At 46.1% G+C, this 115343-nt stretch carries 99 protein-coding genes and 3 tRNA genes (2 of these 102 running past the window's edge); 46 read left to right on the forward strand and 56 right to left on the reverse strand.

Annotation, left to right across the window (positions count from 1 at the left end):
- Nucleotides 1–654 carry the 5' portion of a ribose-phosphate pyrophosphokinase gene (locus ABWV55_RS06915; RefSeq protein WP_353291384.1) on the reverse strand. Its footprint begins 342 nt before the window's first position, so 654 of the gene's 996 nt are visible here — the first part of the coding sequence; it begins with the start codon at nt 652–654; the stop codon falls past the left edge of the window.
- A 56-nt stretch (nt 655–710) separates the two neighbouring features.
- Between ABWV55_RS06915 and ABWV55_RS06920 the strand changes: the two genes are divergently transcribed.
- Nucleotides 711–1241 carry a hypothetical protein gene (locus ABWV55_RS06920; RefSeq protein ID WP_353291385.1) on the forward strand — a complete coding sequence of 177 codons (531 nt, stop codon included), beginning with the start codon at nt 711–713 and terminating at the stop codon, nt 1239–1241.
- Here the strand turns inward: ABWV55_RS06920 and ABWV55_RS06925 are convergent.
- Nucleotides 1201–2169, reverse strand: a complete 969-nt coding sequence (locus ABWV55_RS06925) for an LCP family protein (protein ID WP_353291386.1) — start codon at nt 2167–2169, stop codon at nt 1201–1203. The two genes, ABWV55_RS06920 and ABWV55_RS06925, sit on opposite strands and share 41 nt — an antisense overlap.
- 80 nt (nt 2170–2249) lie before the next feature.
- Between ABWV55_RS06925 and ABWV55_RS06930 the strand changes: the two genes are divergently transcribed.
- Nucleotides 2250–3278, forward strand: coding sequence for an NAD(P)-dependent oxidoreductase (locus tag ABWV55_RS06930; RefSeq protein ID WP_353292663.1), 1029 nt, complete (start codon nt 2250–2252; stop codon nt 3276–3278).
- A 32-nt stretch (nt 3279–3310) separates the two neighbouring features.
- Complete coding sequence (gene malQ / locus ABWV55_RS06935) at nt 3311–4873, forward strand: 4-alpha-glucanotransferase (RefSeq protein ID WP_353291387.1); 1563 nt, start codon at nt 3311–3313, stop codon at nt 4871–4873.
- 350 nt (nt 4874–5223) lie between these two features.
- On the opposite strand, the gene ABWV55_RS06940 is transcribed toward malQ, so the two are convergent.
- The 4 genes from ABWV55_RS06940 to ABWV55_RS06955 all read right to left on the reverse strand — a co-directional run bounded on the left by ABWV55_RS06940 (nt 5224) and on the right by ABWV55_RS06955 (nt 10268).
- On the reverse strand, nt 5224–6114 hold the full coding sequence (locus ABWV55_RS06940) for a helix-turn-helix transcriptional regulator (RefSeq protein ID WP_353291388.1): 891 nt from the start codon (nt 6112–6114) through the stop codon (nt 5224–5226).
- A gap of 18 nt (nt 6115–6132) precedes the next feature.
- Nucleotides 6133–6852, reverse strand: a complete 720-nt coding sequence (locus ABWV55_RS06945) for a pseudouridine synthase (protein ID WP_353291389.1) — start codon at nt 6850–6852, stop codon at nt 6133–6135.
- Nucleotides 6853–8144: 1292 nt separating this feature from the next.
- Nucleotides 8145–8567 (reverse strand): hypothetical protein, encoded by a 423-nt coding sequence (locus ABWV55_RS06950; RefSeq protein ID WP_353292664.1) that lies wholly within the window; start codon nt 8565–8567, stop codon nt 8145–8147.
- Between the two features lie 51 nt (nt 8568–8618).
- Nucleotides 8619–10268, reverse strand: coding sequence for an AarF/ABC1/UbiB kinase family protein (locus tag ABWV55_RS06955; RefSeq protein ID WP_353292665.1), 1650 nt, complete (start codon nt 10266–10268; stop codon nt 8619–8621).
- 49 nt (nt 10269–10317) lie between these two features.
- On the opposite strand from ABWV55_RS06955, the gene ABWV55_RS06960 reads away from it, so the two are divergent.
- Nucleotides 10318–11730, forward strand: coding sequence for an aminotransferase class I/II-fold pyridoxal phosphate-dependent enzyme (locus ABWV55_RS06960; protein ID WP_353291390.1), 1413 nt, complete (start codon nt 10318–10320; stop codon nt 11728–11730).
- A gap of 160 nt (nt 11731–11890) precedes the next feature.
- Complete coding sequence (locus tag ABWV55_RS06965) at nt 11891–12778, forward strand: phosphatidate cytidylyltransferase (protein ID WP_353292666.1); 888 nt, start codon at nt 11891–11893, stop codon at nt 12776–12778.
- A gap of 19 nt (nt 12779–12797) precedes the next feature.
- Here ABWV55_RS06965 and ABWV55_RS06970 read toward each other — a convergent pair whose 3' ends face one another.
- The 5 genes from ABWV55_RS06970 to rimI form a co-directional block, all read right to left on the reverse strand.
- Nucleotides 12798–13418 carry a DUF2993 domain-containing protein gene (locus ABWV55_RS06970; protein ID WP_353291391.1) on the reverse strand — a complete coding sequence of 207 codons (621 nt, stop codon included), beginning with the start codon at nt 13416–13418 and terminating at the stop codon, nt 12798–12800.
- Nucleotides 13411–14277 carry an alpha/beta fold hydrolase gene (locus ABWV55_RS06975; protein ID WP_353291392.1) on the reverse strand — a complete coding sequence of 289 codons (867 nt, stop codon included), beginning with the start codon at nt 14275–14277 and terminating at the stop codon, nt 13411–13413. The genes ABWV55_RS06970 and ABWV55_RS06975 overlap by 8 nt, the downstream gene beginning before the upstream one ends.
- Complete coding sequence (locus tag ABWV55_RS06980) at nt 14274–15374, reverse strand: iron-containing alcohol dehydrogenase family protein (protein WP_353291393.1); 1101 nt, start codon at nt 15372–15374, stop codon at nt 14274–14276. Before ABWV55_RS06980 ends, ABWV55_RS06975 begins: the two co-directional genes overlap by 4 nt.
- Complete coding sequence (locus tag ABWV55_RS06985) at nt 15374–17914, reverse strand: ATP-dependent Clp protease ATP-binding subunit (RefSeq protein WP_353291394.1); 2541 nt, start codon at nt 17912–17914, stop codon at nt 15374–15376. Before ABWV55_RS06985 ends, ABWV55_RS06980 begins: the two co-directional genes overlap by 1 nt.
- Before the next feature lie 196 nt (nt 17915–18110).
- Complete coding sequence (gene rimI, locus ABWV55_RS06990; protein WP_353291395.1) at nt 18111–18554, reverse strand: ribosomal protein S18-alanine N-acetyltransferase; 444 nt, start codon at nt 18552–18554, stop codon at nt 18111–18113.
- A gap of 60 nt (nt 18555–18614) precedes the next feature.
- On the opposite strand from rimI, the gene lysA reads away from it, so the two are divergent.
- The 4 genes from lysA to bioB are packed head-to-tail and all read left to right on the forward strand — an operon-like array spanning nt 18615 to nt 22579.
- Entirely contained in the window at nt 18615–20060 is a 1446-nt protein-coding gene (gene lysA / locus ABWV55_RS06995) for a diaminopimelate decarboxylase (RefSeq protein WP_353291396.1), read from the forward strand.
- Entirely contained in the window at nt 20020–20829 is an 810-nt protein-coding gene (cdaA, locus tag ABWV55_RS07000) for a diadenylate cyclase CdaA (protein WP_353291397.1), read from the forward strand. The genes lysA and cdaA overlap by 41 nt, the downstream gene beginning before the upstream one ends.
- Nucleotides 20830–20846: 17 nt before the next feature.
- Complete coding sequence (locus ABWV55_RS07005; RefSeq protein ID WP_353291398.1) at nt 20847–21629, forward strand: isoprenyl transferase; 783 nt, start codon at nt 20847–20849, stop codon at nt 21627–21629.
- Nucleotides 21626–22579 (forward strand): biotin synthase BioB, encoded by a 954-nt coding sequence (gene bioB / locus ABWV55_RS07010; protein WP_353291399.1) that lies wholly within the window; start codon nt 21626–21628, stop codon nt 22577–22579. The genes ABWV55_RS07005 and bioB overlap by 4 nt, the downstream gene beginning before the upstream one ends.
- A gap of 428 nt (nt 22580–23007) precedes the next feature.
- Here bioB and ABWV55_RS07015 read toward each other — a convergent pair whose 3' ends face one another.
- The gene (locus tag ABWV55_RS07015; protein ID WP_353291400.1) at nt 23008–23229 is read right to left on the reverse strand and encodes a hypothetical protein; all 222 of its coding nucleotides are present in this window, start codon (nt 23227–23229) and stop codon (nt 23008–23010) included.
- 644 nt (nt 23230–23873) lie between these two features.
- On the opposite strand from ABWV55_RS07015, the gene ABWV55_RS07020 reads away from it, so the two are divergent.
- Together ABWV55_RS07020 and ABWV55_RS07025 are read left to right on the forward strand one after the other, a co-directional pair.
- Nucleotides 23874–24014, forward strand: coding sequence for a hypothetical protein (locus ABWV55_RS07020; RefSeq protein ID WP_353291401.1), 141 nt, complete (start codon nt 23874–23876; stop codon nt 24012–24014).
- A gap of 80 nt (nt 24015–24094) precedes the next feature.
- Nucleotides 24095–24592, forward strand: coding sequence for a hypothetical protein (locus ABWV55_RS07025; RefSeq protein ID WP_353291402.1), 498 nt, complete (start codon nt 24095–24097; stop codon nt 24590–24592).
- Here ABWV55_RS07025 and lipA read toward each other — a convergent pair.
- The gene (gene lipA / locus ABWV55_RS07030) at nt 24577–25476 is read right to left on the reverse strand and encodes a lipoyl synthase (protein ID WP_353291403.1); all 900 of its coding nucleotides are present in this window, start codon (nt 25474–25476) and stop codon (nt 24577–24579) included. The genes ABWV55_RS07025 and lipA overlap by 16 nt on opposite strands.
- A 71-nt stretch (nt 25477–25547) precedes the next feature.
- On the reverse strand, nt 25548–26126 hold the full coding sequence (recR, locus tag ABWV55_RS07035) for a recombination mediator RecR (RefSeq protein ID WP_353291404.1): 579 nt from the start codon (nt 26124–26126) through the stop codon (nt 25548–25550).
- 80 nt (nt 26127–26206) lie between these two features.
- On the opposite strand from recR, the gene psbP reads away from it, so the two are divergent.
- Nucleotides 26207–26761 carry a photosystem II reaction center PsbP gene (gene psbP, locus ABWV55_RS07040; RefSeq protein WP_353291405.1) on the forward strand — a complete coding sequence of 185 codons (555 nt, stop codon included), beginning with the start codon at nt 26207–26209 and terminating at the stop codon, nt 26759–26761.
- A 1031-nt stretch (nt 26762–27792) separates the two neighbouring features.
- Here the strand turns inward: psbP and ABWV55_RS07045 are convergent.
- Nucleotides 27793–29601: an ABC transporter ATP-binding protein gene (locus ABWV55_RS07045; RefSeq protein WP_353291406.1), complete on the reverse strand. Its 1809-nt coding sequence runs from the start codon at nt 29599–29601 to the stop codon at nt 27793–27795.
- A gap of 236 nt (nt 29602–29837) precedes the next feature.
- Nucleotides 29838–30122, reverse strand: a complete 285-nt coding sequence (locus tag ABWV55_RS07050) for an RNA-binding protein (RefSeq protein WP_353291407.1) — start codon at nt 30120–30122, stop codon at nt 29838–29840.
- A 207-nt stretch (nt 30123–30329) separates the two neighbouring features.
- Between ABWV55_RS07050 and ABWV55_RS07055 the strand changes: the two genes are divergently transcribed.
- Nucleotides 30330–30563 (forward strand): hypothetical protein, encoded by a 234-nt coding sequence (locus ABWV55_RS07055; RefSeq protein ID WP_353291408.1) that lies wholly within the window; start codon nt 30330–30332, stop codon nt 30561–30563.
- 24 nt (nt 30564–30587) lie between these two features.
- Here the strand turns inward: ABWV55_RS07055 and ABWV55_RS07060 are convergent, their stop codons facing one another.
- The 7 genes from ABWV55_RS07060 to ABWV55_RS07090 all read right to left on the reverse strand — a co-directional run bounded on the left by ABWV55_RS07060 (nt 30588) and on the right by ABWV55_RS07090 (nt 42967).
- A complete protein-coding gene (locus ABWV55_RS07060; RefSeq protein WP_353291409.1) occupies nt 30588–30836 on the reverse strand; it encodes a hypothetical protein in 249 nt (82 codons plus the stop codon).
- Nucleotides 30836–32629 carry a DEAD/DEAH box helicase gene (locus tag ABWV55_RS07065; protein WP_353291410.1) on the reverse strand — a complete coding sequence of 598 codons (1794 nt, stop codon included), beginning with the start codon at nt 32627–32629 and terminating at the stop codon, nt 30836–30838. The genes ABWV55_RS07060 and ABWV55_RS07065 overlap by 1 nt, the downstream gene beginning before the upstream one ends.
- Before the next feature lie 456 nt (nt 32630–33085).
- Nucleotides 33086–34648, reverse strand: a complete 1563-nt coding sequence (locus ABWV55_RS07070) for an AAA family ATPase (protein WP_353291411.1) — start codon at nt 34646–34648, stop codon at nt 33086–33088.
- On the reverse strand, nt 34648–38268 hold the full coding sequence (locus tag ABWV55_RS07075) for a UvrD-helicase domain-containing protein (protein ID WP_353291412.1): 3621 nt from the start codon (nt 38266–38268) through the stop codon (nt 34648–34650). The genes ABWV55_RS07070 and ABWV55_RS07075 overlap by 1 nt, the downstream gene beginning before the upstream one ends.
- Nucleotides 38269–38277: 9 nt before the next feature.
- Nucleotides 38278–41511 (reverse strand): exodeoxyribonuclease V subunit gamma, encoded by a 3234-nt coding sequence (locus ABWV55_RS07080; RefSeq protein WP_353292667.1) that lies wholly within the window; start codon nt 41509–41511, stop codon nt 38278–38280.
- A gap of 389 nt (nt 41512–41900) precedes the next feature.
- Nucleotides 41901–42221, reverse strand: a complete 321-nt coding sequence (locus tag ABWV55_RS07085; RefSeq protein ID WP_353291413.1) for an MgPME-cyclase complex family protein — start codon at nt 42219–42221, stop codon at nt 41901–41903.
- Nucleotides 42218–42967, reverse strand: a complete 750-nt coding sequence (locus ABWV55_RS07090) for a pyridoxine 5'-phosphate synthase (RefSeq protein ID WP_353291414.1) — start codon at nt 42965–42967, stop codon at nt 42218–42220. The genes ABWV55_RS07085 and ABWV55_RS07090 overlap by 4 nt, the downstream gene beginning before the upstream one ends.
- An 84-nt stretch (nt 42968–43051) precedes the next feature.
- Between ABWV55_RS07090 and ABWV55_RS07095 the strand changes: the two genes are divergently transcribed.
- On the forward strand, nt 43052–43753 hold the full coding sequence (locus ABWV55_RS07095) for a lysophospholipid acyltransferase family protein (RefSeq protein ID WP_353291415.1): 702 nt from the start codon (nt 43052–43054) through the stop codon (nt 43751–43753).
- A gap of 46 nt (nt 43754–43799) precedes the next feature.
- Here the strand turns inward: ABWV55_RS07095 and ABWV55_RS07100 are convergent, their stop codons facing one another.
- The gene (locus ABWV55_RS07100) at nt 43800–44006 is read right to left on the reverse strand and encodes a hypothetical protein (RefSeq protein WP_353291416.1); all 207 of its coding nucleotides are present in this window, start codon (nt 44004–44006) and stop codon (nt 43800–43802) included.
- A 352-nt stretch (nt 44007–44358) separates the two neighbouring features.
- On the opposite strand from ABWV55_RS07100, the gene ABWV55_RS07105 reads away from it, so the two are divergent.
- Nucleotides 44359–44592, forward strand: a complete 234-nt coding sequence (locus ABWV55_RS07105; protein ID WP_353292668.1) for a BolA/IbaG family iron-sulfur metabolism protein — start codon at nt 44359–44361, stop codon at nt 44590–44592.
- Nucleotides 44593–44616: 24 nt separating this feature from the next.
- Nucleotides 44617–44940 carry a Grx4 family monothiol glutaredoxin gene (gene grxD / locus ABWV55_RS07110; protein WP_353291417.1) on the forward strand — a complete coding sequence of 108 codons (324 nt, stop codon included), beginning with the start codon at nt 44617–44619 and terminating at the stop codon, nt 44938–44940.
- 20 nt (nt 44941–44960) lie between these two features.
- Here the strand turns inward: grxD and ABWV55_RS07115 are convergent, their stop codons facing one another.
- Complete coding sequence (locus ABWV55_RS07115) at nt 44961–45224, reverse strand: DUF6761 family protein (protein ID WP_353291418.1); 264 nt, start codon at nt 45222–45224, stop codon at nt 44961–44963.
- A gap of 137 nt (nt 45225–45361) precedes the next feature.
- On the opposite strand from ABWV55_RS07115, the gene ABWV55_RS07120 reads away from it, so the two are divergent.
- Nucleotides 45362–46066: a response regulator transcription factor gene (locus tag ABWV55_RS07120; RefSeq protein ID WP_353292669.1), complete on the forward strand. Its 705-nt coding sequence runs from the start codon at nt 45362–45364 to the stop codon at nt 46064–46066.
- A gap of 9 nt (nt 46067–46075) precedes the next feature.
- On the opposite strand, the gene ABWV55_RS07125 is transcribed toward ABWV55_RS07120, so the two are convergent.
- From ABWV55_RS07125 to ABWV55_RS07145, 5 genes are all read right to left on the reverse strand, one after another.
- Nucleotides 46076–46600, reverse strand: coding sequence for a hypothetical protein (locus tag ABWV55_RS07125; protein WP_353292670.1), 525 nt, complete (start codon nt 46598–46600; stop codon nt 46076–46078).
- 324 nt (nt 46601–46924) lie between these two features.
- The gene (gene crtH, locus ABWV55_RS07130) at nt 46925–48475 is read right to left on the reverse strand and encodes a carotenoid isomerase (protein WP_353291419.1); all 1551 of its coding nucleotides are present in this window, start codon (nt 48473–48475) and stop codon (nt 46925–46927) included.
- 678 nt (nt 48476–49153) lie between these two features.
- Nucleotides 49154–50554: an FADH(2)-oxidizing methylenetetrahydrofolate--tRNA-(uracil(54)-C(5))-methyltransferase TrmFO gene (gene trmFO, locus ABWV55_RS07135; RefSeq protein ID WP_353292671.1), complete on the reverse strand. Its 1401-nt coding sequence runs from the start codon at nt 50552–50554 to the stop codon at nt 49154–49156.
- Between the two features lie 45 nt (nt 50555–50599).
- A complete protein-coding gene (locus tag ABWV55_RS07140) occupies nt 50600–50722 on the reverse strand; it encodes a photosystem II protein Y (protein ID WP_353292672.1) in 123 nt (40 codons plus the stop codon).
- Nucleotides 50723–50990: 268 nt separating this feature from the next.
- A complete protein-coding gene (locus ABWV55_RS07145; protein WP_353291420.1) occupies nt 50991–51317 on the reverse strand; it encodes a hypothetical protein in 327 nt (108 codons plus the stop codon).
- Nucleotides 51318–51499: 182 nt separating this feature from the next.
- On the opposite strand from ABWV55_RS07145, the gene ABWV55_RS07150 reads away from it, so the two are divergent.
- Nucleotides 51500–51571 (forward strand) — tRNA-Lys (locus tag ABWV55_RS07150).
- A gap of 141 nt (nt 51572–51712) precedes the next feature.
- Here ABWV55_RS07150 and ABWV55_RS07155 read toward each other — a convergent pair.
- On the reverse strand, nt 51713–51874 hold the full coding sequence (locus ABWV55_RS07155) for a hypothetical protein (protein WP_353291421.1): 162 nt from the start codon (nt 51872–51874) through the stop codon (nt 51713–51715).
- A 486-nt stretch (nt 51875–52360) separates the two neighbouring features.
- On the opposite strand from ABWV55_RS07155, the gene ABWV55_RS07160 reads away from it, so the two are divergent.
- Nucleotides 52361–52434 (forward strand) — tRNA-Pro (locus ABWV55_RS07160).
- Nucleotides 52435–54161: 1727 nt separating this feature from the next.
- On the opposite strand, the gene ABWV55_RS07165 is transcribed toward ABWV55_RS07160, so the two are convergent.
- Nucleotides 54162–54500 carry a phenylpyruvate tautomerase MIF-related protein gene (locus tag ABWV55_RS07165; RefSeq protein WP_353292673.1) on the reverse strand — a complete coding sequence of 113 codons (339 nt, stop codon included), beginning with the start codon at nt 54498–54500 and terminating at the stop codon, nt 54162–54164.
- Between the two features lie 6457 nt (nt 54501–60957).
- On the opposite strand from ABWV55_RS07165, the gene ABWV55_RS07170 reads away from it, so the two are divergent.
- Both ABWV55_RS07170 and ABWV55_RS07175 read left to right on the forward strand, forming a co-directional pair.
- Complete coding sequence (locus ABWV55_RS07170) at nt 60958–61155, forward strand: hypothetical protein (RefSeq protein WP_353291422.1); 198 nt, start codon at nt 60958–60960, stop codon at nt 61153–61155.
- Between the two features lie 2890 nt (nt 61156–64045).
- Nucleotides 64046–64414: an AbrB family transcriptional regulator gene (locus ABWV55_RS07175; protein WP_353291423.1), complete on the forward strand. Its 369-nt coding sequence runs from the start codon at nt 64046–64048 to the stop codon at nt 64412–64414.
- A gap of 749 nt (nt 64415–65163) precedes the next feature.
- On the opposite strand, the gene ABWV55_RS07180 is transcribed toward ABWV55_RS07175, so the two are convergent.
- On the reverse strand, nt 65164–65322 hold the full coding sequence (locus tag ABWV55_RS07180) for a hypothetical protein (RefSeq protein WP_353291424.1): 159 nt from the start codon (nt 65320–65322) through the stop codon (nt 65164–65166).
- Between the two features lie 1425 nt (nt 65323–66747).
- Between ABWV55_RS07180 and ABWV55_RS07185 the strand changes: the two genes are divergently transcribed.
- Nucleotides 66748–67674, forward strand: a complete 927-nt coding sequence (locus ABWV55_RS07185) for a histone deacetylase (RefSeq protein WP_353291425.1) — start codon at nt 66748–66750, stop codon at nt 67672–67674.
- Nucleotides 67675–67851: 177 nt separating this feature from the next.
- Here the strand turns inward: ABWV55_RS07185 and ABWV55_RS07190 are convergent, their stop codons facing one another.
- Nucleotides 67852–68673 (reverse strand): hypothetical protein, encoded by an 822-nt coding sequence (locus ABWV55_RS07190; RefSeq protein WP_353291426.1) that lies wholly within the window; start codon nt 68671–68673, stop codon nt 67852–67854.
- A 1202-nt stretch (nt 68674–69875) separates the two neighbouring features.
- Nucleotides 69876–70103: a hypothetical protein gene (locus ABWV55_RS07195; protein ID WP_353291427.1), complete on the reverse strand. Its 228-nt coding sequence runs from the start codon at nt 70101–70103 to the stop codon at nt 69876–69878.
- Between the two features lie 7 nt (nt 70104–70110).
- Between ABWV55_RS07195 and ABWV55_RS07200 the strand changes: the two genes are divergently transcribed.
- From ABWV55_RS07200 to ABWV55_RS07215, 4 genes are all read left to right on the forward strand, one after another.
- Nucleotides 70111–70296, forward strand: coding sequence for a hypothetical protein (locus ABWV55_RS07200; RefSeq protein WP_353291428.1), 186 nt, complete (start codon nt 70111–70113; stop codon nt 70294–70296).
- A gap of 46 nt (nt 70297–70342) precedes the next feature.
- Nucleotides 70343–70513, forward strand: a complete 171-nt coding sequence (locus tag ABWV55_RS07205) for a hypothetical protein (RefSeq protein WP_353291429.1) — start codon at nt 70343–70345, stop codon at nt 70511–70513.
- A 509-nt stretch (nt 70514–71022) separates the two neighbouring features.
- On the forward strand, nt 71023–71274 hold the full coding sequence (locus ABWV55_RS07210; RefSeq protein WP_353291430.1) for a hypothetical protein: 252 nt from the start codon (nt 71023–71025) through the stop codon (nt 71272–71274).
- A 495-nt stretch (nt 71275–71769) separates the two neighbouring features.
- The gene (locus ABWV55_RS07215; protein WP_353291431.1) at nt 71770–72225 is read left to right on the forward strand and encodes a Fur family transcriptional regulator; all 456 of its coding nucleotides are present in this window, start codon (nt 71770–71772) and stop codon (nt 72223–72225) included.
- 11 nt (nt 72226–72236) lie between these two features.
- Here the strand turns inward: ABWV55_RS07215 and ABWV55_RS07220 are convergent, their stop codons facing one another.
- The 4 genes from ABWV55_RS07220 to stpA all read right to left on the reverse strand — a co-directional run bounded on the left by ABWV55_RS07220 (nt 72237) and on the right by stpA (nt 76045).
- Nucleotides 72237–72632, reverse strand: a complete 396-nt coding sequence (locus ABWV55_RS07220; RefSeq protein WP_353291432.1) for a hypothetical protein — start codon at nt 72630–72632, stop codon at nt 72237–72239.
- Nucleotides 72633–72635: 3 nt separating this feature from the next.
- Complete coding sequence (locus ABWV55_RS07225; RefSeq protein WP_353291433.1) at nt 72636–72770, reverse strand: hypothetical protein; 135 nt, start codon at nt 72768–72770, stop codon at nt 72636–72638.
- Between the two features lie 161 nt (nt 72771–72931).
- On the reverse strand, nt 72932–73876 hold the full coding sequence (gene arsS, locus ABWV55_RS07230; protein ID WP_353291434.1) for an arsenosugar biosynthesis radical SAM (seleno)protein ArsS: 945 nt from the start codon (nt 73874–73876) through the stop codon (nt 72932–72934).
- 930 nt (nt 73877–74806) lie between these two features.
- Complete coding sequence (gene stpA / locus ABWV55_RS07235) at nt 74807–76045, reverse strand: glucosylglycerol 3-phosphatase (RefSeq protein ID WP_353292674.1); 1239 nt, start codon at nt 76043–76045, stop codon at nt 74807–74809.
- A 95-nt stretch (nt 76046–76140) separates the two neighbouring features.
- Between stpA and ABWV55_RS07240 the strand changes: the two genes are divergently transcribed.
- Nucleotides 76141–77451: a Rieske 2Fe-2S domain-containing protein gene (locus ABWV55_RS07240; protein ID WP_353291435.1), complete on the forward strand. Its 1311-nt coding sequence runs from the start codon at nt 76141–76143 to the stop codon at nt 77449–77451.
- Nucleotides 77452–78333: 882 nt separating this feature from the next.
- On the opposite strand, the gene ABWV55_RS07245 is transcribed toward ABWV55_RS07240, so the two are convergent.
- On the reverse strand, nt 78334–78543 hold the full coding sequence (locus tag ABWV55_RS07245) for a hypothetical protein (protein ID WP_353291436.1): 210 nt from the start codon (nt 78541–78543) through the stop codon (nt 78334–78336).
- On the opposite strand from ABWV55_RS07245, the gene ABWV55_RS07250 reads away from it, so the two are divergent.
- The 4 genes from ABWV55_RS07250 (at nt 78542) to ABWV55_RS07265 (ending at nt 83488) form a co-directional block, all read left to right on the forward strand.
- On the forward strand, nt 78542–80056 hold the full coding sequence (locus tag ABWV55_RS07250) for a hypothetical protein (RefSeq protein WP_353291437.1): 1515 nt from the start codon (nt 78542–78544) through the stop codon (nt 80054–80056). The two genes, ABWV55_RS07245 and ABWV55_RS07250, sit on opposite strands and share 2 nt — an antisense overlap.
- Before the next feature lie 479 nt (nt 80057–80535).
- A complete protein-coding gene (locus ABWV55_RS07255) occupies nt 80536–81204 on the forward strand; it encodes a hypothetical protein (protein ID WP_353291438.1) in 669 nt (222 codons plus the stop codon).
- 40 nt (nt 81205–81244) lie between these two features.
- Nucleotides 81245–82570: an O-acetylhomoserine aminocarboxypropyltransferase/cysteine synthase gene (locus ABWV55_RS07260; protein ID WP_353291439.1), complete on the forward strand. Its 1326-nt coding sequence runs from the start codon at nt 81245–81247 to the stop codon at nt 82568–82570.
- A 24-nt stretch (nt 82571–82594) separates the two neighbouring features.
- A complete protein-coding gene (locus tag ABWV55_RS07265) occupies nt 82595–83488 on the forward strand; it encodes a homoserine O-succinyltransferase (RefSeq protein ID WP_353291440.1) in 894 nt (297 codons plus the stop codon).
- A 50-nt stretch (nt 83489–83538) separates the two neighbouring features.
- On the opposite strand, the gene ABWV55_RS07270 is transcribed toward ABWV55_RS07265, so the two are convergent.
- On the reverse strand, nt 83539–83868 hold the full coding sequence (locus ABWV55_RS07270; protein ID WP_353291441.1) for a hypothetical protein: 330 nt from the start codon (nt 83866–83868) through the stop codon (nt 83539–83541).
- 59 nt (nt 83869–83927) lie between these two features.
- Between ABWV55_RS07270 and ABWV55_RS07275 the strand changes: the two genes are divergently transcribed.
- Nucleotides 83928–84521, forward strand: coding sequence for an alpha-ketoglutarate-dependent dioxygenase AlkB (locus ABWV55_RS07275; protein WP_353291442.1), 594 nt, complete (start codon nt 83928–83930; stop codon nt 84519–84521).
- A 50-nt stretch (nt 84522–84571) separates the two neighbouring features.
- Here the strand turns inward: ABWV55_RS07275 and ABWV55_RS07280 are convergent, their stop codons facing one another.
- Nucleotides 84572–84775 carry a hypothetical protein gene (locus ABWV55_RS07280; RefSeq protein WP_353291443.1) on the reverse strand — a complete coding sequence of 68 codons (204 nt, stop codon included), beginning with the start codon at nt 84773–84775 and terminating at the stop codon, nt 84572–84574.
- Between the two features lie 190 nt (nt 84776–84965).
- Here ABWV55_RS07280 and ABWV55_RS07285 point away from each other — a divergent pair, with 190 nt between their 5' ends.
- Nucleotides 84966–85142 (forward strand): hypothetical protein, encoded by a 177-nt coding sequence (locus ABWV55_RS07285; protein WP_353291444.1) that lies wholly within the window; start codon nt 84966–84968, stop codon nt 85140–85142.
- Nucleotides 85143–85214: 72 nt separating this feature from the next.
- On the opposite strand, the gene ABWV55_RS07290 is transcribed toward ABWV55_RS07285, so the two are convergent.
- Genes ABWV55_RS07290 through ABWV55_RS07305 form a run of 4 tightly spaced genes read right to left on the reverse strand, consistent with a single transcriptional unit; the run spans nt 85215 to nt 88955 of the window.
- Nucleotides 85215–85955, reverse strand: a complete 741-nt coding sequence (locus ABWV55_RS07290; protein WP_353291445.1) for an amino acid ABC transporter ATP-binding protein — start codon at nt 85953–85955, stop codon at nt 85215–85217.
- Complete coding sequence (locus ABWV55_RS07295) at nt 85952–86926, reverse strand: amino acid ABC transporter permease (protein ID WP_353291446.1); 975 nt, start codon at nt 86924–86926, stop codon at nt 85952–85954. Before ABWV55_RS07295 ends, ABWV55_RS07290 begins: the two co-directional genes overlap by 4 nt.
- Complete coding sequence (locus ABWV55_RS07300) at nt 86926–87828, reverse strand: ABC transporter permease subunit (RefSeq protein WP_353291447.1); 903 nt, start codon at nt 87826–87828, stop codon at nt 86926–86928. The genes ABWV55_RS07295 and ABWV55_RS07300 overlap by 1 nt, the downstream gene beginning before the upstream one ends.
- Nucleotides 87828–88955 (reverse strand): amino acid ABC transporter substrate-binding protein, encoded by a 1128-nt coding sequence (locus ABWV55_RS07305; protein WP_353291448.1) that lies wholly within the window; start codon nt 88953–88955, stop codon nt 87828–87830. Before ABWV55_RS07305 ends, ABWV55_RS07300 begins: the two co-directional genes overlap by 1 nt.
- A gap of 101 nt (nt 88956–89056) precedes the next feature.
- Between ABWV55_RS07305 and ABWV55_RS07310 the strand changes: the two genes are divergently transcribed.
- Nucleotides 89057–89257 carry a hypothetical protein gene (locus ABWV55_RS07310; protein WP_353291449.1) on the forward strand — a complete coding sequence of 67 codons (201 nt, stop codon included), beginning with the start codon at nt 89057–89059 and terminating at the stop codon, nt 89255–89257.
- Nucleotides 89258–89292: 35 nt separating this feature from the next.
- Here ABWV55_RS07310 and ABWV55_RS07315 read toward each other — a convergent pair whose 3' ends face one another.
- Together ABWV55_RS07315 and ABWV55_RS07320 are read right to left on the reverse strand one after the other, a co-directional pair.
- Nucleotides 89293–90858: a SulP family inorganic anion transporter gene (locus tag ABWV55_RS07315; protein WP_353291450.1), complete on the reverse strand. Its 1566-nt coding sequence runs from the start codon at nt 90856–90858 to the stop codon at nt 89293–89295.
- A gap of 31 nt (nt 90859–90889) precedes the next feature.
- On the reverse strand, nt 90890–92161 hold the full coding sequence (locus ABWV55_RS07320) for an FAD-binding protein (protein WP_353291451.1): 1272 nt from the start codon (nt 92159–92161) through the stop codon (nt 90890–90892).
- Here ABWV55_RS07320 and ABWV55_RS07325 point away from each other — a divergent pair.
- Nucleotides 92151–93248 carry a sirohydrochlorin chelatase gene (locus ABWV55_RS07325; protein WP_353291452.1) on the forward strand — a complete coding sequence of 366 codons (1098 nt, stop codon included), beginning with the start codon at nt 92151–92153 and terminating at the stop codon, nt 93246–93248. The two genes, ABWV55_RS07320 and ABWV55_RS07325, sit on opposite strands and share 11 nt — an antisense overlap.
- Before the next feature lie 668 nt (nt 93249–93916).
- Here the strand turns inward: ABWV55_RS07325 and ABWV55_RS07330 are convergent.
- The 6 genes from ABWV55_RS07330 to ABWV55_RS07355 all read right to left on the reverse strand — a co-directional run bounded on the left by ABWV55_RS07330 (nt 93917) and on the right by ABWV55_RS07355 (nt 98246).
- Nucleotides 93917–95560 (reverse strand): GMC family oxidoreductase, encoded by a 1644-nt coding sequence (locus ABWV55_RS07330; protein ID WP_353291453.1) that lies wholly within the window; start codon nt 95558–95560, stop codon nt 93917–93919.
- A gap of 61 nt (nt 95561–95621) precedes the next feature.
- Nucleotides 95622–95695, reverse strand: a tRNA-Met gene (locus ABWV55_RS07335).
- Nucleotides 95696–95754: 59 nt separating this feature from the next.
- On the reverse strand, nt 95755–96735 hold the full coding sequence (locus ABWV55_RS07340; RefSeq protein ID WP_353291454.1) for an asparaginase: 981 nt from the start codon (nt 96733–96735) through the stop codon (nt 95755–95757).
- Nucleotides 96736–96753: 18 nt separating this feature from the next.
- Nucleotides 96754–97248 (reverse strand): CGLD27 family protein, encoded by a 495-nt coding sequence (locus ABWV55_RS07345; protein ID WP_353291455.1) that lies wholly within the window; start codon nt 97246–97248, stop codon nt 96754–96756.
- Nucleotides 97249–97252: 4 nt separating this feature from the next.
- A complete protein-coding gene (rsfS, locus tag ABWV55_RS07350; protein WP_353291456.1) occupies nt 97253–97618 on the reverse strand; it encodes a ribosome silencing factor in 366 nt (121 codons plus the stop codon).
- Nucleotides 97611–98246 carry a DUF3318 domain-containing protein gene (locus ABWV55_RS07355; protein WP_353291457.1) on the reverse strand — a complete coding sequence of 212 codons (636 nt, stop codon included), beginning with the start codon at nt 98244–98246 and terminating at the stop codon, nt 97611–97613. The genes rsfS and ABWV55_RS07355 overlap by 8 nt, the downstream gene beginning before the upstream one ends.
- 123 nt (nt 98247–98369) lie before the next feature.
- On the opposite strand from ABWV55_RS07355, the gene carB reads away from it, so the two are divergent.
- Nucleotides 98370–101690 (forward strand): carbamoyl-phosphate synthase large subunit, encoded by a 3321-nt coding sequence (carB, locus tag ABWV55_RS07360; RefSeq protein WP_353291458.1) that lies wholly within the window; start codon nt 98370–98372, stop codon nt 101688–101690.
- A 43-nt stretch (nt 101691–101733) separates the two neighbouring features.
- Nucleotides 101734–102384: a DUF3386 domain-containing protein gene (locus ABWV55_RS07365; protein ID WP_353291459.1), complete on the forward strand. Its 651-nt coding sequence runs from the start codon at nt 101734–101736 to the stop codon at nt 102382–102384.
- Between the two features lie 636 nt (nt 102385–103020).
- On the opposite strand, the gene ABWV55_RS07370 is transcribed toward ABWV55_RS07365, so the two are convergent.
- On the reverse strand, nt 103021–104766 hold the full coding sequence (locus ABWV55_RS07370) for an ABC transporter ATP-binding protein (RefSeq protein WP_353291460.1): 1746 nt from the start codon (nt 104764–104766) through the stop codon (nt 103021–103023).
- 39 nt (nt 104767–104805) lie between these two features.
- Between ABWV55_RS07370 and ABWV55_RS07375 the strand changes: the two genes are divergently transcribed.
- Genes ABWV55_RS07375 through folP form a run of 3 tightly spaced genes read left to right on the forward strand, consistent with a single transcriptional unit; the run spans nt 104806 to nt 106593 of the window.
- Nucleotides 104806–105024, forward strand: a complete 219-nt coding sequence (locus ABWV55_RS07375) for an RNA-binding S4 domain-containing protein (RefSeq protein WP_353292675.1) — start codon at nt 104806–104808, stop codon at nt 105022–105024.
- A 14-nt stretch (nt 105025–105038) separates the two neighbouring features.
- Nucleotides 105039–105770 (forward strand): triose-phosphate isomerase, encoded by a 732-nt coding sequence (gene tpiA, locus ABWV55_RS07380; protein WP_353291461.1) that lies wholly within the window; start codon nt 105039–105041, stop codon nt 105768–105770.
- 43 nt (nt 105771–105813) lie between these two features.
- A complete protein-coding gene (gene folP / locus ABWV55_RS07385) occupies nt 105814–106593 on the forward strand; it encodes a dihydropteroate synthase (RefSeq protein ID WP_353292676.1) in 780 nt (259 codons plus the stop codon).
- 465 nt (nt 106594–107058) lie between these two features.
- On the opposite strand, the gene ABWV55_RS07390 is transcribed toward folP, so the two are convergent.
- On the reverse strand, nt 107059–111069 hold the full coding sequence (locus ABWV55_RS07390; RefSeq protein ID WP_353291462.1) for a magnesium chelatase subunit H: 4011 nt from the start codon (nt 111067–111069) through the stop codon (nt 107059–107061).
- Between the two features lie 130 nt (nt 111070–111199).
- On the opposite strand from ABWV55_RS07390, the gene dapB reads away from it, so the two are divergent.
- From dapB to ABWV55_RS07420, 6 genes are all read left to right on the forward strand, one after another.
- Nucleotides 111200–112033 carry a 4-hydroxy-tetrahydrodipicolinate reductase gene (gene dapB / locus ABWV55_RS07395; protein ID WP_353291463.1) on the forward strand — a complete coding sequence of 278 codons (834 nt, stop codon included), beginning with the start codon at nt 111200–111202 and terminating at the stop codon, nt 112031–112033.
- A complete protein-coding gene (locus ABWV55_RS07400) occupies nt 112034–112693 on the forward strand; it encodes a hypothetical protein (RefSeq protein ID WP_353291464.1) in 660 nt (219 codons plus the stop codon).
- 67 nt (nt 112694–112760) lie between these two features.
- On the forward strand, nt 112761–113012 hold the full coding sequence (locus ABWV55_RS07405; protein WP_353291465.1) for a high light inducible protein: 252 nt from the start codon (nt 112761–112763) through the stop codon (nt 113010–113012).
- A gap of 29 nt (nt 113013–113041) precedes the next feature.
- Complete coding sequence (locus ABWV55_RS07410; protein ID WP_353291466.1) at nt 113042–114160, forward strand: FAD-dependent monooxygenase; 1119 nt, start codon at nt 113042–113044, stop codon at nt 114158–114160.
- 23 nt (nt 114161–114183) lie between these two features.
- Nucleotides 114184–114420 carry a DUF2949 domain-containing protein gene (locus ABWV55_RS07415; RefSeq protein ID WP_353291467.1) on the forward strand — a complete coding sequence of 79 codons (237 nt, stop codon included), beginning with the start codon at nt 114184–114186 and terminating at the stop codon, nt 114418–114420.
- A 542-nt stretch (nt 114421–114962) separates the two neighbouring features.
- Nucleotides 114963–115343, forward strand: partial view of a DUF3038 domain-containing protein gene (locus tag ABWV55_RS07420; protein WP_353292677.1) — the 5' portion only. The gene runs 162 nt beyond the window's last position; 381 of the gene's 543 nt are visible here — the first part of the coding sequence; the start codon lies at nt 114963–114965; the stop codon falls past the right edge of the window.

Genomic DNA, 115343 nt, shown 5'->3' on the forward strand with positions numbered 1-115343 from the left:
CATATTGTGACCAGTTCGACGCTTATCAATGATCGCTAGAGGAGCATCGTTCATTTGCTTTGCAAAAGCACGAGCCCGTGCTACTCCTCCTACATCTGGCGACACTACAACGACATCTCTAAGATTTTGAGTGGAAAAATAATCCACTAATACTGGTGAGCCATATATGTGATCACAAGGAATGTCGAAATAACCCTGGATCTGAGCAGAATGAAGATCCATTGCCAGGACGCGGTCCACACCCGATGTCACTAACAGGTTCGCTGTGAGTTTGGCTGTGATCGATTCACGACCGGCGGTTTTTCGATCTGCCCTCGCGTAGCCGTAATAAGGCACTACTGCTGTGATCTGTCGAGCCGATGCCCGTCGACAAGCATCCACCATGATTAGCAGTTCCATTAGGTGATCGTTGACTGGGGCACAAGTGGGCTGGATTAGGAACACATCACAGCCGCGAATCGACTCTTGTATTTGAACGTAAAGCTCTCCATCTGCAAACCGCTTAACTCCCCTTGGACCATCAGGGACTCCTAGATAAGTGGCAATTTCTCTGGCTAAGCCAGGGTTAGATGTACCGCTAAACAATCGCAATCGACGACTATCACAAGTGATTGTCTCCTGTGCTGCCCGCGCTGCTGTCAGGAAACTGGTCACGGCGGCTGCGAAAGGCGCTCTGTTGTAATTCGATGGTAGTGGTGTGTAGGCTTTTCATGTACAAAGGTTTTCCGCTGCTGTTAGGTGCCGGCCTCCTGCCGGAACTAATGATGCAACAGGCTTGCGAAACGATCGCCAAGGCATGCGGTTGTGAGTTGATCAGTCACAACTGCGGAGAGTCCCCACGCAACGTGCTGGCTTCTATCTCCACAGCAATTGGTCTGCAACGACTTTGTGGTGATGCAGCCCGTCCTCACTGCAATGGAGGAAGCTGGCTAGAAGCCCTCGCAGACTGGCGCCTTCCTGTGCTGCTCCTCGTTCCTGGTGATGCAGACGGTGGCATTCCTGGTTCCGGGCCAGCCTATGCTGCCCTTTGTCGCGAACTTAAGGTACCTTTGGTCGGTCTAGTGCAGCTTCAAGGAATCTGGGACGAAGATAGGCGTCGCAAAGATGGATTACCCTGGCTCGGTTGGATCCCAGAACCCAGCCATGTAGATCATGATGAGACGGTTGATGTTTTGAGCCTTCTGCTTTGCAAATGTGCCTTTAGTTTTGCGGCCAAAGAGGCAACGTTTGCCCAGGTTTAATCTGCCGCAAAGTCTGACTGCCAACACGCTTGGCCAGCTGCAGTTGTGTGATATCAACATGCGTGGGACTTGCAATCAAAGCGGCCGCCAGGCCCAGTTGCTCAGAACGGCTGAGGTTCGTCTCCATTTCATCATCTAAGCGGTTCACCAAGCGCGGCAGCATGGAAATACCACCGGGATCTTTCAACTGCTTCACCAAAGCCAAGATTAACTTTTGCTGTCGGATTCTTCGATTGGCGTTGCTCTGCTTATCCTCTCGGTAACGGGCCAGTTGTTCTGCTTTAACGCCGTTAAGGCTCTGAGGTCCCGCCTGTAGCTTCACGCTGTATGCCTGGGTTTTGTCCTCACTTTGGTAGGCCTGATCGAGGGTAACGTCCACATTGCCAAGGCCATCTACCAAAGTGCGTAACGCGCGACGGGGCATCACCACATAACGCTGGGGTGTCCCGTCCGGCAAACCAACAATTTCTTGAATAGCGTTGTTCAACAAGAACACACCGCCACCAAGCCAGAGACTCGACAAACTCGCAGCTTTATTACTACCTGGCAGCTGTACTGCAAGATCAATGGGTATTTGGAGCACTTGCAACGGTTCAGCAACCGCGATGCGTACCAAAAGCAATGTATCTGCATTGGCAGGGCCTAAGGGCGCCGCTTGGTTAGTCCGGTCATCGAGTTCGTTGGCATCGATGCCTACTACAAGCACCATCACGGGAGCCGCCGGGAATGGAGCCAAGTTGGCGGGATTACCAACGGTTTGCAGTGCGCCTGCGCCTTTGGCAACTTGATCTGGTTCTGGCCAAAGCATTGCGAGCAACCAGCCCGTAGCGCTGACCCCAAAAGCAGCTGCAGCCAGGTTAAGACACGTAGTGCACCTGGGACGGAATGCAAACCAGGGCGTCAAGCGCGTCTTTTCGGTGGAAGCCATTGTCCGCCCCATGCTTACAAGATGCTTAGTTCCATGTGGCTGTTCAGTCCTTAGCGTTAGGCCTTACCATGCTGCCTTCTATGAACTTGCGCCACGATTTTCGTTACCGTCCTCACGAGCAAGTGCGAATCGTGGTGTTCGGTGCCACCGGTTATATCGGTCGCTTTGTAGTCAAGGAACTAGTGGGGCGGGGCTATCAGGTAGTGGCCTTTTGTCGACAACGCAGTGGCGTTGGCGGCCGTCAGGAACGTAATCAAGTCATCGCTGATTTACCTGGAGCGGAAGTGCGCTTCGGAGAAGTGACCAATGTAAAATCATTAGAAAAGCAAGCTTTTAGTCAACCAACGGATGTAATTGTGAGCTGCTTGGCCTCTCGCACCGGAGGGCGAAAGGACTCCTGGGCTATTGACCATCAAGCGACCTTGAATACCTATCGGGAAGGGCGTAAGGCCGGTGTTGCTCATTACGTTCTACTTTCGGCGATATGTGTTCAGAAGCCACTGCTAGAATTCCAAAAAGCGAAGCTCGCGTTCGAATCGGAATTAAGAGCCGATGGAGAGATGACTTACTCGATCGTTCGCCCTACAGCATTTTTCAAGAGCTTGGGCGGACAGGTGGAAAGTTGTCGAAAGGGAATGCCCTACGTGATGTTTGATGGGGGTGAATTGGTTAGCTGTAAACCGATCAGTGAGAGCGATTTGGCTCAGTTCATGGCGGATTGCATTACGGATTCTGACAAGTACAACCAAGTACTTCCAATCGGTGGTCCTGGCCCTGCCCTTAGCACGCGTGAACAGGGTGAGATGCTATTTCGTGCCCTTGGCCGAAAACAAAAAATATTGTCGGTACCGATTACGCTGATAGATGCTCTGATCGCGATACTGGAAGGTTTGTCAAAGCTTTTCCCCGTTCTTCAGGACACCGCCGAGTTTTGCCGGATCGGCCGCTATTACGCTAGTGAATCGATGCTTCTCTGGGATGCAGAACAGGAGCATTACGATGCTGACGCCACCCCTTCCTATGGCAGAGATACGCTAGAGCAATTTTTTGAGCGGGTAGCACGCAACGAAATGGCAGGTCAAGATCTTGGAAATGCAACCTTGTTCTGAAACAGCCATCCTGATGCAGAACAAGATCGCTAATGGACCAGTTAGCCGCCGACCGTGCACGCACTAGCGGTGTGCTACTCCATCCCACTGCTTTACCTGGCAGTCCTGCCTGCGGTACCTTCGGGGGCGCTTGTCAACGATGGTTGCGCCAGCTGGCTGGTAGCGGGATTGGAGTGTGGCAGATGCTGCCGCTTTCGCCGCCAGATCCAACGGGTTCTCCTTACAATTCCCCCTCTTGCTTTGCTCTAAACCCCTGGTTCCTTGATGCAACAGAACTCGCTAGTGAGCAATTCATCATTCCGAATGCCTTAAGCGATTTACCGCAAACCCCGTCAGATGCAAGAGATACCGTCCTTGACGTCCAACTGGCAGATCAACGCAGTCAAGCACTTGCAGATGCCTTGCTCGAAGCTTGGCCGCGGCAAACCGGCGAACGACGAAACGCGTTCAGGCTTTGGTGCAATAAGCAATTATGGCTTGAAGACCACGTCCACTTCAGCGTGCTGCACGCTCAACATGGCAATGCCTGGTGGACTTGGCCGAAACCACTGGCTCAGCATCAACGCCAAGCGCTAAAAGCCTGGGCCACTAAACACAAAGAAGCTTTGCTTAAGGAGCGATTACTTCAATGGCACTTAGATCGCCAATGGCAGGAGATCAGAATCTTGGCCAGTCAACTCGGGATTTTGCTTTTCGGAGACCTGCCCTTTTACGTTAGTACAGACAGTGCGGACGTCTGGAGCCATAGGGGATTGTTCACCGTAAAGGAATCTGGTGAACTCACACTCCAAAGCGGTGTTCCCCCAGACTATTTCTCTGAAACAGGCCAGCTCTGGGGCTCACCGGTGTACCGGTGGGGACGACACCGTATTACACGGTTCCAATGGTGGCGCAGACGTATTGCCCGGCAACGAGAGCTAGTAGACCTATTGCGACTAGACCACTTTCGTGCTCTTGCTGCATTCTGGGCAGTTCCAGGTAGCGACAGCACAGCCCAAAACGGTCACTGGGAGACATCTCCAGGTTACGCTCTGCTGACCAAATTAGAACAAGATGCAGACGGTAACTTGCCTTTGATTGCAGAAGACCTTGGTGTGATAACTCCGGATGTGGAAGAACTACGAGATCGCTTTGCCCTGCCAGGGATGAAAGTACTTCAGTTTGCTTTCGATGGTCAGCCGGATAACCCATACCTTCCAGAAAACATTGAAGGAAATCGCTGGGTGGTATACACAGGAACTCACGATAACCCTACAACCCTCGGCTGGTGGCAACAGCTAGATGACGCCAGTCGTAGCCGGATTTCCACACGCATTAACGGCGAGGTTTCCGCTCCAGCCTGGCACCTTTTTGACATGGCCTTTGCCACACCAGCCAAACTTGTGGTAGCACCACTTCAAGACCTGATGCATCTAGACAATCAAGCACGGTTCAACACACCAGGGACTAGTACAGGAAACTGGAGCTGGCGCCTCGCGCAATTTGATTCTGCGCTCGAGGGATCTCTTAAAGGTTATGGAGAGCGCGCCATGGTTTGGGGCCGCAATCGAAAGGGAGCGTCAGGACTTCTTAAGCGTCGAATGCTAGGAACCTAATTCCCACTCAAGTCTCTTTCTGAACAATTATGTAATCTTATTTTCATGTCTGAAAACTGGTTTCATTTATTCATATAAAGTTAGCTAGTCATTAGCTTAGAATAAAAATAAAAATTTCGACTAGGTTATCTTAAAGTTATAAAGTATCAACAGTACCTTTATAGCATCGCTTTAGTCTATTTATTTTCAAAGACAAACAAAACACATTATAAATAAAGACATCGCAAATGTCCTCATATACCCTACACCACCCAGCCTCATCAGACTTAAAGGTAAAAGCAGTAAGGACTACAACTTTGAAAGATCACTTTTAATTTTTATAGTTGAGAGATATATGACACGTATACAATCTAATTGATTGAAGACAAGGGCGCCTCGACCCGATAAAGTCCTGCGTGCTCCGGATCTTCTAGCAAAGGCGTTCCGTTCCAAAACACTACTTCAGCTTCATTTGCCGGTGGAGTAAGCGACACCCTTATGGGAGCTTCCAGCTGTAGCGTAACTGTGCCATTGTTAGCCGCAAGTCGAAGACGATCGCCGCCCCGACTTGATATTTTCAGTTGGTGCGGCTTCTTCAGCATTAATTGCAACACTCCCTCAAATTGATTTGGCACATCCGCGACCGTTTTAAGCCAATACTGGGGGGTACGCCGGCGAGCTTGCTCAAGAGGACGCAAGCGCTCCAAAATTGTCGGACCAGCTGACGGAGATGGAGGTAACGCTATGGCTTGAACGTCAGCCCGAACAGGCTCCAGGCTAAGGGCATTGCGCAAGGCTAGGTCTTGCCGCTGACGATTAATTGCTAAAAGACTGAGAAGCATCATCGCCCCGTAGATGAGGCTTCCTTGCCATGTTGTGAAGACGTCAATGCTACCGATCGTGAATCGACCCCACCCTCGACCGGATTGGCTTCGAAGAGACTCAGCCGGCGCAGGCAAAACGGGTTTCAAGCAACCCGCGGGAAGTTTGAGATGCTGCTCAATCTGGGGAAGCATCGAGGCTAGATAGGTCCTCTCTGGCAAGCGGCTCGTCCAACCCCGCTCCAAAGCTTCGATTACTGGAGTTGTGATGCGAATCTGCGCTGCCAGATCTCTCAACGTTAAGCCCAATACCTCACGTCGCTGACGAATCATCAAGCCGATTGCCCGTGCTTGCTCCTCATAATTATTAATGAGATCCCCGGTCGGATCGGACTCGTTCGCAGATCCAAGATGCCAGAGACGCACAATTCTCAGTCGCATGATTTATCCAATATGGAGTCAGCTGTTATTGAGAATGCTCATCCATTCTGTCTCGCTCAACTGGCGCCAGCACCCCTCTGTAAGATCATTAAGGTAGAGCCCGTTGATCGCAGTTCGCTGCAAATCTAAAACCGGATGGCCAAGCAGACCGGCGATCCGTCGAATCTGACGGTTGCGTCCTTCCCTTAACTCCACCTCAAGCAGAGAGCATGAGTGTCGTACTTGAATTCGACGCACGAGTGCTGGTTGTGTTAAACCCTCACTAAGCTCGATGCCTTGACGCCAATGATTTAGCGCAGCGTGGCTGGGCACCCCTTTCACTAACACGCGATATGTCTTAGCATGACGGTAACGGGGGTGGGTGAGTCGCAGCGTAAGGTCCCCCCGGTCAGTGAGTAGCAAAGCCCCGCGGCTATCAGCATCTAGACGTCCAACTGGGTGAAGACCGTAGCGTTCATTACAGGGTAAATAATCCAGCACCGTACGACGACCTTGAGGATCATGACAACTGCAAATCACCCCTGCCGGCTTGTTCAGTAGCAATACCCGAGACCCGGAGCGAGCGACCAAAGGATAGCCATCCACTTTGATCGTTTGGCACTCAGGATCTGCTCGATCTCCAAGCTTGGCCAATCGCCCATCTACTGTTACCCTGCCGGCTTCCAACCATCGCTCACTGTGTCGACGTGAACACAGCCCTGCGGCAGCTATCAACTTTTGTAGTCTTTGATAGGCCACGTATAACGCGATTCCTTACAAGGTAAGCTAAGAAGCATTTAGTGGTAACCGCTGCTAGCCACTTAACGCTAGTCCTGGTTGCCGAATAGTCAAAATCCAATCCTAATTTACATTTCTTTGTCAGAAAATCGATGCTGTCAACCAAGTCTCCAAGAGCGGCTCCTGTACAACTCCTGCTTTCTTGGAGTGAGGTCACTAGCTAGCATAAAGGTCGTCACGTCATGGCGTCTCTTCAATTTATAAACAAAATCACTCAAATTGATGTCCCTCCTGCTAAGACAACTTCGGTAATTAGCATTTTAAATGGCAATCGACGGTATATCTTTCAAATAGTATTTCTTGCACAAAAAATTGTCGAGAATATTAAGTAAGCATTCAATCAATCATTCGATGTTTGAAAATCGAAAAGTTTGTTAACATCAGACAGCTCAAAAAATAGTTAAGGAGCGTTATAAGCAAAGCTGGCAGTTTCATCTTCACATTAGAGATGCTTTCATCCTTATGACTATGCTGTTTAGACACAAAATAAGATTTATACTTAAAGCGTGATTTACTGCAGTAAAAACTAACACTTAAACTTACGAATCATGCAGATTCACGATTCTTATATAGCCCACAAGGTTAATTTTCTAAATCCTCTTTAATAACTAGAATCATGCGACTCGAAACCTACTTCGGATACTGCTAAAAAACAGCTTCAGAAGCCTATACTCCTTAGACGATAGACTCATGTATCATACATATTATGATATGATTTTCCTTCGTTTCGTTAAAGAAATAGAGATTATCATAGCTAAATATCTAAAAATTAGTCATTAGTACCCAGCATACTTGATGTGATAATCTGAGCAGCGGACTACTAGTTTCCTAATGCAGAATTTCATTAAATATTTATTTGCACTGATTAATAAATCAAGGACACGATCAGTCTCACTATTAGTATTAATTTAAGGATCATTGTGTTATTATTGAAACGATGCGTTTTTTGATAGATCCTAAAACTGTTTTAAACCTAAAAATGTTTAGCCAAATTTGAAAAAGTTAACTCGTTTTAAAGTAGAATAAATGAGTGAATTAGTTACATTAAAGTTATTAATGCGTTTAATAATCTCATGATCCTTGGTAGAGCATTTCTACTAAATATTTATTAAGTCCTATTATCTCCAGTGTTTGGTAAAGATAGCCACCGCGACAATAGGCAAGAAGACATTTATGCTAAAAACAGTTAAGGTGGTCTTGTCTAAATATTTAGATTGGGGAAACTAAATCTAATACACTTATTAATAATTAATTCAAAAGAATTCATCAAAATTATCGAAGTCAACTGCCTTAAAGTTGTTGCTCTCTACCTGTTGCATCAAACGTTCTAACTGAGCAAAAAGGGCTCCCCCGGTGAGCAAAGACAACACAAAAGCCACTAGCAACGCAGCCCCGGCACTAAATCCGAAGATTTGCAAACAACATCCGATAAAAAGAGTCACACCAATCAATATTCCCGAGAAACTTAAATAGATTTCACTTGTGGCTAAAGGTAAAAGAGGCAGTCTGTCTTGTTTCCAATTATCTAGCTTGTTTTGAACCTGGCGTCCAAATGTTAGACCACAAAGAATTCCTATCAACAGTCCCACACCCGCTATGAAGTAAGGCGGTTGGGGCAAAACTGCCATCGTCAAAAACTGGTTAAGTTGTTCATCGCTGATTTCCTTAGGTATCATTGACGTCACAGTTAAAATAAAAGATATTCCAATATTAGTCTGAGTGGGTAGCTAAGCTGCCATAAGAGGGTTAAGCCGCTGCAATAAGCCACCTGCAATCCGTGCCGGGCCAAATGTGCGGCCCACTAGACTAGCCAGGGCTCGCATGTCATCTGTATGCAATCGGTCATCACGAATCAACGTGAGCAAAAGTCGTTTTCTTAAACCAGCGCCGTCGCGACTAAATAAAAGACGGAGGCCGGCGCTAGCCACTGGCAATAGTTCAACACCTGGTGAGTGGGAATCTTGACCAACTACCTGTAAAAGACTTTCAAGCCGCTCGAGACGCAAGCGACCCGATTTATCAAAAATTACCTCAAGGAGTTTTTCTCTCATTTCATGGGTATCTCCGACAAGTAGGCGTTTGGCTACATAAGGATAAGCTACAGAAATAATCTTGAAATCTGGATCAAGTCTGAGAGCCAGTCCTTCTTGACTCACTACAGCGCGGATAATTAATGCAAAACGAGCAGGTACTCGAAAAGGATAGTCGAACATCAACTCGGAAAAACGATCTGTGATTGCTTTGAAATTAAACGAACCAACTGATTCGCCAAGGCTGCCACCAAGGACTTCTTCAAGTGCCGGAATAATAGGAGTAAGATCAGCTTTATGACTTAAGAATCCGAGATTTTGAAAATCCTTGGCTAATCCAAAAAAATCGCGATTGATAAGATGAACAACGGCTCCAGTTAACGTTAGGCGATCATCATCGTTGATAGTATCCATCATTCCAAAATCTACATAGCCAACATGACCCAAATCTCCGCTTCGGCCTTGAAGAGCAAAGAGATTACCAGGATGGGGATCTGCATGAAAATAACCGTACTCAAGAAGTTGTTGTAAACCACAGATGACACCTGTACGAATTAAGGCTGCAGGATCTAAGCGTTGGGCTAGAAGTTCTTGACTATCCCTCATTTTCGCACCATCAATCCAGCTAGTAGTTAATACCCGGGTGGAGCTTAGCCTGCGCTCTACCCGTGGTATATAAACGGCTGGATTATCAATAAAAAGTGCATCGAATCTTTCTGCATTGTCTGCTTCTTGTTTGTAATCAATTTCCTCGAATAAACTTCGACCAAATTCATCGATGATACTTCCAAGGCCAAAGCCAAGGTTGAGCGGGAGAAATGGCGCTGTTAAGACCCCAAGAACACGAATCAAAACTAGATCGCGTCGAAGAATAAAGGTAAGATTGGGGCGCTGTACCTTTACCGCCACCCAATAATTTCCTTCAAGGCGAGCTTTGTAAACTTGGCCAAGGCTGGCGGCGGCAATAGGAGCCGCAGGGAAATCCTCAAATAGCTGATCGACCGGAGCCCCAAGTTCCTGTTCGATCCGCTCTAAAGCGATGGCATGAGGAAATGCGGGGAGATCGTCCTGCAACCTAGTTAACTCCTCAAGCCAGTCTCGTCGTACCAGATCTGGACGAGTGGAAAGTGCCTGACCAAGTTTGATGAAACAAGGTCCGAGGCCTGTCAGTTTATTGAGAGTGCGCCTGGCTAACCGTTGCTGAACATCAGGATTCGTACTTGACCCTTGCCACAGTAGTGCCAGCACCAAACCAGATAAAGTCCAGAGCACCTGGATCAACCTTGGAATTGCAATCCAAGGCTGTAGCAGCAACCATCGAAAGTCCCGCCCGGAGTTGTATTGCATCGGGGCCAATCTTCACAGCATCAGACTCTAAGGAAAATGAGCAGCAAAAATGTCTTTGACAAAGCTCTTGCATTGTGGAGTCGGACAACCTCTCTTCCTTCCAGCCCACCAACGGGGCAAAGCGTTGCCTCAGGCTATGCGTCGTTTATTACATACAAGCCCCGGCTGGTGGGACCTACCGGAACTGCGACAAATCGGGAGCCCCCTGGAACACAACGGTGCAGTAGCCGAGAGTCAAATCAGAGCAGCCGATGCTATCGGGGCCGATCGCTGCTGGTTCGGGGTTAATGGCGCTACTGGTTTATTGCAAACGGCACTTCTGGCCATGACAACTCCGGGAGATGCTGTATTGATGCCTCGAAATTGCCATAAAAGTCTTATTCAGACTTGTGTTTTAGGTGATCTAACACCGGTGTTGTTTGATCTTCCTTACAAACACGATCGTGGTCACGCGGATGCTTTGACAGCCTCTTGGTTGCAAACAGTTCTTAAGTCCATAACCGAAGCCACACCAACCATCACAGCCGCTGTCTTGGTCCATCCCACGTACCAGGGATATGCCAGTCAGCCAGATGAACTAATCAATTTACTTCATCAGCAGGGGTGGGCAGTCCTTGTTGATGAAGCCCATGGTAGTCACTTTGCAACTGATGTAGATCCCAATCTTCCCAAATCATCACTCCGAAGCGGTGCTGATTTAGTCGTTCACTCATTACACAAATCTGCAACAGGCTTAACGCAAACGGCCGTTCTTTGGCATCAAGGCAACAGAATCGACCCAGCTTGGATTGAGCGAAGTCTTGGCTGGTTACAAACCACAAGCCCAAGCGCACTGCTCTTGGCCTCTTGTGAATGTGCTCTACAAGAATGGTTCAGCCAAACCGGTCGTAATCAGTTGCGTCGACGGCTAGTTCAGGCAAGAGCTTTGCAAAATCAACTACGAGACGATGGGTTACCAATTCTGTCCACCGACGATCCACTAAAATTGGTTCTTCATACAGGCACGATTGGCGTGACCGGGCTAAATGCAGACTCGTGGATGCTGCAGCATGGAGTGGCGGCAGAGCTACCCGAACCGGCTACCCTCACTTTCTGTCTTGGATACGGAACTCGCAGAGGATTGCGACGACGTTTTAAAAAGCAGTGGGACGCCATGAAGGCAAAACTAGGCCAGGAGCAACCATTGCCTCTGATTCCATCCCCGCCGATACCTAAACTTAGTTGGCCATCTGAAAAACTCTCGAATGCATGGCGATGTCGATCAGAACTAGTGAGATTCGATCATGCAGAGGGAAGAATTGCCGCGGAGTTAGTTTGCCCTTATCCACCAGGGATTCCTCTTGTTGTTCCTGGGGAAAAACTAGACCTAAAACGTATCCAGTGGATGCAATACCAAAAACAACTTTGGGGGGAGCAAATCCAAAGCCAATTTAAGGTGATGCCAATTGAAGTTACAAATTGAGTACCTTTCTGAATCAGGCCAAAGGATTAAACCCATATAACGGATGCAGCAGAAAGCGATCTCCAAAGCCAACTTGCCAGACCAGCAGCCCCCGTTTCTTTTCATTGATCAGCCGACTTCATGACCTTAAGGCAGCGTTATTTAGTGAGGTCAACCTGTCATAACTTCCAAACGTTCAAACCCAGCCTCTAGCTTCCGCAAACGAGTCCTCAGTGGACTAGCCGTTGGTGGGTTCGGCTTCGTTGTCGTAATTCTTGGAGGATGGTGGTTTACCGCCGCTGTTGGAGTGCTAGTACACCTAGGCCTAATGGAGTTCTTCCGGATGGCCCAGTTTAAAGGCATACGACCAGCCACCAAAACTACTCTAGTGGCTTGCCAGTTGCTGTTATTCAGCACCCAATTGGCTACCGTTCAGGGGGGGCTGCCGAGAGAACTCTCTTCAGCTATTTTACCCTTGTCCGGCGCAGCGATTTGCGCTTGGTTACTCCTGCAACCGGTTACTGGGTCCATCGCTGATGTGGCCGCATCTATCTTCGGTCTCTTTTACCTGGGGTTTCTACCAAGCCACTGGCTTTGCCTGCGGACCCTCAATCTAGAACAATTGGCACCGGGCACATCCAGCCTGTGCACAAGCGGGCTAGCGATCACCCTATCAGCGTGTTTGATGGTCGTGTCCAGCGACATTGGATCCTGGGCTTTTGGGCAAAGCTGGGGCCAGCATCCTTTATCTCCCATTTCACCTGGAAAAACTATCGAAGGGGCTCTTGGTGGGTTCCTTTGCGCTATGGCTACAGGAGAAGCTTGTGCCCTGGTTATGGGTTGGCCATTCTTAGGTTTACCCGGACTCGCTCTGGGGGCCTTAGTGGCGTTGATCGCGATGGTGGGTGATCTCACTGAGTCGATGATGAAGCGCGATGCAGGAATTAAAGATTCTGGTGATATGTTGCCTGGTCATGGAGGAATTCTCGACCGGATTGATAGTTACCTGTTCACACCAGCGGTAGTCTATTACATCATTATCCTTATGAAGCCTCTTTTAATCCGATAGGCTAAAGAGTAATATCTTGTCAAGGCTTAATATTAGCATAGCCCTTAAGGTGTAGCTCTTCCCCTTGAAGAGTCGCCTTAGTGATCTCAATATCTGGATCCATTGGTAGAAAGATCGATGGATTATCAGCTTTTTCTGGTCGAAAGCGAACAGTCCCTTGAGATGCATCAACACGAAAGCGACGGTTTGCTTGCTCATGTTGAGCAGTCAGTGATGCTTGCAATTCGATTAGATTATTTTCAATATTTAGTTTGCCAAGCGTTGTAAGTCCCATAAGTTGTGCACTAAGCCAGTTACCAAGCCAACACCAAGGCTCAATCAGCAATGCATCATTTAAAGCGCGACCGCTGATAGAGACCTCTCCTTGCATCTGGAAAGGGTAATGAAGAGACAACGGTTTTCCAAAGCCTAAAACCTGCATGTTCGCCTTAATTGGACCACTGTTGATTACGACATGTTGAAGCGGTAGCCCTTGAAAGTAAACATCCCTAGCCGTCAGCGTTACTCCCTGAATTTGACCTCTCATCAAGGTGATTAAGGAGCCGTGAAGCGTGAGGTCTAAACCACCAAGGCGATCACAATGGCTGTGAATCCAAAGTTTAAGAGCTCTGGATAAAAGGCTCAGGAAGGGATCAGCCATTTAAGAGAAGAGTGCGACAACGATCCGCAACTCGTTGCGGAAGATCAAGGTGAGGCAAGTGACCGCAAGCCTCAAATGTTTCTGTAAATCCGGGCAAAATAGAAAGAGCAGCCTGCTTTTGCGACTTGCTGAGAATCCTGTCTTGTCCACCCCAGATCACATGTAAGGGTTGATTAGGAAGAGGTAAACCATGGCCTGCAAATCCACCACTACGAGCAAAGGCCGCTAGAGCTTCTGCCCAGCCAGGACATTGCAGATGTAAAGAAGCGACTTGTTCTTCTGGTGCTGCTACAGAAGAATCTGGGTCAGCAAAAGCCTGTCGACAAAGTCCGCGGCGTACACTGGGACGGCTGAGGAACCAGGTGCCAAAACGATCAAGAAATGGGGGCACAATCATCGGTCGACCAGACAAACCAGCAGGAGCCAGTAATAGCAACGACTTTACGCGCTCTGGGGAGCGACGTGCCAATTCCATCGCGACGGAGCCACCCATCGATGCGCCAATCACAGCGATCGGTCTGGATTGCGGCAGATTATCTAACAGAGCCTCCAGGTGTAGCATCACGGCGTCAGGTCCATAGGTAGCCCGAGCTGGCCGCGGAGAGAAACCGAAACCGAATAGATCTGGAATAATCAGTTGAGAGTGCTCGGCAAGCAAAGGAGCTAATCGTCGATATTCCAAGAAGCTGCTATCAAAACCGTGCAGGAGTAGCAGTGGAGGTCCTTGACCGAGAACAGCTACAGGAAAAGGATCCTTAATGCCAAGGGAGGAAAGAGTCCACCATTGCACAGCGTCCGCCAACTCTCCAGCTTGAGGATCCAATAAACCAGGCCGAAGCTGTTCAAGAAGGCTTTTCAAAATCGGACAGAACTTTGTTTTGGTGTTCCCAATAGGGCCTCGAGAAGTGCAGTCGCAGTTACCGAAAAAGGCAGATGATGAAGATCTGATCCTTCCTGACAAGCAAAAGCGCAAACAGCTTGAAGGTCACCTTGACTAGCATGAGCAAGTCCAAGATCGTTCAGACTAACCGGGAGACCAAGACTTTTCAGCAAAGGCATAAGTTGGCGGCGGGCTTGAGCTGCGAGCCTATTGTTGCCAAGCTCCTCTTCAAGACGCAGCTGCACAAGTATTCCAAAACCTACCTTTTCACCATGGAGCATGTGGTTACAAGCCCGCAGCTGTGTTAGACCGTTGTGTACGGCATGGGCAGCAACGGTTCGGCAACGAGCACCTCCAAGGCCACCCACAATCCCCGCGGTGAGTGCACAAGCCTCAGCCGTACGAGCCCAAGCAGCACTACTCGAATCTTGGATTGCAAGGGGGCTATCAATTAATAATTGATCCCGCATCAATCGAGCCATCTGCACAGCCTGCTGTACCAAACCGTCGCTGCTATCACCACTACTCACTGAGGCTTCGTACCACTTAGCTAAAGCATCAGCAATCCCACTGGCTAAGGTTCGCGTGGGCGCCTGTCGAACAAAAGAGTGGTCAAAAACCAACAGGTCAGGGCAACGATCAAGAGTGATATCGCTTTTGAATGCACCATCGGGTGAATACAAATTTGAAAGTGCTGTCCAACCAGCACACGTCGCCGCGCTTAAAGGGACTGTGATACATGGAAGATTGAGACGATGAGCAAGGAGTTTGCCAGCATCAAGTACTTTTCCCCCTCCTGTTGCGACAACGGCATCACAAGACCGCACTTGTGAAACGAGACGGCAGAGATCTTCTTCGCAACAATCGAAGTGCAGACGCGCCAATGTTGGCTTAAGGTCCGCAGCCTGCAGGTCAATAATGATTTGTTTACGCAACGACTCAGTAGCTTGTGAACGACCCAACACAAGGGGCTTCTGACTCAGTTGTGCAATCCGAGAAAGTGCCTCACCCCAGGCACCCTGCCCTCGCAGCATCACTGTGGGGGCAAGTGCGTGAGAGTAAGCGGATACCACCATTAGACAGAAGCACTGGCTAACTCAGGCTGAGCGTTAACACTACCTTTGTACCGCACGACGACCTTTTTATTTTCGTCAACATCTACCTCAGCGGAATCACCATCTTTTATCCGACCAGTTAGAACTTCTTCCGCCAATGAATCCTCTAACAAACGCATTACGGCGCGACGTAATGGGCGCGCACCATAAGCGGGGTTGTAGCCCTCCTCTACCAGTCGCTCTTTAAAAGCATCAGATACCGCAAGAGTGATGCCTTTTTCACCCATACGGTTGAATACTTCCTTAAGCATAATTTCTGCGACCTCCTTGACTTCATCACGACTGAGTTGACGGAAGACAATGATTTCGTCTAAACGATTGAGGAACTCAGGACGAAAATACTGTTTTAGTTCTTCATTTACAAGAGAACGAATTCTTGTGTATTGAGAATCTTCAGCACTTTCCCCAGAAAATTCAAAACCGAGACCGCCGCCACCTTTCTCTATTACCTTTGAACCGATGTTCGAGGTCATGATTACCAAAGTGTTTTTGAAATCAACAGTGCGACCCTTGGAATCAGTGAGTCGACCATCTTCTAAAAGCTGAAGTAGCAGATTGAAAACGTCGGGGTGAGCTTTTTCAATCTCATCAAAAAGTACAACGGTGTACGGCCGACGACGAACAGCTTCCGTGAGTTGACCACCCTCGTTAAAACCGACATATCCAGGAGGAGAGCCAATAAGCTTACTGACGGTATGTCTCTCCATAAACTCAGACATGTCAAGACGGATCATGGACTCTTCGCTACCAAAGAAGTAGATTGCTAAAGCTTTGGTGAGCTCAGTTTTACCTACACCTGTTGGACCAGAGAAAATGAAGCTAGCGATCGGACGATTTGGATTTTTTAGGCCAACTCGTGCGCGACGAATTGCTTTTGATACAGATTTAACGGCTTCGTCCTGACCAATCAGGCGCTGATGAAGCGTTTCCTCCATGTTGAGCAGTTTCACTGACTCACTTTCTGTGAGCTTCTGAACAGGAACACCAGTCCATGATGCAACAATCTGAGCAATGTCGTCTTCATTCAACATGGGAGTGGTATCGACAACTGCCGTTGCTACGGTAGAAGCTAGGGAGTCTTCCTGCGAAACAGTTTCTTTTGTGGACGCAGAGCGATTGTTCTGAAGGAGGGAACGAATTTTTTCGCGAAGTTGAACTTCCTTCTCACGCAACTCACCAGCTTTAGTAAAGTCCTGATTGCGGACAGCTCCTTCTTTATCTTTCTGAACAGTACGCAATTCCTGATCAACTTCTTTAGCTTCTGGAGGAAGCTTAGAATTCAATAGACGAACTCTGGAGCCGGCTTCATCGATCAAGTCGATGGCTTTATCTGGCAAAAAGCGATCAGAAATATAGCGATCACCAAGAGTAGCTGCTGCAACTAAAGCTTCATCTGTGATTTTGAGACGGTGATGCTGTTCATAACGCTCACGCAGGCCACGCAATATTTCGATGGTGTCGTCGATGGATGGCTCTCCCACATTCACTGGCTGAAAGCGACGCTCTAAAGCTGCATCACGCTCAATATGCTTTCGATACTCATCGAGAGTTGTAGCTCCAATGCATTGCAGTTCGCCCCGAGCCAAGGCCGGTTTAAGAATATTGGCCGCATCAATCGCGCCTTCTGCAGCACCAGCACCAATCAAAGTGTGAACTTCGTCAATCACAAGGATCACATTTCCAGCTGATTTGATTTCCTCCATAATCTTCTTAAGGCGTTCTTCAAACTCACCTCGATACTTGGTACCAGCCACTAGAAGCCCAATATCGAGGGTGAGAACACGCTTATCCTCAAGGATGTCTGGGATATCGCCCTGTTGAATCCTTTGGGCAAGGCCTTCGGCAATAGCTGTCTTACCAACACCCGGCTCTCCAATCAAAACAGGGTTGTTCTTGGTACGTCGACCAAGAATTTGGATTACACGTTCGATTTCACTTTGGCGCCCCACCACGGGGTCGAGTTTAGATTCAAGCGCTAATTGAGTAAGGTTGTTGCCAAACTCATCCAAGGTAGGCGTCTTCTTAGAGCCCTTTCCACCGCCACCGCCACCAGAAGTGACCTCAGCGGTTTCACCCAACATGCGAATCACTTGGGTGCGCACCTTGGCTAAATCAACCCCAAGGTTTTCGAGAACACGCGCAGCAACACCTTCGCCTTCTCGAATCAATCCCAGAAGAAGGTGTTCCGTTCCGATGTAATTGTGGCCAAGCTGGCGAGCTTCTTCAAGAGACAATTCAAGTACTCGTTTTGCACGGGGTGTAAAAGGGATCTCAACAGCAACGAAACCGGAGCCGCGGCCAATAATCTTCTCCACTTCAACCCTGGCATCTTTGAGATTGACACCCATTGATTTCAAAACCTTGGCTGCCACACCGGTGCCTTCACCAATTAAACCAAGCAAAATCTGCTCAGTACCTACAAAGTTATGACCCAGCCGACGAGCTTCCTCCTGGGCCAGCATGATCACTTTGATAGCCTTCTCGGTAAACCGTTCAAACATCGTTTAGGCCGAGGTATAGATTAGGACTAAGCTATCAGGACTTGGTGGCACTTGCGAGAAAACAATCGGCCTGTCAATCTTTTAGTCCTGGACTAGTTTCTAGCGAAATAAAAATAACAAAGAATCTGAAAAAATCCGCGGTTTCTTTTACTTTTGAGGACGGAAAACCGAACATTATGAAGCAGCTCGCTTATGGCTAACTGTCATTAGCAATCCGACACCACTGGATTAAAGCATCGCTTCCGTCGCTGTAATAGTTATGTCTAATGCCAGCAGTTTGAAATTTACAGTCGGCATAGAGGCGAACTGCACTGACGTTATTGCTAGCAACCTCGAGCGTGGCGTAAATAGCCCCGTTCTGTCGTGCTCGTTGCAACAGAGCAACCAATAAGTCTCTGCCGTAACCACGGCGTCGGACCGCTGGATCTACAGCGATCGCTGTGATGTGTAACTCATCTACTACGCACCAACCGCAAGCCACGCCCAGGAGCGCCCTGGAATCGGGTAGTCCAAGACATAGTCGATGCGGTTCCTCTAGTTCCCGGCACCATTGATTCTCGGTCCAAAGACTATCCAAAGCCCGATTATCTAAAACCAAACAGGCGCGCAGCCACGACTTATCGAGCGTGATGACGGCCATAGCTGAACTAATCGATACGGGATGAATCTCTACATTGTCTTCCTCTGCTGTAGTAGATCCGTGACCCAGGCCACCACCAGTGGAAGGACCTATGAGAAGAATCTGGACCCGGACAGTCCTAACCGGAACCTTACGCCCTTAACAACAGCATTGGATACAAAAGAACGACTTTTGGTTGGCGATTGTCTACTCAGTGACTTAGCCAAGCGGTACGGCACCCCACTCTACGTGCTCGACGAACAAACCCTGCGCGGCACGTGTCGTGCTTACCGGGAAGCATTGAAACGCCATTACCCTGGTCCATCGCTTCCAATTTACGCTTCGAAAGCCAACAGTTCACTTATGATGAGCAGCCTGGTGGCTTCCGAAGGGCTTGGGCTCGACGCTGTGTCAGCCGGTGAATTACTGACTGCACTACGAGGAGGAATGCCCAACGAGCGGATCGTGTTGCACGGCAACAATAAATCCGATGAGGAGCTCCTGTTTGCTTATAACAATAACGTGACCGTTGTTGTAGATAACCAACATGATCTGGATCGTCTGGCAGTGCTGATTCCAAAGGAAGCACCGCCTGTACAGTTAATGCTGCGCTTCACCCCAGGAATCGAATGCCACACGCACGAGTATATACGCACGGGCCATATCGACAGCAAATTTGGCTTTGACCCCAATCAAATAGAGGCTGTGCTGCGGGGCCTTGTAGGTCAGTCGTGGGCTCGGCTCAGCGGATTGCACGCCCATATCGGCTCGCAGATATTTGAGCTGGAGCCCCACCGCGATTTAGCGGTAGTGATGGCAGAGGTTCTGAAATTGACTCGTGATCTCGGCCATCCAGTGAACGACTTAAACGTAGGAGGTGGACTCGGAATCCGCTACGTGGAATCAGATGACCCTCCAAGCATCGACCGCTGGGTGCAGGTAGTCGCCGAAGCCGTGATCACCTCTTGTCAAAAACGAGACCTAGATCTTCCTCGACTGATGTGTGAGCCAGGTCGTTCCCTAGTCGCCACTGCAGGAGTCACCTTGTACACAGTGGGGTCAAGGAAAACTCTCCCCGGTATCCGCACATACGTGGCCATTGACGGAGGGATGAGTGACAATCCGCGACCGATCACGTACCAATCCCTTTACACTTGCCGTGTCGCTGAGCGCCCCCTCGCAGAGCCCAATGAGGTGGTAGATCTCGTGGGCAAACATTGTGAATCAGGTGATGTTTTGCTCAAAAATCTCCCTTTACCAATTACCCACAGCGGTGACGTCATTGCTGTGTTTGCAACCGGTGCCTACAACGCGTCAATGAGTTCGAACTACAACCGAATCCCACGACCCGCTACTGTTCTCGTAAACAACGGTGCATCAGAACTAGTGCAGAGGAGGGAACAGCCGGATGATCTGCTGCGCTACGACGTCCTGCCAGAACGGTTCCGCGAGGTTACTTTAAATTCAGAGAAAGGAGTTAAGCCAAGTGGACGTGTTCGCGGCGGAGAATCTGCGCCTCGTTCTTGACATTCTCCTCGCCTCCGCTATTGGCATGCTGATGATGTCTCGGGTTCGACAAGCAAGAACATTCTGGTTGCTGCGCGGTTATTTATTTCTTATTACAGCGGCTTGGTTTGTCCAACACCTTGTCAGTTTACAGCTTAGCACACAGCTAGTCGATTCTCTTGTTCTCGCCTGCTCTGTCTCCCTCGCCATCCTTTGGCAGGGGGAGTTGCGTCGGTTCATGGAACTTTTAGGCACTGGGCGACTGTTCGTGCTTCTTGGAAATCCTCAAAAGGAGCTTAAAGCAGCTGAAAGTATAATCGCTCAAATCTCTGAAGCAGCGGGACGGCTGTCTCAACAGCGTCATGGAGCTCTGATTGTGGTCGATCTCGGCAGTGACCTGCGACCTGAAGACTTTTTGAATCCAGGAGTAACCATCGGCGCTCAAGTAAGCAGAGAACTACTGCTTAATGTGTTTGCTGCTGACACTCCCCTACATGACGGAGCCGTATTAGTTCGTGGCAACCGAATCGAATCCGCAGGCGTCATTTTGCCCCTGTCCCGTCATAGTGTGAGTCGCTACGGCACCAGGCACCTTGCGGCTTTAGGCATCACCGAACGATTCGATCGTTGCGTTTGCATCGTGGTTTCTGAAGAAACTGGCACACTCTCTTTAGCCAATCAGGGAAAGCTGGAGCGTCCAATTACCAGTAGTCGGCTAGAGACTCTGCTGCGAGACTTATTCAGTAATACTGAAGCAAGACAGCCAGCCAGGCGTACGGTGGGGAACTAATCGTCCAATTCGCTTTCTTGAGCCGACCGACGGCCACCAGCACTAATCTCTCACCTACATCGGTCTGCCCGGCGGAACTTGATCCAGCTCGGTTACCGGTTCATGTTGCTGTGATCATGGACGGTAACGGTCGTTGGGCGGAGTCTCGAGGGTTACCTAGGCTAATGGGTCACCGCGCCGGTGTAGAGGTTTTGAAATCCACCCTGCGCCTATGCAGTGATTGGGGTATCGAAGCACTGACTGCCTATGCCTTTTCTACGGAAAATTGGTCGCGTCCCGGGGATGAGGTGAATTCCTTGATGACTCTATTTGAGCGGGTGTTGCAAAAGGAATTGCGGTCGTTGGAACAAGAAAAGGTACGCATTCGATTCCTTGGCGATTTGGATGGTCTACCAGAGAAGCTGCAGAACCTGATCGACGACGCCACCGAAAGGACTGCTGATAACAGTGGCATTCACTTTAATGTGTGCACCAACTACGGCGGTCGTCGAGAACTCGTGAGGGCTGCTCAGAGTCTGGCTCAAAGGGCAGCAAAAGGAGATCTCTCTCCAGAAGCCATTGATGAAAACAGCTTTTCCAGAGAGCTCTTTACCGCAGGAGAACAAGATCCTGATCTGCTGATCCGTACCAGTGGTGAGTACAGGATCAGCAATTTTCTACTCTGGCAACTGGCCTATGCTGAGATCCATGTCACCGACGTGTTCTGGCCCGACTTCAATGCAAATACCCTGAAACAGGCTCTACTGGACTATCAAGGGCGTAACCGTCGCTTCGGAGGACTTGATCCAATTACACCATGACGATTCAGATCCGTCACGACTGGACCACCGAAGACATCCAGGCACTGCTGGAACTACCACTGATGGATCTGCTATGGCAGGCCCAAACTGTTCATCGGACAGCCAACCCAGGTTATCAGGTTCAATTGGCTTCTCTTTTAAGTGTTAAAACCGGCGGCTGTCAGGAGGACTGCTCTTATTGCTCACAATCGATTCACAACAGTAGTGATATTTCAACCTTCGAAGCTCAAATGCAAGTGGAACCAGTCTTAGCGAAGGCGCGGGCGGCTAAAGAAGCTGGCGCGAAGCGTTTCTGTATGGGCTGGGCATGGCGAGAGATCCGCGATGGCGCGCCATTTGAATTAATGCTCGAGATGGTTCGTGGTGTGCGTAGCACGGGAATGGAAGCCTGCGTCACCGCAGGGATGCTCACAGATCAGCAGGCAGAACTACTCGCTAAAGCCGGTCTCACCGCCTACAACCACAACCTTGATACTAGTCCGGAGTACTACAGCGAGGTCGTCTCCACTCGTACTTATGAAGATCGACTCGAAACACTTCAACGAGTACGAAGAGCCGGGGTCGCCCTTTGTTGTGGTGGGATCATTGGCATGGGAGAAACTCTGCGCGATCGTGCCTCAATGCTGCAGGTGCTAGCCAACATGAACCCCCACCCCGAAAATGTTCCAGTCAATGGCCTTGTGGCGGTGGGGGGTACACCGCTAGAAAAGCAGAAACCCTTCAAATCTCTTGAGCTTGTGCGTATGGTTGCGACAGCACGCATTTTGATGCCTTACTCTCGAGTTAGGCTAAGTGCAGGACGTAAGCAGCTCAGCCGGGAAGCACAAATCCTTTGTCTTCAGGCGGGTGCCAATTCGATTTTTTATGGCGGCGTCTTACTCACTACAGACAACCCTGCTATAGACGCAGATCGCCAGTTATTGGCTGACGCAGGGGTGCAGGTTAACTAGCAAGAGCGCTAGCTAGGAGCATGAGGCAATTACAAGTTACTACTTTCCATAGCATTACATCGCTGAATGATGACTAAAGAAAGTCACTATTTGTTTAAAAGATCTACAGCAATAACATTATTTTGGGCTCGATCGTGATTGCTAACTAAGAAATGAATAGTGCTGTCGATATTTCCGAAGTCAATGCTGAGATGGTCTAGGAAAAACTTCACTAATTCGGCAATGAGCATTTCGAACTGCCTAAGGCGAAGTGAGGTAGACAACCGTGTGGGTCCTAAGTGCTAAGATGCTTTCATTGATGATTGCGATACCTCATTATAATCAAAAATCCGCAGCAGCACAGTTGCAAGTTTGTTGTAAGAAAGCCAACAGCTATTTATCAGATCGAAAATTTTGAAAAGAGAGGCAAACATTGGCGCGGCAACATTTTATCGCAGTGCGTCAACAACAAATCGGTTGAACGTCATTTCAAATTGTAGCCATTCTTTATTTTTCCGACAGTCTCCCCCATGGTTATGCCCTGCGTCAATTTTCTGTGAGGTTTTATGACCGTTTCCTGGCCATGCGGAGGCAACAAGTGTATTGTACTTGGCCTTCTGATGTAGAAGCAAGAGTATTGAGCCAAAAGCCAAAGACAATACAGAGTTCACTCGAAGCAATAGTTCTAATACTATTTTTGGTTATTTCAGTCAACGAAACTCTATCTATGTTAATCATAACGGATTGAGCTTTGACACGGGTCAATATTAGTGCACCTGTCGGCCAGGATAATACGCCGGCTCCAATCCTCAAAAACGACAAACTCTCGAATATCATCATGAATAAGTTCAGATGCGTCGACCACTACGTGCTAGGCAGCGCGATAGAGACAAGCTAAATCCGGCTCAGCACTTCATCAAGGGCTGAGGCTAGGGGATCAAAGTCACCAGAACCGACTAACCAAATCAGGTAATTTTATTTGCCATCGAAATCTTGTTTACTGGTTGTGTAGCGCCAACAGCAGATTGGAAAACTGAAATCGAGATGAAAGCATTGGTGGCAATGCCTCAAGAGTGACTCGACTATCTTGGAGTGGTTAAATCCGATTTTGAACGAGCTGATGCAGCAGCCACCTCGCTAGTTTAACTTTTTATCTATCTTGGGATCGAGGACAATTAGAATTGGATTGCAATTAATGCGAACATATCTCTAATTAACTCACTTAAAGCACGACATTATAATTAAAAATGTTATTTATTTGCTATATTCTTAACAGTAACCGGTAAACAAAGTCCATGAAGGCTCTATGTTATAGATGCATAAGCTTTTGTTGTTTCTTGAGAGATTAATCAACAGCAGTCGACCCTCCTGCTTTGTGGTTAGGTGCGACGACCGCTGGTGGACTATCTATCCTCCGCGTTTATTGGGTCTTTGCCAAATACGACTGTACTATTGACTGCTCCTCAGTGAAAACAGCCGCGTCCCTAAAATGAAGTAGTCTGAGATAATAGGGGAAAGACTAGATTCCAAGTCTGAATGCTTGAACAACTGGAAGTCCAGGCTCGTGATCGTGGACTGATACTACGTATACAGGTCAAGCGTCCCGTCGGTCTATGGAATATGCGAGTGGTAGTAGCACACCCAATTGGCAAGAACCGATTGCAGTTGCTTGGTGAGATGAAAGGTTGGGCCTACTCAAGTGCAAAAGGTCTCCAACTAGACACTATGCGTGTGATGCCTTCAAGATTAACAGGCATCGGTGATCTGATTTGGGCAGCCACAATGGCCTGGGCACTGGACACCACCCCCTGCAAAAGGGCTCGGCTATTAGCAATTCGTGATGATGAGCGTCAACACCGGCGTTTACGCCGCTACTTTCGAAAGAGAGGATTTAATACCGTACGCGAGATAGAAGCAGCACCGCTGGATCTGCCCCTCCGCATGTTCTGGGGAGGGGCAGGTGCATTAATGACAGGGGAAATTGCAACTGTTCTGCAACGCAGCGTTAGGGGTTGGAATCAATCGGCAGCATGATAACTGCTGCGGACCAGTGGACCACTCAATACCTGAATGAAACCAAGTTGCTGGGCAATCGCTCCAAGTTCGTCGAATTCCTGAGGAGTCCAATAGCGCTGAACTGGTAAGTGAGCCAGCGAAGGGCGTAAATACTGCCCAAGGGTGAGTCGCTGGCAATCCACTGCTCGAAGGTCACGCATCGTAGCGATTACTTCCTCTTTAGTTTCACCTAGCCCGAGCATGAGGCCAGATTTGGTGGAAATCGTTGGTGCCAGCTCTCGAGACGCCGCCAGTAACCTTAAAGAACGCTGATAAGTGGCACCGCGCCGTACTTGGTCCTGAAGCCTGGATACGGTTTCGATATTGTGATTAAAACAAATTGGCTCAGCTGCGAGAACTACCATCAATCGCTCCCGTTGAGCAGTTACAGCCTGTTCTACATTCGTGAAACCTCCCCAAAAATCAGGGGTAAGAACTTCGATCGCAACCGATGGATTACGGGCCCGGATTGCAAGCATTGTGGAGCTAAATAGGTTGGCGCCATGGTCACTAAGGTCGTCACGAGCAACTGCTGTTAGGACCACGTAGCGCAAAGACATCGCCTCGACAGCATCAGCGATGCGATTAGCTTCAGTGAAGTCGATGGCCATGGGCGCTGAGCCTTTTTCTACTTGACAAAATGCACAACTGCGAGTACAAATAGAACCGCCCAACAGGAACGTAGCAGTTCCTGCCGCGTAACATTCCCCTCGGTTTGGACAACGCCCTTCCTCACAAATGGTGTGCAGACGGTTCTGTTTCACTAATCTCTGAACGCGTCCAAGCTCAGAGACATTACCAATCGGCCGGCGTAACCATCCCGGCAGCCGTTCAGATGGGATAATTGAGCTGTACTGATTCATCCAAATTGCGACCTGTAAAGGTTTTGATCGGTAAAGCACAATTCCATAATCGATCTCGCAACCACTTACGGTTAATCCATGAGGCGACGGCCCTCAAGTGCCCTACTGAGAGTGACTTCGTCGGCATACTCCAGTTCGCTACCCACTGGCAAGCCATAGGCTATTCGGCTCGCAGAGCAAAATGGTTTAACTAGCCTTGCCAAGTAGAAACTTGTCGTATCACCTTCAACACTTGGCGTGAGGGCGAGAATCACTTCTTTGATTTCTTCCTGAGCAATGCGTTCAATTAGTGGTTTAACGTTGAGTAGTTCTGGACCGATGCCATCCATCGGAGAAATCAACCCTCCCAAGACGTGGTAACGACCTCGAAACTCTCTCGTACGTTCTAAAGCCAACAGATCTCGCGATTCGGCAACCACACAGATCAACCCATTGTTGCGTTCAGGATTACGACAAATCTCACAGAAAGAATCCTCGGAGAGGTGGAAGCAACTCTGACACTGCCCCACCTGGGATCGTGCAGTCAATAAGGCATCAGACAATTGTTGCACCTGCTCTTTTGGTTGATTCAGCAGATACAAAGCGAGTCGTTGTGCTGTTCGCGGGCCAATGCCGGGCAATCGTTGAAACTGACCGATCAACCGCGCCAACGGTCGGGTAAAGCCGCTCAGGGATTTGACACTACTGAGAAGACTCTAGGCAGAATGAGAGGTGAATTGCCCCGTTATTGATGCGGCTGCTTCGATCGCTCACTCGTCTGTTCGCCTGCATCGCACTAACCTTCACACTTGGGGCCTGTGCTGCAGGATCTACAGCAGGATTGCAGTCGTACCAGAGTCCAGATGGGCGTTTCGCATTCCTTTATCCCACAGGATGGATTCAGGTGCAGGTGAGCAACGGACCGCGAGTGGTTTTTCACGATCTCATTCACAGTGATGAAACTGTGAGCCTGATGGTGAACACGGTAGATGAAAACAACGATCTCAATGATCTTGGTAGTGCAGTGGCTGTTGGTGAACGATTGCGCCGTGAGGTGATCGCTACTGCAGGGAGTGGCCGCACCGCCGAATTAATCGAAGCAGGGGAACGGGAGATCGATGGACATACATTTTACGACCTCGAATACGCTGTCCACCTTGAGGATCGTGACCGCCACGAACTCGCTACAGTAGTGGTAGATCGTCGCCGACTCTACACCCTGGCTACCAGCACAAACGAGGAGCGTTGGCCGAAGGTAAAAGATCTTTTTGGCCGTGTGGTGCACTCACTCAACCTACTGATTTAAACTTAACCTCGGCTTGGACACCCAAATTGTCCTACAGATATCCGGATAATAGAAGTATTTTATGAAATTTTAACTAGATCCTAGCTGATCACCTTGCTGCTGCATCTGGTTGTGATGTTGACGATTAAAAAATAATAATTAGTGTTGTATGCAGCAAAAAATTGACCCGAATTTAACTACCATGCTGAAGCATGATTAATAACAGAAAAAATTAATCTGAACTACTTACAGGTATTAGCTATTAACCAAAAAATCTGGGATTTGCCGCTGCTGCAATAATATGTTATATCATTGACGCTTGTTTCCTAAAAAGTCTTGACAGCCAATCTAATAAAGTGTCTTTCTCGAACACTTTGTCAACTATTCTTTAAAGATTAGTTTTATGGTGACCGTTGCTAATATAATCAGAAGAAATACTATTCAGCATAGTTTAGAGTCAGTAGACTTGCCTAGTATTGGGATGAGAAGAATCATTGTCAAGAAAGCTGCTACAAATTTATGTATCGTTCACGACTGTGTTCATTGATTAATGAAACCGGACTCTTACTACATAATCACTCTGTCTAACATTAAAGTCGTGAATTAGAAGTAACTCTAACTCCTTTTAAGGCTAACGAACCAAGCTAGTGAATGAGATACATGAAAAAATTGAAATAGACGGCACATGACCCTACAAGAAATCATGTACCCTTTGACCCAAGCTTTTCAGCAAAGTAGAATTTACTACCGAATCTTTTAAGTACAACTATTAATAACTTTTCTCACCCATAAATTTAGCTGCAAGAGACGCTAGTATGAGAGTCCATTATCAATAATGGCATTGGTCTAGATAACGGATTATTTCCTAAAGTTACTAGTAAAATAAATGTTGTAATGAACAATAACAAATCAAATAAATATTGTGGACACTAATCTTGCTTTAGTTCTAACTTAGACTAATATTGTCCAGTCTTGGGAGAACTGAGGGTATAGGAATCAGCTAATATGCTAGAGCTCCCAAAACACTTACTTCACCTAACAAAGATAATGCGCTATTTAGAGGTCACAGATTCCTCACCAGCTTGGACTTGCCAAAGATTTCGATAAATCCCACCAAGAGCAATTAAATCATTGTGACAACCCTGCTCGACAATTCGTCCTTTATCCATTACCACAATCCGATCAGCATTACGCACCGTGCTCAAACGATGAGCGATTACCAGCGTAGTGCGGCCTCGGGTGATTTGCTCTAAAGAGCGTTGGATAGCAGCCTCAGTATCATTATCTACGGCCGCAGTGGCCTCATCAAGCACTAAAATTGGAGCATCCTTGAGAATTGCTCGCGCTAGGGCGATTCGCTGACGCTGACCACCGGATAGACGCTGGCCACGTTCCCCTACCAGTGTGTCGTAACCCTCTGGGAGCTTATCGATAAACCCTGTTGCTTCTGCCAAGCGTGCAGCTCGCTCGATATCTTCCCGTTTTGATTGAGCTATACCGTAAGCGATGTTCTCCGCAATTGTGCCGTGGAAAAGATAAACGTCTTGGCTTACTAAAGCAATCGAACGGCGTAGATCTTCTAGGCACAATGTTTCGATTGGATGACCATCCAACAGGATTCTTCCGGCAGAATGTTCATAAAGACGGAGCAGCAGTTTTACCAATGTGCTTTTGCCTGACCCTGTAGAACCAACAATGCCCAGAGTGGTCCCGGCCGTAACTGTCAGATTGAAATCACGGAGTAGAGTATCACGTCCGGTATAAGCAAATTTTACATTTTCAAAACAAAAACTACCTCGCACACTGGCGATTGGTAATGGAACCAAGCCCCCATGAATGTTGATCGGAGTGTCGATTAGATCAAGTACACGCTGGGTTGATGCCATTGAACGTTGGTATTCATCAAGAATGCGTCCTAGGGTTGTGAGCGGCCAAAGCAAGCGCTGTGTGATGAACACCAGCGTGCTGTAAGTCCCGACGGCTAGCTGGCCAGCTACAGCTTGAAAGCCTCCTATTAAAAGGATTGCAAGAAATGCGAAGAGAATAGCAAAGCGAATTAACGGAATAAAGGCAGCTGATAAACGAATCGTACGGGCATTGCTATCCTGATAAGCCCTACTTTCTATGCCCAGTCGTCTAAGTTCAATCGCTTCTGCTGTGAAGCTTTTAATCGTTAACATACCGCCTAAGTTATTTGCTAATCGAGCTGACAGATCACCGGCACGGGTCCGCACTTCACGGTAGCGGGGTGCGAGCTTTCTTTGAAACCGCAGCGAACACCAGAGAATCACAGGAATGGGCAAAAAAGCGAACAAGGCAACCTCGGGAGCCACCATCGCCATGCCAATGCCCACAACAAGCACCGTGGTTATCAGCTGCAGAACCTGGTTGGCTCCATGGTCAAGGAAGCGTTCCAGCTGGTTGATATCGTCATTGAGTACCGAGAGGAGACGACCGCTGCTGTCATGCTCGAAGAATGTAAGCTCTAGTTGTTGTAAATGGGCATAAGCTTCAAGGCGCAGGTTATGTTGCACGCTTTGTGCCAGGTTACGCCAAAGCACGTCGTAGAGGTATTCAAATAACGACTCTGCTGCCCAAATTAAGAAAGTAAGCAGGGCTAGCACCCAAAGCTGTTGTGTCACTGGCTGAATGCCATATCCAGCCAACCAAGAATATTCACGACGAACCACTACATCGACAGCCAAACCAATCAGAGTAGGCGGAGCTAGATCGAACAGCTTGTTTAGTAGCGAGCAGCTTACGGCGGCCCAAACTAACCGGCGTTTAGGCGCCAAGTGACGAAGCAGACGACTCAGGGAAGATGAAGTACCCAAAACTTCGCTGCGGGTTGGCTGTACCACTATTTCTTAATGATCAAGCTGAAACGCGACAGGGGGGCTTGCAGCAAACCCTTCCAAGCAGCTTAGATATTTGGTGCATCAAAAGCACCATGGTATCAAAATTGCTCCAGCCAAACTAAGAGATCTCCACCAAACCGACAGTAATTTAGGAGAGTCGATCATTAGCAAAGTCAACTGAACAGCCCTTACAGCTGAGACAGCGTCACAACGAAGCTGCCAAACAACCAAGCTCAATCCTAACCGCGGTATCCACCGCCACCACGTGAATCGCCAGAGCGTTCTCTTGGGGTGGCTTTACTCACGCGAATCATGCGTCCCATCCATTCGACGTCTTGAAGGTCATCTATGGCCTTCTGCTCTTCAGCATCGTTCACCATTTCTACGAAAGCAAAGCCGCGCTTACGACCGGTCTCACGATCAAGAGGGAGGCTGCAGTTTTTGACTTCACCGTATTCAGCGAATAAATCAAAGAGATGCTCTTGTTCTGCTTGGAAGGAAAGATTGCCGATGTAGATGGTCATGGACCGTGGAACCGTTAAATGAACTCAATCGCGTGAACCGGTTCCGAGAACGAAATTCGGAATTGGCCGGTGGTCAGGCGTCATCCGCCAAACGTCACACCTGATATTCTAACAGAATAATATAAGAACCCAAAGCAATCCTGAAGAGCTGAGCGTTTTTTGTCAAACCGCTTCATTGTCAGAGGATCACAATATGGGGAACCAAAAATGACGGTTTTAACGTCTTCAAAAGATCGCGATGGAGAGACCAAGACGACATCCCTGCACCTGCAGTCAATGCGCTGGACTTCCGATGGTGAACTCGACGAAGCCGATCGCATCGTCTTGCTCGACACACTGATTCCTCAGTGTGTTCCTGCCGCTCAGATCGAACTGATCCAAACAATGGAACGTATCGCGCTAAGACAACCTGCATTGACAGCACAAGTCAGCGAGGCCTGAAGTGAATCTAGGGCTGAACCATGGTCAAAGCTGATAAGAATCGACGACACGTTGTTTACACGCTTTGCGAGCCAAGTCAACCCTTACACCGTTTGCAAACTCATTCAAAAAACAAGTGCATGTTTCCTCCCCCATACCCTGGGGAGGCGTTTCACCAGCCCGAGCCATGGCTGCCGTGAAAGCCGTGAGGCAAAGGCTTTTTAGCACCTTGCTCTCTTGGCTGCTGCTAATGAATGAAACTACAATTGCACCGGTCATTAGGATAGGAACCATCAGGAATCTATGGCAATTTGCAGTTCGCGATTCATCACACGGAGACTGCGCAAACTGTTGAAAACGTCTTCAGGCATACCAGCAGGTAAATCGACAAGGCTGTAATTATCAAAGATTTGGATTCGGCCAATCATCCCTCCCTGCAAACCGGTCTCGCCGGTAATAGCGCCAACAAGATTGCCAGGTTTCACCCGGTCACGATGACCAACTGCAACGCGATACCGCTGCATATTTTCGTCAGGAAAACGGGCTGGACGGCCGTTGTGACGCTCTCGGCGTTCACTGCGCTCCTTCCTATGGCGATCAATACGTTGGGTGTTCTGAATCCAATCGTCATCGTCCTGACGCAACAGCGGATTAGGACCGACGGCTAACTCTAAGGCCGCTAGCGCTATCTGCTCGGAGGTGAGCTCAAATTCCATAGCCACCTCCTGCATCAGCTTCCTCAGTAGCACATCTTCATTCGCATGAAAACGTTCAGTCTTGGCAGCCTCACCAAGCTGTTTACGTAATCGATCCAAACGTTCTTGATTAATCACTTTGTTATCTGGCACCTCCACCAATTCGATTAGCTGACTAGTCGCCCGTTCTAGATTGCGGATAAAACGTTTTTCTCGAGGAGTTACAAAGACAACGGCCTCACCGGTACGTCCGGCCCGGCCGGTGCGCCCGATACGGTGGACGTAAGCCTCGCTATCGAATGGCATGTCGTAGTTGACCACCAGTCCAATACGCTCAACATCCAAACCACGGGCTGCTACGTCGGTGGCCACTAAGATGTTGACAAATCCGCTGCGCAGGCGTTCAACAGTCCGCTCTCTCTGATTTTGGGGCACATCACCATTCAAAACAGCCACCTGATGACCACCGGCTTCTAGCGTTTCAAACACCGTCAACGTGATGGCTTTGGTGCGGGCAAAAATAATCACCCCTTCGCCACCGTAGACATCCAAAACCCTTTGTAGAGCTTCAAGCTTGTGACTGATTGGCACTACGATTGCTCGCTGCCGGATGCGCTTGCTTTCCCGATCTTTGGTTTGAATTGTGACTTCTACTGGATTATTGAGATAACGCTTTGATATGCGACGAATCTCTTGCGGCATCGTGGCCGAGAAAAGAATTACCTGTCTTTCCTCAGGCAACTTCTCAAGGATCCACTCCACATCGTCGATAAAACCCATTCGCAACATCTCATCGGCTTCATCAAGCACAAGGCTAGTGAGACCGGAGGTGTCGATTGTGCCCTGTCTCATATGATCCATCACACGCCCAGGTGTTCCAACCACCACATCAACGCCTCGACGAAAAGCACTGATCTGAGAGCGAAAATCAGTTCCGCCATAGATCGCAGTGACTTTCAAACGAGGATTGCCGGCGGCGTAGGCCTTAAATGAATCGGCTACCTGCATAGCTAACTCTCGGGTCGGAGCCAGTACCAAAACCTGAGGAATTTTCTGACCGGTCTTCAGTCGCTCGAGCAGGGGGATTGCAAAGGCCGCCGTCTTACCTGTACCAGTCTGGGCCTGACCTACTAGGTCGCGGCCTGACATCAATTCTGGAAATGCTGCTTTTTGAATGGGGGAGGGTTCGCTGTATCCCTTATCAGCAAGTGTTTTGAGTAAAGAGTCGCTGAAACCAAATCCCCGAAAACCGGATTCAGATTGTTGAGTGACTTCAACCATCTTGGCGAACACCTCGCCTTCTTTTTTTTCCTTTGGTAATGCAGAAGTGGAAAAATTAACTACGCACGAGGATTCTTTGTGCTGTTGCTGATGTTGCTGCTGCTCAGTCATAGAAAGTGGCCCCGGCCCGATTAATCTCTGAAATCAGGCTCACAACCCCTTGCAATACAACAGATTGCACTCTGGCTGCGTTGCCTACGCTTCAAAGGTTAGTGGTTAAGCTATCACTGGACCATAAGTTACCCAAGCAGGCGTTACGACATCCCCCTTCTGAAATAAGATCATTGCCGTGTTGAACCTCAGTGGTCAAAAAGTTACGGATTGCCGTTGTATCCGTAACACATCGCATACATTGGAACATGCTTACACCAGTTCAGAAACTACCTCGACCCACCGGTTTTTAACATAACGGAGTCTGTCCCCCTTATCAGCTAACATCACCACCTAACCTTAATATTGTGACGTTAATGTTGCATTATGACGGTTGCTCGCTTTCGAACACCGGCCGGATATTTCCTTGCCTGCAAGCAAATTCTCGCATTAACCTACGGGTTCTTTAAACGAATATCACGGTACGCTTACCAGTTCAAGTCTGATACGCGCACGTGTGATTGCTGTATATAAGAGGCGACGGTCGTGGTCGTTTCTATTAGCAGAACTGAGTGGTTGTGGCCAAAGCACAAACACGATATCGGCTTCGCTACCCTGCGCCCGATGAATAGTTAGGGCTACGGCTGGTTCCAATTGGCGCAACCGCGCCGGATGAAAACGTTTCACGTGAATCTGGCCATCGTCTGCTAATGCCCGAAACAGTAAGCGTCCTTGATTTCCAGATCCGATTGTTATCCCCAAATCACCGTTCGCTAAACCTAGTTCAGGCTGGTTTGCACCACAAATAACCGGAAAACAACTAGGCCAATGTAGCGGACTCTCGAGTACAGTCTCCCCAAGTAGAGAGCGATGCACATCATTAAGGCTCCAAGGACCACGCCGATGGGGACATAACACCAAATGTGTTTCAAGAGCCTTCAATAGAGGTTCTGCCTTCTGGCTTAACGTTTCCTCAGCACAATGTTGTAGACCCCGCGACAGGTGGAGGAGGACATTGTGATGTTCTGCCCAATGATCGCACAACAACGTTGGAAGTCGTAACGGATTGCAGCAATGGAGTCGTACGTTCGCGTCAGATGACAGTTCTGAAAGTTCCCTCTGAAACCCCGTCATCTTCCCATCCCTCAATTGGTTCGCTAACCGAGCTATAGCGCCGCGGTTGCGATACATTTTCGTCAGATGAACAGCACTTGCTCCAAAGCGGCTCCTAGTATCACTTTGCTGTAACCGGTGCCACACGGCACCAGTTCTAACTGGGGGTAGCTGAGCTGGATCCCCGACAAGCACAAGACGACATCGAAGCGGTATCGCTTCCAGTAGAGCTTGCATGAGAGTCAAGTCCAACATCGACATCTCATCGATTACCAGTAGATCTAGGTCTAGCGGTCGCTCACTGTGGCGGCCAAACCCATGGGGACCGGCCTCAAGCCAACGGTGCAACGTGTTGCAAGGCAACCCTTCTAAACGAGGACGCACCGCATCACCTAATCTTCGGGCAGCCTTCCCAGTGGGTGCAGCCAGCCCAACGCGCAGCCCCGGATCCCGTAGCCGTGCTCGATGCAGAATCTCCACTACGATGCTCGTTTTCCCAGTGCCCGGACCACCGCTGAGCAGCACAACCGATGCTTGGTCCAAGACCATCACTGCCGCACGCTGCTCGCGATTTAAATTCTGCGATGGCTCGGGAACTTTAGTTTGTGTCGGGGCTAATACTGGAACCATGGCCCGCTCTACAAGGGTATGTACAACGTCATCCATTGCTTGCAACCAACGACGCCACCCCAGTTGATTTCCTTGTAGTAATAGGGGCGAAGCCTCGCTCTCTAGCCAGCCGCTCTCTTTGACAAGCTGTGCCTGCTCGGGAGTCAGCAATATAGTTAATTCACCTTGCTCAAGTGCCTCAGTTAAAGCAATGATGAGCTGTTCCAGTTCGCGACTGTTTTGCTGTGGCGGTATTCGGCGTAGTAACGCAGCATGCAAACCAAAGGCGAAGGATGCGGGCCAATCAGAACCGTTCATTAACTGACCCGAGACAAAGCACGGTCGAGGGCTAAGATACGTTGCAGAGGAGCCGGTTCAACAATTCGTCCAGGCCCTACCATCGTCTGGAGTTGATCCGAAGACTTGGCTGTGATCCCCGGCATACCTCGCAGGAAAACATAGACATAACCACCTAAATGATGTTCAGGTTTGTAAGCCGGCAAACGCCAACTCAGATGGCGGTGCAAGGCTAATAGGTAAATATGGGCCTGTAGCGGGTAGTGGTGACGGATCATTTGTTGCTGCATCGCTTCTTGGTGATAGTGACGAGGTCCACATAGGTTGGTACCTTCTTCCGAGCCTCGTTCACCGATCCAGTTGCTCTTCCAATCCAAAACCCACCAACATGACTGTTTGAGGTCACAAAACACCAGATCAATCGAACCAGTAAGAAAGCCTCGACTATCTATTGCTAGCGTGGCGAGCCGATCGATGTATACGCCCCCGAAACGGGCATTAGGCTCACACCGAAAAGCTTTCACTAAGTCACTAGTGCGTATGTGATCTACCGGAAGATCAAAGTTCAGTTCATGATGGCGTTGCTGAAAGCCCAGCTGTTTTAGCTGTAACTGTGCTAGCGGACCTCCTAGTTGTGTAGTCAACACAAGATCAAGCCCTTCCATCACTATCGCCCGTAGATCACTATCCAGACCAGCGCGCTTTAGCTCGGTATCGATTATTGCTACCCGTATGTCTTCCGCTTCAGATTTGTCACCAACTTCAAAAGGGATTTGCTCGAGGATGCGATGGAGGCAATCACCAGCCACAGCGCCACGGGGAAAGTCAGAGAGAGGACCTTTCTCGGGCCAGAGATCTGCTTCAGTGCTACTGCCCCTCTTATCGGTAAGATCGGGATCTCGGCCTTGCCCATGTAGTACAAAGCCAGTAGATGCTGCGACCCAAGCTGAGTAACTCGCCCGTCCCCAGCTCTGGTCAATTTTTCCAGGGGTCGCACCAAGAGCGAGAGGGTCATCATTACACTGTGGTGGATGCCAACGCTGGTCATCAGCGAGAGGATCAGGTAGGGGACGGTGCAGGATTGATACATTCCGCTCCGCAAGAACCCTGAAGAGGCGCTCTCTGGTAAATGTCTCAACTGCGTCATCCACGGCCTCTGCACCAAAAAGCCAACTAGGTAATGGCGCTCCCTCCTGGTCCGTGGAACGTGCCCACACCAAGAGCAGCTGAGAGCGGGCGCGGGTGGCCGCGACGTAAGCTAGACGTTCCGCTTCGGCCATAGCAGCATCGAACGCCTGTTGTTTAGCGCGATGCCCAGCGCCCCAATGGGGATCAACCGCAATCAGCCAATTTCCTTCTCCAACTTGTCGCCAAAGCGGACCAATCTCTTGGCGTGGTGCCTGCCAGAGGTAGGGACATATTACAACAGGATATTCAAGCCCCTTGCTGTGATGAACAGTAACCACAGCTACAGCACAATCAGCTTGATCACTATGTGGTTGACGCATCTCCGGCACTGGTGTGGTGGGATGCAGGCGTTCCCGCCGCAACCAATCCGCTGCTGTGGCAACATCTAATCCGTGGCGATACATGGTGTCCTGCACCAGCCGACCCACCTGCTGCAGATCGGCTAGCATCCGGCCCTGTTCAGACAAATTGGCAACCTGTTCTTCTTTCAAGAATTTGGATAGGCAACCCATTAAGCCCAGCTTGGGCATGGCGCTCCCCCAGAGCCGTAATTGCTCCGCAAGTTGATTTAATTTCTCTTCTTCGTCCATGGAGTCCAACGACCAATCAAGAAGCCATGAGCAAGCGAATAACCTCAGTAGGCGAGCATCACTGGGATCTACTAGGGCATCCAACAAACGCTGGATAACAAGAGCAGCTTCACTCTCAAATACATCACACTGGGTAACCAACCGGGTGGGAATGCCACAAGCACTAAGGGCTCGGCGCAGATCAAGCGCTTGTTGGTGGCGACTCACCAAAATACAAAGGTCAGCAGGATCAAACCCTTCACGATTTTGTAGCAGCTCGAACACCACAGCTGCAACATGCTTGGGCAATACCTCCTCTAAATAGGCTCGTGATGTTATGGAATCAGTTTTAAACTCCAGTAGCTGGAGCGGAGCCCCCCACTTGGGGGCTGGCACTTCGCTGCGAGCCTCGACTGCAGGAATCTCCAACCCGGACCGAGCCATTCCTGGCTCCATCAATTTGTTCAACCCTTCCATGAGAAGAGGAGTTGTACGGAAATTATCAAGCAAATAATCGATGCGATCGACCTGTGCCCGAGCACTGAAATAGGTGCCGAGATCGCCTCCTCGAAAGCGATAAATTGCTTGCTTTGGATCCCCAACCATTAGTAGGAGGTGGCGCGAACGATCTCCAAAAGTCCGCCGCAGCAAACGCCATTGCACTGGATCCGTATCTTGAAATTCATCTACCATTACGGCGCGATAACGCTCTTGCAAGGGAATAAGCCAGTCAGCCTCGTCTTCACCTGGATCCATTGCTGCCAAGAACCCAGCGAAAGTAATCGTTCCGCGAGAGCGACGCCTATCGTCAAGTTCTTTCAAACCGCGCTCCAGTAAATATCGCCAAACCTGCTCTAATGGTTCATCCCAGAGTGCAGCTATAGCGGTTTGCAAGGCCGGAGCCACAAGACTGGGATTCTTTTCACCGCACTTGCGAGCCACCCGAGACCAACTACCGGGATGGAAATACTCCTTCAAAGGCTTCTCAATAGCTGCGATCGCTGCCAGAGAGGGCACACCATCTTGTGTTGCAACCCATCGGTTGATCATGGCACAGCGATCAGTTCGTGGCTGTGCGCTGTAGGGCGCCGTGAAGCGATAGCCTTGAGCTTTCCATAGCTCAGCTGCAAAGCGAAATCCACTCTCGAGGGTCTCGCAATCCTGTTTCCAGAGAACTTGGAACTCTTGCCAGAGCCCCTTTGTACAGATTCGTAACTGATCGTGCAAAGGTGACTGGAAATCGAACCGGATTGGATCACCAGCCAATTGTGGATGGGGATCTTCTTCCAGTCGAGCGAGAGCATCACATAAGCTTCTTGGCGACAACCCGCGCAGTCGTAAACCTCGGAGTTGCTTCTCTGGGAGCGACAACAATTCTTGCTGCCAAAGGTCTTGCACCACCTCAGCCCGAAGCGCCGCAGCGTTACCCTCTAGTTGAGGTTCTATCGCTGCTCCGTTATCGAGAATCAGCCGCTGTAGGCTGCGGCGGCAAAACGCATGGATCGTGACGATGTCAACACCTTCTAGTCGCTCAAGAGCCACCAACAACTGACGGATCCATTGACGGCGTTCTAGAGGATCCGTGCACTGCGCCCACCATTCAGCCAAAACGGGGTCTGGTGCCTGCGGATATTCTTCATTCTCCAACTGCTCCAACCCAAGCAGCCCCTGCTGCAACCGTCGACCAATACGAGAGCGCAATTCTTTTGCAGCTGCCTCGGTGTAAGTCACCACGAGCAAAGCTTCGGGAGGATGGCTGGCCTCAGTGATTAGCCGCAGCGCGAGGTGGGCTAACACAAATGTTTTTCCCGTACCAGCACTTGCTTCCAGCAACCGAACTCCAGGTTTCAGCGGATATGTATTAGCGTTGAAGGGTTGGACCATTCGTGCGTATCAACTCCGCTGTGCTTGAAGCAATGGGCCATAGAGGGCTGAATAGGCTTCACGGAATCCCGGAGCTTTCAACAGTTCATCTGCGTCTACTTCTGCGCCAAAACAAAGATGAAGAGCCGGCGACCAACGCTCCTTTTGCCAACTGCTGCGGAACCATTCAAGACCTGTCCCTGGCCTGCGTTGCTCTTGCCAGGCCATCTGCCAACCGCTCTTTGGGGGTACAGGCCAACAGCGCTCCATTCCTCGCTGAGCCAGCCGTTGCAATGAGGTAAGTTGCCTTTCTGCCTCTGCGGTAGACAAAGGGTCCCAGAGTAGATAAGTCTCTGCACCCATGATACCGGTGCTGCGAGCAATCACCGCTGTAGGGGTTGGGGTTGTGGCGCATAGATAGAGATGATGAAGCCAGCCACGCATTACGCCAGCTGTGCTGAGCATTCCCGCTTGCACTACTACCTGAGTTTCCCCCGCGAACAAGAGAGGCCGCAAAGCACCTGCGAAAACAATATTATCGCGATGGCATGAACCAAGAATGTTGAGCTGGTGCATTAAGGCTTGCCAGCGCTTTGCTAGTTCCCTCTGCTCGAGGGCTGCTCCAGCCCCCGCAGGCAAAATACCCTGGCCTGTCAACATAGCTGGCCAGTCTGGAACACCCCCAGCGGCGAGCTGCTGTTCAAAGTTGCGATTCAGCAGCTGGTACCGCTCAAGAGCATTGAGCTCCAGTGGATCAAAATCCTCCACTGCTTCAAATGTTTCACCGGGGTGGAGTCCCCTCGAGCGCAACCAAGCCATCTGTGGCTGACGCATCCAGTAGAGGAGATTTTCGTATACCATGGAATCATTCAATTCCGTGGACTCGTTAGAATCGTCTGTCGGATTAGCCCATTCAAGTGGCCATGACAGAGCAAACTTCGGTTCCGGACGTTTCCGATCTAGCCAACGCCTCACTTCTAATTGACGACGGTCACAACTCAATGGCGCTTCAACACGGAAATTGCTGCGAGCCAAAGGATTCGCCGCTGGGGTAAGCAGTAAACCTTCAGTACTGCTGTTCGACAGCTCCTGTTGCAGTTGCAACAACCATTGTTCTACTGGAGCCGCAGGAGGTTGATTCTCTCCTGTGCGTTCATTGCGGCTACACCAACTAACCAACAGATGACGGCGTGCCGATATCAAGGATTCGAGTAGTACATATCGGTCTTGATCACTCTCACTTGGATCCCCGAGCCGTTGTTCCTGCTCCAGTAGATGAAATCCGGGGCGCTTGGTTGAACGAGGAAATGCTGCATCATCAAGACCCATCAAGACGATCACCTTGTACGGAATAGCCCACATCGGCTCCAACGCACTGATAGTTAGCGAGCTGGTGCAGTGCCCAAAGCGACCGCTATCAACCGACAATGCTTCGTTTAACACTTCAATCACCAAGGTGATATCAAGCTCCAATGAGCAATTAACGGTATGTAACCGCCAATCTTCAAGAGCTGTGATCCAGTGCTGCAATTCATAACTCCAAGCCCAGCCATTTCCAAACAACTCTTGTAAAACCGATCGCAGCAAGTCCACCCAAGCGCTGCATGTTTTTGGCCGCCTGAATTGCTGAATCATTCGTGCCAACCGATCCAAAAACGTCCACCAACGCACCAAACGATCCGGATCAAGTTCCCAATTAAACGGCGCTGTATTCAAAGGCGCCAAACCCTCGTTCGAGGGCAAAACCAGTCCCAACAACCAACGATCTAGACACCAGCTTAAACTGTGGGTTTCGTCACCACCGCGTTCTGTCGCATCCAAACCCCAACGGAAGCCGCTTCTCTGCAGCACCCTGGTCATCAACACGCATTCTTCCGAGGACAGAGCCTGCAATTGCTGAAGAATTGGATGGGTTAAAAATTGTTTTAAACCTGTGGCAGTAAAACGACCAGCCGCCAACTCCAAGAGATTCAGCATCACTCTCGATATCCCTAAACTGCTTTGGCAGCTTTGACTTGTGAGACGCCAAGGAATATGAACACCGGTTGCATCGTAGTCATTAAACACCGAGTTCAACAGGGGAGCGTAACGATCAATTTGCGGAGTCATTATCAGAACATCACGTGGAGCCAGATCGGAATCTGCAGCTAACCACTGGAGAATCCGATCCCGTATCAACTGCACCTCGCGCCATGGTCCAGGCGCGGCTTGAAAAATGACGGACTGGTCGTTCGGCAATCGTTGTAAAACAACTGACTGACCGGGATTAACAAGCTGCTCCTGCAGTTGTTCTAAGAGCGTTGCTGATCGGTTGCTCTGGGTAGCCGTGCGAACGGGTGTCGCAAACAGATCCTTATCCCAATGTTCCTCTAGTTCCACAGCGCCCGAACCCTCTAGCAATTGCTGGAACTCAGCTCCCATTCGACCAAGCTTCGCTTCAAGCCGTGGTGCAGCCTCAAGCCAAGTTCCATCCATCGGTTCTAACCACGCCTTCTGTAGAAGTTTTCGTCGACTACTACATAGTTGCCATAAGTCTGGACATGAAGTGAGAAGATAGATCTCCACATCCGTGACACTTGACAGAGCCTGAATCAATTCAACTTGCACCGGTGCAAGGGCGCTTATGCCAAATAAGCGAAGTCGATCAGGCAGGGACGCGTTTGAAACAGTACCGCTACGCAATCGACCGATGGCTTCACGAACCTGCAGTCCAAAGGGGAGACTGTGCAACCGACCAGCCAGTAGCCGCCAAAACACTGGCTGCCAATCCTGGTACGTGAATGAAGGTGATGCGCTCCACTCAGTCAATACATCAGGGCGATAGAGGGCATAATCGTCAAATGCGTCAGCAATCGCCCGAGCCAGCTGCCAGCGATCCCGGCTAAGCGTTAGTCTCTGTTTGCTTCTCTCACGTCCGTTCAACCAACGCTGTAAAGGCAGCGCCACATCCTGGTCAAGTAGCTCGGGCAGCGTCTTAAGAACAGGCCATATTAAATGTTTAGCCCGCCATGGGTCATTTTCTTTTGAAGGAAGACCCAAGACTTCACGCACCAATTGACGTAGGTAACTGTTTGGATAGGGAAACCTCACCAGCGAAGTGATGCCGTTGGCAACGGCGACTTGTTCACCCAACCAGCTTCCTGTCGGTCGAGTGTTCACCATCACCTCCAGTACTTCTAGGGGGCCGGGTTTTTGCTTAATCAACTGTTGGGCCAGCAACTGAGCAAGCAACTCAGCCCGGTTGCTCCGATAAAGTTTTAACAATGCCCCGAATTGCGAGCCGGTATAACCGGTATAGGCACCCACTTAGGAGTAGCCAGCCTAGGTTCGGGCACGTTCACCACAAACTTACCTTCCCTTGTAGATATAAGACAGCCGCTACCTAAAAACACAGCAATTAAATGAAAGTACGTCTAATATCAGCCGCATATATCACCCGCCTGACACTACTAGCATCCAATATTCTACTCAGCCATGGACAGATTCTGATGCGAGTAAGTGGAGATTTGCCAGGTCACTGAACATCGATGCACGATGTCGACCGCGGCCTTACCATTAGTGTAAATAGCCAAGTCCTACCGGCTTTTCCACGCCATCGACAATTTGAACTGGTAGAGCGATTTGCTTGGAGACTTGGAGAGAGTCGGGGCGCGTTAGACGTTACTAGATGTAGCATCGGGAATAATTGAGGTTGGAGCCTCGAAACGACCAACGACTACATATTCCAGTCGCAATTTTAAAAATGTGATAAAAGTTTTGTCTGTAGATATAATTGCCGCAGCGGGCTGTGGTACTTGACTTGCCAGACTAGATAGCCCTGGAGCTTGAAGAAAAGCCGGACGTCGAATCAACCAGAAATCGATCTCTTTATTCGTTTCGACGTAATTGCGCTGACGCTCCCTTAAGACTTCTTCAAGAGGTTCATCAACAATGAGAAACTGCTCGCTCGCGGCAACGAAGTGATAAATAGTCATCCAATTGTCTGTCCGAATAAAAAACTGGGTCGAGGATTCTGGATCAAAGCTTTCATTTCCCGAACCGCTTGTTGAAGTCCAACGGCAACAGCACGGGCAACAACCGTGTGCCCAATGTTAAGTTCCTCCATCCCAGGGATGGCCGCCACAGGCTCAACATTTTGATAATTAAGGCCGTGACCAGCATTGACTCTCAAACCAAATTGACGGGCGATTGCTGTGCTCTCATTAAGGCGAGCCAACTCATAGGGCTGCTCCTTCCACTCGGCTTCCGCATAGCGGCCGGTATGGAGTTCAACCCAACGTGCTCCAGAATCACGACAAGCCTCTAATTCCGTAGCGTCAGGATCAACAAACAAACTTACTGGGATATTGCTGTTATGAAGTTTTTCTACCATCGCAGCCAGTGTAGATAATTGAGCCACTACGTCTAGCCCCCCCTCCGTCGTCACCTCTTGGCGGTTCTCCGGCACTAACGTGACCATATCTGGTTGGACCCTTAGAGCGACAGCCATCATCTCTTCCGTAGCTGCCATCTCCAGATTTAAGCGAGAACGGACAGTCTGGCGTAGCAACTCCACATCACGATCCTGAACATGACGCCGGTCTTCTCGAAGGTGAACTGTGATTCCATCAGCACCCCCGAGTTCCGCCAGCATTGCCATTGGCACGGGATCCGGTTCTACCGTGTGGCGAGCTTCACGGATGTTGGCGATATGGTCAATATTGACGCCTAGGCTGGCCATAAAGGCTGTTGTTGATGGCCAAATCCTATGCAGAACGACTTCCAGGCTTTAAATTCTTAAAGACTTCCTGACTGATGTTCTCCGTTGGCCGCGGCACAGGCGACCCGTGAAAATGCCCTAAGGGTGGGGGTTGATCAGTTTTGGGCTCCCTTGGCTATGTTGGCAACCCAAAACATTGCGCTGCCACTGCAGTTTCGTGAGCGTCTCGTTCTTCACCCTGAGCGACTGCCTCATTGTGGTTCAGTACTTCTGGCACCAACACATCGTGCCCGTTGGGATGCATTGATGCTAACCATGGCCGCTGGTCGACGTGTAACAGGTCGCGATTGTCGCTTCATGGTCACCACCACAGAAATGCGAGGGTTGCAGGGATGGTTCCTTCAACGTTTGGGCTGCTTCCCCATAAATCAGGGACATCCATCGATGACAACACTAAGGTTGGCTATTGACTTACTTGCCAACAGGCAACAGCTCGTGGTATTCCCAGAGGGACGAATTCAACGCATTGATCGGCCGATTCAGGTGCGGGCCGGGCTCGTGCGCCTAGCCCAGCTTGCACAAAGCCGCGGCGTTCAAGTACCTGTGATTCCAGTCGGCTTAGGCTATAGCCAAGCGTTTCCACAGTCGGCCGGTCGAGCTGCTGTGTGTTTCGGGAAGGCTCTTAAAGTGCCAACAACCACGGGTAAGGAAGCAGCGCAGCAGTTCAACCACAAACTCACAAGAGCGATGCATGTGGCTGAACGATCGGCTCGTAAGGCTGTCGGGCGGCCGCTTCAAACCTTTTGAGTTCAGTCAAAATGCCTTGGATTTGGCCCCATGGGTCGTCACTTCTTCAACTAACAGCCTTCGCTTTAGTAGCCACTTCCACCCTTATCCATTCGAGTTTAATAGTTTTCCAGCAACGGGATCCCAGCTCAAGCGCGACAGTGGCTTTAGTCTGTCGGCCGTTAAAATTGCCGTCTCCTGCGGCGGTGCAGCGGCCTATAGGGGAGACTTCGTTCGCGCCCACAGAAACCACAATAAAAACCAGGCGAGGCATTCAGAACAGCTAGTCTTAATTTTACGAAGATCTCGGCACGGCTTTGATGAATTAGTTCTGCATAGACACAAATAATCCCAAAATAGAAAGCCCCTAGGCTGGGTTACTTATTGAGTCTGATCTGTAGCTAGCTGCATTGTTTGTCCTAGAGGTAGAATCAACCAAAAACTGCCGTTTTTGCTTTGTATCAAAGTTGGCTAAGGCTGGTGACTTGACCTAAAAATCACAGAGTTCGCAGGGGAGTTTATCAAAGTCTCCTAAAATTCAGCTCCGTAAGACTGAATTCAAGGGTGTTTTGCGACCAGGCAGCTGGGTTCATCTGTCAGCATCGTTTGATCGTAATCTATTCCCCATGATACAGCTATCCGCGGTCGAGTCTGCGATTCAACGTGTCATCCCTGATGCCAGGGTGACTGTTGAAGATCTCACCGGTGGTGGTGATCATCTTCAAGTGAGTGTGGTCTCTTCAGCCTTTAGTGGATTGTCGCGGATTCGCCAACACCAAATAGTCTATGGAGCACTGCAGCAGGAGCTGGCCAGCGAGGCAATTCATGCGTTGGCACTCAACACTTCTATCCCTTCCTGATCTTCACGACACCTTCCCTTAATTATGGACACTTCTACTAAATCTCGTATCGAAAGCCTGATCGCTTCGAGCCCAATCTTTGTATTTATGAAGGGCTCCAAATTGATGCCGCAATGCGGCTTCTCGAATAATGTTGTACAGATTCTCCACTCGATCGGCGTCGCATTCGAGACCTTTGATGTTTTGTCGGACGTGGAGATACGACAAGGAATCAAAGAATTCTCTAATTGGCCCACGATTCCCCAAGTTTATGTAAAAGGGGAGTTCATGGGTGGATCTGATATCTTAATTGAGATGTACAACGAGGGTGAGCTTCGCGAAAAGTTAGAAATTGCGCTTGCTAGTTAGGTCGTCATGTTTGGCAACCGTTATGGGTGTTTCGCGTAAAGAGCGCTCACGCTCCCGTCCGGCCCGATAAAGCTCGATGGATCCAAAATCCAGCGATCAATCAATTGCTCTAGCCGGTGCTGTTGACGTAAATCGAGAGAGCCGGATCTGCGCAAAGCGTGGAGGTATCCGTCCGCGTAGAGACGCAGTTCAGAGGCAGTGTGATAACGCGTGGTGAGCTCCTGGCACGCATCACAAATTGATTGAAAATGACGGATGGCCTGTGGGTCATCGAGTGACGTCATTGGTTGATACAGCAGCTCTCGCTACCAGCGCACGATGAAATTGGTATTAGCCTAGTCGTGCCTAGATCGATCCAGTGACCTCAACGCCGCAAGACCTGGTTACCGAGTCGGGTACTCCTTCCGACCAGGCACTCACCATGCCGGTATCCAGAAGTGGTCTTGAGCCCTCGCGGGTTTTGGTCGTCGAGCCACATCCCACGCTGCGCACAGTCCTTGTACAACGCCTTCGACAAGATGGTCATTTGACTGCAGCGGTGGGCCGAGCCGCAGAAGCCCTCGATGTCTGTCAGGAGCAATCTCCCGATCTTTTGGTGAGCGCTGAGATTCTGGAACAAGGTTCTGCCCTGCGCTTGGCTGGACAACTTCGTTGCCCTGTGATTGTTCTTACTGCAAGAAGTGGTGCAGATCCGGTCATTGGCTTACTCGACGATGGTGCCGACGATGTGCTGCGCAAACCCTTTGGTCTCGAAGAGCTTGCGGCTCGCTGCAGGACTCTTTTAAAGCGAGGACGTAGTGGTTTACAGGAACGGGTCACAGTGGGGCCCCTTGAAGTCCATCTGTTAATGCGGCAAGTTACTCTCCGCGATAAGCCGGTGGAATTGAGTCCGCGTGAGTTTGCTCTGCTCTGCGCCTTACTCATGCCTCCAGGACTGGTGCGTAGCCGCCAAGAATTATTGCGAATGGCCTGGCCCCCGTTCAGTGGCGGTCCCCGCTCTGTAGATACGCAAGTGCTGACTCTTCGTCGTAAGTTGGAACAAGCCGGCCTTGGTGAAGGTGGCGGAGTTACTACTGTTCGTCAACGCGGCTATCGCTTCAGTCTGGACAACTTGCCGGCAACTTAAGACCTAATATTAAGTAATAAGTCCTTCCGCAATCGCCACACCTGTAGCAAGCTCTCCCACGATCATTAGGATCGCCAATACTGCAAGTACCTGATACGTCCATGGAGGTGTGAGCCGGCCGATCCCTTTGGTTGAAACCAAGGTACGCTCACGCAACACGTCCAAGAAGCGGTCAAATCGAGCAATGCGTTGAGGTAGTAACTGGTGGCGACAACCAGTCGCCTTCAGATAGTACACAGTTCCCCCTTGGCTTGTGCCAACTGGGACAAGGGCACGAACATCACTCCAGGCCATGAACCAACTCCGACGGAACAGCCAACTAATCCAAGGTGGGTAACGTACCCGTAGACCGTCGGCATCGGTTTCCACCTTCTCACTGAGCAATCCCAGAATCAATAGAAAGCCAAGGAGTAAAATACCGATCGTCAATGGTCTGAGCTCCTGAGGAGCGAAGAAAGGTAATGGCAAAACTAATGCGACGTACAGGCTGAGCAAAGTGAAGAAGATCAGAGGAGAGAGGCCGAAACGTTCCATACCGTTCAGTGATAAGTGATAGCCTGATGTTCTAGCCAACAGTTTGATTTCAGTTGTACAAACGCGTAGGCGTCGCCGGATATTTTAGTTTTCTCATCTTTCCAAAAACCAACGGGTTGCATCAGGCCCGGCATGGGTTTTTGACTATCGGCAATATGTACCTAAGAGGCCATATTGTTTCTAACTTCTCCAAGACTACATTATAAAATACCTGCATTCAGCACCGCTACCCCATTTTAGGGTACTCACATTAGCAGATGCAGACAAAGTGTGAGGCTTTGACATCACTGTAATTCAGAGTCTAGGAGCTTACTAAACAGCCAATCAAGTTGGTAAGTTCCAAGGGTTAAGACCCAAGTCGGCTCCTACCCTGTGTGCGCACGCGAAGCCACTGAAGGCAACGGCGTTCAGGCCCTGCCCAGGAAAACAGGAATCTCCGACACAATACAGGTGTTTCACCCCAGTGCGATTGAAGGGCATCGGTAACAGGCCTGGCAGCGGCATGGCCGGAATCGGACCATAACTACCCTGGAAACGGCCGAGGAAACGTCGGTGACTTCGTGGCGTTCCAATCTCTTGATGAGTAATGGAATCCGATAATCCTGGAAGAATCGCCTCAAGTCGCTGAATTATTCGCGCCGCATCTTTATTTTTTTTGGATTTGTACTGAGAAGGACTTAAATTCTGCCAGGTTTGTATCGACGAGGGCGTGAACGTATGTACAATGTGATGTCCTGTCGGGGCCAAGTCTGGATCTAGCAGAGATGGCATCGACACAAAGATCACACCTTGCTCCTCTTCCATCTGGTTCCAATCCTCCAGAAGTAAGTGATGGCAGTGGGTCCCCATGGGAATAAGATCGCCTCGTACGCCGAGATGCAGCGATAAAAACGACGGCGAGGGTATATAGCGGCGACGCCAGATCCGTTCGTTGGCAGGTGTGTGATCTTCGTCTACTAGCGCTTGGCCAGCGCTTTTGTCAATACCAACATTGCTAGAGAAGGTATCCCAACGGGTAGCGTTAGAAATTACTCGTTTGGCGCGAACAACTTCACCATTAGCCAAAAGCACACCAACAGCCTGGTCATTTTCAATCAATACCTTGGTAACGCGAGTCTTGTATCGGATATGACCACCGTGGCGTCTAAGACCATCGACCAACTTTTTGGCGATCATCCCCACACCACCCTTAGGGTAATTAATCCCACCAGCATGTCGATCGGAAAACACCATGCCCGCATTAATCACCGGAGTGCGATCTGCCGGCATGACCGACCAGCAGAAGCACTCAATATCAATGAACTTCAGTAACTGCTCATCCTTGATGTGCTGTCGGGCTACGGCACCCACGTTGAAAGGCAACCAGCGCGCCAAACCCAAACAAGCTAAAGGAGCTTTAAAAAAGACCTTAGTGAGATAAGCAGGGTCTTCTAGCGACAATAACGGCATCGCATCAAGACAGTTAAAAACCTGCCAGCAGGTACCGTAGAAGCGACGAATGCCTGAGGCTTCGTGGGGAAAGCGGGCTGAGAGATTAGCGATGAATCGCTCGTAGTCGCGGTCTACGGTTATATTTAAACCACCAGGTATGTGGTATTCCAGCTGCGTCCGATCGGGAATAGTTTCGCAGCGTTCCCCAACATCCGCTAAAGCACGTGTAAGCAGATTGGTGTAGCCCTTTTTACCAAACCCAAAGATCATGGAGGCACCCACATCAAATGTATAACCGTTTCGCTGAAATGCGCCTCCACTTCCCCCAGGGACAAGATATTGTTCCAGCACGAGTGTCTTCGCTCCTTTAACCGCCAACTGACTGGCCGTTACCAAACCACCAACCCCGGAGCCGATTACGACAGCGTCCCATTGCCCGCCCATAGCATCTGACTATACTCGAAATAACGCTAAGGAACAGCCTGCAGACTTGGATCTGGACAACGAGCCGAGGTCGGCGCGAAGATGCTAATCTCGGAACGCCAGGATCTATGGAGCGTTTTGCTGCTTGCACTATGCTTGGACTAACAAGCCATCAAATCTTCTCGTATCAACACCGAACTCATCAGCAGAATAAGTAGGGCATTGGCAACTAGGAGGACAAGCCAGGCTCCAGTCTATGGAATTCTCGACAATACCTATTGAGCTTAAAACTAGTGTCCGTAGCCGATTTAGACTAAGATATTACTGCAGGCATTATGTGAATCAACTTATAACAATGACTGGGATAAAACTAGTGGATTGCAGTCCTATTAATAGCACTCAGATTATGATCGGTGGCATTCTGAGCTTTTCAAGTACAAAAGCAAAACTGCGACACTAGGCATTTAGCCTGTTTATAAGACTGCTTACCGAGCATCTAATCAGTACAAGTCACTTAAGCCACTATTGTGCATGATGAGGACTGCCTAACTTTCGTAAGCCGTATACTAGTCCTAGTTTAGAGACCAAGTGGCATTGTGACCAATAAGCTGATAACCGGAAATAATTACCGTGTAGAGACCCCTCTGTTTAGCCATAACGGCTCAAGGCAGTTAGGTTCTTTCAATTCTATTTATTTAGTTACTTAGTCATGGCGGCCTCCGCCATCATGCAATCATACGGTTGAGGAAGAAGGCATCGGATTGGTTCAAGATCAGCCAAAGCACGGTCGCGGTAAGCGCCATAACGGACTTGTTTATCGCGAATACGTCCCGGCAGATCAGGCAGAAGTCCGAAATTGGGGGGCATCGGCTGAAACTTTGCTGTTGGCGCCTCACTCACAAAGTGAGTAAGTGCGCCGCTCATCGTGGTCTCCGGTAAATCAATCGGATTCAATCCATGCGTGAGTCGGGCTGCATTTGTCCCAGCCAGCCAGCCTCCGGCTACCGCTGCCGCATAGCCCTCGGTCCCAGTTATCTGTCCCGCAGCCAACAGATTGTGCCGCATACGAAATTGTAATGTCGGATCAAGCAGCTGAGGCGATTCCAGAAAGGTATTACGATGCATTACACCAAATCGGACAAATTCCGCATTGGACAACCCAGGAATCATCTGCAAAACACGTTCTTGATCGCCCCACTTGAGGTTTGTTTGGAAACCAACCAAATTCCATAAACGTCCGTCTTTATCCTCTTGACGAAGCTGCACAACTGCATAGGCACGCTTTGCTCGCCTGACATCAGGGTCGTTTATATCTCCCCAGCGAGAATCCCAGAGTCCAACTGGCTTAAGGGGACCATAACGCATCGTGTTCTCCCCTCGACGCGCCAATTCTTCGATGGGGAGACATCCCTCAAAAAATTTAGCTCTTTCCCGATCATAACCCTTAAGTTTTACCTGCTCCGCTCCAAGTAGAGCCTCACGAAATGCGAGATACTCCACCTTGTCCATTGGGCAATTTATGTAGTCTGCGCCACCTTTGTCGTACCGGCTAGCCCGGAAAGCCAGATCGAGATTTATGCTCTCTCCATGTACGATTGGGCTTGCCGCATCAAAAAAATGGCAGTCAACACGACCTGTGAAGCAGCGTAAATCCTTTGCTAAGGACTCACTTGTTAGAGGACCTGTGGCTAGAACCGTGATTGCGTCAGCCCTAGGCAAATGCAATTGCTCACGACGTTCGACCGTGATCAGTGGGTGCCGATCAATTACCTCCGTCAAGCTAGCACTATAACGGCCGCGGTCAACAGCGAGAGCACCACCTGCTGGCACTGCGTGTTGATCTGCGGTGCTGATTACAAGAGAGCCAAGTCGCCGTAGCTCTTCCTGCAACAAACCAGCCGCACGATCACTACGCAGAGCACCAAAACTATTACTGCAGACCAGTTCAGCAAAATCACCGCTGTGATGGGCTGGCGAACGACGCATAGGTCTCATCTCAACCAACCTGACGGGAATGCCCGCTCGAGCAATTTGCCAGGCTGCCTCCGTGCCAGAGAGTCCCGCCCCCACTACGGTAACGGTTTTGTTATCAGGCAACATGGCAGCTTGAGCAAGCTTCAATTTGCGAACTCTGAAAACCTGGATTTAGACGCGACTTTGCTTCAGCAACAACTGGACTTGGCCCACAGCAGCACGACCGATGTTAAATGTCGCCCAGCTGAGAGCAGCAAGAATCGGTGCCACTACAAGGAAAACGCGTGCATCGATACCAAGAACCTGACCAGTGGTGATCACACTAAAGGCCGAGTAACCGACGATGGCAAGTATCAGGACCAGGCCAAGAGCAACTCGGGTCATGTTAAGGGCAAGAGAATTTACTTGATGATCTTAAGGACTTCTTACTAAATATCTCGAATCGTTCCCTCATGATACGGAACCTAATTCGACGGACTCCAACCAGGCACTGCATGCTGCGCATGCCGTTGAGCCAAGTCTGCGTAACGGTAGGCATGAGTGTGCTGCTCACTAACAGACTTCAACGAAAGTTCTCAGCAGGCCTTAGCAGGAACTCCCGTACCATCATTCTTGGTGAAACATCCTTAGTTATCGCCGAACCCGCCGCAATGAGCGCCCCCTCTCCAACAGTGACACCATTTAGAACGATCGCATCGATACCCACCAAGCACCCGTCCGCTAACGTAGCCCCGTGGCCAGCAGTTATGCTTTCTCCAATGCAAACCGGCTGCCCAGGACCGCCATACGGTATCACACCATCCTGAATGTCACTAAAAGGCCTAATGTTGATGGGCGATAGGTCACCCCGTGCCACAGCAGTGGGCCAGAGACTACTCCCTTGATCCATGTGGACAGCACCAATCACAACAGTACTGGGGGGCTACCCAAGCAGTCGAAACAATGAAAGGACCGGGCAAAGGGGCCAGCTCTGGTATAGCTGTAATGTCGTTATCCATCGATTTCCTGAATTAGTGACAGACCAAGTGATACTCTCCACTAGTGCCCGAGACAGCATGCTCAAGAGGGAAAGGGTCGCTAGCTCAGCGGTAGAGCATCCGGCTTTTAACCGGCTGGTCCTGAGTTCGAATCTCAGGCGACCCATCCTCGCCGAATGATGTCGTCTCATGACCCATCGTCATTTGGCATTTGCTAGCTGTTATAAAACTAAGAATTCATGGTTCCGGCCGAAAATTGCGAATGGCTTATTTCATTTTTTTCGGGGTCACGATTCTACTTGCATTATTAGGTGGGCTTTTCTCCAGAGTTGCAGCAGAGCGCTACTGGATGTAATTGCAAATCGTGAATAAGTTTGGTCCTGGCAGGGGGCTGGGTTAGAACACTTGGATCCATGTTAGGTAGCGAAGGAATTAGTGATAAGCGGGCAAGCTGCTGGTCTGCTCCCAACGCCTAAAAGCCCTTGACCGGGAAAGAGATGCAGCTTAGTTCGTCAGCGATCAGGTTTTGGTGCGATGCTAACCGCATGCGGACGCCTTGCTGTGAAAGTCCATCTGATTGCCAAAGAGACCCTCGCCATAGATTGATGGTACACAGGTACAGAGCAAAATGGAACAGCCATAAGTCCCAGGAATTAACCCGAACTGTTTTGGTGTGAATTAGACTAATTACATAAACCTTCCTAGACCAAATTCTAGAAAGCGACCTACCGTTGCTAAGGTTTTTAGTGCTACTTGATTTATTTAAGTATAATGCTAAAAAGTAATCTAACCATTAAATAGCTCTTTTAAAATGTTTACAAAACTATATCAGAAACTCTACGAGTTTTATCAGGGCTGGACAAAGGTCTTCGCTTAGCATGCAAGAAGAAACAATTGAAATAGCTTCGTAAACGACGGAATAGTTGACAATTCCTCGCTAGTCTTCACTAGGTACCGGGGAGTGGCGCAGTTTGGTAGCGCGCTTGCTTTGGGAGCAAGATGCCGCAGGTTCAAATCCTGTCTCCCCGATTCAGAAACAAATTAATCCATAGCTCTCATCAGAGCCGCCTGCCTAAAGCAGCTTTTTATCGCTTAAGTAGCTGCATATAGTCACGGTGTAGCTAAAATAGCTTTACACCCTTATTAGTCATATAGTCTTACATCATTCCTAACAACAGCCTTGAGCAACCTGAGTATTTTAATTTAACTCGAAAAACAATGTTCCAAAATTTAAGCAATAATCATATCCTCTTGAGGAACCATAACAAGTAATCATACAGCTAAATCATATTGCTTTGCGAAATATAAGTTGCAACTATTTTTATCGCTATTTACATTACTCTTTAAATAAAGTTGCTTATATTAGTGGTATATCTTCGCTATTTAAAAATATGTTCAAACAACAAAAGTGAGTTACTCAATTTGATTCTTACGATCAATTTTTATGTAGATCATAAAAATTGATCGTAAGAATCTGAACTTGTTACAAATACATAGACAATATTTACAGATAATTACTAGTAGTAAAAAGTAAATTGTAGTTGGTTAGTTATTAGGTGATTTATCAATCACCCCATATAGTTAACTGAAAAGACTATCCTTCAGGTTAATTTTTGTTTTGCCCCTATTAGGATCCTAAAGGTTTTACTTCGTAGGCAACACTAACTCTATAATAACCCTAAAGAATTTTAACTATTCAGCTTTTACTTCATTCATGGACATCAAAAAATATTTTTATGCTAAAGTTAGCAGTTATCTTTTACTGCGTTTACGCTAAGCATTTATAGCTATATCCCAATCAAGCAAAAGATTAGGTTTTATAAATTTGGTTATAAATTAACAGCAAGGAAATAACATCAATTAACGTGTTTTCATCCAGGCTAGATAAAGGCTGGCATTAACGGTAACAGTATAAAGTTATTTGTGTTTAAGATCTTTAATTCTAGTATTAATATGCTTATTAGGGTAAACTGACGGTCTCAGCCAAATCTGGTAAAGACTATGCTCGGCGTCTTCACAATATTTGTTGTGTTTGCCAGGTTTATATAATTTATCATCGTACATAATTTATCCGAAAACTTGCTTTTGCATTAATACCACTTGTATAAAGTGTATCGAGTATTTTTACTGAAACCTCAGTTTATTTATCCATCTATATAATATCAATAGGTTAAAAGAGTCAGTTTAAATTTAGTTACTACAGACTTAAAATAACTATATCACTACCTAGTCGCTTTTTCTATCTACATCAGTCAGACATTCTATCAAAGATTACCCATAACTGTTCATTATAATATTAATAGCTATTTATAAGAATTAGAGTTCTTAGAGTGACTTATTAATATAGTATTCTACTTTTAGTTTGATAATCTGTTTAAATTATTAAATACAAATAGAGTTGTTTATTTTTTAGTAATAATACTAACTGGTATGCATAAAAAATATGAATTTCATATTCTAAATACTAGTGTTCATATTTATAAATCTTTACTTTTTATAGTTGTCAATAAAACTTTCAAAATTTTATTAATTTGATTATTTTTACATGCTGATATTAACTGGCTGCTGAAAATAACACCATCTAAAGTAAAGGTTTCACAAAAATTTACAACAGTAATATTTTACTGTTGATACATAAATTTTTCCCATAAGCTAATCCTATATTTCACGACTAACTTAATACTTATTGGTAATAAATACCATCAGAAGCTAACCTTTTGAATAATAAAAACTATTGCATTTAATCTTGTTTAGAATCAACCAAATGTGCTACTATTCCATCCCCATTTAGAAGCATCCACATCATCAAAACCAATATAAATACGATCTTTTGAAATACCAATAGATTCTTCAATCAGTTTGCAAAATTGACTTGTCATTTTAGAAGGAATTAACGCTCCAATTGATTTAATTTCGACATATGCGCAAGGCTCATCACTACCTGCAAAGGTCATATGAAGACCAGAATTAAAGAGTGTCATTACATATGTTTCTGGTTTCCCAGTCGCCTCTGCAAGAGCTGCTGAGAGCTTTTTAAGCAATCCATCGGGATCAGCGATGTCGGATAGGTTCGTTCGCAGATTGATAAAAGGCAATTTACTAAGGTAGCTAAACAACTGATAATTACAATAATACATTAAAATCAACTTTGCTAAAATCTAAAGAGATCACTTACAAAAAAGTAATGAGAAACTACGTAATACTCTAATTATGCAATTATTAATTGATTAAACTTATGATTTATTAGTTATTTATTATAATTAATGTTATAGACCTTATAGATTCAAAGAAATATATATAGTTAAAGATTACTAGTTAGATATATTATTATATTTTTTGATATGGATAAAAATCATAAACACATTGAAATTTTTCTCAGATTAATTAAAATTAAGTACCTGCATATAGATGCTAAAACTTAGCAAGTATCTTTCTATATTTAGATTAGTTATATAGACTAATCTTTTAGAAACCAGTGAACACAATGTATTTATTTTCAGTTAAGTTCTCTTGACTATTACTAGGTTTTGTATAAATACCATAACAATAAAATATTTGTACATATATAAATATTACTTTTCAAAAAAGTATCTTTTCTAGAAAATGAGATATTAGTGAAAAGTCATCTTTTCATGGCATTTACTTATCAGTAATTTGGTTAGTAGCAACTGAAAAATCTAGAAAGAAATTCTTTAATTGTTACAGACAATAATAATTTCGATTAAAATTTATTAACTAGGATAAAAGAGTAGTTTTAACTTTAAATAGGTATATTTTTATTTCTCTTCTTGACTCAAAAAGAATAGATTTCAGTATCAACGAAGTTTTCGGTTAATAAGATAAAATTATTTAAACGACAACGGCACATTAAAAAATAAATTTTTATAAGAACAAAAGATAACAGTTCTTAGTTTATTTTAAATTTAAAGTCACTGGTTTTAGCAAAATACATTTTTTAAATAAATAATTTTAACCAATCTAGTCTGTTAAATTTTGACTATTTGCCTAGATAAGTATTTTTATATATTTTCTGACCTATAGTAACAAATTAAGTTAGTATTATAGTATCAATTATTCACTGCTTAATATTCATTCTATACAAATAGTAAAGATATAATTAATTATTCATTGATAAGCTTAATTATCCGACACTTGGTATAATAACTTACGCATATTCTTAATAATGTAAACTACCATTTATAAGATTTTTAGCATCAATTATTATCTGTATTTCCTTCGTATTTAAATTTTATTCAAACTAAATATTAATGTACATATTAACCTAGTATTTGTTTACCATAATCCTTATGGCTTTATTAGTAAAAAACTACATCAAAATTTAATTTAGCTAAAAGTTTTTAATTTTTTGATATCACTAATAAAATTGTATGACAATGAATAAACGTGAAAAATATGCTTTTATTTTACGCTTTCTATTTTACTTAACTAACTTTATAAAAAATTATTTAAAATTGCATGCTTTTATTCAATCTTTATATTTAGGTAAATGAATCTTTCAGTATATAAATTACAGGTGATATATAGTTTAATAGTTAACTTTCATAAATCATATAGTTAATTAATTTTTAATTGAATTAAAAAGTAACTAGAAAACTTATCTATTGTTGGAGTAATATTTACTTTATTTAAAGATCTAAAGTACTTAATATTATTACAGATAAAAATTTAGTATTTTTATCTGTAATAATATTAAGTACTTTAGATCTAATATTCATATTCATCTCATTTGTCTAAAAAAATTCTTGTTAGTTAAGTAAATTAATACGGAAATATATATGAGATCTTATAATATCTATTTTAAGTATATTTAAATTTACTCATAAGTCTGACAAAATTTTTACTCAACCGCCCAATTATTCCTAATCTAGATATTACATATATGTAATTTTAAAATTTTTAAATGACTCCAGAATTAAAATATATTTTTATCTTTCTAATTAACACTAACTTTTACTCTCTTACAAAATTTAGTACTATTTTATGGAATAGAATTTAAAGATAAATAAGTATATTGTGAATTAAGATTTCAGCTATTTAATTTATATTTATAGTAAATAATAATTTATACGCAAGAATTTGGTTAATATTTAATTAACTCTACAATTGTTATATTTCAGACAAGATCTACTTAGTTTTTAATTAAATATATTAAAAGTATTTTTAGCTCGAGATTTTTCTAATAAAATGAATATTTTGAACAATAAAAGTTATGATATTAATTTTTAATAAGTATTAAAAACTAGTCAGTTTTTTACTGGATTAGTATAAAGTTAAAGCATTTGACCTTAAAGCAGTAAAAATAATAATTATACATTCAACTTTATCACTATCTGCTTTCAAGCTTAAAAATTTGATATCTATTATTTAACTTCATTAGTCATTAATAACTCTACTTTAAATCCGTGCTTAGCTGTTATTATCTAACCTCTTAACAGTAAGGGCTTACATTAAAGTAGACAAGTATCAAAAACTATATGATAAAAAATCAGCAAAATAATATTATTCTTTTGTGAAATTAACAATATAAGATTGTTTTTACAATAAGGTATTGACTATATAAATTTAAATATTTTATTATCTGTTTTATAAATAAGGTACTAGCTTATTCAAAAATAGTTAAATATACTAAATTTAACTATAAATAAAAAAACAAATTTCTACTAAATTCAGAAAGAATATAGTTTTAAAAAATGGGTAGCTAGTTCTATAGTTATCTCTTATCGTTGTTGCTAATGAGTAACTAATTATCTTTAATACAATAGAAAATGTAAAACTAAATTATTTACCTAAATTCTAATTACTTTGTTAACTATTTTAATATTTATGATTATTTTATTATATGCAGGCATATAGATAAATTGATTTAGAGAAAAATCTGAGACTAAATCCACGCTTTTTCTTTTCTTAGGCTAAGATAAAAAGAAAAGGTGATGAACATGAATCCTGAAAAACAGCATCGAAAGCTAGAGAAACTACAACTAAAGGCGGAACTGTGTTTATCCCGTGAAGATGCACAAAAAATTATTAAGAAGGCTGACAAAGCACAAAACAAACTTAGGCGAGGCTAATTATTATTGTAACAACAAGCACTTATTATTTATACAGTTAAATTAATTTAATTTATTACTTTTAGAATAATTAACTAATAAATATGAATCCATAAAACTATCCATATAAAATCATTCAGTTCTTTAAATATTTATTAAGTATTTAAGTTCTATATTTTATAAATCTCTTTCTCTAACGAAAGATATGGCTGATTTTGTTAAATTAATTTACTCGTATGGAGTGTGTTTGATAAAATTTTTGCGAAAAATTACCTCACTGAAATTATTTCAGTGAATTTAAGTATTTTAAAGCTGATTTAAATTAACCGTAAAATATATTGAATACAGAGAAAAACTACAGAATTAATAAGCAAGAGAATTTTTGCAAAAGTTCTTAAAATAAGATAATCATATTTATTTAACTTACTGTAAATTTAATTATGGAAATACAAATTTTAAATAGGAGTTAATATTAGTCGACAGATAATTAGCTAAATTAATATAGAATAAAATGCAAAGTTAAACTAATTCAAGCTATAATCAGAATTATCATTTAGTCAAAAAATATTATTATTCTTGATAAATTATTGATTTTTTCATATTCTCTTAGTTTATACAAGACTTTTTTGTAAAAGATAAATGTTAAAACTTATTTAAAACAGCAGAAAATAGCAAAATAATATAATTTCTTCATTAATTATATAAATATATCAGTTCAAATATTTTGCTGTTAAATATAATTTTATCTAATTAGTGTTATATAGATAAAAATATATTGCAGTTTTAATGATTGTAATTACAGCTATAAAGTCTGAGATAAGGTAATGGATAGGTCAATAATGTCAGTTTAAGCAAGAGCTTTATTCTTGTAAACATAGAAGTTAATTTCAGTAAGCTAATAACTTAAAAGTTTATAACAACAATCATTATTAAATAAAATACCGTAAAAGCTGTGGTTTCTATTTAATTTATTAAAGTAAGTATTTACGTATCTGTACATCGCTTTTATAAGTTAATGTTAGATAATTAATTTACTTTAGATTTTGTCATAGTTTTCTTTAATTATCTGAGACTACGCTTAGTTCTCACTAATTAAGCTCGAACTTTATTATTATTTTCTGCTGATTAATTGCTTTTAGTTAACTATGCTACATCTATCTACTTATAATCGTTATGTATGATACTTAAATGTTATTAATCTCTTCTTGGCATAGTTATTACTATCCGTATCTCTTGTGAAATCCTTTAAATATTAATAGCATATTACGACTGTAGATAAATAATATTACTAATCGCGTTTATACAACAAACTCTATTATAAACAAGTATGATTAATATTTTCTTTACATAAAGAGTTTTTGTTGAATAAAAGCTTCTAATAATTGGTATTTGTTTGTTTAAAGCTAGTCCAGTTTAGTTTAAAGTCAGAATATTAGCTTAAACCTACTAAAAATCTAAAACTTTCTCAACCTTAAAATTAGTCAATGAATTTGAGTATTTTCCTAAGATGTTTCTTAATTGTTTTAAGTAGTCTTATAGGTCGAAAGAAAACGCTTTTTATCATTTTTATGTTCATGCATCTAAAATATATATAATAAATTATTAGATTCTAATGATTAATCTTAATCACTTATTAAGCATTAAACAGTTAGTTAGTAATTATTACTATTTAACAAGAATTTCTTAAAAAAACTTGATAACTAAGGGTAAAAATATTAACAATTTTGTATGATACCTATATTAGTCTTACAGCTATAAATTAGGTTGCAATAGTTTATATAAATAAAATTTGAATTTTAGCAATTAACATCAACAAAATGAATACTCAAAGTATTTTTGTACCATATATAATTAAAAATGCAAGAATATTTTTAATTATCGATAAAAGTAATCATATACTTAAGCTAACTATAAAAAATACTAATATTAATTACCATTTAATATAGATTTAAATTAGGCTCCAGAAAAATGATTTTAAATTACTATAAAATCTAATCATTATTAACTGTATTTATACTAATAATTAAAGTCCAAGTTAAAGTTCTGTTATCCTAAGGCTTTTCACCAAAATATTATCTGAAAGATAAGCTCTTTAATATAAACTATGTCAGATATTAAGTAAAATATTTAATGTTCTAAATATAAATTTCAATATTAAGAAGCCTCTAATATTTTATAAATTAACTAAAAATATTCAGTATAACTATTTATTTTTTAGTCAATAATATAATGTTATTTATAATTTCCTTTCTTTTTCATAGTCACTAAATAATTTTATTTGTTACTTTGCCTCTGCTATCAAAGTTAATACCAAGGTCAGTAAAAATATAAGCATTGCAAATCAAATTATAACAACATTTAGGCCAACAACTAGCTAATTATTAATATTGTGAGTAATATAATATCTAACACTTAAATTATTATTATCCTGTTAACTATAACATCAATGATGATAATTCATAAAATTTATAAAGTTATTAAGATCTAGATTAGTAAAATGGCTTACATTAAACTAACAAATGTTTAATCTGCTGGTAGAATAAGTACTATTTAAATATTACTTAATATTATTAACAAGAAAATTATAATTGCTAAAAACTAGGCTATTAAGGCTTACTTTTATGTCTAAAATGCTACAAAAATGTAATTTTTTTATTAATAAAATAAACATCATTTAATCTTCTAAAATAACAATCACAGTTAATATTTATTATTTTATCCCAAGTATCTAATAGTAATAATTATTTGGCTAATTAAAAATTAAATCAATTTAGGTTAAAATAATCTAATTTGTTATAGCAATATTATTACCATAATGTTTATACTTGATAAAACTAGGATTTGTAAGAGTATCTAATTTGATGAAAAAATAGCATTTTTATGTAAATGCTGCCCAAAAAACTCTAGCATTGTTTAAGTTTAACATGGTCATATTTTATAGCAATTTTCAAAGATAAAACTTAGTTTAATGACATTTAAAGAATTAACATTCACTGTACTAAAATTATAGATTATTTTTCCTGAAATCTCAAGACTAAAAAGAACAATATTAACGGCAAAAATTAATATATATAAAAGAAATATTGCGATCTAGAACACTAATCAAGCTAAAATAGTAATTTATTATTTTTAAATAATTAATATAAGCTTTAACTTATAATTAAATTTGCTTAATTAAACAATAAGTGATACAATTCTGTAACTTAATACAACAAATATACAAATTTTATCAACGGATAAGTAGTAATAATCACATTTTTCACACTTTCTAAAAATTTTATGTTAGCCCGATAAAAACACTTATCAATATAAAAACTATTTTACAACAAAACAATAATCATATTTTTATTAATGATTTTGAAACTTTTAATAAAGTATACTAATTAAGCCAGAGACTAGTAAAATTATATATATCGAATAGTTTGTACCGCCTTAGTAATTTTTTGTAAATACTAAAGTTAAGCTGATTAAATCCAATTGTTGCATGGTAAATAGGCCCTGGTTTACAGCCAACATTCACTCTCCTCGTATAGGGGTAGCGCTATTGGCGATTGCTATTACACTCATTCCTATTGCTGGTGTGGCATTGGGTCAACTAATATGTTTTTCAAGTTCCCTTAAGGGTGAGATTGGTTCTAAGCCTTGGAGCCAAGAACGTGTTCACTATTGTAATGGTGGCTGATCAAAATGCATTCAGCTAATTTTATAAGCTGATAACTACAGAATATTAATGATCGTAGTACTATATTTGATTGTGGTACTGCTTAAAAACTAAGCTAAATTCTTAGCTCTGATATTATGTATAATAAAATTACTTTGAGCATAGCTAATGCTAGTTGGCAGATATTAAACTCCCTAAAAGTAACTTTCTCAAAATTATGATTATGAACTAATTAATTATTAGTGAGTAATATTTAAATATTCTAGTTGTCTAAATAGCAGTTTCCATGCGATAAAAGTTTAAGTAAGTTAATTTTTAAGGTTTTATCAAAAAATTAGAAGCTATTGTTCAATCTTCAAGAATTAAACATTAAAATGAGGCATTTTTAGTTTTTAAAGACTAACTACTAAACAGGATCTAAAAGTATTAAAAGCTATCACTTGATTGATAGAGTTATGCTTTAGAATTTCATTAAAAAACCATTTCACTTTTCTTAAGCGATATACTCAATACAGGTACTTTACTAATAGAGTATAGATACTAAGCATGATTTGTTTTAATAGGCTCGTGAGCTTGTTTAAACTAACAATATTCGCACCCTCGTCTACTTGCAGTTACCAGGATTTGAGAATTTTAACCAGGAGTAGATAATTGTGATTCTTTTGATTATAGGATGGAAACTAAATCATAATTGAATTAATAGCTATTTCAAACTTGTCATATAAAAAGTGTTGATTTTACATAACTAGGCAGCAGATTAATTTTAACTGGCTAAGACGCTCTTTAACTAAAGAAGGTTAGATTTTAATAATGCTCAGTCTACAAGTTACCAACGACATAGGTTAAACCATTATAATTGCTAAGTGATTTAGATAAGAGCTTTAATTTAATTATACATTTACGTAGACTACGTATCTAATAAAACAATCTTTATAGATTCATTTATTCGTACAGAGTATACTAAGACTTCAATCAATATCTTAATGATTAATAATAGATTTTAGAAAAAGTTTTCATTTTTTAAAGAGATTGCTAAAAGAACCTTGTTTACTTATGTTTCATTGAATGCTTATTTGTTTGCACATAAAATATTTTATTTCGGCTACAACACTTCGACATCAGAACTTTTTGGTTAATCTCACTATAATTTAAGTTATATAAATTTTTAATTATAAAATAGATTATTTTTGTATTTGTAGTTTAAAAAATTTATTAGCTTAAAATGATATGAATAATCAAATTACTAAAATTAACTATACTGTACTATAGTTAATTTTAGTAATTTGAAGTAGCATAGATACCTTGAAGCTTAAGGTATTACCACTAGTGTAGATAATATTAGCAATCTAATAGTTATCCAAGTTAAAAGTTTTATAAACTAAAGTTACTTTTACTTTCATATACCAAACATGAACTGAGATTAGTGAAAGTTCTGAGCAGAATAGCTTTTATGCTATAAAGTTTATTACATTAAATTTAGTTATTTTGATTATCTAATCAAATTACAATATAAAGATTAACCGTTAAAATACTTAAAATGAAAAGCACAAAAGATTACTTTAACTTAGCGGATAAATTCTAAAAGAATAAGAATCTATAAAATGATATTATTATGAAAAGCTTTGTTAGCATAAAAGTTAAAATTTAATCAGCCGAATGCATTTAGGTCACTATTTCTGAGCAAGATGCAGAAGGGTTAGTTAAGTGTGATATTATTATTTTAAATAACTGTTAATTATTACAAGCTAGCGTTACTCTAGTTTTTAGAAGTTTAATTCTTAGTTCTTTCTTCTGACCTAGTTTTTTACTTTAATAACTACAGAATGAGTACTGAGTTATTAACGTTTCTTGTTTATAACAAGATAAATAAACTTAATATCACTTAAGAAGTGCAAACCAACGAAAAAATTACTTCCATCAATTTTTAAGAAATTTAACTCTGAATAAATGTATTTAACTGTTTTATGTCATCTGTTCAATTATCGTAGGAAAATGTATTACTATCACACTATTAAGATCTGGTTTTAGCTCTATATAATTAAATAATAGTACACTTTATTTATTGATTAATAAATTGTATCTTAACAAGATCATAGTATCTTTGTAAAAAGATTTTGCTTTACCTTGACTTTTTAATAAAACAACAAACTTTTTAATTATTTGACTTATAGCATAGATAACGCAAAGTCATTTACTTGCATTCGTAGTCTACCAAGATTGAAAGGTCTTAATATATATAAGAATAGTAGAGGCTAGTAATTTTTTAGATCTAGATTAGCGGTGTGCAGAATAAATTTTGGTGTAGTTTTTCGAGATATTATTTTAACTGACAATATTTTCATCAATTTAGATCGGTTTATATTTTGTATCCATATTTTTGTTTCAACAAATTTTTATTAGACAAAAATAAGTTTATTGCCATTAATAACTATTGCAACAATAATTTTTGTTATTTTGCAATGATAATTTTTGTGCTCATAATTAGCCTATAAAGTTATAGTTAATTAGATAAAAATAACTAAATAGAAAGCTATTACAAAATTTAAAGACTTAACCAGTTCAAATCAATAAATAACAATTAATGGCTGTTAGTTACAAACTATAATACATATAAGAACAAAATTAATTTTAATATAAATAAAAAGTCTGTTCCTTTTCTTACGATTGATTACTTGTTAAGTTTAGGTAAATGACTAGAAAATTGACCAACAATGAATAGAGAATCAGAGTAATTAGGAAATCTATCTATTAGCTTATCGCTCAAAAATAAAAAAATTTACGGGAAAAAGTTCAATATTATTGAGATAAACAAATGACAATGCAAAAGCAAGTCAGAGGCAAAAAGCGATTAGGTTGATTGACAACGTGGGGACTAGTGAGTTATTAATCAAGTATCTGGTTGATACAATCAATGCTGACTGGTTCTGATCTGCTGGCAAAGGTGAAGGAGCTTGGCGATGTGTCCAAATCCGACTTAGTCAAGGCTTGTGGTTACGTTTCTACTAAAAAAGATGGTGGTGATCGTCTAAATTTCACCGCTTTTTACGAAGCGCTTCTGGAAGCCAAGGGTGTTAGTCTAGCGACAGGCGGCGGTGCTGGTATTGGCAAAGGTGGTCGTAAGCTGAGTTACACAGCTAAAGTTCAGGGCAATGGCAATCTTCTTGTTGGTAAAGCTTATACTGCCATGTTAGATTTAGAACCAGGTGCTGAATTCACAATTAAGTTGGGCAAGAAAGCAATTCGTTTGATTCCTGTTGGTGTTGAGGAAGATGAAGACTAAATTAACAGATAATCATGAAAAATGAGAAATTATCACAAATTTGAAACTCTTCTAACATAGTTAGAAGAGTTTTTCAAAAATATTTTTTCCAGTTTTATTAGATTTTGACAAAATATTTCAATAAATCAGTTATTAAGTAAACATAAATTTTGTACTTGCTATATATCTGAGTTAATGAAATAACCAATATAAAGGCTTTACTTAGATGTTCCAGGATTATAAAAATGTTAACTGGATAAACTACTCAATTCAGAGTTAAACTAATTAATTTTATATATTCTATTCACTTTTTATACTAAGTCATGAAAAATTTAGGTAAAATATGCGCATATAAATGCATTTTAAATCTATTTTTGTTGATTTTATTTCAAGTAATTTATCAGATAATTGATGTTACAATTAATAGCTTAGTCTATTTATTATAAAGTAAACAAAAAATATCTAAAAAACATAAATTTAGCTAATGCTCAATAAATTTGATTCATTAGTATATATTGTTTATTACTGCAAACATTAATGTCCAAATAGTAAAATACTAACGGCAGGACAATTAGGAACAATTTACTAAGAATAAAATAACAATCCTTAAAATCTACTACAACAAGATGGCTTTATTAGCTTGCATAAAAAATTAGGTAAAAATATTAGTTTAAGCTGCAAGTACTTAATGTCATATAGCTTAAAATTAAGCGTGTGCTCATTCATCAAAGCTAACCCAATTATAATTGGGTTGTGATAACTTACAATTATTACACTGCATCATCCGAGCGGTACCTGTCTTCCTCAAATTCCAGCTTACACTCGGGATTGCGATTTCCATAGTGCCAGGGCCGTCTTATTGCCCAGTATTCATCCACTAGGCCAAGAAGATGAGTACCAATTTTTTTAAAAAAGGAAGGTTGCTTCATGCTTTCATGTTGACTGCAAATAACAGCATTAGCAACTAAACTTTAGATTTTTTATCCAAAATAATTAGGATGAATAAAGAATTCCTATTTACTATAGTAATATTAAGAGATCTTGGAATTTGAATCACCTCGAAAGCAGACTTTCATCCATGCTAGGCATGGTAACGCCTTATTATCATGTAGTGGTTGATGATAAATAATCTTATCGGGGATAAAATAAATGTAAAGTATAAATTGAACTTTATAATTTAGTTTCTAAAGAAAGAATAAAATGTTGCTTTGATCCTAAGGTTGAGTAACATTACTCTTAATAATAATCTTTAGTCAAAGCAAACCATATAAGTACAAACTTGTCGGAACTAGCGAAGCATAGAATTAGACATTTGTAGAATTTGTAAAGCAAAAACTCAATATATTGTAGACGATATATTGAATTATAATAGAAACAAGCATATGTTTTGAGGATATTTGTTTTATCTGGGGTTAGCTGTGAACACTAATCTAAAAATTTAGAGCTTATTACTTTTGAATTAAATTACTAAGATTTTTATTGCTGTTAGGTGTAAAAATTACTACATACTTAGAATAATTAATAAGGATATTGACTTAATAATAGCTTAAATTTTTATGTAGCAAGTATCTACTAAGTTAGTATAAACGTCTATATTATAATTAATTAATAACAAAACAAAGTATAGAATTACAACATGCTAATTTTGTATATATTTAAAATTCTTGATAGTTCTTAACCCCCCCCCCCTAATTAGGATTTATCAACTCTTTTAGAATTAGAGAGCTTTTAACTGCAGCCTGTCTGCTAATGACAATAGCAACCTAGATAGAAGTTACTATTTTTACAATTAGATTAAACATATGCTTATATTCTAATTTCAGTTTAGCTAAGTAATTCTATTTAGCTCTTCAGAGACTTCTACCTGCATTACTTTTGTTCAATATAAGTAATATTTATATTAGTTAAGATTTATATAAAACCATTAATACAATGATCCTAATATTTTCAAAAACAACCCAGCTATTTACTGGTACTTTTAAATATAAAATTAGTTTAATAATTTTTAGTTAAGATTAGAGAGCTATTTCTTTCTGTTAGAGAATGGTCTAGCAAATCCGATAAGACTGGTTTGACGTGGTTATTATAGTAGTAAATCAAAATTTTTAGAATTCTTATATTATAAGTATAAGGATAAAAACCTTGTGCTCAAGGTTACAATATCGCTATATTTGCCAGATCTTATCGATAACAGTCCTTAATCTCTATAGAGTTTACGATTCTTTCTATATGGGTTGGGGGTTTCTGGTCTCGTTTGCGAACCTTTTTGTGTCAGCCTAAATGATTTAACTCCGATTAGACCGAACGTTAGCGATCATTGGTCTCTGTGAGCTTGAGAGGCAATTGCCGAAGCCGTGAGTTGCCCTGTTGTCTATCACCCTCGTTATTCCGCAGAACTACCAAGTACCCATCGTTTTCCAATGGCTAAGTTCAAGCTATTGCATAACTTTCTGTTGGAGCAAGGGTTGATTGAACCAAAGCAGATTCACCTTCCCATAAGCATAGCCCGTCGTGATCTTGAACGCCTCCATCCCCAAAACTATCACGAAGCGTTCAGTCGTGACCAACTGACACGTCCAGAGCGACGTCGTATTGGGCTACCCACAACATCTGGCCTTATCCAACGTACATGGCTTGCCGTGGGAGGAACTTTATTGACTGCTCGCCTGGCTTTGCAGCATGGTCTGGCATGTCACCTAGCTGGTGGAACACACCATGCTCATCCAGAATTTGGTAGTGGTTTCTGCATCTTCAACGACTGTGCTGTGACAGCCCGCGTCCTTCTTCACAACAAGGAGGTGGAAAGGATCCTGATAGTTGATCTCGATGTCCATCAGGGAGATGGATCCGCAGCTTGTTTTCAGGATGAGGAGCGCGTCACTACCTTTTCAGTTCATGCTACCAACAACTTTCCCTTACAAAAGGTGGGTAGCGATATTGACATTCCCCTACCCGATAGAACCGATGATGCGTTGTATCTCGCTGCTATCGGAGATCGTCTACCCGAGGTGCTGGATGAACGTTGTCCACAGTTAGTGCTTTTCAATGCTGGTGTTGACCCCCATCGGGATGATCGACTTGGCCGCCTCAATCTCAGCAATCACGGGCTACTAATGAGAGACCGCTTAGTTCTTGATGCATGTCTACGACGTCAGATCCCCGTAGCAACTGTTATTGGTGGCGGCTACGATACGTTGGGTCCTTTAGTAAAACGTCACGCCATCATATTTCGCGTTGCAAGAGAGCAGGCGCGCCTCTTCGGTTTGGGTATAACCCCATAGCGGTCTTCATCCTAAATGGCCTAGCAGTGTAGAGAACACTTCTTTCGTAGCCCGATAATTCTAATTCATGTCTTTTGACAAGCAACAGCAAAGTTCTTACTTGTGTCTTAGTGTTTCGCAGCTGGACTAATACTAGTCAATTATGAATATTTAGTGATATTTGCAGATACCTCATAATCAAATCAATAACTGCAGGCTTAAAGCAATCAATATGCTTAGGAGTAGACCAGTACCAGCTTTGCACAAATCACCACCAACAGCCTGAATAAAACAGCCACCCTCAGGGTTTATAAGGTTTGAATCATACTGTTGCTGATTGATTCGTAAAGCAATCTCACGGCCGCCAATTAAGCCTAAGAAAACCCACGTGGTACTAAGGGGAAACGTTGATAAAGACGCCATACATAGCAAACATAACCCGAACAAAAGATCTATCATTATCACTGAACGCACGTCAAAGGTATTGGTCTTTAAACGAAGTAATGCATGAACTGGGCTGCCATCAGTAACGATTAACAAACTAAGTCTTAGGCAAAGCAGTAAGCTGCATGTAACCATAGGAACTAAGTCAAGTTCACGAGGCAGAAAGACAAACACACTGGCCAGGTCTTGTATTAGCCACATACTCCATAGAAATCCAGTACCAAGCCATTGCCAAACAACCCATACAAATCCGACAACTTGGCCATTCTGAGAAGAATAAAATACCCACCATTCCAGCATCCATAGACTAAAACTATATGTCCCAAGGCCAATGCCAAAAGCTAGGATATATCCAGTTAAAGAGATTTGAATCAATTCTAAAATATTACTAAATTGAAAGGTAGATAACATCAAAAACGAAGTACTAACAGGAAATCCCCATTGGGTGAGCACCAGTATCGCTAAGGGCGGCAAGATGTAAACCCAGGTAAAGACTTCGGGCATAGGAAAGTCCTGACCTGGCACACTGAGCCGTCCCCATGCCGGATCACCATCATTCAAGATCCATCCCCCCATTAAGACTAAAATAGTGATACTACAAAGGAAAATTATTTGTGTTATCTTAGGAATACGAGCCTTACAAGAAAAAAGAAAAGGTCCTAGCGTCTGTAAAGAATCGTTTGCAATAACAGAATATATTGCCAAGATAAAACCAATAATCGTCCAGACATTCATCTTAATCAAAGCCATAAAGCATGGGATTATATCTAGTATTTTTAGCATCTAAAACATATAGGAAATTTTAAATCTCTAGATTTTAACACTCACGAACATAGCTATTTAACACGTAACATACATCTAATGAAATAAATTAGTGATCTTTAAATCACTCCTGACCAGCAATAATGCTGGATTAGTTATGATAAATAGCTACTCAATCTCAGACTGAGTAGGTAAAATATTCATTTTCTTATATAGTAATAAACATTAAAAATCTATCTATGCAATGTTTGCAAAGTATTTTTTATTGATCTCAAAACTCGTATCAATAATTCTGTAAAAATAACCTTAAGTATTTCTAACAGCTAAAAGTTGGTGTTTTGAACAACTATTTTTTGTATTACTCATACAATTAAAACAGATTTGATGTTTAAATAAAGTAGATTTTATTTGAGCAAAAATTATCTTCTATATTTTGCTTGTAAAGTATTTCAATTTTTAATATTTTTATTATTAGTATCTCTATAATTAAAACTATTGTGTGTTTAATTATTTAATTTATATAAGTCTAAAGTTGATAAGAATATTTGATAAGGTATAGTTATACTTTAAAAAAAACTTTTTGGAAGAAAAGGTATAGTTAATGCATAGAAATATACTTAACTATTTTAATCACTTAGTATTGTATAATGAGCTTATTTTTTCTTATTATTTAATTTTTATTAGTTGTCTTATTCTACAAATATTGACAAGATAATAGAAGTCAAGATTAAAAATTAATCAACAAAGTTAGAGGTTTATTTCTTTATTTAAGTACTTAGAATTAGCTACTAAAACCTAATTAGTTTAAACTAGCTTAAGGTAAGTTATATATCTTAATAAAGTGAATAATTCTATAAGAAAAATTACTTCGTCTTATATAAGAGCATTCTAAGGCGCTTGATTGACAACAATTAACTCATTGACTCCAGGCAACTTAACTTAATAAGCAAGGTCCTTAATATCGGAACGATTAGGTATACAAATACAACCGGTGCTTGGGTAATATCGATGAATGTCTAGAACGCTGCGAGTATCCTCAAAATAAGGCTAAAGATCGAATCATAGGTCACTGCCCCAGATTTCTGGCGGTCCGAGGCGATAGATTCCAGCGGGTAACGGAACAGCATTGCCCGGGCTCCACATGAGATCAACCTCTTACTGCTGAGCGGTCCCGTTCGCGGTATTCCAGCTAACAAGCTGAGTTCCGTTGCGGTGCAACTCCACGGCCCAAATGCTGTTCCCATCTGGAAGATGCAAGCCTCTGCCTCCCTGCTTAAGAACATCTACTGTCGATATGCCTTGTTACTTAGGGAGAACGACAAAAGTAACCATTGGAACCTGTCGAATCCTCCTCTGTTGTTGCGAAAGCGTTCTTCCTCCTGGCTGCGTATAACCGATAACACAGAAGACCAGTACCCATTGCACAGTCTGAATTGATAGGGATGTCATATTTCTTTCAAAATCGGTACAACGATTTGCAGAAATGCACAGAGTCGTTGGAGCTTGTTTCTGTGTCTGGTCTAATCCCCATGCACGAATCACTGACCTCCCTCTGACTGAGCTAGTCACTTTTGGTATAGTTGCAACGAAGGATAAAGAAAGTCTCCTGGCCAACCAGCACACTATGAAGCCGGTCGAGCAAACGCGCCGGTAGCAGGAGCTGAAGCCTAATCTGTTCGGGGCGGGTCCTTATTGTCTAGCTATGGCTATAAATACTAAGCAAGAAACGTAGTACTGATTGCGACTAATTGATCTCCAATCGAAAGTTTGATAGTTGTAACTTCATCCATGGCTGCATCTTTTCAGAAATAGCCTTTTTTGGGGGTGTTATTTCCCCACCTTTAAGTTTGGATAAACGACTATGGCTTCCATAACATAGAAAAATGGCATTTGCAGTCGTTCCATGTAGGTCAGCTAACTACCTTGCTTCCAATATCCAATAGATTTTACTGGCCTGGTAGCTTGAAAGCTCCATTAAGCGATGTCTCTCTGTAAAATAAGAAAATAGGTTGCTCCTGACTTTACTTTCAACGCCATAGTAATTATTAGTTTTCACATGAGACACCATCTCTCTTCTGCAACATCTAACTCGCCAAGCAACGACCAAATGCCCAAGGATTGGAAAAACCTGTAAAGATAAGATTGCTTATACGGCTCAGATCAATGAATAAAAACAGCTACCTTATTGAAGCTGGTTTAATTGCCGAAGCAATCGAACTCCTGGCTGATCGACTACAACCAGATGTGATTAGGGCGGCGCGAAGAGATGATGTAGGTCAGCGCCATTTGGATCGCATCGAATACGCCCTTGGTACAATTGGTAAAGCATTAATTCTTACCGACTATACTATCGATCAGGACAAAGATATGGACAAGCTCAAAGCATTCCGAGAGTCACAGCAGGTCATGGAATAAGGCTTAATCAAGCTTTAGATCAACACGAATAGCCTCGATAAGCTCAGATTAATCAGCGGCGTCATCTTTTTTATCTAATTATTCATGACCAATTAATGAACCAATAATTAAGAATATTCAATTCATGCGGTAATAGTCGTTTTCGACAGTTCCGATTAGGAATTATCGGTCAGTTTAGTCCAAAGCTGGTTGCTGCATTTTCCTAAAACCATTAGCTAAAAAAGCAATGTGTCCCAATGAGCGCCTAACTTAATCTAGATTTTCACTGGAGGCTAAGACATCAAACGTCTACCAAGGATCATAATGAATTACCGTAGTTTTCAACGTATGACTTAAGGTCTCTCAAGGGAGAGTATAGCCAATGATGAGACGCCTCTTCAATGTCCTCTTTAAACAGGTTCAGCGCGTCAAAAAGGGTAAACGTTGAATTTTGGACGCAAATATGATTTTTCCTCTCATTAGTGATTACTATTGAGAACAGCTGTTCAAACCCGGGTGTCGCTGTCCTCAGCGCCTACTACTGACGACGGATCTTTGGAGAATGGGTTGCATCAAGACGGTCGGCGTTTAACTCTCCAACGCAAACGTGTACTCGAATTATTCGAGCGGCGTGGTTCTGGCTGTCACCTCAGTGCTGAAGAAGTGCATCAGCAACTCGTTGATCTAAAACTCAAGGTTTCTCTCGCCACGGTTTACCGTACCTTGCGACTTCTTGCCGATATGGATTTCCTGCAGGAACTGGAACTGAGTGAAGGGGGACGCCGCTTTGAGTTGTCTGTTGATGACCACAGGAAACACCATCATGTAGTTTGCATTCGCTGTGGACTTACTGAAGAATTCGAAAATGATCGTGTGCTCGAAGCAGGAGCCGAGGCTGCTCGCGAATTCGGCTTTAAGTTAATCGAATCAAGCCTGAACGTCCGGGCGATCTGCAGTGATTGTCAAACCTGAATCCTCAGAGCTTATTGCGTATGTTCATTGCAAGGCATCCAATAGTCGTGTCCCATACGATGGACGCCTTGGCAGCCAAGTTTGCGAGCTTGTTCCTCAGCTTGATCCCGCGATGGATACGCGAGAGAGCGGGGGTTTGTGGTGGAGTGGATTTGGATCAAACCCATGCTCATCGGTCCGGCAGTGAAAACCCCCATTGTGTTCACACCCACTGCAATTAATCCCATCCCCACAATCGCAGCATTAAACACACCCATGGCAACGACACCAACAGAAACAACGCCCATCGGCACAACACCAATAGAAATTACTCCCATCGGCACAATACCAATGGCGATGGTTCCCATCGGAGCTACGCCGATGGCAATTCGCTTTAGACGACTGTCGCAATCACGACCCACAGCCATAGATCAACGTTCCTGACCATGAGTGACATCGTGCCTTCTGCAAACCATCCATATGTCACTCATGCGGTAAGCACCTTGAGTACCCCCGCAGCCAAAGTCGGGAATAGCGGTTCTGGCCTCCGCTTCAGCTCTAAACATGGCTCACTCGGACTAGCGTGACCCACTTGGGCTGATCTTGTGTTGAGGGTTAGTAGTGGCTCTCAAGAGTATTAGATCCACTGCGCCAATCATTAGTCGAACAAAAATCATGAGTACACTTGACATCAAAGCCCCCTCTATCATGCCCGAGCAGATCTGAATCAAACCTGAAGAGCTCCCCCGCAGCTTGAGCCAGAGCCGGCCGTGCATCCAAAACAATGGCGGCCCGTATGAATCGGGTCATCGCTAAAATCGGCGTCGGAATTGACGAGGTCACGGAGGTGACGAATCAAGCCTGGCCGAGGCAAACTTAGTTGCTGGTTAAAATCGCAGTCGTATAGCCAACCTTCCCAGTCGATACTGAGGAGATGTCGACACATGACAGCTTCAAGGTTGGCTGGGTTGTAAGCCTTTTCGAGCACGCGCCAGTACTCCTCCAGACTATCGCTAAGTTCCAGCTGGCGAGCAAACCGCTGGATAGGCATATTGACCAGGGTGAGCAATCGATCAAACCGAATACCAAATCGAGCCAACTCTCTTTTGTAATCAGCCTCTAGGGCTGCTTGCGGGGCAGGAAGCGTCGCACCCGGCGGGTTATATACGAGATTGAGAGATCGCAACGGATCACCGTCCCCATAGCCGAGGGAATTGAGCTGACGCAGGCCGCTAATGCTCCGCTCAAACACGCCGCTGCCACGTTGGCGGTCAACGTTGCCGGCAGTGTGACAGGGCAGTGAGGCCATAATGGTTACATTGTGTTCTGCTAGAAAATCGGCGAGGTTTTCTTGACCCGGTTCACTCAGAATGGTGAGGTTGCATCGATCAATTACCGCCACCCCTGCGGTGCGAGCCTGAAGTACAAGCTGGCGGAATCCAGGATGTAGTTCTGGCGCACCTCCGGTGAGGTCCAAATATTTGATTTGGTGCCGCTTCAACGCTAAAGGGATGAGTTCCAACAGTTCTATAGCCATCATTTCAGTCCGAGTCGGGCCTGCGTTGACGTGACAATGAGCGCAGCTCTGGTTGCAGCGATAGCCCAAGTTGACCTGAAGCGTGGTTAATCTGCTTCGTCGCAGTGCGGGAAACAGTACAGAGTTGAGGGTCAATGTGACACACTCCAACGGGATCTTCTGATCTTTTCAGACCGAGTTGATAATCGAAACCTTAGATCATTCCAGTTGCAAGCAGCATTAACAATCAATCGCTTGAGTTATCTTGGTGTGGACGAAGTTACCGGATACAAAACAGGTTTAAGGAAATCCTCGTAATAAAGCCATCTTGATCTTGTTTCGGGTTTGAGTAGTCCCCCATACTGGATGCATTAGGATACCTTGTCTGACTTGCGCCGATTTCCTCCATCGATTCTAAGTCTGATATCTGAACTGATGGGTGATGAGTTGCACCTAATGGACACGCGTAAATCTAGCTAGATAATGCTGAGCCGTTTCAGACAATTTCGCCGATGTCGCAGTCAAAGAGTGCACTATTGTGGCCTCAATAAAGTTTTTATACGATCGCTAAAAAACAAAATCTTGGGCGCGCTAAGTTTCCGGTGGCACACTTATAATAGCGTCATTGTAAACCTGCGATAGTTTATAGGCAGAGTTTTACAGAAATTAAAGGAAATGGAAGCCTCGATTGCTCCATCCTATTCCCTTAGATATGATGATAGTGCAATAACCTCCCTTAATTTTCAATGCAGTTTAGAGGAGAAACAACTGCGTTCTAGTAGCAGGACGAGCCCGGTTAAGATCTGACCAGGGAGATGCTTTAGGTCGTAGATACAGTGATCTAGTCTTTGCCTGCATCGAGGATTTCGGAGTGATACGAACCGCTGTCTAGATTAGTTAAGCAAAGGTTGGAGTACTTACAGACGCCGTGTCCATAGCGAATCAATTGTCCCTAGTGAGCAAAATTAGCCAGGTTAACTGACTAAAGAGGGTGATTTCGCCCTAACTCAGACTGAAATGTAAGTCTGCGAATAAAGATTGTGTCAGAATTACTTGATGTGATAGTAAATAATTTAGCGTCAGTAATCAATTCAATCCAGACTGTGATTTATTCGCAATAGTAGAGGAATGCACCTTCGCCAGTTGCTGGAACCAGGTGATGTATTGATCTGGGCCACCAAGCATTAACACATTCAATTGTAAGGGGTCGTTCGCATCGGTTATTCCAGCTAGGAATGGATGACTGAGGCTGGGGCGATCCACTTCACCATGGCTGCTATCCACAAGCACCACCCGGTTGGCTCGTCCACTCCAAGTCCCCAATGTTTGAAGCAGGGTAAGAAAGCCACGATCACTTCCTCCACGCAACCAACCAGAATCATCGTCAGCACGGTTAGAGGTGACGGTGTCACCAACCCCTACCAGCAAAGGCATCCGTTCTGCTGGGATCCGATCTTGCACAAGCTTTAGCAAATCGGTTTGGTTATTTGGCGCAATGCGCACATTGAATTCCTCACCAAAAGGAACCTCCCCATAGTGACAGGCCATGTATTGATTGAGCAGAACCAGCAAACCAGCCTCTTTGAGTGAACCGCTAAGCATGAATTGGATATCCGTGGTTCCTACATCACCGGCAACCGCTGGCTTTAGTCGTTCCAAGCCATCGGCATCACATCCAAGGTTAGGGGCCACATGCAAAAAGAATGAGCCCGCCAGACCTTGCTGTACCGCTTCTGTCAATAGCTCTCCCATCAATTGCTGAAGCAAACCCTGTAATGCTTGCTGCCGTACTACATCATCAGGGATCTGTGCAAACACACCGTTGAGGTTCACGGTAGGGGACATCTGAGTATCGAGCACAGCGGTATGGGCCAATTGGGTCAACTGATCCGGTGAAAATTCAGGGAGAAGGTAAGATAAACCTCTCCTCAGCAGCTCCTCCATACGATGTGGAGCTGCTGTTAAAAATGCTATCTCGGCTTCACTCACGCCCGGATTGCTCACTTGTCCATAACGATTTTGCAGTTGAACACCACCGGCTGCCAGTCCGGGTAAGTACAAACCATTACGCGCTGGGTGCAAATCGTTACCAAGCGCTTGTTCCACAACTCGATTAACGCCCCGGCGCCCCTCATGTTCGCCATTGGTCAGTACTGCGAAACTATCCCCGAATTGAGCCGCCGCAGTCACATAAGATGCGTCTATACGCCGGTTGAGCGGATCCTGAACCAGCTGCATACAAACCCCATCAAGGTCTTGTACAATCAACAGATCTTTGACACCGCGGAGCTCCTGAAGCAGTTGATGAGAGCTGAGGCGTTGCATGATCATGGCTTCATCGAGGCGCCACCCTCTCATGCTTGACGCATCGAACCAAAGAGAACGCGGTCATGACTGACTTGAAATGTTGGTGAATGCAAATGCACCCCACCTGGACTGAACAGTGGTGGCCGATCGCCTATCTCCAGGATCTGAATCGTTCAAAACCCAACCGATTCACGCTGCTGGAACGAGACTTAGTAATCTGGTGGGATACTTCGGGTGAGGTAAGCCGTTGGCGGGTATTCCCTGATATCTGCCCACACAGACTGGTACCCCTCAGCGAAGGGAGAATTAATAGCAACGGATTCCTGGAATGCCCTTATCACGGCTGGAGCTTTGACGGGCAAGGTCATTGTCGTTCGATCCCGCAAGCTGCGAAAAACACTAAATCAGAATCACGTCGCTCACGCTGCACCAGCCTTCCTGCCGCTACGGGGCAGGGGCTGTTATTTGTCTGGATGGGAGCTCCTGAGACTGCTAATCCACAACGGTTACCCCTAGTGCCAATTTTAAAGGAGGATCCAAACAGCTGGACAGTGCAAGATACGTTTCGCGATTTACCTATGGATGCGGTAACGCTACTTGAGAATGTGCTGGATGTGAGCCATATTCCGTTTACCCATCACAAAACTGTCGGTAAACGAGAGAATGCCGCCCCGGTAGAAGCAACGATCACTAGCGAAGACAAGGACGGTTTCGATATCTTTTGGGAGGAGGGTCCTCGTAGGGGCAAACTTGGTTCCCAATCCACCCGATTCCAAGCTCCACAACTGATGTGGCATGACCTTACAGCGAAAGGCTTCGGTCGCATCCTCACGATTGTCTACGCGGTACCAATACGGAGGGGCCAATGCCGTTTATTTGCTCGCTTTCCCTTCCAGTTCCAATCTGCTGCGCTAAGAGTGTTGATTGGTTTACGACCTCGATGGCTCCAGCATATTGGTAACCACAAAGTAATCGAGGATGATCAAGTATTTTTGCACTGGCAAGAACGAGCTTTGGAAAATGCTGGAGGCAGTCCAGCCGCAGAACGAGCTTTCTATATGCCCAATACGGCTGACGTCTATGTCACAGCACTACACCGCTGGCTCGATAGTCACGGCGGAGAACCATTTGCTGGAAAACCGTTACCCGAACGCCAACAAACAACTGCTCTAATGGATCGATTTCATAGTCATACCAAAATCTGTATCAGCTGTTCGTCCGCTTTGAGGCGAATCCGCACTACTCGCCCGTGGGTCTGGGGATTTCTCTGGGGTTCTTCGGCTCTCATAGGACTCGGTCAGGGAAATCAATGGAGTGCAATTGGCCTTGTTGTAGCAGTAACAGCAGGGATTACACTGCGTCAACTCTTTAAATGGGAGCTGGGGTTAACAACAGGAAGTGGGAAAGCTCCCCGCAACCATTAGCCGCCGATTAAGAGTAATGACATGGCTCCGCCATAAGCGCTTACCTTGATAGCCATGTTCACCGTCACTGTATTACGGGCTGCGATAGCCGATGACTTTCACGATCCTTCAGATCTTAACAAAGTCATTACAAAATTTGGTCTCTTTATTAGCATTTATTATACTCGACACAAACGCACCCGTCCTTGAATAATCAAATTATTAGAGTCCTTACCAAGGATGTACATGTGCAAACCACGGAAACCGACCAAGAAGCTTCTAGTACGACTGTTGCATTCGCTATAAGAATTAAGTCTCGATCAATCTCAAAATTGGCATCGACTTTCAACTGGCTTGTTTAGGCAAGTGCAGCCCCCTCCTAATTAGGAGGGGGCTCGACGCACGAAACTACAACAAGTTAGCAGTAAGCCAACAGTAGATTTCAAACAAATCGATAACATCGAATCCAAAATTTTGAAAATCACTACAACACTTTTAACTCAATCCATACCGCCCGCCTTACCGCAGGGCGAGCGCCAGTAAATTGTGGAAATCAAGACCTGTGAACAGTGATATAGGCAAGCGAGGGGAATGGTGCAACCCGCCTCTTTCTACTGACAACTGACATCGGGGATGGTCGGGTATCAGCTGAAAACCAATAATTGAGCTCTCCCATTAGCCGTATAAATTTGCGTTTATCAATTGCTGATCGCTAACAAAACGATAGCCAACATCACGCCCGGGGAGAACAATCATTGAGATGCCAGTGATTGCCAGACAAGCGTGCTGGTCTCATTAAGATGGCGTTCAGTTAGATTAGGTTGATCCGCTCCGAATTCGAACAGTGCCAATGGCTGTTTACCGAGCTCCTAAAGGGTGCCGTCTACTAGCATGGATAGCCTTTTAGTAAGGACTCTGCAGACAGGTAGTTGGACTCATGGTACCGATTCCCCCTTGAATCGGGATCACTAACCTCCTGCTAATACTTTTCTCATTGAGGTCTAGCAGTACATAGAGACCCGCGTGCGGGTGCCGATACACAACATGAACGTCGTCGAAATGGTTCAGGAGCTGATCAGTTTTACGAACGGCACTGCTTAGGCTGAATGCCATGCGCAATTCCTTCTTCGACCAGAGCCTAGACGCAGAGTCCATCCGACATCGGGTTCAGGAGTTAGTGGCAGGAAAGGTGGGCTTCTATAGCGTTGGCTTGTATCCCGCTTCGCTTGCTTACAACTGCGCTATGCAGAACGAAGCAGGTCGGTTGCTTTTGGCTCCGCGCCCAGGCCGTGAGTTACTTGGGGCTTTCCCGAAGGAATCGATCAAAAACATGGATCCTGGTCATGTGGAGACCATGCTTGACATGAGTACTCATCGCATAGGCAGCGATCGAATCCCCAACACACTGGAAGACCTGATTCGACGTTGTGATCTGTTAGTGCTTAGTGCCAATAGCAATCATGTAGAGGAAGACCTGTTTGAAGCCTGTCAGTTGCGAGAGGAACTGAATCGACAACAAGTTGTGTTGGCATGCTTGGCTGGCTCTTTCAATCACGATCCCATTAGCAATAGCGCTTATGTGTTGTGTGAGAAGCAGCCCAATCTGGCTTTCTTTTCAGGTTTCCATCGCCATGGTGCCCTTAGAAATCCTTTCGACAGCTTTACTGCCAACTTTTGTCACCCCAACGCTCTTACAGCGATGTTCGGCGCACAGCTGCTAGATCAACTTTCACCTAATATCCAAGTTGCTGCCGGAGTCCACAACGTCGAAGGGCAATACATTAAAGCTGCTAAAAACATGGCCTCAGTCTTTGCCGGTTTTGGTTACACCTTCCATCAAGACAATCCAGGCATGCTTCCCACGTTGTTAACTCTGCTTTTAGATCAATGTTTGGATCAAGCCGCGACTGTTTCAATGGTGCGTCCGGACCGACAAAAGCTTTACCATCGACAACCAATTCCCCTAACCGAGCTTGGCTATGCTGTGCCCCGAATTGAGGCTACATTGGCGCGCGATGGTTATTTCGAGGAGGTGCGCGATCATACATTCAGCCAACTGACGGCGATGGTGGCTGATGTTCGCGGCAGCATGATGCTGCCAGCCTCTGGAAGCCCCACACGAAACTTTCAAGCAGGTCAGGTACTTGCTAGACATATGCGTAAAGAGGGACGTTGTCCCAATTCCATGACAGAGTTGAAGCAGTGGTGTGAGGCAGCTGGCATGCGCAAAGGTGGCCTCGAGGGATTGAAGTCATTGCGTTACTGGCCACAAATCGCGCGTAAATATGCCATCCCAGTGCACGATGCATCTATGGTGAATTTGCTGTATATGGCCATCTACGGTCGTCCCGGAGTTAAGGAAACAGCTTTCCACGTCATGACAGAGAGCCGAGAACTTTCTAGTTACTGCCAGGAGTCAGTACGGCCTAGCCACAGTCGACGCTACGGGGAAGCACTACAAAACTTAGAGGTACCTGAAGCACTCGACCTGGTTGTGAATGCTGTGATCGCTGACCAAGCCCGCCAAGCCATGGGTAGCGAGGTCACACTGGATGAAGTTAACGAAGCTGGTGTGCCTGCCTATTTGCAGCTGATGGATGTCATTGAAAGTCAGATGGACAGTTAGTGACGCCTGCATCCATTCATCAGAAGGAATCTTGATGAATGGATGCAGGCGGGGTTACTGAATTGAGGCCCTTGCAACTACCAATGATCGACGGTCTCAAAACCATCGCCGATCACCTTCATCCTAGCTAAGAGCCTCAGCACAACAATCTTTAATCAATCCTGATCTACGTAATGCTTAGTTCCTAGGTTTTGGCAGAGTGGACTGGCGAATGAAACAGCGTCTGGCATCACTGCTATCAAAGCTCAGATGTGCGGCAACTTGCAACCATACGCCTAAAATAAATTGATTCGTACATACAATCACCTTCTTGCTCTGGAGCTGCAAACAACGACCTACACCTTTTCTTATGGGGTAGCGTACAGCTTCCTCAAGTTTATCGTTCTTTCAAATCTCTGTAAAAATAAGTTTAGCTATTCACCGATCAACGCATTGGGCGCCGACGTCTAACCTGGGTTTAGGCTCGACACTTTCAGCAAGTGCCCAAGGAAACTTCCCACCGCGGTGATGAACTGAAAAGTCTCGGCTGGACTAAGCTTGACGTTGCACGATACATCGAACTCTGGGAATATCGGCAGCGCTGGGGAGCAATGAATCTTGAGCGGGAAGACCGCTTGTTTTTACGCAAAGCAGAGAACGCTCTGCCCAAAATCTTGTCCGGGCGATCTGCCGCTAGAAAGCTGCTCAAAGACAAGAGCTATTACGGCTGGCTACGTTTCCAATGCGGTGCCATGATGACTGCTGAAATTGAAATGCGGTTAAAGGCCGGCGAGAGAGGTGCTTGGCCTGTACTGCTGGAGTCCGAGCTACGCATCCTCGACTACTACGAGCCGGTACTGGGACTGCCAGACACTCTTAAGGCAAGAGCCCTCTGTCCAATCCGTGAAGCCTTGGCTACTCAAGCAGCTGCCTTTGGCAAAGTCAGAATCTATGACTTTCAAGCTGCACTCAATGAGCTAAAAGCAAAAGAAAACAATCGATGGAAGCACTTACGCGATGTAGACGCCAATGATCACACGTATCCTGTGCTGAACATTGATAACGTCGAGGTCTTCCGTCATAAAGCGCACCACGAGATCCACAGTCTGATTCGCGATACCTTTCCTTCCCTAGCAGGAACCGATAAACCTGCGATGTCAGACTTCTAGGGACGACTAGAACTAGATCATTGCTCATCGATCTGGTCTGATGTCCCAGCGTTTCGAGACCCTTCAGCTCCACGCAGGTCATTCACCTGATATTGCCACCAACTCCAGAGCAGTTCCTATTTACCAAACCAGCTCTTATGTCTTCAATGATGCTGAGCACGGGGCTGATTTGTTTGGGCTTAAGGAGTTTGGGAATATTTACACCCGTTTAATGAACCCTACAACGGATGTTTTGGAAAAAAGAGTTGCAGCCCTGGAAGGGGGCGTAGCCGCAGTGGCGACCGCTTCAGGCCAATCGGCTCAGCTCTTAGCCATTACTAATTGTATGCAAGCAGGAGACAACTTTGTTTCCACATCCTACTTATATGGCGGTACTTACAACCAGTTCAAAGTCCAGTTTCCCCGATTCGGCATCGACGTTCGTTTCGCTGATGGCGATGAAATTGATAGCTTCGCCTCGCAAATCGACGACAAAACCAAGGCTATTTATGTCGAAGCGATGGGAAATCCCCGTTTCAACATTCCTGATTTCGAAGGCTTGTCTGCCCTTGCCAAAGCATGTGGGATTCCGTTAATTGTAGATAACACCCTTGGTGCCGCAGGTGCCCTCCTACGACCAATTGAACATGGTGCTAATGTGGTGGTGGAAAGTGCAACCAAATGGATTGGTGGCCACGGCACTAGCCTGGGTGGAGTGATTGTGGATGCGGGAACCTTTAATTGGGGCAACGGCAAATTTCCCTTAATGAGTCAGCCGAGTGCGGCGTATCATGGTTTCGTGCATTGGGATTCCTTTGGCTTCGGCAGCAACATCTGCCAGATGCTTGGGCTGCCCGCCGACCGCAACGTGGCTTTCGCCTTGCGAGCACGCGTGGAGTGCCTCCGTGACTGGGGGCCAGCGATTAGTCCCTTCAACAGTTTCATGCTTCTTCAGGGGCTTGAAACCCTCAGCCTTCGTGTTGAGCGCCACACCGAGAACGCCATGTCTATGGCTAACTGGTTGAACGAGCATCCCAAAGTTGCTCACGTCAGCTATCCCGGTCTCCCAAGTGACCCATATCACGAGGCCGCTAAAAAGTACCTCACCGGTCGCGGTATGGGCTGCATGTTGATGTTCTCTTTGAAGGGTGGCTTTGACGACGCTGTGCAATTCATTAACAGCCTAAAGCTCGCCAGCCATCTGGCCAATGTTGGAGACGCTAAAACCCTCGTTATTCATCCAGCTTCTACCACTCACCAACAGTTGAGCAAAGAGGAGCAAGCCTCAGCAGGCGTAACTCCCACCATGGTCCGGGTGTCGGTTGGTATCGAACACATCGATGATATCAAGGCCGACTTCAAACAGGCCTTCGCGAACCTCAGCTGACTTATTGACATCGATTAGAGATCCATGGCGCTCATTCTTCCTCGGGGTTATCACAAAATCCCAGCGGTCGAACATAACAGGATCTCCTGGATCGAAGCCAAACAGGCTGAGCTCCAAGACATCCGCCCGCTTCGTATTGGCATACTCAACATTATGCCTCTGGGAAAGCAGTATGAATTCAACCTATTGCACCCCCTGGGGTTATCTGTGCTGCAGATAGAACCGATATGGATCCGTTTGACTTCTCATGCTTATAAAAGTTGGGACCAGGATCACTTAAATCAGCTCTATGTCTCATGGGACGAAGCATTATCCCAAGGGCCTCTAGATGGCTTGATAATCACCGGCGCACCTGTAGAACATCTACCGTTTGAACAAGTGAGCTATTGGAAGGAGCTCACCAAGCTCATTGGGGAAGCTCGACATAGCTGCGCCAGCACACTGGGTCTTTGCTGGGCAGGTTTTGCCTTGGCCTGCCTGGCAGGTGTAGACAAAGTCTCATTTGACAACAAACTATTCGGGATCTACCCAATGCGGAGTTTGGTGCCTGGCCACCCCTTGATGGGAACCCAGGACGATAAGTTTGTTTGCCCGCAAAGTCGCCATGCAGGTTTATTGGATTCAGCCATGGAATCAGCCCAGCGCCAAGGTCGCTTACGCCTTTTAGCTCATGGCGAAAAAGTGGGCTACACGATCTTCGAAACGCCCGACCAGCGGCAACTGATGCACCTTGGTCATCCCGAGTACAACGTTGGGCGGATTATTAGCGAAATGGAGCGGGATCAGGCTAGGGGTGATGTCTCACTTCCTGAGAATTTTGATCCGGACCACACTCAAACTCTTTGGCGTTCTCACCGTAATCTTTTGTTCCAACAATGGTTGTGGTTCTGCTACCAGCGCGTATCCTTAATCTATTAGTGAGATTAACGAGTCCTAATCTGATGCTCAAAGTTATCTATTGAACCGACTCAGCAATCACAACTAGTAGGAGAGAATGAAGCTTTGTCTACCGAACGGGTTTGTGAAACTAATTTTGAGGCGGGCCGATCAGCGGATTTGCGATCTAATTCACGCTCCAAAGACATCACCCGTCTTGCTTTAAGGCAATGACGGCAACCACCAAGAGTCTGAAGATGCTTTTCAGGTGTGATGTTGATTTCCTCTACTGGATGATGTCTGCAATAGATCTTGACAGGACTCTTGTAACTCCGCCAAATTACAGAGTCATAACTGTACTGATTTCCAAAACGCTGCTGAGCACGTTTTAGAAACTCATCCCGACTAACGCGTGTTCCCATATAGATGAATGTATAAGAGTGTTTGACTCAAAGGCCAACCTTGTCATCCGAAGTTATGAATGGACTCAGCCAGCATCCTTGCTCCTAGGCCAGATTGGTCACTTCTTCCGGGTTGGCTTTCAGTAAACGAAGCAAGAAAATGGCAACAGCTTCTACGCTACAACATTTGTTGGCAACAACCGATCGTGCAGGTGTATGGCAAATATCATATCGTGCCACGTCAAACAGTTTTTCTCGCGCAGTTAGGATTACGCTATCGCTACAGTGGCTTAGTTCATATTGGCGAAGGATGGCCTGATTGGTGTATACCACTAGTAGAGCAGGTAAGCTATGTTTGCCGGACCTCATTTAACGGCTGTCTGCTGAATCTTTATCGCCACGGCAATGATCATATGGGCTGGCACACCGATAACGAAACTGAGATTGACCAGACTCAACCTATCGCCTCACTTTCCTTAGGATCCACCCGAGACTTTCGACTCAAATATCGGGCCGATCCAACTCAGCAGAAAAGCATTCCGCTCGCGAACGGTGACTTGTTAATCATGCATCCTGGTTGCCAGCAAAGGTGGATACATAGTGTGCCCCAACGCCGAAAAGTAAAAACAGCCCGAATCAATCTTACTTTCCGCCGTTACTTTCAAAAGCGTTGAACTCAAAAGATCACCTAAGGCACGAAACCTCAAAATAATATTGTCAGTGATTATGAGCGCCTCAGAGCAGTAAGGTAAAAAGCAGGAGCTATTGGTACTTCTAAGTAAGCGGTTGTCAGCAATACAGTTACCCAGCCACGAAAAGAGGGAAGAGAACCAAAAACAATCAGATTGCCAACTACTAGGCAACAATCTCTGAACACAACCAATGCTGCAATGCTAGCGGGCTTAATATACTTCCGCATTGAGGCCACTTCTCGACAAAAGCCTCATCACGCTGATAGGTACACTAGAACGCACTAAAGGGATAATCAAATCTCCCACTAGGCTTAGATTATGTTCTACTTTAACCAAAAAATTGATCAGTAAATAGAGAAACAATTTAGGTGGAAAGTGTAGAACAAACACTGTATACGGTACATTGATAGTCTGTGAATGCTTCTGATGTTCCGAAACAGCAATGGTTTACGTAAGCGTGCATACCTTATACAATTCTTCGAAAGTTTCGAATATCTCCATAGCTGCGCCAAGCAAGCTAATGTTTCGACTTTTGGTGCAGAACAAAGTCGACTCGAAATCAAACGCAAGATTAGTTGGTCTTCGATAGATCCAGAGTTCTAGTTTCCTATAATGCACAAAGCTTTGCAAGCACTTCTATTATTCTGAAATAATTGAGAAAATTAAGCGTACAAATCATGCTATCTGACTGAGAAAACGTCGGCTGCGCTCTTCTTTAGCATGATTGAAGAATGTGTCTGGATCTGATGTCTCCACTACTTGGCCCTGGTCTATAAATATCACCCGATCTGCTACCTCTCGGGCAAAGCCAAGTTCGTGAGTCACCACCACCATGGTCATGCTACGGCCGGCCAATCGTCGCATCGCATCCAGCACCTCTTTTACCCACTCAGGGTCTAAAGCACTGGTGGGCTCATCAAAAAGCATTACTTCCGGATTAAGAGCCAAAGCCCGGGCAATGGCGACCCGCTGTTGTTGACCACCACTTAACTGCACTGGATATTTATGAGCTTGCTCGCGGATACCCATTTGATCCAGTAGCTCGATGGCCTGATACTCGGCTTCGAGCTTTGGGCGGTTCTGCACCTTCATAGGCGCCAAGGTGATATTGTCAAGAATCGACAGATGCGGAAAGAGGTTAAATTGTTGAAACACCATTCCCACTCGTCGACGGATCGCACGGACTTGGCGCTCTTCGTGAGCTGCATCTAAGCGAACCCCCAACACATCTAAATCTCCACCATCTAGGGTTTCTAGCCCATTGAATGTGCGAATTAGCGTGCTTTTACCCGAGCCCGAGGGGCCCATCACTACCAGCACTTCCCCTACGCTAACCTCTAGGCTGACGCCATCTAAGACATTTTGACCAGGCAAATAGCTTTTAACTAGGTTGGTAGCACGGATAGCGGTCTTCATTGGATAGAACGGACCGGGTGAAGCTGGATCTCCAGATGACGGGCCAACAAAGCCATTGCCGTACAAGCTAGCCAATAAAATGCAGCTAGCCAAACGTATACTTCGAGGTAACGGCCAATAAAGGCGGGATTCGCTAATAGGCTACGACTGATGCCTAGCAACTCCGCAAGTCCTAAAATTGCTACCAGGCTGGTGTTTTGAAGCAGTCCTACCGCCTGGTTGGTGAGAGCGGGTAGAGCTGCACGTAAGGCTTGAGGCAACACGATAAGTTGCAGAGATTGGCAGGGCGACAAGCCGAGGACCACGGCTGCCTCAAGTTGAGTAGGTGGGATCGACTGAAGACCGCTGCGCACGTCTTCAGCTATGTAAGCCGCCGCAAAAAGGGCGAACGCTAGCACAGCTCGCAGCACCCGATTGATTTCTAATCCCGGGGGAAGAAACAAAGGAATCAATAATTGGCCAAAAAATAACACTGCAATCAACGGAATTGCACGCATCAGCTCGATGTAGACCGTGCTGCTAACGCGCAGTACAGGTAAATCACTGCAACGTCCCAGAGCCAATAGCACCCCAAGCGGCAGAGCCAATAAACCACTGCCAATGGTGAGCAGCAAAGTAAGAGTGAATCCACCCCAGCGCTGAGTCTCCACGGGGAGTAAACCTAATCCCCCGGCAAGCAACCAGATGCCCGCGGGTGCCATTACTATCCAAAGCAACGGCAACGCTTGACGCCAGCCGCCGTGCCGAGGACCCAATAGGGTTATCGCAATTAGAGCAATCACACCAGCAATCCAACACAAAGGACGCCAGCGTTGGTCCTCGGGGTAACTACCCATCGCATAGAGCGGGAGATTTGTAGTCACCACTGTCCAATCAGCCTCATGCAGCAACCAATGCAAGCAAGACCGAGCTGCCCAGCCGATCAGTACCAGTAGCAACAAAGTGAGCGAACGATCAAGCCAACGATTCATTAACGACTTCTCCGCAACTTGGCCAACACGATTCCATTAAGGAACGCCATGCCACTACTAATCAGCAGATTCAACAACAAAAAACTAAGCAGTAACAACAAAAATCCTTCAATGGCGCGGCCTGTCTGAGTGATTGTGGTATCGCTTACGGCATATAAATCGGCGTAGCCGACGGCAATCGCGAGTGTACTGTTCTTTGCTAGATTTAAATATTGGCTGGTAAGTGCAGGCAGTATCGTCGGCAGGGCTTGAGGCAAGACGATCCGACGCAAGCCCAAGCCCTCTGATAAACCAAGGCTTCGAAAGGCTTCCCACTGTCCTTGCGACACAGCGTTAATCCCGCCACGGACGATCTCAGCAATCGACGCTCCCGTAAACACCACTAAACTGATGAGAACAGCACAAAACTCAACACTGAGGTTGAGTCCCAACAGGCGAATACCCTGATTGGAGAAATGGATCAATCCGCCCACCGGAGTGTCTGGCAAACTCAGAAAAGCCACGAAGTACCAAAAGAGCAACTGCAGCAGTAGAGGCACTTGGCGAATCAAGGCCACATAGCCACCTGAGAAACTGCGCAATAGGCGATTCTTGCTGCTGCGAGCCGCACCAGCTGTAACCCCAAGCAGAGTGGCTAGCAACAAGCCAATTGAGATAACCTTGAGGCTGTTGAGCCAGCCGGCTACTAGGGCCCGTGCGTAGCTATTTGTAGGAGAGTAAGGCAACGCGGCTTCACCGAGAGCGAAACCGGCCGGCCGGCCCAACCAGCTGAAATCTAGCCCCAATCCTGTGCGAATCAGATTCACTGTGAGATTGTTTAATAACAATCCGCCCACGATCAGTAACACGACGACGACGTATAGTTGGATAAATAGCCGTCGTTTGCTAGCAATCCGTCGCATCAGGTGAAGGGCGGAGCTATCATCAAACCGCCTTGCGCACTAAGACGATTGGGGCCCCGGGGGATATGTACAGCACTATTAGGGCCGAGATGGCGACTGTAGATCTCACCATAGTTTCCTGTGGCACGAATTACGCGCACAACGAAATCGTTGGGGAGGCTTAACTTGGCTCCTAGTCCGCCTTCGACACCGAGAAAACGACGTAAAGATGCTTGGGATGGGTCTGCTACGGCCTGGTCGAGGACATCTTTGAGGTTCGCCTGAGAAATGCCCCGCTCTTCCGCTTCGATCAGGGCATAAACCACCCAGCTCATCGCATCTACCATACGTTGATCGCCCCCCACAACAGCAGGAGCTAGAGGTTCTTTGCTTAATCGAGTCCTCAGAATTGTGTGTTGTTGTGGATTACTAAATCCAGAACGAACGGATGCCAACTGGGAACGATCTGAGGTCATTGCAGCACACCGACCTTGCAGATAACCACCTACTACCTGATTTAGATCTTGATATTTGATTGGAGTGTAGGGGAGAGACTTGGACGCAAAGGCATCATTCAGATTCTGTTCAGTAGTCGTACCAGACCCCACACAAATCGCTCTTCCTCGTAAATCGCTAATTGAGCGAATACCGCTGGCCGTAGGAACCATTAAACCCTGGCCATCATGAAACACTGTCGGGGCAAAGCTCAAACCGTTGCCACCCTCAGCGTCACGACTGAGGGTGTGCGTGGTATTACGCGATAGCAGATCGATCTCACCAGATCGCAGTGCTGTGAACCGCTCTGGTGCCGTAAGAGGTCGGTACTGCACCTTGGTGCTATCGCCTACAAAGGCCGCTGCTATGGCTTTGCAGATATCCACATCCAAACCGCTGTAGCGACCATCAGGACTGAGAAAACTGAAACCAGGGATTTTTCCGCTAATCCCGCATAGAAGCTTGCCCCTCTGTTGCACTAATTCCAACCTAGAGCCGCTGCCATCACCGAGAGTGGCGCAGCCACTAAGCAAGCCAACTGAACTGGCTAGGACACCGATCAAAATACGAGAAATAGATCGAGTCACCAAGGACAGGACAAATCGGTTCGGAAAGTATCCTGATACCTTTTGGAGATGATCGATGCCGATCATAGAACTCCATAACCAACCATACACTGATCTTGTCGGGCTGAATTTGACAGCAATAGCTAGCACTTGGTAATTAAGATATCGAATATAGCGACAGTGAAAATATGGTCTCTTTCTTAGCGCGCTCTGCAGGAGAAGGTAAAAGTCTTACTCACACTCGTGGCGACATTCGAGCGCTTTGCTTGCTTCTGAGTACCGTTCAAGTGTCATACCCAAATCGTACTCAGACCAATCTGGACAATAAGCGGTTTCGCAAAATGCTTGCCACCCCATCCATGAACCATGGCCTTCAGCCTCTCACCTGAGCATATTAAATCCAGGCAATCGCGGGATTTAGATATTAGGCAGACTCTTGACCTCCAATCCGTTCAAATAAGTCAAGAGTTTCTTTATTCATACCGATTACGTTAACTTCTGAACCACTGAGACGCAGTTTGCGTACTACCCCGTCAAGTGCTGCTACCCCGCTTTGATCCCAAATGTGAGCCTGAGACAGATCTATACTGATCTGCTCAGGATGGTCGTAAATATCAAAACCCTGAGTGAAATAAATGGTGCTCACGAAAAACAGCTGACCGATTACGTGGTAGTGCCATTCTTGATCACTGACCTTTTCTAGTTTTACTTGGATCACCTTGGCAACTTTGCGGCTGAACAAAATACCAGCAAGAGCAACGCCAGCCAAAACGCCAAGCGCAAGATTGTGGGGAGTAGTAAGCATGGTGACTGCGAAGGTCATCACCATCACAGAAGTATCACTCTTGGGGATTCGATGTAGTTTGCGGAGACCGCTGATATCCGCTGTACTCACGGCAATACTGATCATTACAGCCACCAGAGCTGCCATTGGGATCTGTTTCAGCCAAGGTCCCGCACGCAAAATCATGACAAGCAAGCTGACGCCAGAGAAAAAAGTCGAGAGGCGAGTTCGGCCACCATTAACAACATTCATGACCGATTGACCGACTAGCGCACAACCGGCCATGCCGCCAAAGAGAGATGACACGATATTGGCAATACCCTGACCGCGAGCCTCAACGTTTTTATTAGAAGTCGTACCGGTTTTGTTATCAAGGATATCCTGGGTGAGGAAACTCTCCATTAAGCCCACGAGGGAGATAGACAGTGCGGTGGGTAGCACTAGACCAAGGGTTTTGAAGTTGAAGGGAACCCCACTACTTTCGGCGCCAAAAGGAACTCTAAAGACCGGTAAGCCATCCGGAAGGTTGCCCAGACTGCTAACAGTAGGAATGTCAAAGTGGAACCCGATACTGATAGCGGTCAAAACAATGATCGCTATCAGCTGAGAGGGAACTACACGTGTCAGCCGTGGCAATCCATAGATGATCACCAAACCCAGCAATACCAAAGCCCACACCGTCAGCACCTGACCACCGTGAGGCAACAAAAGGTCGGCAACTTGATCTTTCTTCCCTACGTAATTGACCCCAAAACCAAGTTGAGGCAACTGGGCCTGGAAAATTAGCAGAGCTAAAGCATTTACAAATCCACTGAGCACTCCTTGGGGGACAAAACGCATCTGATCTGCGAGGCGCATGTAACCCCAAAGAATTTGAAGTGCCCCTGTTACAAGGCCCGCTACTAACAGGTACTGCACACCCAGGCCTGGTCCGATAGCCTCACCATTGCTTACCAAACCGGTCATCAGGAGCGCTGTAGAGCCGGTTGCGGAGGTGATCATCGCCATCCTTCCACCTACCACTGCAATGGTGAGAGATAGGCAGAATGCGCCGAAGAGACCTACTTCAGGATCAACTCCTGCAATACCGGAAAAAGCAATTGCCTCCGGAATCATGGCGAAGGCTACGACCAACCCTGACAGTAAATCCCTACTGGGATTAGCCAACCACTGATTCACCAGAGTGGAACTGAATCGCTTGGCCATGACCAATGCCGCAGGCTGCCGTGAACGTAAGTCAGAGCGGCGGCAAGTTGCCAGCAGGATCGAACTGTTGCTTTAATGCTTGCAGCCCTGGCAGCCAATACCCAAAGGCCTGTTTGAGCTCGCGTTGATGAAAGGGAAGATGATCATGAAGCTGAGCAAGATGTACGCCCGGACACAGCGGATGCAACACGGACCAAATTGTCTCTAACCACTGCAAACTGCGTTGTCGCATAGCCAAATCCCCGGCAATCCAACTAGCTGTAATCCAGGGTTTCCAAACAGCATCGCGGTGGTGAAACGAGGTAGCATCCTTGGCAGCTAGGGTTGTGGCCCCCCCCAGTTGCTGGCAAGAGAGGCTGCAAGCGGGATGGGGACGCCGCAACATGCAATCTTCCAACAGGGGTATGCAATCTCTCCACCCTTCAGACCGAGCAGGCCCCAGTAAACCCACAACCTCACTATGCAGTCGATCCTTCTCATTCCCTGGTGGAACAAGTGTAGGCAACTGATGCAAGCCACTAATTCCGTAGCACCTGTCAGTACCCGGGTCCTTGCTATGCACCTTCATTAATTCTAACCGATCGTTCGCTCCCCAATGCCACTGCAACGTAGTCGATACATCGGATGCCTCGGCGACTGACATCCAGTCAGGAAGAGCTCTTGGTGGAGCACTGCTTTGTTCAACCCAAAGCGGTGCAAGAGTATGAGTCATAAGACGAACTTCGCTCACTACAGCCAGAAAGGGAGCAGCTCCGCATAAACCACGCCATAGTTCCGATCCCCCATGAAACTCTCGTTGGAGCCAAAATGACTCACCACTACCCCACACTCCGCGAATATCGAGTAGGTGATCAACAGCTAGACCTAACTCGCGACTCCTTGGCCCCATTCCACCGGTCAGAATATAACCAAGTCCGGGCAAACCCGACAATCCTGTAGCAATGGTTTGCTGATAAGGGAGCAAAGCCTGAAGCACCTCTCCCATGCGACACCCACCACCAATCCAGACAGACAGATCAGTATTTTGCCAGGTGATCTGATTCAACTCGGGGCGCAGATTTAACGTCCATTGACCAGCAGCAGCTGATCTTGAACTGGTTCCACCACTACAGATTCGAAATGGCCGTGGCCCGCTCCAATTACTTAGTAAATCCGATAGATCGGAGATCCTTGGATTTAGCAAACCGAGACGGTTGGCATCAGCAGCTTGCGGATTCAGCAGATTAAGAGAGGCCTGATTCATGTCTACATGCCAAATAGGGTCAAACGATTCGTACAGAGAAACAAGCGCCTTGATCGACATCCAAGCTGAATCGGCAAGTGAACGCCTCGGGGTTTTAATCTGCGGCCATGGCAGTCGAAATCATCTTGCTGTTAAAGAATTCGCCCAGATGGTTGAGCAACTGCGACCGCAGCTAGCCCCTATGCCTGTGGAGTACGGCTACCTCGAGTTTGCACAGCCAACCCTAAAAGGGGGTTTGGATTTGCTTCGACAACAGAAGATCAACAAAGTCTTAGCCATTCCCGCAATGTTATTCGCTGCGGGCCACGCCAAGAACGACATCCCCTCGGTATTGAATGACTATTCAGCTAAGACAGGGCTGACTATCAACTATGGCAGCGAATTAGGAGTGGACCGTTTAATGGTTGCTGCCGCGGGTGCACGCGTAAAAGAGGCCTTGCGACGAGTGTCTAACGACATCCCGGTTTCAGAAACGCTCCTGGTTGTGGTTGGACGCGGTTCTTCTGACCCAGATGCTAACTCCAATGTGGTCAAAGTGATGCGAATGCTAGTGGAAGGTTTCGGATTCGGTTGGGGTGAAACCGTCTATTCTGGCGTGACCTTCCCACTTGTAGATCCTGGACTGCGACATGCCGTGCGCTTGGGGTTCCGTCGCATTGTTGTCGTCCCATATTTCCTGTTTTCAGGGGTTCTGATAAGTCGAATTCGCCGGCACACAAACCTGGTTGCTGCAGATCATCCTGAGGTCGAGTTCCTATCGGCCGGCTATCTAGGCAATCACCCAATGGTGCTGAATACCTTTCGCGAGCGCGTGGCAGAGGCGCTTCGTGGAGATACAGCGATGAATTGCTCTTTATGTAAATACCGAGCTCAGGTGCTCGGCTTTGAACATGATGTAGGACGTGCTCAAGAGAGCAATCACTGCCATGTGGAGGGACTGGCAGAGAGCTGCACGCTGTGCGAATGGGAATGCACAGGAGCTTGTCAGCTTGATGATCTATCTACTCGAACCCACAGCCACACCCACCACTGTAGTGATGAGCATAGTGAAGCTCATATCCACCGTGCTTCTTATCCCCATGCTAACCATCCACTCGGTCCTTCAACATTGAGTCAAATCCCATCGACCCTCAGAGATTACCCATAAAAATCTTAAGAAAAAACCAAAAATTTCTTAATATCTACCGTTGCTAACTCTAGTAGAGACAACCGAAATTTCAGGTGAATCATTTGTCATAAGTTTTGAAAAAAAAGAACATAATTTTGTTATTTCTTCCAAAGTTCTACAAAAAAGTGTTACAAGTATTCCTGCAGAAAGCCTCATAGTAATTAGGATTTGTGGAAACAAGTTCAAAACGATGCCTGACTTGGCAGGCACATCAGGTCGTAAATAATGGAGATAGCCATCCCAGTTTAATCAGCATAATCCATTAGAAATAATGGATTCCTTACGAACCTCTCATCCACTTACCTTGCAAAAGTATTTCTTTTGATGAATACCATTCCTGTGCGGCTTTCTTATTGACATCAACGAGTCAAAGTAGATTCCAATGGATCGCAATTATCTACAAGAGTGCTACGAACCTAGTGTAATAGAGTCTAATGTTCAGCCAGATACTGCAGTTGCTTCAGTTTCGGCTTGTATCAGGCTTGAGGCTGAAATTGCCGAAGTACTGTACAGAGCTATGAAGGATTTAATTTGCTCTCACCTTAAATGAAACTAGTACCAGGCAACGAGTTCGGCCTTGGCTTACTTTCTTTTCCGAAACGACAATGATAACAGGGTAGTAAGTGAGGACTATCTTGACGATCTCTTTATTCGGCTTGATTACTGAGTGCCAAAAGACAGGCGCGGCGGCTGATAGCCATCATTGTTAACGTAGGGGATTGCCAAGCAGAGGTGGGCCAGCAAGCTCCATCGACGACAAGCAAGTTAGGAACTTTCCATAAACGATTGCTAGGATCCAAGACGCTGGTGCGCTCATCAGATCCCAGCGGTGCTCCCCCGACTTCGTGAATGTAATAACCAGGAGGTGCAGGGCCTTCAGTTAAAGCTACGGCACCGTTTAAAAAAGCTTCAAGGATAGGGAGATGAAAAAGATCCTTGATTGGTAAGGCTTCACCACCGGCAGCAAAAATGCAGGCCTTAATGGATTTACGCATATGCGTTACCATCGACAATTCGTTGACACTCCATCTGCAGTTGATGTGGGGTGATGCGACGCCCCAGCGATCTGCTTGCCCCTGCAAAGTCACCCGATTCTCCGCGCGAGGAAGTACTTCACCGTGACCAATCAAGAATCCAGTGGTTGTGTTAGGTTTTCGCTTAAGTAACGGTGGAGGATCAAACCGCCCGATGCCACCCCACAAACCATAGCCGCCTTGGAAGTTTGCCTGATTAAGGTGGCGTCCAAACGGAACAAAAAAACTGCCAGCCCCTGTTAAATCCGGCTGAGGGTATGAACTTGGGCCTGGCATCGCAAAGAACTGACTAGTGGCAACATGGTCCATTAGTCGTGTTCCAAGACGACCAGACGGGTCCACAAGCCCACCAGGCTGTTGGTATTCACTCGAGCGAAGTAAAATCGATACAGTATTGATGGTGGAAGCAGCCAACACAATTAAATCTGCATGGAGCGAGTGACGGGTGCCGTCCCTTTGGTTGACTACTATGACTCCTGTGGCTTTCGATCCTGAAGCGCTCATTGTCACACGCTCCACCAAGTGATTGGGCAGGAGCTGGGCTCGGCCAGTTGCCATCGCACGGGGCAGGGTGCTACCACAACTGCTAGAGCGTGGCCAAGGACCGTCCCGATTCGGATCGTGAGGTCCAAATCCCCTGGAAGGAATCGCGTTATATCCCAGTTGATTAGAAATAGCGTTCACAAAGCGTTGCTCTGCCTCTGTGCTGGGGAGACAAGCTTCAATATCGCCGTCTGGGAGACTACCTGGTCTATTATGTGCTCCGTGAATTTTGAAAAATTTCTCCAGTACTGAATAGTGTGGAGTTAGGTCACGGCTGCTGATGGGCCAGGACACCCTTTCGCCATCAACCTGCACACCAGCGAAATCCTCATCGGAAAGTCGAAGCGTGATCCCTCCCCAGGTAAGGCTGCGACCACCCACTTGCAAGCCGCGCGTCCAAAGAAACGGGCGATCCGGCGGATGTTGATAGGGATATAACCGCTCATCAGCGTATAAACGCGGATTTGCCTTCCAGTAACCGGGGTGCTGGGCTTGGCACCGATGGCGACCGCTTATCAGGCCGGCCAAACGACGCACTAAATTGCCTGGCCCAGCAGCAAATGCTTCGTCACTAGTAAGGTCAGGGCCCGCATCAACGACCAAGACTCTGACACCTTTCCCAGCCAGCGTCATGGCTGCTACGCCGCCGCTAGCTCCAGATCCGACGACAATGGCGTCCCAAAGATGGCCCGCCGCCTGGCGAGAACTGTTCATAATCGGCCTGGCGATAAGAGAAAGTCCCCGACGGGGAACCCTGGGCCTGACCAGATTTTAGTGGCGGGGGGGAGATTTGAACTCCCGACCTTCGGGTTATGAGCCCGACGAGCTACCAGACTGCTCTACCCCGCGGTAATGGGTAAACTATACAGGGATATATGGAAAGCGCCAACCAAGGTAACTGTTTGGTGTTAAGCATTTTTGTGGGATTGCAAAGCACCGCTGACTGTGAGACTAACCCCAGTAGTAAGGACTAAAACCTGTTCTTCAAGCTTTTGCAAACTGCTAGGGGTCAGCCATGCCATTTTGCGCAGCACATACAAAGCTGCAGCCTGTTTTGCACGACGAGAGCCGTCTTCTGCTTTAATTGCTACTCCCAAACCCTCACCAATTCGACTAAGGCATTGAATCCCCTCGGACCCGCCTTTGCTTAACACTTGACCGTGGCTGAGACGCATTAACTCGGTGTCAAAGCGTCCTGCCCCCGCCACGAGTTCAGGATATGCAAGCATGGCCCGACTGATCTGTCCCAATTCGGCGTGCTGCGAAGCGCCAAGATTGGCATACAGCAACGCCATTTGAACTAATCGCAAGCGAAGCGTTGGCGCTCCGCAATTATCCCGCACTACCACAAACCTATCTGCGGACAATCCCAACAATTCCGCAACCTGACGAACTACCTCTACTTGTACTGGATGATTGCTCTGGAGATAGTTATATGTGGGCCAGGACATCTTGTGACTTGTAGCTAAGAAAGCAGCATGTTTACCAGAACAGTTGTGCTGTAGTGGGCTATTACCGTAAACTGGTACAGGGCATTGCAACTGACTGGGGTCTAATTCAGCTTTCCACAAAAGTTTGAACACCTCGCGGGCATGGTAATTAGTCCCGGCATGCGATGCGCAACTAATCGCAATCCCCCGATCACCAACATCCATCTGGTTAGCCGCACCACTGCTGAGAAAGGGGAGAGCCTGAAAGGGTTTTAGAGCAGATCGAATAAACGTCTTAAACCCTGTATCGCCTGCAGACATCAACACACGACCCTGGCCATCGGACACAACGACATACACACGATGGATAGATTCGGCGATGCCCCCCCGACGTAGGATGACTTGAAGCTGTGTAGGTTCGGATCGGGAAATAACGCTGAAACCCGATGAGAAGGTCATTGCTTAGAGGCGATTCAATTAGAGAACCTGACAAAGGCTTGCGCCGCCAAGCATCAAACTCGCTGCTGTAGCCATCACACGGCCGAGACGCCCAAGAATAGGACGAACCTCATGGCGCGCCACCAAGAGATCTCGATCGCGCCAAGACGAAGGTTTCTTCCAAGTTTGGCCGTCGTACCAACCTGATTCCTCGTAGTCAACAGATTCATCTAATAGTCGTTTCATCACATAGCTCCAACCAAGCCATTGCCGCACCAGCAATAACAAGGGAAAAACAAGAGCAGCGACTGCGCCAGCGGCGATTAATCGTGGAGGGTCTTGTTTCAATGTCCAACTCCCACTTGCTACCAGAGTGCAGACGGGAAAGGTCAACATCCAACTCACAACAAGATTCCTAACCAAGCCCAAACCCTCGCCTACCGGCCAGGAAAAGAACCAGGACGACGATAGTTGCTGAAACTCTTCGAGAGGACGCTGCTCAGCAGGTACAGGGCAGGGTGCTGCCTCAGTCATGTTGTCAGCCTTCTAATAGTGATGAAGCTAGGAACGTACGGCTTTCACCGTGGCTCCAAAAAGCTTCCAGGTCGTAATAGCGACGTTGATCAGGCATAAGCACATGAACAATGAGCTCCCCATAATCCAAAAGTGCCCAGCATCCTTCGTTTAAGCCTTCCTTACGCAGTGGTAGACGTGCTGCTTCGTGTTCCAAGCGATCTTCGACGGATCGGGCGATTGCCCGGACTTGAACATCTGACCGACCACCAGCAATCACCATCCAGTCGGCCAAGCTCGATACTTCATCAATCCTGATCAAGCGAATATCCGCAGCTTTGCGATCATCACACGCATCAGCTGCAAGTTCGGCCAACTGTTCACTATCCATAAACGTTCTCACTGGTGACCGAATTACGCGAACCTTCTTGTTGTGCCATCTCAGCACGTGCTCTACTTGCGCTCTTGCGTAAAGCTTCTAAACGCTCTTCATAAAAACTGCGATGGCGCTTTTTACGGGTTTTGCTCGCAAGCTCCTTTAGAGCACCGGCTAGACTGCGATAGGCGTTAGGAACACTGTATTCAAACTGACATGCCAGGCTAATCGCACGCTCATCAGCAGCAATAGCGTCTTGTAAACGCTTTTCGGAATTGTTCTTCAAGTACAGGCGATACCCTGCAAAACCAGAAAGTCCTAAGGCCATCATTAGCAGGAGTCCATCTTGCACCCAGAGCTCGCCAATAGCACCGCCAAGACCGATAGCCAAAGCAGCCATCTCCCAACCATCACGAGGAATCGTGTCATTCTGAATACGACCAACCTCATGCCAAAACAGCAGGTTGCGATGGTCCAGGGCTAGGCTGTCCCATTGATCGATATCCACCTGGACTTCGATCTCATCAACGCCAATCTCTTCGAGGGTGATCAGCGGAGGACTAATGGCCGTTGCCGACTCCACAAACACCCAGCTCTGCATCTCCGGCGGCAGCAACCCCTTGAGGCGCTGAAGCTCACTCATTGCGTCAGTAAAATCTTTGTCTCGTTACCGTAGCGAGGTCAAGGCCGAGGGCAGAAAATAGGTTATTGGCCTTGGCTATAGCTGCGTGAGAGGCTGGCTGTATTCAGCTTAGTGCGTTAACTCATGCCCCGGCGGACCGATCTGCGTCGCATCCTCCTGGTAGGTTCCGGTCCGATTGTGATTGGACAGGCCTGTGAGTTTGATTACTCCGGGACCCAAGCTTGCAAAGCCTTGAGAGCAGAAGGTTTCGAAGTGGTGTTGGTGAATTCCAACCCAGCGTCGATCATGACCGACCCCAGCATGGCCAATCGCACCTATATCGAGCCGCTCACTTTGGAGGTGGTGACGCAGATCATCGAGAAAGAGCGTCCCGATGCTCTACTTCCCACAATGGGCGGCCAAACAGCCTTGAATCTCGCTGTCACTTTAGCCAAGAACGGAACACTGGATCGTTGCGGTGTGGAGCTCATCGGTGCTGACTTACAAGCAATCCAAAAAGCCGAGGACCGTTTTTTATTCAAGCAATCGATGGAGCGGATTGGAGTGAATGTGTGCCCATCCGGCATCGCTTCGACTTTGGATGAAGCGGAAGTGGTGGGAGCTGACATCGGTGGCTTTCCGCGGATAATTAGACCCGCTTTCACCTTGGGAGGAAGTGGTGGAGGAATTGCGTATAACCCTGAAGAGTATGCCGCTATCTGCAAAAGCGGCTTAAAAGCAAGCCCGGTGTCTCAGATCCTAATTGAGCAGTCTCTACTCGGTTGGAAGGAATTCGAATTGGAAGTGATGCGCGATTTAGCGGATAACGTCGTGATCGTGTGCAGCATCGAAAATCTCGACCCAGTGGGAGTTCATACCGGGGATTCGATCACCGTGGCTCCTGCACAAACCCTGACAGACCGAGAATATCAGCGACTACGCGACCAATCGATTGCTATTATCCGCGAAATCGGTGTGACTACGGGCGGCAGCAATATTCAGTTCGCTATCAACCCAGCCAATGGTGATGTGGCGGTTATCGAAATGAATCCCAGGGTGAGTAGATCTTCAGCTCTTGCTAGCAAGGCGACTGGTTTTCCGATAGCCAAGATTGCTGCGCGTCTCGCTGTCGGCTATACACTCGACGAGATCGTAAATGACATTACAGGCAAAACGCCAGCCTGCTTCGAACCTACTATTGATTATTTGGTAACGAAGATTCCTCGATTTGCATTTGAGAAATTTAGGGGAAGTCCTGCTGTCCTCACTACATCGATGAAATCGGTTGGGGAGTCAATGGCCATCGGTCGGTGTTTCGAAGAGTCTTTCCAAAAGGCGATGCGTTCGTTAGAAATCGGCTTTTCAGGATGGGGAGGCGATAGGGAGGAACCAAATCTCAGCGATAGCGAAATCGATCGCCTCCTGCGAACTCCTTCCCCAGAACGTATCCTCACAGTGCGCACAGCGATGATGCGCGGCCGTAGCGACGCGGAGATTAACCGTATCAGTGGCATTGATCACTGGTTCCTGGCAAAGCTTCGTTGCATCGTCGATGCGGAATCTTCCCTGATAAGGGGGCGACAACTGGATGACCTGGACGCCCCAACACTACTTAAAATTAAACAGCTCGGTTTCTCTGATCGTCAGATCGCCTGGTGCACAGGGTCCGATGAGCTCAGCGTACGTAGTCATCGTAAAAAACTCGGTATCCAGGCTGTGTTTAAAACAGTGGATACTTGTGCAGCAGAATTTGCATCCACAACGCCTTATCACTACTCCACGTACGAGCGACCACTCCAGAAGCTTGATTCTGGAGGAAAGCTAATCACCCTGTCGGGTATCACTGAGGTGAGCCGCAGTACCAATAGGCGTAAGATGATGATTCTGGGGGGCGGTCCGAACCGAATCGGCCAGGGCATCGAGTTCGATTATTGCTGCTGCCACGCCTCCTTCTCTGCACGGGAGCAAGGCATTACCACCGTGATGGTGAACAGTAATCCTGAAACCGTCTCGACCGACTACGACACTAGCGATAGCTTGTACTTTGAACCTCTTACGCTCGAGGATGTCCTTAATGTCATCGAGGAGGAGTCTCCTGACGGTGTTGTGATTCAATTCGGGGGACAAACGCCCCTTAAGCTTGCTGTTCCGCTCATGCGCTGGCTAAATAGCGAAGACGGACAGGCCACTGGGACACAGATTTGGGGAACATCGCCCGAATCTATCGACCGCGCCGAGGATCGAGAACAATTTGGATCGATTCTTCGGGGTCTATCAATTCGCCAACCGCGGAATGGTTTAGCCCGAACCGAAGACGAAGCCCGATCAATCGCCATTGTTGTGGGCTATCCAGTCGTGGTGAGACCTTCTTACGTGCTCGGCGGACGTGCAATGGCGGTGGTGTTCGATGAAGAAGAACTAAACCATTATATGCAGGAAGCGGTTCAAGTGGAATTAGACCATCCGGTGTTGATAGATCAATACTTAGAGAACGCTGTCGAATTGGACGTTGACGCATTGTGTGATCGGGATGGTAACGCTGTCATCGGAGGTTTAATGGAGCATATCGAACCGGCAGGGATTCATTCTGGAGACTCGGCTTGCTGCCTGCCAACGGTCTCACTCGGTGACTCTGCACTTCACACAATCAGAGAGTGGAGTAAGGCTCTAGCTGTCGCCTTAAAGGTGCAGGGATTGATTAATCTTCAGTTCGCGGTGCAGCGTGATATCCATAACCAAGAGACGGTATACGTAATTGAGGCCAATCCTCGTGCATCCCGCACGGTTCCCTTTGTTGCCAAGGCGACCGGCCAACCTCTAGCTCGTATTGCGACAAGACTGATGGCAGGAGAAAGACTAGCTGATATAGGACTCATGGAGGAGCCGCAACCCCCCTTGCAATCCATCAAAGAAGCCGTTCTTCCTTTCCGACGTTTCCCTGGCGCTGACACTGTATTGGGGCCTGAGATGCGTTCTACAGGTGAGGTTATGGGCTCGGCCACAAGCTTCGGGATAGCCTATGCCAAGGCTGAGATTAGCGCAGGAGAAGCCCTTCCCACCGCGGGAACCGCTTTTCTATCGACACACGATCGAGACAAACCAGCACTCGTACTTGTAGCGGCTCGCTTGATTGATATTGGTTTCGAGCTAATAGCTACTGCTGGAACAGCTAAAGCTCTCGAACAAGCTGCGCTAAAGGTGCAACCAGTCCTCAAGGTACACGAAGGACGTCCTAACATTGAGGATATGATCCGTTCCAACCAGGTACAACTGGTGATCAACACGCCGATAGGTCGCCAAGCGGCCTATGACGATAAATACCTGCGTCGCGCTGCCCTCGACTATGCTGTGCCAACGGTGACTACTCTCGCTGGGGCACGCGCCGCGGTAGAAGCTATAGTAGCGATGCAGGCAGAGCCAACCCTTAGCATCTACGCCTTGCAAGACATCCATTCTGGCTTATAACTGCATACTATGTGAATTCAGCGGTTGGACCCAGCTAAAAAATATGACGACCACGTTCACACCCATCAGGCCTGGTTGCGACCTACGCGAGGCTTTTCAGCGGGCATACGAAAATCGATACACTTGGGATCCTGACTTTTCTGGTTACCAAGGACATTGCTTCTGGGCACAAGGTGATCGTTGCTTCAAAGGGACATTTGAGCTCAATGCTGGCCTCAAGTCTAAAGTTCAGGGGATTGATGACGAACAAGTTTTGAAAGCTGTAAACTCGCAGCTCTGGGAGATTGCTATCCATCGAGTACGTAGAGACTTTAAGACTACCCATGGCGACAATACCTTTACAGCAGGGGAGACCGATATTGTCGGTACTGAGGTGCTAGTAGGTGGTAAAGGCGAGGGAGACCGCTATCGTATTAAAGACGACGTGGTGACGATGGTTCACCGTCACATTCATGGCACAGTGGTGACTATCTTCACTACCGAAACTACCGATACCGGGTCTGGATACTTGAGCAGTGCTTACACAAGCCAGTACTCTGACCCATCCACCGGTGAGCCGCGCGGGGGTAAAAACAGTTTTAAGGACACTTTCATACCGCTGACCAACGGTGGTCCCTGGGTGTTGAAAGAACGTATCATCGAGTGCGAAGCTGGCTCTCAGACCTTCCGTTTTGAGGATCTAAAAACACTTTGAGCTAATTGTTTTCAATCAATTCTTTAACCTAACGATAGTCATGAATCATGAATATCGTTAGGTTAAACTTATCGCCAAGGCAGGACGAAGGCGTTTTAACGCATTAGTGGAAAGATCTAAAAGATTAGTCGATGATTTTCCTGAGATTAGCTAACTGTTAGACATCGTGAAAAATAGCCTTATCAAACTCCGCAATAACACTACCCTTGATGGTGGCTTTATTCTTACTATCCGGACCGTTCCTAAATTTATTCCCATAATTTGCTACTCTGAGATCAGAAACTAGTTAAAGTAACTTTCGCATAAGAAAACGAGTCTAAGAGACACATTTTCTTTTTAACTTAAAATAATAAAGTTATCTTAGCTTTTAGACTTTGTGGTTATCAACTGCAATTTTTGCTCAATTGCATGGCTAATTCTAACAACCAACAGTCAAAATTTTGAAGTTTATTTTTTGTTGATTCAAGTTTAAACAAGTATCGGCAACTAACATGATCTTTATAATATTAAGCAAAGACATTAACAACATAATGCCTGCCTTAAAATGTTAAAATGAGATTTTTAGACACCGAGTTAATCACCGATTGTTGCTACTGCCAAGAGTAATCGAAGCTAATGTGTAAAGTGCGAGAGAATTTATCTATTCTGCAGGTCGCGGATGAATTGTCGCTCACAAAGCTCCCTATATCGACCGCCGCATTGCATCAAAGAATCATGAGTGCCACTATCAACGATTGAGCCGCGTTCTAAAACAATAATTTGGTCAGCTTCCTGGACCGTGGCAAGGCGATGGGCGATCACAATTACTGTGCGTCCTGTCATCACCTGCTTCAAACCGAGCTGAACCGCAGCTTCTGATTCGGCGTCGAGAGCGCTCGTGGCTTCATCTAAGAGTAGAAGTGCAGGGTTGCCGAGCACAGCACGGGCGATGGCAATACGTTGCAGCTGACCACCCGACATGTTAGTACCTCGTTCCTCCAGCACAGTTTCATAGCCATCAGGCAAATCGCCAATAAATTCATCAGCATTCGCTAGAAGTGCGGCTTTTCTTACATCAGCATCTGTTGCTGGGCGGCCAAATCGCACAGCCTCAGCAATTGTTCCTGAAAAAATGGTAGTTCTTTGAGGAACTAGGGCAACCTGAAGACGCAAATCACGAGCCCGCAACCAACTCAGATCATGGCCATCTAAAAGGATGCGACCTTCCTGGCAGGTGTTGAAACGCAAGAGCAATGAGAAAATAGTACTTTTTCCGGCCCCCGATGGACCAACTAGGGCAAGAACCTGACCCGCTTGAACATGCAAATTGAGTTGGTGCAATATTGGCTGAGCGGGGTCATAACCAAAACTCACCTGTTCAAAGATAAGTTGTCCTTTAAGTTGACTAAGAGACACTGCATTTTCATGATCAGCAGGCTCTTGCGGTTCACATTTAATGGCACGAAGGCGGCGAAAGGATGCCTGTCCCTGCTGAAACTCATTAAAATTGCTGATGAGATGTGCGATGGGATCAATCAAAATGACTAAGCCAGTTAGGTAACTGCTAAAGCCTGCAATGTCGAGATCGCCAGTTTGAATCCGCCAAGTACCTAGAGCAAGCACGGTAAAGAGGCCCATCACCTCAATGATGCCCACAACGGGATGCTGGAGGGCAACGAGGCTGTAGGTACGCTGCCGTGCTCGTCGATGCTGGTCAATTTCTTTTTCAAAACGATCCTGAAGCCAAGACTCAGCCGCAAAAGCACGCACTAGCGGTAACCCTTCAATTGCCTCACCCAGGAGCCCGGCAAGCTTGCTCACCTTAGTTTGACTAAGTTCAGTGGCTACCACTACCTGTGCCACAAATCGGTTAATCAACAAGATGATGATTGGAGCTAATAATAAGATCGCCAGCGTGAGCTTCCAATCAAGCCAAAGCATGGTTAACAACACGATAACCAACTGCAAAAAGCTAGGAAGAGTATCGTGGAAGGTCTTATAAAGAACCTCTCCGACACGATCAGCATCTTCGGTAAGTCGATAAGTGAGATCACCAACCGATAACTTTTCAAGAGCCCTTAGTTCAACCCTCTGCAAATGGCGAAACAAGTCACTGCGCAACCGTCGACTCACTTGTAGTGCAGGGCCTGCCAACAGAGAATCTTGGCCGAACTGAGCGATCTTTTGCACTGAAAAAATCGTTATTGCTACGCCAAGCAGTTGAAACACGCGCACCAAATTACCAGACCCCAGAGCTGGGAATAGCTCACCGGCCAGGTAAACGAGGAGCGGGAAACTACCAATATAAATAATTATGCACAAGCCACCCCAAGCTAGCCGCAACAGATGTGGACGTAACAGCGGCAGCAATCGATAAAAACCGGTTTGAATAAATCCTGGCATAGTGGCACAGTACCAATGCCAGGCGGAGTTCCCTCGCGAATGAAGTTAGGTCAGTACCTCAAGTGGAAAGGCTGGGTATCCACCGGTAGCGAAGCCAAGCAACGCATTCAAATGGGCGAGGTAGAGGTGAATGGATCTGTTGAAGTGCGGCGTGGGCGTCAACTAGGCGCGGGAGATCGAGTTGTGTTTACTGGCGAAGAATGCATTGTGGAGGAGTTAAATCACGACCGGGCCGGCCGTAAGTTGGCTTCAATCTAAACAGAAACGAAACCGTGCGTAGACCAGTGATCGCCGGCAACTGGAAGATGCATATGACCTGTGCCCAGGCTAGGGAGTTCATGGGTGCCTTCCTTCCTCTCGTCGCTGACACACCGAATGATCGCGATTTGGTGTTGGCACCTCCCTTCACAGCCATCTCTACAATGGCCCGTCTTTGTGAGGACAGCTCAGTTGCATTAGCCAGCCAAAACGTTCATTGGGAAAGGGAAGGCGCATTTACCGGAGAGATTTCACCATCTATGCTCCAAGAACATGATGTGAACTACACGATCGTGGGTCATAGCGAGCCACGTAAGTATTTTAGTGAAAGCGATGAGCAAATCAATAACAGAGCTTTATCATCCCAGGCAAACGGATTTATTCCCATTGTCTGTGTTGGCGAGTCAGACGAACAGCGAGAACGCGGTGAGGCGGAGCGCGTGATTCGCCGTCAGATCGAGCAGGGACTAGAAGGTCTTGATGCCGATCAGTTAGTGGTGGCTTACGAGCCCATATGGGCAATCGGTACGGGTAAAACTTGCGAAGCGACGGAAGCCAATCGCATTTGTGGTCTAATCCGCAGTTGGGTGGGATCTCCCGACTTGGTTATTCAATACGGAGGTTCGGTTAAGCCAGGCAACATCGATGAGCTAATGGCGATGAGTGATATCGATGGCGTTCTTGTTGGTGGAGCTTCACTTAAACCCGACAGCTTTGCGCGCATTGCCAACTATCAGACTGTCTAAATCCAAGAAATGGCCTGCTGGATGGCAAGAACGCACGGCTGTGATGGGGGTGATCAATATCACACCTGATTCCTTCAGCGATGGTGGACAGTTCTTTAAGCCGGATCAAGCCATTGAAGAAGCACAAAAACAGTTGCACCAGGGTGCTGACGTTCTTGACCTGGGAGCCCAAAGCACGAGACCTGGTGCAGAAGAGGTGGGCGCTGAAGAAGAGTGTCATCGTCTCCTCCCACCCCTGATAGAGATCCGCAGCCACTGTCCTGATGCCTTGATATCCGTTGATACATTTTTGGCACCTGTAGCGGCTGCCGCTCTCGAAGCTGGGGCGAACTGGATTAATGACGTGAGTGGAGGCTGTCGAGATCCAGAACTTTTGCGAGTTGTGGCAGAAGCTCATTGCCCGATTGTCCTAATGCACAGCCGAGGAAATAGTCAAAGTATGGATCAATTAATCGTTTACAACAATGTCACGACAGATGTACTGACAGGTTTGCGACAACGCACGGACAAAGCAATCAAAGCCGGGGTGGAACCTTCTCAAATTATTTGGGATCCAGGATTAGGTTTTGCTAAAACCCACGATCAAAATCTTCAACTTCTGAGAGAGCTTGAACAGCTCAACCAAGATGGATTTCCGCTACTTTTAGGTCCCTCACGTAAGCGATTTATTGGTGCGGTGCTAAAGGAACCAAGGCCAAAGGAACGACTATGGGGTACAGCGGCTGTAGTCTGCCGGTGTGCTCAAGCTGGAGTAGCGATTGTTCGTGTGCATGATGTAGGTCCAATTTCTCAAATATTGCAGATGGCCACAGAGCTTTGGTAGAGAGGAAAGTCTTGGATCACCCATAACGGGGCAAAGTAGTACACCGAGGTAATGTGCAAATTATTCCATTAAAAATAAGATACAATTTAGTATAAGAGTAAGTAAAATTAATACCTGCTAGAGTTTGCTACATAAATAAATTACTTTGTACTGTGATTAATCTTTAGATTATAAAACAAATTTGGGCCTAAAACTATATAGAACTACACTGGAAGCATAGACAACCCAATTAGAATTAACCAAGATACTGAAAAGTTATTGACAATCTCTTATTTCTCGCATGTTTTAATATAACTAAGAGTAATCTATACTAAAGGTTTCTAGAAAAATTTTACTTTTTACAAAATCTATTTTTACAATTACAAGCACAGATAAAAAGATTACTAATCAAACAAATAAGATCTTTGTGTGTAGAAGAAGTAATTCTCAAAATTATTTTTAAGAAATTTAATGATTTTAAAACAATCAATTAGTTACAATTCCCTCAATCTGATTTTCTACTTCTTGGTAAAGTTCTTGCAGTTGCTTAATGTTATCGTCGGACGTTTGCCAGTAACCGCGACCATGCACCTCAAGCAAAGTGCCGACAATCTGACGGAAGCTATTGGGATTCAGCTCCAAAAGACGCTTACACATTTTAGAATCATTAACAAATGTTTCGTTTGCTTCTTCATAGATAAAGTTGTCGACTGAACCGCTGGTAGCGCTCCATCCGAGGGTGAAATTAAGACGCTTAGCTACCTCACGTACACCCTCGTAACCAGAATTGAGCATTCCCTCGTACCATTTGGGATTGAGCAATTTTGTACGGGAGTCAAGACGAATCGTTTCACTTAAGGAACGAACTTGAGTATTTGCTGTCGTAGTGTCTGCGATGTAACTGATAGGTGATTTGCCATCGTCCCTAAGGTCAGCGATTAGCTTGGTGGGATCGGAGTCGAAATAGTGACTCACATCAGTGAGTGAAATTTCTGCCGAATCTAAATTTTGAAAAGTCACGTCGGCAGTCTTCATAACTGATTCAAATACATCCCTTCTTTGATTCATTTCGCTAGGGTTGTCTGCATTGAAAGCAAAAGTCTTTCTAGAAAGATACATCTCTTGGAGCTCATTCTCTTTTTCCCAAGTACTATTTTCGATCGCTAAATTAATGTTAGAACTATAACTTCCACTAGCATTAGAAAACACACGGCAAGCAGCGTCACGCAGGCTGACACCTTCTTTATTTGCTTGTTCTAAGGCATGTTTGCGAATAAAATTTTGCTCAATTTGCTCTTCTGCTTCAGCAGCCATCTTGACGGCCTGATCAATCAAGGCCATTTGATTTATAAATAAATCTCGGAACACACCGGAACAATTTACTACCACGTCGATGCGAGGACGACCCAATTCCTGAAGTGGAATAAGCTCCAATTTATTTACACGACCAACTGAATCGGGCATTGGCTTCACGCCAACAAACCAAAGAATCTGAGCTAGAGATTCGCCATAGGTTTTGATGTTATCTGTTCCCCAAAGCACACAAGCAATTGTTTCCGGCCAAGTGCCTTGTTCCTTTCGTTGTCGTTCAATCAGCTTATCAACCACCCCCTTGGCCGATAAAACCGCAGCACGGGTAGGAATTGCCTGGGGATCTAGGGCATAAATGTTTTTACCGCTAGGCAACACATTAGGATTACGAATTGGATCACCACCTGGCCCGGGAAGAATGTATTCACCATCAAGGGCTTTCAGTAGACTATCCATCTCCATATCGGTGCAGATCTGCTCTAGACAAAAACGCAGGTAACCAAATAGATCGTCAAGTGCGGTAGAGTTGACCCGAGTGAAACCGTCGTTGCAGCAAACTCGTAGCCAAGGAGATGGAAGCTTGAGACCAAAGCGGGTAGCTAGGCTGTGCAACCAGCCAAGGCTGTTGCGCATGGTTACCCGACCATCAAGACCGCTCAACGAATGAACCATCGCTCCGACAGCAGCACGGGATGTCTTAGTAATAGAGCGATAAAGCTCCACATCGGCTAGGATCCCGTCGTTACTGCCTTGGTAAACATCGTTAATATCGCGGTCGATCGCATCTGCAAGAAGACCAGGCAACGAACATAAACCATCTTCTTCACGTTCCAGTGAAGCGATGCTCACTAAGGTAGCTATCGCCTCCTCGGCTGTAGGGGGTCGACCAATGGTGTGCAGACCACAAGGCAATAAACGGCTCTCTATTTCCATCAGTTGTCGATACACAGCGCCAACCAAGGCGTCGCGTCCATCAAGATCTACTGAAACCGCATCTTCTTTAAGTAGAGCAACGTCCTTATCAAAATTGCACTGACGCGCTGTTTCAATAATTGTCTTGACGATTTGTACACCACGGTCACTTTCACGCAACTGCTGATAAGAACCCACTAGTTCTCCTAACTCTTTTAGAGTCTTGTAAAGACCAGCGTTGTCTGCGGGAGGTGTGAGGTAACTAATTGTGGAGGCATAACCACGACGCTTGGCAATGGTGGCCTCCGAAGGGTTATTGGCAGCGTAGTAATAAAGATTGGGCAGCGCACCAATCAGAGAGTCAGGATAGCAATTTTCACTCATACCAATTTGCTTGCCGGGCATGAATTCCAACGAACCATGCGTCCCGAAATGAAGGACGGCATCCGCTTTCCAAATCTTTTGAAGATAGGTGTAATACGCAGCAAAACCATGGTGCGGACTTGCACTTCGGGAATACAGAAGGCGCATCGGGTCACCCTCGTATCCAAAGGTGGGCTGTACACCTACAAAAATATTGCCGAAATGTCTACCAAATACCAAGAGATTTTGGCCATCACTATTAAGATTTCCAGGAGGTTTACCCCAATTCTCTTCTAAACGTGTCGAGTGAGGGGTAAGCAGCTCGTACTCTTCGACGCTCATACGATGGGCGATGGAGAGCTCCGGGGATCCTTTAGTCGCATCAGGGGATTGGATTACAGCCTCGAGCAAATCCTTTGGGGTATTTGGCAAATCTTTTATGTTGTACCCCTTGGCTTTCATCTCCCGCATCACGCAGTGGATCGAACTAAAAACATCTAGATAGGCGGCAGTACCGACATTGCCTTTATCAGGAGGGAAGCTGAACACAGTGATGGCTAGCTTTTTGTCGATACGAGGCTTTATTCGCAAAGAGGACCAACGGATAGCCCGTTCAGCAATCGCATCAACACGATCCTGCAGAGTGTGTGCTTTTCCGGTTGCATCATCACGGCCGGACAGCACAATGGGTTCGATAGCGCCATCTAGCTCAGGGATCGCGATCTGCAGAGCAACTTGCACCGGATGAAGGCCAAGGTCGCTTCCCTCCCATTCTTGGGTAGTCTGAAACACCAGTGGCAACGCCACCATGTATGGACGATTAAGCTTTTTCAACGATTCGATAGCCTTAGGGTGATCTTGGCGGGCTGGACCACCTACGAGGGCAAATCCCGTCAAGGAAACTACGCCGTCTACCAGGGGCTGATCTAGATGAAGCGGATCATAGAAAAAAGTATTGACGGGTTTCGAGAAATCAAGTCCTCCGCAGAAAATCGGAATTACCTGTGCACCGCGATATTCCATTTCTTGAATAGTGGCGACGTAATGAGCGTCATCTCCGGTGACAATATGGCTGCGCTGTAGTATCAAACCGATCACAGGGCCGGAACGGGCCTGTTCTGATAAATCAGTTCGACTAGAGTTCCAGTTGAGATATTCCTTCAAGTCTTCAAACATTGAGGGAGCGAGCGGATGCCAAATCCCCAAATCGGGAAAGATTTCTGGCTCTGCGACTTGCATAGCCAAATGTTCTTCGCCCTCAGCGACAGGGAACACATACTTGTCGGCCAACATCAAGAAGAAGTTGCGAAGATTTTCTGGAGTTCCTCCCAGCCAATACTGAAAACTAAGCATGAAACTGCGCGCGTCCTGTGCCTTCTCCACGGGCAAGTACTTGAGAACCGTGGGGAGCGTGTTCAACAGTTTGAGCATGGCGTCCTGAAAACCAGCTCCACTGGCTTCCCTCCGCTTCTTCATGAAACCTGCAATTGCACTCTTGCTTTGACCCAGCTGAGTCATTGAGAAGCTGCCCAACTTGTTTAAGCGCATTACCTCCGGCATAGAGGGGAACACCACAACAGCTTTTAAACGTTCCCGATGGGGAACAACAGCCTCCACCACTTTCTGCGCCAAATCCTCGATGAAGATCAACGAAGCAATAAACACATCGGCCTCGGCCACATCAGCGCAAAAACCGGCGTAATTGTCATTATCACGCAGTTCCTCGATCAGATATCCGCTCAGTTCGATCCCAAGATCGACTTGTGACGCGTTCAACACATTGGCGGCCTGGGTTAGGGCATTCTGGTACTGAGGTTCAAGCACCACATAAACCGCTTTCATCACAAATTTGTGACTCTGACCTTCAACAGGGGCAACGCGGCGATTAGCGGAGCAGACCTGTGTGAACATCTGTGCACTTTTGGCTATTAATGAGAAACACTACGGCGATCCCATAACCCGGGCACAAAAGCTTTCGATTGGTTTCGATTAGGGTTTACATAAGTGAGCACATAGGCTCTGGAATGTTTGCTCCGCTTCGATGACCTCTCAGATTCCCGTTGTCGTCGCGGGTGCCCTCGGCCGTATGGGTACGGAAGTCGTTACAGCTGTTGTTAATTCTGGGGACTGTGAGCTCGTTGGCGCCATCGATAACACTCCTGGCAAAGAAGGATTTGACGTAGGAGTGGAGATGGGTCTCAAGGATCTTGGGGTGGCTGTCACTGCCGATTTTGAAGGTTGCCTCTGCGCGGTGAGCCAGTCAGCTCGAAATTCTGACCAAAGAGCTGTTTTAGTGGACTTCACGCATCCATCCGTGGTCTTTGAGCACACCAGAACAGCTATTGCTTACGGTATTCATCCTGTCATCGGCACCACGGGGCTGAATTCCGATCAGCTCAGCGACCTTACTGAGTTTTCTACCAAGGCCTCTATGGGTGGGGCAGTAATTCCCAATTTTTCCGTTGGCATGGTGCTTCTACAGCAAGCGGCGGCGGCGGCGGCCCGGTTTTACAACAACGCCGAACTTATTGAGCTTCACCACAACTGCAAAGCAGATGCACCTAGTGGCACCTGCATCAAAACCGCTGAATTAATGGAAGACCTTGGCAAGAGCTTTAATCAGGCTGAAGTAGATGAATATGAATCGTTATCAGGTTCACGGGGAGGATTGCGGGAAAGTGGTTTGCGCTTGCACTCTTTGCGATTACCCGGCCTTGTAGCACACCAAGAAGTCATATTTGGTGCTCTTGGCGAGACGTACACCCTTCGCCACGACACAATTGATCGATCGGCTTACATGGCTGGGGTGCTGCTCACAGTGAGAAAGGTTGGTTCTCTGAAACAACTGGTCTACGGTCTTGAACGGCTTATTTAAATGATGGTTCCGCTTCGTCCTGGTGAACTGCAGCGGCTCATCCCGGCTGTGGCCACAGGTAGTCAGTTTCGATTCTCACTCGGATCTCCGCAAAAGATTTTGCAGCGGGTAATGATCGCCACGATCGGTGGCGTCATTTCATTACTGATCAGTCAAAGCCAAATGTCCGGTCGCTGGGGACCTTTTTGGCTTATCGCCGGTGTGGTGTTCCTACTTTACGTCCTTTGGGGACCGGTTATCCAAGCAGGCCGGCGCAATGCTACGCTGCGGCGCTATCCCGCAGCCGCTCTTTTTAAGGGTGAAGTTGCTAACATCGTTACCCAAGAGCGTGTCAGTAACCGCTACGAACAGGCAGATAGCCGCGGAAAACTTCAAATTGTCGAAAACCGATGTACCTGGATGTTACTGGAGATTGAAGATGAAGAGGGCTATCTGGGCAAGGTAGCCTTCCCCATGAATAAAAAACACCAGTTAATCCATCCTGGAACAGCAATTCAATGTTTAGTCCTGAGTGAGAGAAGAGATTTTTCACGGGTAGCGGCCCTCAGCGATGCCTGGCTGCCAGGACTTCGTATGTGGGTTGGAGAATACCCTTTCCTGCTACGGCCGGCGTTTGAAGAGCTTTGCCAGCTACGTCTTGCCCATCAAGTCGAAAACTGACCATCCATTTGCAAACATTCCGCAAGGTTGGTTTACACTTCGTTGCAAAGACGTCAACACTTGCTTTATGACTCAATTCACTTCTTCTTCCCCGGTAATCCGCGGTACCACTGTCACTACCGAGGATGGAGGCCGTCTCAACGCCTTTGCCACTGAACCCCGCATGCAGGTGGTAGAGGCTGAGCAGGGCTGGGGTTTTCATGAACGCGCTGAGAAACTAAACGGCCGGATGGCCATGCTCGGGTTTATTGCCCTACTTGCCACCGAAATCGCCATGGGAGGAGAAGCTTTCACCCAAGGATTGCTCGGCCTAGGTTGATAGCAAGCAACTCATTTGACATCCATGTTATGGGAGCTGGTCCAACCGGCTCCCTGGCGGCTTTACTACTGGCTCATCAGAATCGGTGCGTAGTTTTATATGATCCTCAAAGCCCCGAGACACTTCAGGCGCGGAGCCGTGCTTATGCCATCACCCACTCAAGTCGTCGATTATTGAGCCAACTCGGGCTATGGGATGCTTTGCAAGATCATCTAATTGCCTTTGAGCGATTAGATCTGCGTGATTTGACTTTGGGTCACCAGGTGTTGTTCTTGAACGATGATCTAGCACTGAGAAATCGTGGTCATCGAGCAATCGGATGGATCCTCGACCACCGCCCGTTGATGGATATGCTCTTCGGTCGCCTACAACAAGCGGCCTTGGTGCAGTTGCACCTAGGCGGTTCTACGCCACCGGCCCCGGGACAGAACAGCCTGGTCGTCGCTGCCGACGGCCCATTGTCACCGACACGGGAAAGCTGGGGGATCAGATGTTGGTTCAACCGCTACCATCAAGGGTGCCTCACTGCAAAGGTGGTGCTCAGGGGTGCCAAGTCAAATCAGGCTTGTGAGCTATTTCGTCCGGAAGGCCCCCTCGCCATACTACCCCTCGGAAAGAACAATTTCCAAATTGTCTGGAGTGCACCGATGCACCGGTGTCAAGAACGTAGCGCACTGCCCAGTAGCACTTTCCTTGATCAATTGGCTAGCGTTTTACCTCCTGGAATGGAGCCTGATCTTCTGCTGGACCAGCCTAAAGCTTTCACTCAGCAATGGATGCTGGCACATCGACTGAGTCACGGCCGCGGTGTCCTCATCGGAGAGGCCGGGCATCGCTGTCATCCAGTAGGCGGTCAAGGACTGAACTTATGCTGGCGGGATGTCGACGTCTTAATGCGTGTCGTAAAGCAAGGCGGACCAGCTGCTCATGTTGCAGCGCGCTATGGGCGCAAGCGCTGGATAGACCTAATTCTAGTTGGTCTTGCTACCGACCTACTCGTACGGGTTTTTTCGAATCGCAACTGGTTCTTGATGGTTTTCAGAAATGTTCTATTAAAACTTCTGCGCAATAACGCAGGGCTGCGTCAACTCAGTCTTAAGGCAATGACCGATGGTCCAATGCAAATCTGGCGAGCATTGCCAGACTGACTGCTCCACTCATCAGTATTGCCATGGTGATGTGTAGCCATCCACAGCCAACAGCATCGGTGGAACTGAAACAGTTTCTACAAAGATGCGTTGGCCTGAGTTTAAGTGCTCTTCAGCTGGGATCAAAGCAAGCCGAACTAGAACAAGCACCCCTACCAATTGTTCTATGGAGCTTTGGTTTACTAAGCCTTGATCAGCTACAAATAGTTCTGGATTGGCAAGACGCTCAGTCGTCACGAAGAAAAACTTGGATGGGTTGATTAAAAATTCTCAACAGAACCATTCTACTGTTTACTCTCTTCAGCTTAGTAAAAAGGCAAAACCCATTTGATGTCTGCCGACACCGTTTTGCCGATTGAAATATCAATCATAGTGATACCTCCGTAGCGATTGGATCATCCGCAACAAGAATTTGAGGTTATCTAGACAAGGCATCAGTTTTGATTTCCCAACATCTCGCTATCTAAGCTTAAAAGTGTAATGTATTAACCACGTGTTCCAGCGACTTTCCAAATTTTCGCACCAAAATTAGAGTCAGGATTACAGTAAATAAATACCCTATACATGAAATTAATGAACTCTCGGTATTCAGTACTAAACGATTGAATCCAAGTTAGCGCTTTCACAAATAAGCGCAAGCTGTTGGATCACTTCTGCAGTAACTTCGGGTAAGCTAAATATCGAGTCAGTATCTCTGATAGAGAATCTCGGGTTTGAAACAATCTGGAACCATTCTGAACTATGCAATCGAAGATCCAAAGCTAGGCGACGAGAGGATGTGACTCTTGGTGTCATCGCAGCCGTGACAAAAACCCCAACGCAACCTGGTTCTGGTGCCCGCCTCAGCCGTCGTGGTGTTCAGCGTCTCGATCTTCTATTGCTCACTATTGAAGCCCTCGACCTTAACGGTAGTGAAGCGATGCTTTGGACGAGCCACCAGATGGGGTTTCAAACCCAGTTTCCTAATCGAGTTGAACTGTGGAAGCGTCGGTGTCATAACCCCTTGCGTCGCACCACGCGACGCGAACAGCTAGATCCAGTTGATGCTGAATCCATGATCTGTTTGGTGTGCGCGATGGCTGAACGTCTCTACCCGATGCTTCACCAGTTACTTTCAAGCCGTGAACCGGCTTGTCTTACTCAACAACGCTGGCTGCTACTCAAAAAACGCCTAGGTGATTTG

The sequence above is a fragment of the Synechococcus sp. M16CYN genome, assembly GCF_040371545.1.
GTDB lineage: Bacteria > Cyanobacteriota > Cyanobacteriia > PCC-6307 > Cyanobiaceae > Parasynechococcus.

Excerpts from the sequence above, each read along its gene's own strand:
- dapB (WP_353291463.1), top strand. The coding sequence starts at position 111,200 with ATGACCTCTCAGATTCCCGTTGTCGTCGCGGGTGCCCTCGGCCGTATG.
- ABWV55_RS07415 (WP_353291467.1), top strand. The coding sequence starts at position 114,184 with ATGGTGATGTGTAGCCATCCACAGCCAACAGCATCGGTGGAACTGAAA.
- ABWV55_RS07065 (WP_353291410.1), bottom strand. The coding sequence starts at position 32,629 with ATGACTGAGCAGCAGCAACATCAGCAACAGCACAAAGAATCCTCGTGC.
- lipA (WP_353291403.1), bottom strand. The coding sequence starts at position 25,476 with ATGAATCAGTACAGCTCAATTATCCCATCTGAACGGCTGCCGGGATGG.
- folP (WP_353292676.1), top strand. The coding sequence starts at position 105,814 with ATGGGGGTGATCAATATCACACCTGATTCCTTCAGCGATGGTGGACAG.
- stpA (WP_353292674.1), bottom strand. The coding sequence starts at position 76,045 with ATGCAACGCCTCAGCTCTCATCAACTGCTTCAGGAGCTCCGCGGTGTC.
- ABWV55_RS06950 (WP_353292664.1), bottom strand. The coding sequence starts at position 8,567 with ATGATACCTAAGGAAATCAGCGATGAACAACTTAACCAGTTTTTGACG.
- ABWV55_RS06925 (WP_353291386.1), bottom strand. The coding sequence starts at position 2,169 with ATGGCTTCCACCGAAAAGACGCGCTTGACGCCCTGGTTTGCATTCCGT.
- ABWV55_RS07100 (WP_353291416.1), bottom strand. The coding sequence starts at position 44,006 with ATGCCTCGCCTGGTTTTTATTGTGGTTTCTGTGGGCGCGAACGAAGTC.
- ABWV55_RS07220 (WP_353291432.1), bottom strand. The coding sequence starts at position 72,632 with ATGGCTGTGGGTCGTGATTGCGACAGTCGTCTAAAGCGAATTGCCATC.
- ABWV55_RS07400 (WP_353291464.1), top strand. The coding sequence starts at position 112,034 with ATGATGGTTCCGCTTCGTCCTGGTGAACTGCAGCGGCTCATCCCGGCT.
- malQ (WP_353291387.1), top strand. The coding sequence starts at position 3,311 with ATGGACCAGTTAGCCGCCGACCGTGCACGCACTAGCGGTGTGCTACTC.
- ABWV55_RS06920 (WP_353291385.1), top strand. The coding sequence starts at position 711 with ATGTACAAAGGTTTTCCGCTGCTGTTAGGTGCCGGCCTCCTGCCGGAA.
- ABWV55_RS07275 (WP_353291442.1), top strand. The coding sequence starts at position 83,928 with ATGGACTCAGCCAGCATCCTTGCTCCTAGGCCAGATTGGTCACTTCTT.
- ABWV55_RS07105 (WP_353292668.1), top strand. The coding sequence starts at position 44,359 with ATGATACAGCTATCCGCGGTCGAGTCTGCGATTCAACGTGTCATCCCT.
- ABWV55_RS07190 (WP_353291426.1), bottom strand. The coding sequence starts at position 68,673 with ATGGGGGGATGGATCTTGAATGATGGTGATCCGGCATGGGGACGGCTC.
- ABWV55_RS07340 (WP_353291454.1), bottom strand. The coding sequence starts at position 96,735 with ATGACCTTCTCATCGGGTTTCAGCGTTATTTCCCGATCCGAACCTACA.
- ABWV55_RS06980 (WP_353291393.1), bottom strand. The coding sequence starts at position 15,374 with ATGGTGGTATCCGCTTACTCTCACGCACTTGCCCCCACAGTGATGCTG.
- ABWV55_RS06960 (WP_353291390.1), top strand. The coding sequence starts at position 10,318 with ATGTCTTTGACAAAGCTCTTGCATTGTGGAGTCGGACAACCTCTCTTC.
- ABWV55_RS07390 (WP_353291462.1), bottom strand. The coding sequence starts at position 111,069 with ATGTTCACACAGGTCTGCTCCGCTAATCGCCGCGTTGCCCCTGTTGAA.
- ABWV55_RS07225 (WP_353291433.1), bottom strand. The coding sequence starts at position 72,770 with ATGTTTAGAGCTGAAGCGGAGGCCAGAACCGCTATTCCCGACTTTGGC.
- rsfS (WP_353291456.1), bottom strand. The coding sequence starts at position 97,618 with ATGGATAGTGAACAGTTGGCCGAACTTGCAGCTGATGCGTGTGATGAT.
- ABWV55_RS07305 (WP_353291448.1), bottom strand. The coding sequence starts at position 88,955 with ATGATCGGCATCGATCATCTCCAAAAGGTATCAGGATACTTTCCGAAC.
- ABWV55_RS07025 (WP_353291402.1), top strand. The coding sequence starts at position 24,095 with ATGCTTGAACAACTGGAAGTCCAGGCTCGTGATCGTGGACTGATACTA.
- ABWV55_RS07250 (WP_353291437.1), top strand. The coding sequence starts at position 78,542 with ATGCGCAATTCCTTCTTCGACCAGAGCCTAGACGCAGAGTCCATCCGA.
- ABWV55_RS07405 (WP_353291465.1), top strand. The coding sequence starts at position 112,761 with ATGACTCAATTCACTTCTTCTTCCCCGGTAATCCGCGGTACCACTGTC.
- ABWV55_RS06970 (WP_353291391.1), bottom strand. The coding sequence starts at position 13,418 with ATGGCTGATCCCTTCCTGAGCCTTTTATCCAGAGCTCTTAAACTTTGG.
- ABWV55_RS07020 (WP_353291401.1), top strand. The coding sequence starts at position 23,874 with ATGCATAAGCTTTTGTTGTTTCTTGAGAGATTAATCAACAGCAGTCGA.
- ABWV55_RS07355 (WP_353291457.1), bottom strand. The coding sequence starts at position 98,246 with ATGAGTGAGCTTCAGCGCCTCAAGGGGTTGCTGCCGCCGGAGATGCAG.
- ABWV55_RS07180 (WP_353291424.1), bottom strand. The coding sequence starts at position 65,322 with ATGAAGCAACCTTCCTTTTTTAAAAAAATTGGTACTCATCTTCTTGGC.
- ABWV55_RS07205 (WP_353291429.1), top strand. The coding sequence starts at position 70,343 with ATGCACAGAGTCGTTGGAGCTTGTTTCTGTGTCTGGTCTAATCCCCAT.
- ABWV55_RS07310 (WP_353291449.1), top strand. The coding sequence starts at position 89,057 with ATGGTCTCTTTCTTAGCGCGCTCTGCAGGAGAAGGTAAAAGTCTTACT.
- bioB (WP_353291399.1), top strand. The coding sequence starts at position 21,626 with ATGACGATTCAGATCCGTCACGACTGGACCACCGAAGACATCCAGGCA.
- ABWV55_RS07145 (WP_353291420.1), bottom strand. The coding sequence starts at position 51,317 with ATGGATCAAGGGAGTAGTCTCTGGCCCACTGCTGTGGCACGGGGTGAC.
- grxD (WP_353291417.1), top strand. The coding sequence starts at position 44,617 with ATGGACACTTCTACTAAATCTCGTATCGAAAGCCTGATCGCTTCGAGC.
- ABWV55_RS07125 (WP_353292670.1), bottom strand. The coding sequence starts at position 46,600 with ATGGAACGTTTCGGCCTCTCTCCTCTGATCTTCTTCACTTTGCTCAGC.
- ABWV55_RS07330 (WP_353291453.1), bottom strand. The coding sequence starts at position 95,560 with ATGAACAGTTCTCGCCAGGCGGCGGGCCATCTTTGGGACGCCATTGTC.
- ABWV55_RS07300 (WP_353291447.1), bottom strand. The coding sequence starts at position 87,828 with ATGCGACGGATTGCTAGCAAACGACGGCTATTTATCCAACTATACGTC.
- trmFO (WP_353292671.1), bottom strand. The coding sequence starts at position 50,554 with ATGTTGCCTGATAACAAAACCGTTACCGTAGTGGGGGCGGGACTCTCT.
- rimI (WP_353291395.1), bottom strand. The coding sequence starts at position 18,554 with ATGGCCGTCATCACGCTCGATAAGTCGTGGCTGCGCGCCTGTTTGGTT.
- ABWV55_RS07315 (WP_353291450.1), bottom strand. The coding sequence starts at position 90,858 with ATGGCCAAGCGATTCAGTTCCACTCTGGTGAATCAGTGGTTGGCTAAT.
- ABWV55_RS07120 (WP_353292669.1), top strand. The coding sequence starts at position 45,362 with ATGCCGGTATCCAGAAGTGGTCTTGAGCCCTCGCGGGTTTTGGTCGTC.
- ABWV55_RS07370 (WP_353291460.1), bottom strand. The coding sequence starts at position 104,766 with ATGCCAGGATTTATTCAAACCGGTTTTTATCGATTGCTGCCGCTGTTA.
- ABWV55_RS07090 (WP_353291414.1), bottom strand. The coding sequence starts at position 42,967 with ATGGCCAGCCTAGGCGTCAATATTGACCATATCGCCAACATCCGTGAA.
- ABWV55_RS07200 (WP_353291428.1), top strand. The coding sequence starts at position 70,111 with ATGCAAGCCTCTGCCTCCCTGCTTAAGAACATCTACTGTCGATATGCC.
- ABWV55_RS07085 (WP_353291413.1), bottom strand. The coding sequence starts at position 42,221 with ATGACTATTTATCACTTCGTTGCCGCGAGCGAGCAGTTTCTCATTGTT.
- ABWV55_RS07055 (WP_353291408.1), top strand. The coding sequence starts at position 30,330 with ATGACGGTTTTAACGTCTTCAAAAGATCGCGATGGAGAGACCAAGACG.
- ABWV55_RS07115 (WP_353291418.1), bottom strand. The coding sequence starts at position 45,224 with ATGACGTCACTCGATGACCCACAGGCCATCCGTCATTTTCAATCAATT.
- ABWV55_RS07060 (WP_353291409.1), bottom strand. The coding sequence starts at position 30,836 with ATGGTTCCTATCCTAATGACCGGTGCAATTGTAGTTTCATTCATTAGC.
- ABWV55_RS07345 (WP_353291455.1), bottom strand. The coding sequence starts at position 97,248 with ATGACTGAGGCAGCACCCTGCCCTGTACCTGCTGAGCAGCGTCCTCTC.
- ABWV55_RS07245 (WP_353291436.1), bottom strand. The coding sequence starts at position 78,543 with ATGGCATTCAGCCTAAGCAGTGCCGTTCGTAAAACTGATCAGCTCCTG.
- ABWV55_RS07375 (WP_353292675.1), top strand. The coding sequence starts at position 104,806 with ATGAAGTTAGGTCAGTACCTCAAGTGGAAAGGCTGGGTATCCACCGGT.
- ABWV55_RS07240 (WP_353291435.1), top strand. The coding sequence starts at position 76,141 with ATGCACCCCACCTGGACTGAACAGTGGTGGCCGATCGCCTATCTCCAG.
- ABWV55_RS07295 (WP_353291446.1), bottom strand. The coding sequence starts at position 86,926 with ATGAATCGTTGGCTTGATCGTTCGCTCACTTTGTTGCTACTGGTACTG.
- ABWV55_RS07075 (WP_353291412.1), bottom strand. The coding sequence starts at position 38,268 with ATGGTCCAACCCTTCAACGCTAATACATATCCGCTGAAACCTGGAGTT.
- ABWV55_RS07270 (WP_353291441.1), bottom strand. The coding sequence starts at position 83,868 with ATGGGAACACGCGTTAGTCGGGATGAGTTTCTAAAACGTGCTCAGCAG.
- ABWV55_RS07290 (WP_353291445.1), bottom strand. The coding sequence starts at position 85,955 with ATGAAGACCGCTATCCGTGCTACCAACCTAGTTAAAAGCTATTTGCCT.
- carB (WP_353291458.1), top strand. The coding sequence starts at position 98,370 with ATGCCCCGGCGGACCGATCTGCGTCGCATCCTCCTGGTAGGTTCCGGT.
- ABWV55_RS06985 (WP_353291394.1), bottom strand. The coding sequence starts at position 17,914 with ATGTTTGAACGGTTTACCGAGAAGGCTATCAAAGTGATCATGCTGGCC.
- psbP (WP_353291405.1), top strand. The coding sequence starts at position 26,207 with ATGCGGCTGCTTCGATCGCTCACTCGTCTGTTCGCCTGCATCGCACTA.
- ABWV55_RS07260 (WP_353291439.1), top strand. The coding sequence starts at position 81,245 with ATGTCCCAGCGTTTCGAGACCCTTCAGCTCCACGCAGGTCATTCACCT.
- ABWV55_RS07365 (WP_353291459.1), top strand. The coding sequence starts at position 101,734 with ATGACGACCACGTTCACACCCATCAGGCCTGGTTGCGACCTACGCGAG.
- ABWV55_RS07265 (WP_353291440.1), top strand. The coding sequence starts at position 82,595 with ATGGCGCTCATTCTTCCTCGGGGTTATCACAAAATCCCAGCGGTCGAA.
- ABWV55_RS07070 (WP_353291411.1), bottom strand. The coding sequence starts at position 34,648 with ATGAACGGTTCTGATTGGCCCGCATCCTTCGCCTTTGGTTTGCATGCT.
- ABWV55_RS07050 (WP_353291407.1), bottom strand. The coding sequence starts at position 30,122 with ATGACCATCTACATCGGCAATCTTTCCTTCCAAGCAGAACAAGAGCAT.
- crtH (WP_353291419.1), bottom strand. The coding sequence starts at position 48,475 with ATGGGCGGGCAATGGGACGCTGTCGTAATCGGCTCCGGGGTTGGTGGT.
- ABWV55_RS06940 (WP_353291388.1), bottom strand. The coding sequence starts at position 6,114 with ATGCGACTGAGAATTGTGCGTCTCTGGCATCTTGGATCTGCGAACGAG.
- ABWV55_RS07320 (WP_353291451.1), bottom strand. The coding sequence starts at position 92,161 with ATGTCGATCAAGGCGCTTGTTTCTCTGTACGAATCGTTTGACCCTATT.
- ABWV55_RS06930 (WP_353292663.1), top strand. The coding sequence starts at position 2,250 with ATGAACTTGCGCCACGATTTTCGTTACCGTCCTCACGAGCAAGTGCGA.
- ABWV55_RS07285 (WP_353291444.1), top strand. The coding sequence starts at position 84,966 with ATGTTCCGAAACAGCAATGGTTTACGTAAGCGTGCATACCTTATACAA.
- ABWV55_RS06955 (WP_353292665.1), bottom strand. The coding sequence starts at position 10,268 with ATGCAATACAACTCCGGGCGGGACTTTCGATGGTTGCTGCTACAGCCT.
- ABWV55_RS07210 (WP_353291430.1), top strand. The coding sequence starts at position 71,023 with ATGAATAAAAACAGCTACCTTATTGAAGCTGGTTTAATTGCCGAAGCA.
- ABWV55_RS07175 (WP_353291423.1), top strand. The coding sequence starts at position 64,046 with ATGCTGACTGGTTCTGATCTGCTGGCAAAGGTGAAGGAGCTTGGCGAT.
- ABWV55_RS07410 (WP_353291466.1), top strand. The coding sequence starts at position 113,042 with ATGGGAGCTGGTCCAACCGGCTCCCTGGCGGCTTTACTACTGGCTCAT.
- ABWV55_RS07195 (WP_353291427.1), bottom strand. The coding sequence starts at position 70,103 with ATGGGAACAGCATTTGGGCCGTGGAGTTGCACCGCAACGGAACTCAGC.
- ABWV55_RS07170 (WP_353291422.1), top strand. The coding sequence starts at position 60,958 with ATGGTAAATAGGCCCTGGTTTACAGCCAACATTCACTCTCCTCGTATA.